Origin of the sequence: Frisingicoccus sp., from assembly GCF_048388605.1 — a bacterium.
Taxonomy (GTDB): Bacteria; Bacillota; Clostridia; order Lachnospirales; family Lachnospiraceae; genus Frisingicoccus.
The window spans coordinates 1-114,835 of record NZ_DBGCTU010000039.1 but is presented as its reverse complement, the minus strand read 5'-3'; the positions used below and the strand labels follow the sequence as shown (position 1 = coordinate 114,835).

The following is a 114,835-nucleotide window of genomic DNA, read 5'->3' as shown; positions in this document are numbered from 1 at the left end:
TTCCAGAACACCCAGTTTAAACTGGCAGAGCTTCAGACAAAGGTGGACGCCGGCCGTATGCTCGTATGGCGCTGCGCGATGCTGAAGGACGCCGGACTTCCGTTTGGCAAGGAAGCGGCTATGGCGAAGCTTTACAATTCGGATGTAGCCAACCTGGTAACCCGCGAATGTGTACAGCTTTCGGGCGGTTACGGCTACACAAGAGAGTATCCGATGGAACGTATGATGCGTGACGCGAAGATCACAGAGATCTATGAGGGAACTTCGGAGGCTCAGAAGATGGTTATCTCCAGAGCTATCGGTGTGAAATAATCAGATTATTCAGGGGGATATTTCAGAGGATTTAAGGGAGAAAAAATCAAAGGAGAAATAGAAGATGAATGTATTAAGTGTTATTGGGCTGATTATCGCCATGTTCCTTTTAGTGTTCCTGGCGATGAAAGGGATTCACGTTCTCGCCATTGCATTGATTTGCTCAATTATTCTTGCAGCAACAAGCGGAATGAACGTTTGGACCGTGTTGACAGAAAATTATATGCCTGGATTCTCAAGTTTCATTACAGCAAACTTTTTGGTATTCCTGGCAGGCGCGTTGTTTGGTAAGTTTATGAATGACAGCCATGCGGCAGATGCAATTGCCAACTGGATTGTTAAGAAACTCGGGGCATCCAAGGCCGTTCTTGCCGTTGTACTCAGCTGTTTCGTACTTTGCTACGGCGGTGTCAGCGTATTCGTTGTTGGCTTTACTATTTTCCCGATTGCCATCAGCTTATTTAAAGAAGCAGATTTGCCGAGAAATATGCTTCCGGCAACGATTGGTTTTGGTTCGATCACATTTGCGATGACCTGTCCTGGTACACCGCAGATTCAGAATATCATTCCAACCCAGACATTGGGAACAACAACAATGTCCGGTGCGGTGATCGGTATTATTGCAGGTATCTTCATGTTTATTGTCGGTTATATCTGGCTGAATCAGATGATTAAAAAAGAGGTTGCAAAGGGAAATCATTTTGTGGCTAAAGAGGGAGAAGAAACTACTCAGTTGAGCGAAGATGAAATGCCAAACGTTGGACTTTCCTTTGTCCCATTGATCGTAACTATCATTCTTATGAACGCTTTGAAGGTTCCGGCCGCTGTTGCTATCTTTATCAGTATCGTTATCGGTGTTGTTTTATTAAATAAGACCTATAAACCAACGATGATCGCAGGAACATTTGCAGGCGGCGCAACATCTGCTATTGGCGCGATCGCCAATACAAGTGCCGTTGTTGGTTTTGGTTCTGTTGTTAAAGCGATTCCGTTATTCCAGACAATTCTGGATGCTATGCTGAGTATTCCTGGCCCGGCGTTGGTTGGCGCAGCAATTGCTGTCACAGTTATCTGTGGTTTGACAGGTTCTGCTTCCGGTGGTTTGGGTATTGCCATCCCGTTGGTTGGACCGACTTATGTGGAAATGGGTGTAGCACCGGCAGCCCTTCACCGTGTTGCTTCGATTGCTTCCGGCGCATTGGATTCTGTACCTCACAATGGTTATATTGTAACACTTTTGAACCTTTGCGGTGAGACCCATAAGGATGCGTATATGCCATTATTCTGGCTGACGGTTGTTCTGCCGTTTATCGCATGTGCACTGGCAATTGTATTGTTCCAGTTATTCCCGGCACTTCCGTAAGGAAATATTGATCAAATAAGCGGGCCGTTTTATACAGGCCCGCTGTAAAAATAGGAGGTTTTGTATAATGAGTAAATTAGTAACACCTGAATTTGCGGCATCTTTGATTAAAGATGGCATGTCTGTTGGTATGGGCGGTTTCGTTGGATTCGGAACACCGGAAGAAGCCCTGATCGCTATTGAAAAGAGATATCTGGAAACTGGGGAGCCAAAGAATCTGACTGTCTTCCATGGCGCAGGTATCGGCGACAGCGCAACCCGCGGTATGAATCACATGGGACATGAAGGCATGATCAAACGTCTTATTTGTGCCCATGTAGGACTTGCTCCAATGCTCGGAAAACTTTGTGTGGAAAATAAAGTGGAATGCTTTATCCTTCCTCAGGGCGTATGCAGCCATATTTTAAGAGCAACTGCAGGAAAGAAACCTGGCCTTATCACCCATGTCGGCTTAAAAACCTATGCAGACCCTCGTGTTGAGGCTTGTAAAGGAAATGAAGCAGCACGTCAGTCCGGACATGAAGTTGTTCAGTTGATCCAGGTGGATGGAAAAGATTATCTTTTCTATAAATCTGTTCCGCTGGATATCTGCTTTATCCGCGGCACCTATGCTGATGAAGCCGGAAATGTTTCTATGGTTAAAGAAGGTCTTCACGGCGATCAGCTTGAAATGGCAATGGCTACAAGAAACAGCGGCGGTATTGTTGTTGTTCAGGTTGAAAAGATGGTACAGAAGGGTACTTTACCTGTAAAAGATATTAAGATTCCGTCCTTTATGGTAGATTATGTGATTGAAGCAAAACCGGAAAATCACTGCCAGTCCTTCATGGGACCGGATTATCGTCCGGAGCTCACAGGCGAGATTTATATTCCATTGGATGCCATCGAGCCTATGCCGTTGAATCCACGTAAGATCTGCGGACGCCGCGGCGCTATGCTCTTAAAGAAGGGTGCCGTTGTTAACCTTGGTATCGGCGTTGCTGAAGCTATTGCAGCCGTAGCCGGTGAAGAAGGCGTTGCAGACCAGATTACATTGTCCATCGAGTCCGGCGTTCTCGGCGGTGTTCCGACCGGCGGCCTTGGAATCGGCGGTACAGTGAATCCGGAATCTATTGTAAAACAGCCGGATACCTTTGATTTCTACGATGGCGGCGGTCTTGATATGGCCTTCCTCGGATTGGCTGAAGTCGATGAAAAAGGTAATGTTAACGTATCCAAATTCGGCGGACGTATGGTCGGCCCTGGCGGATTTATCAATATCACACAGAATGCAAAGGTTGTAGGCTTCTGCGGAACATTTACAGCCGGCAAGATGAAATGGGAGATCAAAGACGGTAAACTGAATATCATCGAAGATGCACCGAATATCAAATTTAAGAAAGCGGTAGAACAGATTACATATTCCGGAGAATACGGCGTAGAAACCGGTCAGACCGTATATTATATCACTGAACGTGCATTATTTAAACTGGTTCCTGGCGGCATGAAACTTCTTGAGATCGCACCGGGTGTTGATCTGCAGAAAGATATTCTGGATAAGATGGAATTCACACCGATCATGGATGAAGAAGTTAAAATTATGGACGAAAAAATCTTTACCGATGCGTTAATGCATCTTACCATTGAAGAATAGGAACAGGTGATTATATGAGTATGTTAGATCCAAACAGCATTAATATGAGCGGTTATGCGATCTCTGAATTGTCTGTTGGGCAGAAAGCCAGCTTCAGCAAGACAATTTTAGGCGCGGATATTTACAATTTCGCAGGAATTATCGGAGACTTTAATCCGGTACATGTGAATGCGGAATATGCAAAAACAACACGTTTCGGCGGACAGATTGCCCACGGTATGTTAACAGCCTCCTTTATTTCTACCGTATTGGGCATGGCCCTGCCGGGAGCAGACGCCATTTTCCTGGAACAGAATCTGAAGTTTACTGCACCGGTTCATGTTGGTGATACAATTACTGCAACAGCAGAAATTATCGATATGGACGAAAAACATAAGATTCTTACTATGAAAACCGTTGTTGCGATTCAGGACGGTACAGTTGTTGTCGATGGTCAGGCCAAGATCATGGCAACAAAGAAATTATAAAATTTCTTAGATAGATTAAAAATCCATTAATAAATTCATATTCCGCGAGAGCGGAAATCAAAAACTTCCTTTATAATATGCGGAGGCCTCATGGTTTGCACCGACTGTGAGGCCTCCCATTTTTCCGCAAAGTCCAAAAACTATAAACCAAAGGTTGAAAAAAAGTTGAAAAAAGTATCATTGTTTTTTATATGAATATGTAGCACAATAGAAGTGAAAGGGAGAGATTAATATGGCATATTTATGTTCAGAAGAAACACAGGAATTGATTGAAGCAGTTAGCGAGTTCTGCGATAACGAAGTAAAAGAGCAGTCTAAAGAGTATGACCGCACCGGCGAGTGGCCAAAGGAGATTTATGATAAGGCAATGGAAATGCAGCTCCATATGCTGGATGTGCCGGAAGAGTATGGCGGCCTTGGACTGGACAAGTTGTCCATAGCGGCAATCCTTGAGGAGATGGCAAAGGCAGACGCCGGTTTTGCACTGACATTTTCTGTAAGTAATATTGGATTAAAATCGGTATTTCTTGCAGGAACGGAAGCTCAGAAAAAGAAATTCTGCGATACCATTGTATCCGGGCATTTTACCGGTTTTGCTCTGACTGAGCCGCAGGCCGGTTCCGATGCGAGCGCCGGTCGGACAACCGCTAAAAAAGACGGTGACAGCTATATTTTAAATGGCCGGAAATGCTTCATTACCAATGGCGGAGTGGCCGGAATTTATGTAGTGACAGCCATGACGGATAAGAGCAAAGGCGTTAAAGGAATGAGTGCATTTCTTGTGGAGGACGGCACCCCTGGTTTTACATACGGAAAGCATGAGGATAAAATGGGTATTCGGGGTTCCCGGACTTGCGACCTTGTTTTTGATGATTGCCGCATACCTGCGGAAAACCTTCTCGGTAAAGAAGGAGAAGGCTTTAAGATCGCTATGCAGACGCTGGACGTCAGCCGTACATTTATTGGCTGTATGGCTGTGGGAATCGCCCAGAGAGCTATGGAAGAGGCGATTGCCTATGGTAAAGAACGTATTCAGTTTGGCAAGCCGATCGTCAGCAATCAGGCGATCGCATTTAAACTGGCAGATATGGAGATTCAGATCGAGACAGCCCGTCAGATGGTGGCTCACGCCTGTACTCTGATGGAAAAGGGCCTGCCTTACGGTAAAGAATCGGCCATTGCCAAAGCCTACGGCGGCGATGTGGCAATGAAAGTAACATCCGAAGCCATCCAGATTTTCGGCGGTTACGGCTACAGCCGGGAGTATCCGGTTGAAAAGCTGATGCGCGATGCGAAAATTTATCAGATTTTTGAGGGAACCAATGAGATTCAGCGTGTGGTTATTGCAAACCATTTGTTGAAAGAATATTAATTAAAAGTAGAATGGGGAGGTATCCTATGAGGGCTGCGATTATTTATGGAAGTCCGCGAAAAAAAGGGAACACGGCAGCTTTGCTGGCGCCTTTTATGGATGAACTTCATAAAAATGGTGTTTCCGTCGATTATTTTGATGTCTATGAGAAAGAAATTGCCGGATGCAGAGCATGTCTTGGATGTCAGAAAGACGCTGAGAAAGTCAGTTGTGTCATTTCCGATGATATGCAGCCGATTTTAAAATCTATGGAAGCGGCGGATTTAATCATTATTGCAGCGCCTGTTTATGCCTGGTCTGCGCCTGCGCCGGTGAAAGCGGTGATCGACAGGGCAATTTATGCCTCCTGTAAATATTATGGGGATGATCCCCATGGTCCCGCTCTGTTTAAAGGAAAGCGGCTTGCATTGCTTACGACTTGCGGTTATCCCGTGGAGAAGGGAGCTGACCTCTATGAAGAGATGATGAAGCGCTATTGCAAACATTGTGGTTTGACCTATGTGGGGATGTTGGCGGAGAGACAGAGAAATCTGAAGGAAGCTTTTATGGATGAAACAAAGGAAAGTCATGCAAGAGAATTTGCAAGAGCGCTTAACAGCGCAGAAGAGCGACATGCGTGAAAACCTTTGTTTGGCGATAGACCTTATATCAAAAAAGGAGGGGTTTTATGAACACCTATGAAACTATTTTAACTCGCCGGAGTATTCGGTCTTATCTCGATACGCCGGTAGATCCGGGGGATTTAAAAGAAATTCTGGAAGCGGGGACATGGGCACCATCGGGAGTTAATCTGCAGCCATGGTATTTAGTGGCTATTCAGAGCAAAGAGAAGCTGGAGATGCTCGGCGAGGTTATGGAGCGGGTTTCGGCGAAGATTGAGCCCTCCCTGAAGGCCCGTTTTGCCAACGCTCCGGCGGTTGTCGATGAGACGACCCAGTTTATAAGAAAACTTGGCGGCGCGCCGGTTTATATTCTTGCATTCCAATTGAAACCGGATTATGAAAATACGGCGGATATGATCAATCTGAGTATCGGCGCTGCCCTGGAAAATATTTTGCTGGCAGCCCGGGATAAGGGCCTCGGAACATGCTGGCTGACGGCGCCGGTGGAAGCTGAAGTGGGGAATGAACTTCGGGATATCTTTGCACCGGGAAAAGGGCCGCTGGTTGCCCTGATCACCCTCGGTTATCCGGCCAAAGAAGCCAGAGTGCCAAAGCGGAAAGACGGACGCTATACAATTGTATAAATAAAAGCAGACGAAAAGCTGCCGCTTGAATGAATGAAAATTCATGGAGCGGCAGCTTGAGTTTTTATATCTCTGTTATACATGTAAAATTTTTGTCGGGATTTTTTGGGCGAAATTTGTCGATGGATGATGATTGTAAATTGTTTTTTTTGATGATAAGATATAAATATATCCGGAAAGCCACTCCGGCTGACCTGTGTAAAATCTTTTGGCCTGTCCGGCCGCATTTTAATATTCAAGTACTTGATTCTGAGTAATTTTCAACAATTGATTTTTAATTCCAATATGGTAAAATATAGGAGGAAATGCTTATGAAGCAACCATTGATACCGTTAACACAATTGAATCTGACAAATCGTTTTTTATTCGATGAAGTCATGGATGATGCTCAAACCCATCAGGATGTCCTAAGTATCATTTTGGGGCGTGATATCCCCCTGTTGGAACAAAATGACAGTGAAAAAGAGCATCGGATACATAAACGGGTGTGTAAGGTTCGGACAAACGAGCAAGTCGGGGTGAGATATATGCAGGCCTGGGAAGAAAGAATTTATGATAAGGAAGAAGCGCGGGAGGAAGGATTTTCCGAAGGAATGTGCATTCGTACAATTTCTCTTGTGAAGAGAAACTTGTCTAAAGGTGTGTCTGTGTCAGATATTGCACAATTTATGGGCGAAACGGAAGACAGTGTTGAAAAGATAGCCGATATGATAAGGTGCCACCCGGAGGCAGATGAGGCGGAACTTTACCGCTTGCTTTATCCGTCAGAAGAGGAATAGTTTTATGAAAATACGAAAGATAAAAAGACGAAAACTGATGGGATTTTTCAGATTTCGTCTTTATTTTTGCAAACTAAAAGTGGAACGCTTATCAATCAAAAAGCGAAAAGTATTCTTGAATATGACGAATCAACGCTTTGCTGGCAGTTGAAAGAAAAGTGTTTTTTGGATATACGAGAGTCAGTTCCCATATAAAAGCAGGTTTGAACGGGAGGGTGACCACCGGTTCCCGGGCATAATACTCGATAATCGGCCTTGGAAGCACAAGAATATTGTCGGATAGAGCGGACAAGTCAGACAAAAACTGACAGTTTGCGCCTTCAAAAGCAATCTTCGGATAGATATGTTCCGCATTAAATCGTTCCGTTAATTGGGCCCGCATATTAAAGGTTTCATCAAAGGTGATAAATGGTGTATTTTCAAGGTCTTTAATGGTGATGAAGCTTCGCTTGGCCCATGGATGGGACGGACTGATCCCTGCAGCCACCTGATTTCGGATCAGGGGCAGTTCATTCAGAGTATCCATGTAGACGGGCCGCATAATAATGGCCATATCGATGGTTCCGGCAGTTACCATTCCGGCCAGAGCATTTCCGCCGGTTTCAACGGTGCGCAGAGATATATTTGGGTATTTTTTCTGAAATTGGATAAGCGGTTCCGGCATATACATTGATGCAACGACGGATGGCAGACCGATACATACTTTTCCTTGTTCCAGATTCTTTGTGGCAGCGATTTCATCGTGCATCTGATTAATATATTTAAAAATTTTTGTGGATTTTTCCAATACGATCTGCCCTGTATCTGTGGGGAGAAGTTCATTTTCCCTGCGGTAGAATAGTGTTGTCCCAAGTTCATCCTCTATTTTACGCAGGGATTTATATAGAGCCTGCTGTGAAATGTACAATTCCTGAGCAGCCTGGGCCATATTCTGCTTTTTGCCGATCGAGGCAATATATTTTAACTCTCTTAGTTCCATAGAATTTCCCCCAATACATATATTTGTTTATATTATAACATATTTTTTATGATTTGATTTTGGCGGTTAAACTTCAAATTGAAAAAGTGCATAAATTCGGATGATTGCCTGTTTAAAGGATATATGACAAAATAAAATAAAAAAGAAATGAGGAGAAGGCTATGGGAGATTATTTTAAGTATTTTAAAGTATCCGATGGGACGGAAGTAGAGTATGTAGATATGGGAGGAACAGGAAAGACATTTTTTTATGTTCCGGGATACGGCGCCGGTGCGGATTTTCCAGGTATGTTGTTTTCTGTATTGAAGGATAAGTTTCGCTGTATTTCCATCACGCATAGAGGTTTTGCTCCTTTTGACGGAGTACATAAAGGAACACCGGCTACAGGAGAGTTGGGAACAGCTCAGGCGGCACGGGACATCAAGGAATTGATCGAATATCTCGGACTTGATGATATTATTATGCTTGGATATTCTATGGGTGGACATGTTGTCTTTTCATATATAGAACAATTTGGCTGCGCACATCTGGCAAAAGTGATGATCGGAGATATGACGCCAAGACTCATTAATGATGAAACGTGGAAGCATGGTCTTCTTCAGGGGCATTATACGGCGGAGCAGTATCAGATCGATCTTGAACTGATGAAAACGGATTATATGAAATTTAATCTATATTTTCTGTATCAGTCTGTTTTCCCACATACGGCAGATGAGCCGAGAGATTTTATTTTTACGGAGGAAATGAAAAAGAAAATAGATGAGTATGCAGCTTCTTATGGTGTACCCGGACTTACCGGGGATACGGTTGCCTATATTCCGAAGGAGAAGTGGGCAGCCTATAGAGAATACTGGAAAAGTATGGGAGAGGCGGATTTCCGCGGTATGCTGAAGGATATCGTGGTTCCAACGGCGATTGTATATACAGTTCCGGGGTCAGTTTATGAGTATGGCGCCGGTGAATACCTCTGCGAGCATATCCCGGATGCGGTGGCCTACCCGATGGAAGGCTGTACCCATAATACGCCGCACGAGGCAAAACTTCCTGAGTTTGCCCGGATTATCTGTGAGTTTGCCGATAAGTAAATAAAAAACAAAATGTTGAATTTTCTAAGGCTCTCGGATGGAATCATCTGTTGAGCCTTAGTTTTTTTGTCCCAAAATGTAAGAGATGGGAATAAATAGAAAGTTGAAAAAGCACATAAATATGGATGATTGCCTGTTTAAAATCCATATGACAAAATATAGACAAGGATATCCGAAAACAGTTGGGAAGGAGTTTTTTTTATGAAAGGTATTAAATATGAGGTTACAGGTCAAAACGGAAACATTGGTATTATTACCCTGAATCGTCCGGCGGCTTTGAATGCAATGAATACGGAAACAGTGAATGAAATGCGTCAGTTGTTGTCGGAGATCAATGAAGATGAAAATATTCGCTGTCTGATCCTCACAGGTGAAGGCCGGGCCTTTTGTGCGGGCGGGGACATCAATGAGGAGTCGGAGACAAGAGTTATTACAGGTTATAAATTCAGCAGAAACTGTGCGGAGGTGCTCGACACGATAGAACATTTCCGGACACCGGTTATTGCAGCCATCAATGGTTATGCTTTGGGCGGCGGATTAGAATTTGCATTAGCCTGCGATATACGTATTGCGTCTAAAAAAGCTTATTTAGGTTCTCCGGAGATTTCTCTGGCTGTTATCCCGGGATGGGGCGGCACTCAGAGACTGCCTCGGCTTATACCTGTATCGAAGGCAAAACAGTTGATGTTCACGGGGGATAAGGTTTCAGCAGAGGAAGCTTATCGAATCGGACTGGTAGATGAAGTGTCAGAACCGGAGGAATTGATGAAGGATGCCATGGAAATGGCAGAGAAAATTGCCCACTGGGGTCCGCTGGCAATGAAATATTTAAAGATTGCCGTGACGGATGGAATTGAATGTGATCTTCAGAGAGGACTTCAGATTGAAGCAGCGCTTTTTGCGCAGCTTTATGGAACTGAGGACCAGCAGGAAGCAATGCACGCATTTCTTGAGAAGCGGCCGCCAAAGCCTTTTATCGGGAAATAGTTTAAATGTTCTAATTTGATTCTTCTTTGATTTTTTCAGGGCCCTCGGGCGGTTGTTGCCGGGGGCCCTGATTTTATGTAAAAATTTATTCAAAGTTTGTAAAAACATATTCCTGAATATGATTAATTAAAGCTTTGCTTGCCGTGGACAGAAATGAATTTTTCTGGAATATCAATGAAAGTTCCCATGGAAAAGCGGGCTTAAAAGGCAGAGTTTTCACCTCTTCTTTGGCATAAAATTCAATCATTGGTTTTGGAAGAACAATGATTTTTTCGGATAGATCAGCCAGCTCAAACAAAAACTGGCAGCTGGCGCCTTCAAAAGCGATGTTCGGGTGTACGTTATTGGCACGAAAATGTTCATCGAGCTGAGCGCGCACATTGAATGTTTTGTCAAAGGTGATAAAGGATGTTTCCTCAAAATCTTTAATAGTTACAAAGTTTTTGCTGCTCCAGGGATGGGATGGTTTAATACCGGCAACAATCTGATTTTTGATCAGCGGGATTTCGTTCAAAAGATCGGAATAAACGGGCCGCATAATGATCGCCATATCAACATCGCCGGAGATGACCATTTCAGCCAGGGCATTTCCACCGGCCTCGACAGTGTGCAGGGAAATACCGGGATATTTTTGCTGAAATTGGATTAAAAGGTTTGGAAGATACATTGTTCCGACAATTGAAGGAAAACCAATACTGACTTTTCCCTGTTTTAAATGCTTGGTTGCCGCCACGGAGTCATTCATCTGGGCGATCAAAGCAGAAATCTCACCGGCCTTTTGGAGTACGATTTCACCTGTATCCGTGGGCACCAGTTCATTTCCTTTGCGGTAGAACAGGGACGTTCCGAATTCCGCTTCGATTTTGCGCAGACTTTTGTACAGCGCAGGCTGTGAAATATAGAGTTCATTTGCAGCATGGGTCATATGACGGGTTTTTCCGATTGCTGTAATGTAATTTAATTCCCTCAATTCCATAAGTTTTCCTCCTTTGAATTATACCTTCTGTTAAATATATTATATCATGGGTGTTCAATATTTGATAAATAACTATAAACTTTTGGTCAAATATTTTTTGTTTTCCCGGAAGAAAAATCATAAAAATTTTTGGATAAATTCAGGCAAAAAAAGACATTTTGAGCCCGATTTTCCGGAATTCCATCGGAGAAGCAAATTAGGGAGCCAAAAGTTTTACTTTTTTTACAAAATAAATAAACGGACAGGATAAAAAATAATGAATTTGATGTAGAAAAAGCGGGGAAAACCCGGTAATTGCTTCTTATAGAAAGTTGTGAGAGAATCAAATCACAACAGGCCAGATTCGAATCGGTAAAAAAGTAAGGGTTAATTTGATAAAGGGTTATATGATTCTGAGGAGGAAAAGAGAATGAAAGAAGTAGTTATCGTCAGCGCGGCGCGGACGCCTTTTGGAAAAATGGGCGGCGCATTAAAAACTTTAAAGGCAACAGATCTTGGCGGACTTGCGATCAAAGAAGCATTGCAGCGTGCGGGAATCGAAGGGAAACAGGTCGATGAAGTCGTTTATGGCATGGTTGTTCCGGCCGGACAGGGCCAGATTCCGGGACGTCAGGCATCCATTAAAGGCGGAATTCCTCATGAAGTACCGGTTGTAACTATTAATAAGGTTTGCGGCTCAGCTTTAAAAGCGGTGACTTTGGGAGCTCAGATGATCAAAGCCGGCGATGCGGATATTATTGTGGCCGGCGGTATGGAGAGCATGAGTAATATCCCGTACGTGCTTGAAAATATGCGGTGGGGCGCCCGGATGAATGATGTGAAAGCGAAAGACGCCATGGTGCTGGACGGCTTATGGTGCCCGGAAAATGATGTTCACATGGCAGTGATCGGCGGACAGGTTGCGGCGGAATATAATGTGACACGGGAAATGCAGGATGCGTGGGCATATCGAAGCCAGAAATTATGGGATGAAGGCGAACGCCAGGGAAAATTTGATGATGAGCGTTTTGCGGTAGAGGTTCCGGGCCCGAAAGGAAAGGTAACCGTTGTAGAAAAAGATGAAGCACCTCGTCCGAGCACAACTATGGAGGGTCTTTCAAAACTTCCGTCATTATTTGTAAAGGACGGCACGGTAACCGCAGGAAATGCCCCGGGAACAAATGACGGCGCTTCCGCCATTGTTCTTATGAGCCGCGAGAAGGCAGAAGAGTTTGGAGCTCCGATTCTTGCATCCATCAAAGGTTATGCTCAGGCATCCAGAGAGTCCAGATATATCGCGACAGTTCCGGGATTGGCTATTCAGAACTTAATGGAGAAAAATCATCTGACGATAAAAGATTTCGATCTGATGGAAATCAATGAAGCCTTTGCGGCCGTTCCGCTGGTAAGCTGCCTCGGTATTCTTGGAATGAGTGAACAGGAAATGGATGAAAAAGTCAATGTCAATGGCGGCGCAGTGGCTGTCGGACATCCGATCGGAGCCACAGGGGCCAGAATCTTAATGACACTGATTTATGAATTAAAACGTTCCGGCAAGAAGAGCGGCGTTGCGGCGATCTGTTCCGGCATGGCCCAGGGCGATGCGGTTTGGGTTGAAGTTGAATAGGAGGAAGAGGAAATGAGCGTGAAAAAAGCGATGGTTATCGGCGCCGGTCAGATGGGCGGCGGAATTGCACAGGTTATGGCGGCAGCCGGTATTGAAACATATTTAAATGATATTAATCTGCAGATTGTCAACAGCCGTTTAGAGTTTATTGATAAACTTCTCAGTAAAGATATTGCCAAAGGACGGCTGGATGATACGCAGAAAAAAGAAACAATGGCGAGACTTATCCCTTCCGATTCTTTGGAGGACGCCAAAGATTGTGATATTGTGATTGAAGCAATCGTGGAAAATATGGAAATCAAGAGCAATACATTCCGGAAATTAGACGAAGTGTGTAAACCGGATTGCATACTGGCAACAAACACATCCTCACTGCCGATTACGGAAATCGCGGCGGTGACAAAACGGCCGGAAAAGGTGATCGGAATGCACTTTATGAATCCGGTGCCGGTGATGAAGCTTGTGGAAATTATCCGGGGAATTGCAACATCGGATGAAACCTATGAAGCGATCAAAGCCTTAACATTAAAATTAAACAAAACACCGGTGGAGGTAAGGGATGTTCCGGGATTTGTTTCCAACCGTGTATTGCAGATGATGATCAACGAAGCGATTTACTGTCTCTATGAAGGCGTTGCCTCTGTTGAAGATATAGATACGGTAATGAAGCTTGGAATGAATCATCCGATGGGGCCTTTGCAGTTGGCAGATTTTATTGGACTGGACACAGTGCTTGCGATCATGGAAGTTATGTATGAAGGATATGCAGACTGTAAATACCGTCCTTGCCCGCTGCTCAGACAGTACGTGAAAGCCGGATGGCTTGGGAAAAAAGCCGGACGAGGATTCTATACATATTAAAATAACAATAAAGCCTTCCTTTATAATATATGGAGACTCTGTGATTTGCACCAATCGCAGAGCCTTCATTTTTTTGTATGAAAACTGTTCAGCGGCATAAGAGGTGTGGTACAATGAAGATATTCAAAGAAACATCAATGGGATCAACGGAGAAAAAGAGGAGAAGAATATGAATTTTACAGTTAGAAATGCAGAGATGAAAGATTATGAATCCGTTATTAAAATAATGAATCAAGTGCAGCAGATGCACGTCCATTGGAGGCCGGATATATATAAACCGAATAACAGCATGATCCCCGAAGATGTATTTGCAAAAATTGTGGAAGGCGATACATTTTTTGTCGCGGAAGCAGGTGAGATTGTCGTTGGAATTATGGAAATAATATTTCAGCACATCGAAACACCATCGCATGTTACAAGGGATGTGATTTTTATTGACAGCATGGCGGTACATGAAGACTATCGGGGCTTGGGAGTCGGGCATTTGTTTTTTGAAAAAGTGAAGCAGATTAAAGAGGAAAAACACTGTGATGGCATTGAGTTACAGGTCAATTCAAAAAATAAAGCGGCATACGAAATGTATCTAAAATATGGTTTTACTGTGAAATCTATAAATATGGAATTGCTGTACCAATAGAATTAATGAAGATAGAGGGGCGGTTGTTATGAGATTTGAGGGAAAAGTATCATGGTGGTTTTATGCAATCATTATAGGCGTTGCGGCATTTCTTATACCGCTCATTATTGTCAGCGCCTGTGTAGAGCCAAATGCTGCTGCTCTGATCACTACTTTGGCGGTATTTCTTGTGGTGGAATTATTTTGTCTTTCCATTGTCCTGCATAATTATGTGGAACTTCAGGATGAAGCACTGCTTATTGTTTTTGGTTTTATAAAGAAGAAAATCCCATACAGCGATATCCTTTCGATTTCCACGACAAGGGATGCTTCGTCTTCTCTGGCCGCATCTCTTGACAGAATTGAAGTAAAATATAAGAATAAGTCGGCGGTAATGATATCTGTCATGGATAAAGAGGGTTTTTTCAATAAAATGAAGGAATATAATCCAAATATGATTATATGCCAGGAGGAATAAAAAATGAATTATAAAATCCGGGAAATCAGAGAAAGTGAGTATCCGATATTAGCTGATTTTTTGTATGAAGCAATATTTATTCCGGAGGGAATGGAAAAGCCGCCAAAGTCTATTATTGAACAGCCTGAGCTGCAAGTATATATTACAGATTTTGGAAAAGCAGATGATTGGTGCCTTGTGGCGGAAGTGGAAGAGAGGATTGTGGGCGCAGTATGGGTGCGTATTATGGATGACTATGGGCATATAGATGCCGAAACACCTTCATTTGCCATGGCGCTGCATGAAGAATACAGGCATTTAGGCATTGGCACGGCGCTTATGAGAGCGATGCTGCAGCTTTTAAAAGATAAAGGATACAGGCAGGCATCCTTATCTGTACAGAAAGCAAATTATGCGGTGAATATGTATCGAAAAGCAGGTTTTGAGGTTGGTGATGAAAATGAGGAAGAATATATAATGATCTGCCGACTGTAATTAGTGAAAACAATTGCAGGGATAATTATTGAAAGGGATTGATATTATATGTTTTATTGCGTATAATAAAGATGTAAAGAAAGTAAAGAAAACCAAGCGGTTTTGAAAGGATGATGAAACATGGAGGTAGCAAAGATTTCCAGTAAAGGGCAGATTACTATTCCTGTATCTGTGAGGAATAAGTTGAATTTGAAAGCAGGGGATAAAATTGTTATTTTAGAAGAAAACGGCAGGTTCTATTTTGAAAATTCCGCAATGTTGGCATTTAAAAGGGCGGAGGATGTCTTTGCCGGAGAAGCAAAGAGAGCAGGTTTTCAGACCGAGGAGGAAATGCAGGATTATATGAAAGAAATTCGGAAAGAAGTAAGGGGGTATTAGTTTGCGAGTAATGCTGGATACCAACATTTTTGTATCTATGATTTTCTTTCCATCTGTGCAGACCAGGGAACTTGCAAGGAAACTGACAGACAGCCATCAGATTGTAATCTGCGATTATGTGATTGAGGAACTGCGGCTTGTCACAGACCGGAAGTTTCCGGTAAAAAGGAGATTTCTTGACCGCTTTTTTTTGGAGCTGCCTTTTGAGTTGGTTTACACACCGAAAGTACTGGATTTGAATGAGTTTCCGGAAATGCGGGATACAAAGGATTCTCCAATACTGGCAACAGCAATTATGGAAGGGATTGATGTATTCATAACTGGGGATAAGGACTTTCTGGTTTTGGATGTGGATATGCCGGAGATTGTTACTATGGCAGAATTTTTAGAACAATATTAAGAAAAAAGTAGACAGTATGCAGAGCGAAAAGAGGGGCCGCGCTTAGAATTTGGAATTTTTATTCCTGAAGGCGCAGGCTCTTTTTGTGTTTAAATAAAAAATAAATAGGACAATAAAATCCCCGTAATTTGTTATGTTACGGGGATTTTTGCGTTATAAAGAAAATAAAAGACGATAAAAACATGTCAAAAAATCACCAAATTATGAAAAGAAATATGGATATATTTACTATTCATGATAACAAAAAGTGATTAAATAAATAACTAAAAGTGATAGTATGGATCCGGCTTATTTTGAAAAATGTACTCCTGAATGAAATTAATCAGTGCTTTGGAGGCTGTAGACAGGAAAACATTTTTACGGAATATAAGGCATAGTTCCCACGGAAAAGTTGGACTGAAAGGAATCATTTTTATCGGGTCATCCTTACAATACAGTTCAATCATCGGAATAGGAAGAATGAGAATACTGTTTGAAAGGGTGGCATATTTGTATAAAAATTGACTGCTCGAACTTGTCAGGGCAAAGTTTGGATGAATATTTTCGGCACGAAAACGTTCTATCAGTTGGGTATGAATGTTAAAGTTTTCGTTAAAGGTGACAAAAGGGACATCTTTGAAATCATGTATTGTTACTGAATTTCGGGTAGCCCAGGGATGGGATTTATTGACACAGGCAACCATCTGATTTTTTATGATAGGTATCTCATTTAGAGCGTCAGAGTGGACCGGGCGCATAATAATAGCCATATCTATTTCTCCGTCAGTAACCATACGGGCCAGAGCCGCACCGCCGGCTTCCGTGGTATATAAAGCGATGTTTGGATGTATTTGTTGGAATTTAATGAGCAGATCCGGGAGATACAGGTTTCCAACAACTGTAGGGAAACCCAGATGGACTTTTCCCTGTTTTAAATTTTTTGTTGCAGCGATGGAATCCTCCATTTGAGCAACCAGGTTCAAAATGGATTTGGAATTTTCCAGTAAAATGGCACCAGTATCTGTCGGCAAAAATTCATTTCCATGCCTGTAAAAAAGCATTGTGTCTAGTTCAGCCTCTACTTTTCGCAATGCTTTATGCAGAGCCGGTTGTGAAATATATAGATTTTGAGCAGCCTTAGTCATATTTTTTGTTTTTGCCAATTCTACAAAATAACGCATTTCTCGTATATCCATGAAAATTCCCCCTAAGATAAATGCAAGGTTTCATTTATAAAGTTAATTATATGACGAAGTTTGTTGGAAAAGCAAGGAACTCTAAGTTATATTTTTCAGAAAAAAGGATATTTGTATTCATAGTCAAAAAATGCAACAATGAGGACACAGATACTCGAGAAAAAATTTAAAAGAAAGGATTTTGAGAATGAAAATTGTTGTGTGTGTAAAACAGGTACCGGATACGACGGAAGTCCGGCTTGATCCGGTAACAAATACGCTGATCCGAGACGGTGTGCCAAGCATTATCAATCCGGATGATAAAGCGGGAATCGAGGCGGCATTAAAGTTAAAGGAGAAAGTTGGAGGAACAGTTACGATTGTATCAATGGGACCTCCTCAGGCAGATGTGGCACTGAGAGAAGCATTGGCTATGGGTGCGGATGATGCCATTCTTATCAGTGATCGGGCCTTTGGCGGCGCAGATACATGGGCAACCTCGTCAACCATCGCCGCAGCCTTAAAGAAACTGGATTATGACCTGATTATCACCGGCCGTCAGGCAATTGACGGGGATACAGCCCAGGTTGGCCCTCAGATTGCAGAACATCTTGGAATTCCTCAGGTAAGTTATGTGGAAGATATTCAGGTTGATGGGGAAGCTTTGATCGTAAAACGCAAATTTGAAGACAGGAGTCATATGCTGAAGGTAAAGATGCCGGCTCTTTTAACAGCATTGAGTGAATTGAATACACCGAGATATATGACGATTAAAGGCGTTTATAAAGCTTATTCCAAAGAGATTAAGGTCTGGGGACTGGAAGAATTAAAGGATACGGTGGATGTAGCGAATATCGGACTTAAAGGTTCGCCGACAAAGGTACGGAAATCCTTTACGAAGCAGGCTAAGGGTGCCGGCGAAAAATTTAAGGGTTCCGATGATGAAGCTGTAGCATTAATTGTTAAAAAATTAGCAGAAAAACATTTGATTTAATGCAGAGAGGATTGAAAGTCTGATGAGTAAAGATATTTATGTATTTGCAGAGCAGAGAGATGGAAACATTCAGAAGGTTGCTCTGGAATTAATTGGAAAAGGTCGGGAACTGGCAGATACTTTGAATCAAAAAGTGATTGCAGTGCTTCTCGGAAATGAAATTAAAGAAAAGGCCAAGGATTTGGTAAAGGCCGGAGCAGACGGTGTCATCGTGATTGAACACGCCATGCTTGCAGAGTATACAACAGAACCCTATGCCAAAGCAGTAGCAACTGTTATTCGGGAGAAAGAGCCGGAGATTTTTCTTTTTGGCGCAACGGCGATTGGCCGGGATTTGGCACCTAGGGTTTCTGCAAGAATCCATACAGGCCTGACAGCCGATTGTACAGGATTGGCGATTGATGAGGAGAGTAAAAATCTGTTGATGACCCGTCCGGCTTTTGGCGGAAATATTATGGCAACAATTGTCTGCGAAGAACATCGGCCGCAGATGGCTACCGTCCGTCCGGGAGTTATGAAAGCATTGGATGCAGATATGCAGCGTCAGGGAAAGATTGAATCCATGAGTATCGGATTCAGCGAAGCAGACCAGACAGTGGAACTTCTGGAAGTTTTGAAAGAGGAACGTCAGATTGCGGATATAACAGAAGCTAAAATCCTTGTTTCCGGCGGACGCGGCATGGGGAATGCAGAGAATTTCTATGAATTGCTGAAACCGTTGGCAGAAGTTTTTGATGGGGCAATTTCCGCATCAAGAAGCGCTGTGGATTCGGGATGGATCGACCACGAATGTCAGGTTGGACAGACAGGAAAGACTGTTCGCCCGGATTTATATCTGGCCTGCGGTATTTCCGGTGCTATCCAGCATGTGGCAGGTATGGAAGGCGCGGAATATATCGTGGCGATTAACAAAAATGAAACGGCTCCGATTTTTGATGTGGCAGATCTTGGAATTGTTGGAAACGTCAATACAATACTTCCAAAATTAGTTGCGGCAATCAGACAATATAAGGAGGAAGCCGGATGTTAACTTTGGGAATTGACATTGGTTCCGCATCCAGCAAGGCAGTCATTTTGAGGGATGGCGCTGAGATGACGGCATCCGCGGTCATTCAGGCGGGCACCGGAACTTCAGGACCGGGCCGTGTTATGGAAGAACTTTTCAGAAATATTGATATAGAACCTCAGGATATCGATTTTACCGTGGCAACCGGATATGGACGATTTTCTGTAGAAAATGCCGATAAACAAATCAGTGAGATCACCTGTCATGCAAAAGGGATTTATTATTTGCTTCCGAAGGCCCGGACGATTATCGATATCGGCGGTCAGGATGCCAAAGCTATTCAGCTGGATGCCAAAGGTAATATTATGAAGTTTGTCATGAATGATAAATGTGCTGCAGGAACCGGTCGTTTTTTGGATGTCATGGCAAGAGTTTTGGAGATTCCTTTAACGGACATGGGGGATGCTCATTTTAAAGCGGATAAATGGGCTTCAGTGAGCAGTACCTGTACTGTATTTGCGGAGTCTGAAGTTATTTCCCAGTTATCAAAGGGTGTGTCCAAAGAAAATATTATTGCCGGAGTTCATCAATCCATTGCAAGTAAAGCGTGCTCCCTTGTGTATCGTGTGGGTGTGAATGACGATGTGATCATGTGCGGCGGCGTGGCCCAGGATGCAGGGGTTGTGGATGCCATCGAAAAAGAATTGCAGCAGAAGATTACAGTGGCTCCGAATCCGCAGATTACCGGAGCACTGGGCGCGGCACTTTTAGCCTATGAACTGCTGATACAGTAGGAGACAGGCACTATTTTTGTAGAAAGAGGGTAAGAAGATGGAAATTAATATTAATGAAGCAAGTGCTAAGGAGTTATTGGCATATTATCAGGAAAAGCTGGATGAGGAAGCCAGAAATGCCCATAGCGAGGGAAGGTTGGTTTGCTGGTCAGCGGCATTATGTCCTTCCGAATTTTGCGAAGCTATGGACGTTTCAATGGTTTATCCGGAAACCCATTCGGCTGGCTGCGGTGCAAGACGTTCTTCTATGGACTGTCTGGAAATCGCGGATCAGAAAGGTTACAACATCGATATTTGTTCCTATGCGCGAACCAATATCGGTTATATGGAAATGCTCAAACAGGAGGCATTGACCGGTGTCACTTCTGAAAAACTGGCAAACTCTAAGGCAGCCAGAGTACCGCTGCCGGATTTTGTTCTCACCTGCAATAATATTTGCAATACCTTGCTTAAGTGGTATGAAAATCTGGCGCGTGAACTGGATATTCCGTGTATCATTATCGATGCACCGTTTAATCATACCATGCCGGTTCCAAGACATAATAAGGAATATATGGTCGGCCAATTTCAGTCAGTGATCGCAAAACTCGAAAAAATTTGCGGACGGCAGTTTGATTATGATAAATTCCTGGCAGCCCAGGTTCAGACACAGCGTTCGATTTATCAGTGGAATCGTGTCGCCTCCTATGCTTTCAGAAAGCCGTCGCCATTAAATGGTTTTGATTTATTTAATTATATGGCAATGCCGGTGACATGTCGTTCAAAAAAATATTCGGAGATTGTTCTGAAAAAATTCGCAGATGAATTGGAAGAGAATGATAAGAATGGAAAATATGCGTTTGGCGCGGCCGAAAATGAAAAAAATCGTGTCACATGGGAAGGTATCGCCGTGTGGCCGTATCTGGGGACAACATTTAAGGGCCTTAAAAATGAGGGCGCTTTGATGACCGGTTCCGCTTATCCGGGAATGTGGGATTTTGAATATATTCCTGGTGATATGATGTCTATGGCTGAAACCTATTCTAAGGTTTATTTGAATTGCGGAGCGCCGCATCGATATGAGGAATTTTACAAAGTTGTGGATAATTCCAAGAGTGACGGTATTATTCTCCACACAAATCGAAGCTGCAAGATTATGGCTTTCCTGAATGGTGAGGGCGCTGAGTTTATTAATACAAAGAAAAAGGCTCCGTTTGTAAGCTTTGATGGTGACCAAACCGACCCTCGTGTATTTGCACCGGCCCAGTTTGAGACGCGTATGCAGGCGTTATCTGAAATGATGAACAGCCAGAAAAATCAGTAGAGGGAGGAATGAAAGATGAGAGCAGTTGATGATATTATCAGAGAATTCAGAGCAATAGCAGATAATCCGAAAAAAGCTATGGAAGATTATAAAAAAGAAACCGGAAAGGGTGCTGTAGGTATTATGCCGGTATATTGCCCGGAGGAAATCGTACATGCAGCAGGCTATTTACCTATGGGAATGTGGGGAACGCAGAAGAAAACAATCTCTAAAGCCCGTACATATTGGCCGCCTTTTGCATGCTCCATCATGCAGTCGGTTACAGAACTTATGGCGGAAGGGGTTTATGATGATTTGGAAGCCGTTATTTTTTCCGTACCTTGTGACACATTGAAGTGTATGAGTCAAAAATGGCAGGGAAAGGCGCCGGCAATCGTATTCACCCATCCTCAGAACCGAAAGGATGCATACGCGGTGGCAAATGTATTTTGTCGTGAGGAGTATGCCATTGTTAAAGAGAAGCTTGAAAATATTCTCGGTGTGACGATTACAACAAGAGATTTACAGCGAAGTATCGATATTTATAATGAAAACCGTCAGGTTTGTCGTGATTTCTGCGACCTTGCCGCTGATTATGCGGGAAGAATTAAGCCGTCTGAACGGCATGCGGTAATCAAAGCCCGGTGGTTTATGGAAAAATCCAGACATACGGCGTTGCTTAAAGAATTAATTGAGGCAGTTAAAGCTGAACCGAAGCCGGAATTCAAAGGAAAGAAGATTATAGTTACCGGCATTATGGCGGAACCATATGAAGTATTGGACATTTTTGAGGAAAATGGTTTTGCGATTGTGGCTGATGATCTGGCACAGGAATCACGTCAGTTCCGGCAGGATGTTCCGCAGGACGCAGATCCGTTGATGGCGCTGGCCAAGGCTTGGAATAACTTTGATGGTTGTTCCCTTGCGACTGATGAATTTAAGCCAAAAGGAAAAATTATTATTGATGCCGTAAAAAAATACGATGCAGATGCAGTGATTGTCTGTATGATGAAGTTCTGTGATCCGGAGGAATTTGATTATCCGATTCTTCTTCAGGAATTTGAGCCGGAGGGAATTCGCAGTCTCTTTATCGAGATCGATCAGGAATCTACCGCTTTTGAACAGGTAAAAACCCGGGTGCAGACATTCGCTGAAATTCTGTAAATCCGTAATTAAATATGTATTGAGGGGAGGATTTACATATGTATGCACTTATTGCTTTTATACCAATTATTTTTACAGTTATTGTGATGGCCGGTTTTAATTGGCCGGCGAAGCGGGCGCTGCCTCTGGCGTGGCTGATCACAGCCATTCTTTCGTTGGCGGTATGGAAAATGGATATACTTACCGTAGGCGCTTATACAGTTTCCGGATTTTTAAATTCTCTGGACACATTGGCCGTTATCTTCGGTGCGATCCTTATTATGAATACTTTAAAACATTCCGGCGCAATGAAGGTTATCAATAATATGTTTACGACAATCAGTGATGACCCAAGAATTCAGGCAGTTATTATCGGATTTATGTTCGGGGCATTTATTGAAGGTGCTGCCGGTTACGGGACTCCGGCAGCTCTGGCGGCTCCGCTTCTGATAAGCCTGGGCTTCCCGCCATTATGTGCGGCGATGGTTGCCTTGATCTACAATAGTGTTCCTGTTAATTTTGGTGCCGTAGGTCTGCCGCCAAATACGGCAATGAATCTTATTTCCGGAATGATTTCGGACAGAGGTGCGGACCCGGAGGCATTTAAGCTTGTGTTGGCAAAATGGGTGGCCATACCCAATGCCATCATTGCCCCGATCATCATTTTTGTAGCCATGGCTATGATGTGCAAGATTTATGGGAAAACAAAATCCATTAAGCCGGCGGTTGAATGTTTGCCGTTCATTATCGTGGCTGCACTGATTTTTGATATTCCATATGTGTTGATCGCTACTTTCTTGGGAACTGATCTGCCGTCCCTTCTGGCAGCACCGATTGGTATGCTCGGTACGATTTTTATGGCACGGAAAGGAATTCTTATTCCGAAAAACCGATTTGAATTCCGTGCCGCATCCGAATGGGAACCTTATTGGAAATCGGTGGCCGAAGTGCAGGAAGATGAAACGATGAAGGGCGAGGCTACCATGTCGCCAATTATGGCATGGATTCCTTATGGGGTTATAGCCATTGTGCTTGTGATTACACGTGTTGCTCTTCAGAGTGTCATGAATGTCGGAACGCTTCCATGGGCCATAAGTATTAAAAATATTCTTGGTGTATCCGGTGTGGATTGGACATTCAAATGGGCATGGAGTCCGGGAATCCTGCCGTTTACAATAGTTGCCCTGTTGATCATTCCGTTACATAAAATGAAGGGTGAACAGGTGAAAGCGGCCTGGAAGGAAACGGGCAGAATGGTCAGTGGCGCGGCGATCGCTCTGTTATTCGGCATCGCTATGGTACAGTTATTCCGTTTTTCAAATGTAAATGCAAGTGGATTAAACAGTATGCTGATCGAGATGGCCAGAGGCCTGGCAGCTCTTGTTGGTAAAGGATATATTGTAGTAGCTCCTTTGATCGGTGTTCTCGGTGCATTTATTTCAGGTTCGGCAACAGTATCAACGACATTGTTTTCTTCGCTGCAGTATGAGACGGCAACTATTTTGGCATTGCCGGAACTTTTGATTATTGCAATGCAGGTGTCCGGCGGCGCTATGGGTAATATGACTTGTGTGAATAATATTGTTGCGGCCTGTACAACCTGCGGAACCATTGGGGCCGAAGGAAGGCTGATCCGTTCGAATGTGGTTCCGATGCTTATTTATTGTGCATTAACAGTATTGATTCTTGGCGGAGCGATTATGATGGGCGTTAACCCTTTCCCTTTATAATTGGCTGTTAAGATAAAAGGAAAACTCCCGGGGGACAGGGGCATAAACACAGCAACAAGCTTTACTGATAGATGAAATAAATAATATATAGTCGCACCCTGAAATGTGTTGCCGCTGAACCTGGGAGTTATCTTATTCAGAAAGGAGATGTGAAACGAATGGTTAAATTGATCACAGCGGAAGCTGCAGCGGCCATGCTGCAGGATAAAATGTCTGTAGGCGTCGGCGGTTTCGTGGGATTTGGTACGCCCGAGGAACTGTTGATCGCCATTGAAAACAGATATATTGAAAAGAAAGAGCCTAAAGACTTAAGTGTATTTTTTTCTCCGGGTATCGGAGACAGCGGAGACAAAGGATTAAGTCATTTGGGGTATGAAGGACTTGTCAAACGTGCGGTCTGCGGACATGTGGGACTGGCACCGCGATTTCGGAAACTTTGTGCAGATAATAAGGCGGAATGTTTTATTATTCCGCAGGGGGTATGCAGTCATTTATTGAGAGCTGCGGCAGGAAAGAAGCCGGGCTTGATCACGCATGTGGGACTTAAAACTTATGCGGATCCGAGAGTCGAGGGCTGTAAAGGAAATCAGGCGGCAATTGATTCGGGACACGAAGTTGTCGAATTGATTGAACTCGATGGCAAGGAATATTTGTTTTATAAGGCTGTCCCATTAGATATTTGTTTCCTTCGCGGTACATATGCGGATGAGGATGGGAATATATCTCTTGTTAAAGAGGCCGTTCATGGCGATCAGCTGGAAATGGCAATGGCGACAAAAAATAACGGAGGCATTGTTATCTTCCAGGTAGAAAAACTGGTCAGCAAAGGCGTTTTACCGGTGAAGGATATTAAAATCCCTTCCATTTTTGTGGATTATATTGTCGAGTCCAAACCGGAGCATCATTGGCAGTCTTTCCTGGAACCGGGATATCGGCCGGAGCTTACCGGAGAAATCCGGATACCGGTAAAAGCAATCAAGCCTATGGAATTAAATTTACGTAAAATCTGCGGGCGCCGGGGTGCCATGCTGATGAAGAAAGGAAATGTGGTGAATCTTGGAATCGGAGTGCCGGATGCGGTTGCGGCAGTAGCCGGTGAGGAAGGGATTTCTGATCAGATTACTCTGTCTATCGAATCCGGAGTTCTTGGCGGTGTTCCGACCGGTGGTGTCGGCATTGGTGGAACGGTGAATCCGGAAGCAATTATGAAACAGCCGGATAATTTTGATTTTTATGACGGCGGCGGTTTAGATATGGCCTTCCTTGGACTGGCAGAAGTTGATGAAAAAGGCAATGTCAATGTTTCGAAGTTTGGCGGTCGTGTTGTCGGGCCGGGAGGTTTTATCAATATTACCCAAAATGCAAAGGCAGTGGGTTTCTGCGGAACTTTTACAGCCGGAAAGATAAAATATGAAATTAAAAACGGTGAACTCCATATCCTTGAGGATGCTCCGGGAATCAAATTTAAAAAGGCGGTGGAGCAGATCACATATTCGGGGGAATATGGCATGGAAACCGGTCAACCGGCTTATTACATTACAGAAAGAGCAGTATTTAAAAGAGTTCCGGAAGGATTAAAGCTCATTGAGATCGCTCCGGGCGTTGACCTTCAGAAAGATATTTTGGATAAAATGGAATTCATCCCGATTATAGACGATATCAAATTGATGGATGAACGTATATTTAAAGATACATTAATGCACCTGAATTTAGACGAGTAAAATGACTTGAAGAGAAAATAGAATAAAGGAGATTTAAAATGGGTTATATTTATTCTGAAGAAACAAAGGAACTGGTTGAAGCAGTCAGAGACTTCTGCAATAAAGAAGTTAAGGAGCCTTGTAAAGAGTATGATCGCACAGGAGAATGGCCGAGAGAAATTTATCAGAAGGCCATGGAAATGCAGCTTCATATGCTGGAAATTCCGGAGGAATACGGTGGATTTGGATTGGACAGGGTGTCTGTGGCCGCGATTCTTGAGGAAATGGCTCAGGCTGATGCCGGTTTTGCTTTAACTTTTGCTGTCAGTAATCTGGCTGTCAAGGGTACATTAATGTTTGGAAATGAAGAACAGAAAAAGAGGGTTTTTCATAAGATTGTTGAGGGCTCTTTTGGCGCTTTTGCCTTGACGGAGCCTCAGGCCGGTTCAGATGCTTCCAATGTAAAAACAACTGCGCGCAAAGAAGGCGATACCTATGTTTTAAATGGACGAAAATGTTTTATTACAAATGGTGGAGTTGCCGGCGTTTATCTGATCATGGCTTTGACGGATAAAGCAAAGGGTCTGAAAGGAATGAGCGCCTTCATCGTTGAAGCCGGGACACCTGGGCTTTCCACAGGTAAGCATGAGGACAAAATGGGTATTCGTTGTTCAAATACATGTGATGTCGTTATGGAAGAATGTCGTATTCCGGCGGAAAATCTTCTTGGAAAAGAGGGTGAAGGTTTTAAGATTGCCATGCAGATTCTGGATATTGCAAGAACCTTTGTCGGTTGTCTTGCCGTAGGCATTGCCCAGAGGGCGATGAACGAGGCAGTGGCTTATGGAAAAGAACGTATTCAGTTTGGCAAGCCGATCATAAAAAATCAGGCAATTGGGTTTAAAATTGCGGATATGGCAATAAAAATTGAGACAGCCAGACAGATGGTTGCTCATTCTTGTCGGTTAATGGACGTGGGATTTCCATATGGAAAGGAATCTGCAATTACCAAATGCTATTGCAGCGATATTGCGATGGAAGTTACTTCAGAGGCTGTTCAGATTTTTGGCGGCTATGGTTACAGCAGAGAATATCCGGTTGAAAAATTGATGCGTGATGCAAAAATCCATCAGATTTTTGAAGGAACAAACGAAATCCAGCGTGTAGTTATTTCAAATCATGTTTTAAGATGATTTTTCAATAAATCAAACATAATTAATAAACTTCCTTAAATCAACTGAAATCCCCGTAATCTGCACCATTACGGGGATTTCACTATTTTATTGGACAGTTGTGGGAACCTGTTGTATACTTAGAATAATTGGAAATCATGAACAGATTTACAGGCAGAGGAGGTACGTGGGCAGAATGTATCAGTATTTTATGGCTTCGCCGATCGGAAAGCTCCGGCTGGTGGAAGACGCCGGGTTTATCAAGGAAATTTCACTGGCGGATGTACCGGCGGCGAGGCTGAGTTCAGAGGGGAAAGTGATTAAGTCGGCGGAGACGTATGTCGGAGCGGCAACAGAAAAAACGGAGATACTGGCTGAGGCGGAACGTCAGCTTCGGGAGTATTTTGCGGGTGTGAGAAAAATCTTTGATTTACCGTTAAAGCCGGATGGAACCGCTTTTTTTCAAAGTGTGTGGAGTGAGCTGCAGGAAATTCCGTATGGAGAAACGCGTACCTATGGCGATATTGCAAGGGCTGTCGGCAAACCGACAGCGGCAAGGGCGGTCGGCATGGCAAATCATCACAATCCGATTATGATCGTGATTCCGTGCCACCGGGTGATTGGAGCGAACGGGAAACTGGTCGGCTATGCCGGCGGCCTGGATGTGAAGCAAAGATTGATCGATTTGGAGAAGAACCATGGATGTTGAAACTGTGAGACAAATGCTTATAGAGATGGCGGATGAGGACTATCGCGCCTTTCACAGCAAGCTGGTGCCGGGAACAGAAAATATTCTCGGGGTGCGGGTGCCGGAGCTGCGCAAGCTGGCAAAGAAACTGGTGAAAGATGACTGGCGGGAATATTTTGATGCGGCGCCGAATCGGTATTATGAGGAGGATATGCTGCGCGGTTTTATGGTTGGATATGGGAAGATGGATTTGGAGGAACGGTTGGAGCGGATTCGTGCCTTTGTTCTGGATATTCATAATTGGGCTGTCTGCGATTGTTTTTGTTCCACTTTAAAGTTTGCGGAAAAGAACCGGGAGATTGTCTGGGAGTTTTTGAAACCCTATTTTAAGTCGGCAGAGACCTATGATCGGCGCTTTGCCTCAGTGATGGCGCTGGATTATTATGCCCTGCCTGAATATGCCCCGGCGGTTTTCGGGTATTTTGACGCGATGGATCATCCGGATTATTATGTGCAGATGGCAGTTGCCTGGGCAATTTCAGTATTTTATATCCATATGCCGGAAATGACGGAAAGATATATCCGAGGAAACCGGCTGGATGATTTTACCCACAATAAGGCAATTCAGAAAATATGTGAATCCTACCGGGTGGATAAGGAAACGAAAGCCCGGCTCAGGACATTGAAACGGAAATAGTGATGAAGATCGGATATTTTGCGCTGACGGAGCAGGGATTTGCGCTGGCACGTCGGCTGAATGAACAGTGGCCGGGAAAGATTTTCCCAAAGGCGGATTTAAAACAGAATATAAAATCGGCATGGGAAGCGATGGATGCCATTGTCTGCGTGATGGCCGCCGGAATTGTGGTGCGCCATATCGGGCCTTTGCTTCGGGGAAAGGATAAAGATCCGGCAGTGATCGTTATGGATACGCGGGGCCAATGGGTGATCAGTCTTTTATCCGGCCATCTCGGCGGGGCCAATGAACTGGCTGGCCGATTGGCGGAAGTGACCGGTGGACGGCCGGTAGTGACGACAGCCACCGATGTGGAAGGCAGGGTTGCCTTTGATGAGGTGGCGAAAAAGAATCAGTTATTGATTGAAAATCTGCCCGCACTGAAATACGTCAGCGGGCAGCTGCTTGATAAAGGAGAGGCCAGGGTTGTCATCGACCCTTTTTATATAGAAGAAACGGCGGAAAAGACTCTTTATCTTCGCCCCCAGACATTGGTGCTGGGCGTGGGCTGTAAGAAAGATATGGCGCCGGAGCGGATGGCGGGAGCCTTTCAGGCGTTTGCCGGAAAATTTCTTCCGGATATACGGTGTATCCGGGCTGTGGCCACAGTGGACAGAAAAGCCGGGGAGGCGGCGATTCATGCTCTGGCTGAAGGGCTGGAAGTCCCATTGATGATCATTTCAAGAAAAATGATAAGCCATCTGGATTTTGAGTCGGTGCCGGGAGGCCCGCTGGAATATTCGCCTTTTGTGGAAAAGACCCTCGGGGTCGGATCGGTGGCGGAGGCAAGCGCCTATCTGGCTGCAAAATCCATGGCAGGCGGGGGCTATGAAACGGGACGGCAGTTCATGGAAAAAGAAACGGCCCGTTTAAGTATAAAAAAACAAAAATATGAGGGAATTACTTTTGCGGCAGCAGAGATAAGGCAGACGATCGATTTATGAGTATACAATTAATCAGTGTCAGTCATAAAACGGCGGATTTAAATATAAGAAGCTGTTTTGCGCTGACAAGGGAAAAGCAGATTGAATATTTAAAGAATATGGTTTCCGGCGGATACATTGAAGAATGTGTCCTTTTGTCCACCTGCAACCGGCTGGAAATATATCTGTATGGTGCCGATGAAAACCAAAGGGAGATTTTTTCCGGGGCAGCCCAGGGATTGCTTCGGATGTTGGAATTCCCGGAGGGGATTGACGGTGCGGAATATTTGAGATTTTACGAGGGTGAGAAGGCGGAACGTCATCTTTTTATGGTGGCCGCCGGATTGGATTCCATGGTGATGGGCGAGGACCAGATTCTTGGGCAGGTGAAGGAGGCTCAGCGGCAGGCCAGAGAGGCGGGAACCATCGGTCCATTTTTAGATACCTGTTTCCGTTATGCGGTGACCGGTGCTAAAAAAGTTAAGACGGAGACAGCCCTGTCCAGAACTCCCGTATCCACAGCCACCATTGCCGTAAAGGCCGCCAGAGAATTTTTGGGGGATTTAAAGGGAAAAAATGTGCTTCTCATCGGGGCATCGGGAAAGATTGGAAACAGCATTTTAAAAAATCTTTTATCTGAAGGAGAAACTTTGATCTATATGACAACGCGTCAGCGCTGCCACGGCGGGGATAGTCATCAATATAAGGAAATCCCCTATGGGGAGCGTTATGAATGGCTGGATAAAATGGATGTGATCATCAGTGCAACGTCAAGCCCTCATTATACGGTAACTTTGGAAAAGGTAAAAAAGGCGTTGACTCGGAAAAAAAGTCGAGTTTTCGTGGATTTGGCCGTACCTCCGGATATTGATAAACGGGTCAGGGAACTTCCGGATACCGGATATTATAATATCGATGATTTTGTCCGGGTTGCGGACGAAAATAATCGAAAAAAGGAGAAGGAAGCGGCTGCGGCAGTGGATATTCTGGAAGATTACCGGGTTCAATTTAAAAAATGGATGATCTTTCAGAAATCCTTTCAGGATGTGCAGTGTGTGAAAGAAAAAATATGTGCTCAGGCGGAGGCAAAGGGAATGGACAAAGCGGTGTCCCATTTCTTTTTTGCGCTGAGAGAGAGCCTTGAGCCGAATGAACTGGAAAAATTTATGGAAGCTTTGAAGAAAGTTGAGGAATCTTATGAAAAGAATTGACGTGGTCGGATTTGGGCCGGGCGGCTATGAATATATGACGGTTCAGGCCATTGAGGCGATGAAATCGGCGGATGTGATCGTTGGTTATACAACCTATATCGATCTGATTCGGAATCTGTTTCCGGATAAAAATTTTTTAAATACGCCGATGACCCGGGAGGTGGAGCGATGCAGAATTGCTTTGGAAGAGGCGATGCAGGGAAAACAGGTTGCCCTGGTCAGCAGCGGGGACAGCGGCATCTATGGAATGGCCGGCATTATGCTCCAGGTAGTTCAGGCATCGGGAGAGGATATTCCGGTTCGGATTATTCCGGGAGTGACCGCCGCCAGCGCCGGAGCATCCATGTTGGGAGCTCCTTTGATGAATGATTTTGCCGTCATCAGCCTGAGCGATCTGATGGTGCCTCTTGAGCAGATCATGAAGCGGGTGGAATGTGCCGCTGAGGGTGATTTTGTCATTTGCCTTTATAATCCGAAAAGCAGGAAACGGAAGGATTATCTCGAAAAGGCGGCAGACATTATTATGAAATTCCGGAAACCGGAGACACCGGTGGGCATTGTGCGGCGGGCCGGACGGGAAAACAGTTCCTGCGAGCTGACCGTTTTAAAAGATTTGAAATATGCAGAGGTTGATATGTTTACGATTGTCATTATAGGCAACTCTATGACTTATATCCGTGACGGCAAGCTGCTCACACCGAGGGGCTATGTACTTGAGGAGGTATAAAAATGGCTGTATTTCCGATGTTTATTGAATTAGAAAATGAAATTTGTCTGATCATCGGCGGCGGAAAGGTGGCTCTTCGCAAAGCGGAGACGCTTTTAGATATGGGGGCTGAAGTCCATGTGATCAGCCGGGAATTTGAGCCGGGATTGATAGAACGTCAGTCGCCGGAGCGGCTGGAATGTCATGCGGTGGATGAGGGGCCGTTGGCGGCGGCGGTATGGCTGGAGCAAAATGCACGGAAAGAGGGCATCGGCAATGTGGCGATGCTTATCTGCGCGACGGATGATGAGCGGATCAATCATCAGATGGTTTTATGGGCCAGAAAGAATCGGATTCCGGCAAATTCCGCAACCAATCCGGCGGACTGTGATTTTTATTTTCCATCGGTGGTGCGCCGGGGAAATCTGATGGTCGGCGTGTCAACGGGCGGTCGGACTCCGGCATTGTCCAGAATGGTGTCCCGGCAGATTCAGGAAACGCTGCCGGACTGGTATGAGACATTGGCAGAAACGGGCGTCGAGGCAAGAGAACGTATTCATCAGGCAACCGGGGATTCCGGCGAGCGGAAGGAAATTCTGGCGAAGGTTCTTAAAGCGGCGCTGGAAGATAAGGGACGTTTGACGGAAGAAGATATCGATCGAATTATTCGGGATGCCCGGACAGGAGAAGAAAATGACAGATAAAATCCGAATTGGAACACGAAAAAGCCTGCTGGCCCGGGTTCAGACCCGGATTGTTGCCGAAAAACTGAAGAAAACAACGCCGGAGACGGAAATTGAGATTGTTCCTATAGTTACAGAGGGGGATCTGCGGCTGGACAAGTCTCTGGGAAGTTTTGGCGGCAAAGGTATTTTTACAAAGGAATTGGAACAGGCGCTGCTGGATGGAAAAATCCATATGGCGGTGCACAGCGCAAAGGATATGCCGGTGGATTTTCCGGCGGGACTTACTCTGGGGGCTGTTATCGAGCGGGCCGAAGGGGAAGATATGGTTGTGACGACGGATGGAAAGCAATTGAGAGAAATGGTCCCGGGAACCGTGATCGGAACAGGAAGTCTGCGGCGCAGTTTACAGTTAAAGATGTTGAATCCGGGGATTCAGACGAAAGAAATCCGCGGAAATGTTCAGACGCGGCTGCAGAAATTAAAAGCCGGAGAATACGATGCCATTGTTCTGGCCCGGGCCGGAATTGAGCGGCTTCGCCGGGATTGGGAAAAGTATGCCGATCCGGAGGAAATCAATGAAGATTTTTATGATCAGTTTTACTATGAAATTTTAAATAAAGAAGATTTTCTCCCGGCGGCGGGACAGGCGATTCTGGCCGTAGAGGTTTCTGAAAAGGCGCTGGAAGATAAAAGTTTTGCGGAAGTTTGCCGGAAACTGAATCAAAAAGAAGCGGAATATCAGCTTTTGGCGGAGCGGAGTTTTCTAAAGAATATCGGCGGAGGATGCAATGCCCCGGTCAGCGCTTTTTCATGGCTGGAGGGAGAACGGCTTTGCATGAAAGCCGGGTTTGCCGGGGATGGAGAGCATATGATTTTTGATCATATACAGGGAAAGGCAACAGATGCACAAAAGCTGGGAAAGGAACTGGCCGAAAATCTGCGGATGTCGGAATTTAAGCCGGAAAAAAAGAAAACGGGCAAAGTGTTCCTGGTTGGCGCCGGGCCGGGAGATGCGGGGCTTGTGACGGTGAAAGGACTTTGGTGTATTCGACATGCGGATGTGATCGTTTATGATTATCTGGCGTCTGATGCGCTGCTGAATGAGGCCGGTGAAAATGCGGAACTGATTTATGCCGGAAAGCAATCGGGCCATCATCATATGAGCCAGAAGGAAATTCAGGAAATTTTGCTTGAAAAGGCATTCGAGGGAAAAATCGTTGTTCGCCTGAAGGGCGGCGATCCTTTTATTTTCGGGCGGGGCGGCGAGGAGGCTCTTGCCCTCAGAAAAGCAGAAATTCCTTATGAGGTTGTTCCGGGGGTTTCTTCGGCTTACAGCGTTCCGGCCTATGCGGGAATTCCGGTAACCCACCGGGGAGCTGCTTCCCAGGTCCATTTTATTACCGGTCACGAGCAGGCGGCCGGAAGCGGCGGAGAAGCCTGCGGCGTTGACTATGCCGGACTGGCAAAATGTGGCGGTACGCTTGTGTTCCTTATGGGAATAAAACGGATGGAAGAAATTTGCGGGGCGTTGCTTCAAAACGGTAAAGATAAAAATACACCGGCGGCGGTCATTCAAAATGGAACGACAGGCCGTCAGAAAGAGGTGACGGCAACTCTCGGAACAATAGTGGAAGCATGTCAAAAAGCCGATATTCAGCCGCCGGGAATACTTGTCATCGGGGAAGTTGCCGGACTTTCGGAAGAGCTTCGCTGGCGGCAGACGCTGCCTCTCAGCGGAAAACGGGTTATTTTAACCGGTACAAGGGATTTGGTGCGCAGACAGCATCAGAGTCTTTCTGAAAGAGGGGCGGAGGCTGTCGATTTAAGTTTGATTTATGTGGAACCGGCGGCGGATGAAGTGCTCTTCCCGGTGATTCAAAGTGTTGAAGATTATTCCTGGCTGGTTTTTACGAGCGGCAACGGGGTGAGACTCTTTTTTGAATCCGCAAAGAAATTTAAAGTCGATCATCGGAGGCTGGCCCATTTGAAGTTTGCCGTGGTGGGACCGGGAACAGGTGAAATGTTGGAGAATTATGGATTTCAGACAGATTATATGCCGGAAAGCTATACTTCAGAAAGTCTGGCCCGGGGGCTGGCTGAACAGACGGATTCCGGGGACAGGGTGCTTGTTTTTCGTGCGGAAGAAGGGTCAAAGTCTCTGAATCGCTGTTTTGAGTCAAAGGGAATTCAATATAAAGATGTGGCCGCCTATACAACCCGGATTGACCGGCGCAAACGGGATTTACTGCTTCGGGCCATGAAGGATGCGGATTATATAACCTTTGCCAGCGGGTCGGCCATAAGAGCCTTTGCCGAAATGGCGGAGGGCCTGACGGAATATCCGAAGATTATCTGTATCGGCCCTGTGACGGCCGGGGAGGCGGAGAAGGCAGGGCTTTCCGTGGCGGCGACGGCTGAAAAATATACAATTGAGGGGCTGACCGAGTGTTTATGTCAGCTTCAGAGCAGGGAGTGAGAAGAATGGATATGATCAGACGCCCGAGACGGCTGAGAAGTTCTCAGGCGATCCGGGATATGATACATGAATATGATGTGGAACTTTCAGATTTGATCTATCCGGTGTTTGTGGTTGAGGGAACGGCGGTGAAGGAAGAGATTCCGTCCATGCCGGGAATATACCACTATTCATTGGATATGTTCAAAATACATTTGAAAGAGATATGGGACAGCGGCGTCCGGGCTGTTTTATTTTTCGGTGTGCCGGATCATAAGGATGCGGTGGGAAGCGAAGCCTATAACCCGGAGGGCATTGTCCAGCGGGCGATTCGGATGACAAAGGAAAACTATCCGGAAATTATTTGCATTGCCGATATTTGCCTCTGTGAGTACACTGATCATGGGCATTGCGGCCTTATTCATGAGGGCAAGATCTTAAATGATGAGACACTGGAATTGCTGTCAAAGGCGGCAGTCAGCTGTGCGGCAGCCGGTGCGGATATTGTGGCACCGTCGGATATGATGGACGGACGCATCGGTCATATGCGCTGTATGCTGGATGCCAATGGTTTTGCCGATGTGCTGATCATGGCTTACAGCATCAAATATGCGTCGGCATTTTACGGTCCATTCCGGGAGGCGGCCCATTCCGCCCCTTCCTTTGGCGACCGGAAATCCTATCAGATGGACTGGCGCAATAAGAAAGATGCCATCGTCGAAGCGGAGCTTGATATGGAGGAAGGCGCCGATATTCTTATGGTGAAACCGGGACTGGCCTATCTGGATATATTAAAGACTATTGCCGATGAGTTTCCGCTGCCGGTGTGCACTTACAGTGTCAGCGGCGAATATTCCATGATGAAGGCGGCGGCCCTCAATGGCTGGATTGATGAGAAGCGGGTTGTCATGGAGTCGATGACGGCGATGAAACGGGCCGGAGCGAAAATGATCATTACTTATTATGCACTGGATATTGCCCGGTGGCTGAAGGAGTGAGAGTTCATGGATAAGAGTCAGGAGATATTTGAAAAAGCCTGTCGGTTGATGCCGGGCGGCGTGAGCAGTCCGGTCCGGGCTTTCCGGGCAGTGGGCATGACGCCGAGATTTATCGAGCGGGCGAAGGGCAGTCACATTTATGATGTGGACGGTCATGACTATATTGATTATATCGGCTCCTGGGGGCCGATGATCCTGGGCCACGCCCACCCGGAAGTGGTGGAGGCGGTCTGCCGGGCCGTATACCGGGGAACAAGCTATGGGGCGCCGACAGAAGGGGAGGTGACTCTCTGCGAAATGATCATTGACGCAGTTCCATCTGTGGAAATGGTACGGCTGGTGAATTCGGGAACCGAGGCGGTGATGAGCGCTATCCGTGCAGCCCGGGGTTATACGGGCCGGGATTATATCGTTAAATTTGAGGGCTGTTATCACGGTCATTCCGACGGCCTTCTGGTGAAAGCCGGTTCCGGCCTGATGACTCAGAATGTGCCGGACAGCGCCGGTGTGCCGGAGGCCTATGCGTCAAAAACGCTGACGGCGGTGTATAATGATCTGGACAGTGTGAGGGCTTTGTTTGAAGCCTGCGGAAATCAGATCGCCGCCCTTATTGTGGAACCTGTGGCGGCAAATATGGGCGTTGTTCTTCCGAGGCCGGGCTTCCTTGAGGGGCTGCGGAAGATTACGGAGGATTATGGAAGCCTTCTTATTTTTGATGAGGTCATCACCGGCTTTCGGCTTGGTTACTCCGGCGCCCAGGGTTATTACAATGTTCTGCCGGATATGACAACTATGGGAAAAATTATCGGCGGCGGTATGCCGTTGGCGGCCTACGGCGGCAGGAAAGACATTATGGAAATGGTTGCGCCGTCCGGCCCGGTTTATCAGGCCGGAACACTTTCGGGAAATCCGACGGCGGTGGCTGCCGGCATAAAAACGCTGGAAATACTGAAAGATCATCTGGAGATTTATGCCCGGGCCGAATCGCAGGCGGCAAAGCTGGAAAAAGCTTTTACTGAAAATATTGAGAAGTACAAGGTGGATGCGGTGTGCAACCGAATCGGTTCGTTGATGAGTATATTCTTTACAAAACAGCCGGTAATCGATTATCCTTCGGCGGCCTCTTCGAATCTGAAAAAATTTAAAGAATATTTTGCAGCAATGCTGGCCGAGGGAATTTATATTGCCCCATCCCAGTTTGAAGCCCTTTTTGTCAGCGGGGTACATTCGGATGAGGATATTCGCCGGACGGAGCTTGCCATCGGAAAGGCCCTGGGACAATGGCAGAGGTAATGCGCTGGCTGGTAATCGGCGGTACCAGCGAATCGGTGGATGCTGTGGGGTATCTGATGTCAAAAAAGGCAGAGGTGATCGTGTCAGCCGCCACAGAGATGGGAGCTGCTCTCTATGATGGTTTTGATGTCAGACTGTGGGTCGGCTATTTGAATCAGGAAGAATTTATCCGGAAAATGTCGCGGGCGGGCGTTACCCATGTGCTGGATGCATCCCATCCCTACGCTGTGGAAGTGACCCGGACAGTGAAGGCAGCCTGCCGTGAACTGGGACTGGAATATTTTCGCTACACCCGCCGGGACATTCTTTCTGATGTTGCCGCAGAACAGGCGGATCAGGGGCAGATGCCTCAAATATATCCGGCGGAAGATAGTTTGGAGGCCGTCCAAATCTTGAACCGGCTTCCGGGGAATGCGGCACTTTTGACCGGGGTAAAAACGCTGTCCGTTTATCGGGATGGGGTGGAAGATTTTCAAAAACGCTGTTATGCCCGAGTGCTGGATAATGAAGCGTCAAAAATCCGATGCCGGGAGATTTTTCAGGAGGAATGTCACTGGACAGCCCAGATGCCGCCCTTCGATGTTGAGGCAAACCGTCGCTTTTTGAGACAAAGCGGGGCGAAGCTGATGGTGACGAAGGACAGCGGCGCAGCCGGAGGACTGCCGGAAAAACTGGAGGCGGCCCGGCTGGAGGGTGTTTCAGTGATTTTGATCCGCAGGCCGGAGGAAAGGGATATTTTAGAAAATCTGAACAGATTGGATGTGTACTTTGAATGACAGAATATTTTGAGTTGTTGGATGAGGACGGCCATCGCATCGGCCGGGTGAAAGAGCGGGAGGCCGTTCACCGGGATGGGGATCTGCATGGCGGTTCCCACATATGGGTTATCCGGGATGTAAAGCCGGACGGTCATTTTCAGGTGCTGCTTCAGCGACGGCGTTATGATAAGGATTCTTTTCCGGGATGTCTGGATGTTTCCAGCGCCGGACATATGACGGCGGGAGAGACCTTTTTATCGACGGCTGTTCGTGAATTGGAAGAAGAACTGGGAATCCGGGTGTCGGAGGATAAACTGGTATTTCTTTTTAAACAGTTGGTGGGCGGTGAATTTGAATTTTACGGTCAGCCATTTAAAAATTATGAAGTAAATTTTGTCTATCTGCTAAAACCGGAGGTATCTCTGGAAACTCTGAATTATCAGAGGGAAGAAATTGAGGAACTGGTGTGGATGGATTCAGAGAAAATTATGGCTGAGATCCGGGGCGGCAACCCGGAGTTCTGTATTTGGGAAGAAGAGTACGGCAGATTTCTTGAAGAAGTGTCGAAAGTAATATAGAGGAGGAGAAGGATGGACAAAGGGAAAAGTTTGATGATTGGGGGAACCGGGAGCGGCTGCGGTAAGACCACAGTGACAGCGGCGGTGCTTGCGGCTCTGGCTGCCCGAAAAATGAAACTGGCGCCTTATAAATGCGGCCCGGACTATATTGATCCCATGTTCCATCGCCGGATCACAGGAACACCGTCCGTTAATCTGGACAGTGTTTTTTTAGAGCCGGAAAAACTTCGAAAGATTTTCGCATGGCACATGAAAGAAAGAGATATGGCCGTCATCGAGGGCGTTATGGGTTATTATGACGGCCAGGGCCGGGGGGACAGAGGAAGCAGCTATCATGTGGCGTTGATAACGAAAACGCCGGCGGTGCTCGTGGTGCGCCCGGAGGGAACGGCCTTATCTGCAGCGGCTCTGATTCAGGGCTTTAAAAATTTTCGGGAAGAGTCCATGATCCGGGGAGTTATTCTCAATGGCATCCGAGAGGGTATGTATCCTTTTTATAAGGAGCTGATTGAGACGGAAACCGGGCTGAAGGTCTATGGCTTTTTGCCGAAGGATTCCAATGTTTTTTTGAAGAGCCGTCATCTCGGGCTTGTGACAGCCTCAGAACAGGAAAGTTTATCGGAGAAGCTGGCTCTGCTCGGGGCAATGGCAGAAAAATATATCGATCTGGACGGTCTGATTGAATTGGCCGGGAAGGCGTCGCCTTTTGAAACAGAGGATGCCTTTGGGGAATTTTCGCCTGTGGGAAATGTCCGGCTGGCTGTGGCGATGGATGAGGCTTTTTGCTTTTATTATGAGGATAATCTGGAAATGCTGCGTCGCCTTGGAGCGGAAATTGTACCATTTAGCCCCCTGCATGATGCCTCACTGCCGGAACATATTCATGGAGTCTACATAGGCGGCGGCTATCCGGAGCTTTATGCGGAGAAGCTTTCGAAAAATGAATCCATGCGGGCAAATATCCTTCGGGCTGGCCGCCGGGGCCTTCCAATCATTGGAGAGTGCGGCGGGTATATGTATTTATGTGAGCGTATTCAGTCCTGGCCTATGGTGGGACTTGTCCCGGGAAAATGCCGGATGACGGAGAAATTGGGCCCTTTTGGCTATATGCGTGGCACCTGCCGGAAAGACAGTCTGATCGGAACGGTCGGGGAGACTTTTATGGCGCACGAATTTCATTATTCGCTGATGGCGGATGGCGGGGAGGATTTTCTGTTGGCGAAGCCGGGACGGCGGAGCAGGAGCGGCGGAACGGCCGGAAAAAATATATATGCGGCCTATCCCCATTTATACTTTTATGCCAACCCGGAAATTCCCAAGAGATTTGTGACGGCGATGGAGACATTCAGGCAGGCGATGGAGGAAAAATAAAATGATCATTGATCGAATCATTCAATTATTTCTGGCATTCTTGCTGGATTCAGTTTTTGGGGACCCGGTATGGCTGTATCATCCGATACGGATTATCGGAAAGTGGATCTCTCTCATGGAAAAGCATCTGCGCCGGATCTTTCCCAAAGACAGGCATGGAGAGCGGCTGGCCGGTGCGGTTTTGACTGTAATGGTTGTCCTTCCGGCATTTTTAATTCCGGGCGGGCTTCTTCATCTGGCTGGAAAGCTTCATCCATGGGCAGCCTGGATTTTGGAAGTGTTCTGGATGTATCAGATTCTGGCAATGAAATGTCTGAAGACGGAGGCTTTAAAGGTATATGATGCTCTGGCAAAACAGGATCTGCCTTTGGCAAGACAGCGCTTGTCCTGGCTTGTGGGCCGGGATACGGAAAAGCTCTCAGAGGAGGAGATCGTTAAGGCGACGGTGGAGACAGTGGCGGAGAATACGACCGATGGCGTTGTCGCGCCGATGCTTTTCATGGCGGTTGGCGGAGCGCCTTTGGGTTTTGCCTATAAAGCCGTCAATACGCTGGATTCCATGGTCGGCTATCGGAATGATAAGTATCGGTATTTTGGAACGGCTTCGGCCAGAGCGGATGATGCGGTGAATTTTATTCCGGCCCGTCTGACCGGAATTTTGATGGTTATTGCGGCGGCCCTGTGCCGTTATGATGTTTCCGGAAGCTGGCGGTGTTTTGTGCGGGACAGGAATAAACATTTAAGCCCGAACAGTGCCCAGACGGAAAGCGCCTGCGCCGGAGCTTTGGGTATTCAGCTTGGAGGAACCCATGACTATTTCGGAAAACCCGTTGAAAAACCAACCCTTGGCGATGCAAAACGGAAGGCTGTGCCGGAGGATATACGGCGGGCAAACCGGCTGATGACGGCGACAAGTCTGCTTGCGCTTATTTTCGCTGAAGTTTTGTTGAAATGTTTTGGAAAACTTGGGTAGAAAACTTTTGTCGATGAAAAACAGGGATTCGACAGCGGGTTTTGACAGAATTCACAATCCTTTTATGGTAACCTGTTCTTGTGATAGATATCGATTTGTGTTACCATAAAGGAGGAAGATTATTGAAAAACAGAGAAGAGCAGGTGTAAAGTATATGCGTTTGTGGGAAGAATTGGAAGATGCGCGTGCGGAAGGATTGAGCCAGGGCCTGAGTCAGGGATTAAGCCGGGGCCATGAAACGGGAGTGGAGGAAGAACGGCTTGCTTCTATTCGAAATTTGATGAGAAAAACCGGATGGCCTGTTGAGAGGGCTATGGAAATGCTTGATATTCCGGAAGAACTAAGGGGAAAATATTTGAAACTTCTGGAGAAATAAAGAAAAAAGTATTAAAAGGTAAGTGAAATTATGATCGAAGAACAATTTGAATTGCGGAATATACAGATGGCGGAAGGGGAGGAAGCAGCGGAGATCGAAAGGATATGTTTTCCGCCAAACGAAGCCTGTTCAAGGCAGATGATGCTTGAACGCATCAGAAAAGCGCCGGAATTGTTTTTAGTGGCCATTGACAGAAAAACAGGGAAGATGGCAGGCTTTTTAAACGGGCTGTCCACGAATGAGGATACTTTTCGTGATGAATTTTTTATGGATGCCGGGTTGTATGATCCTGCGGGAAAAAATGTGATGCTGCTGGGGCTGGATGTGCTTCCGGAATACCGGGGACAGGGATTAGCCCGGATGTTGGTGGATGTTTACCGGCAGAGAGAAAAAAATAAAGGGCGCGAGATGGTTGTCCTTACCTGTCTGGAGGAAAAGATTCAGATGTACACGAAGATGGGCTTTAAAAATGAAGGTATTTCTGCCTCCGTGTGGGGCGGAGAACAGTGGTATGATATGAGCTGCAGGTTAAACCCACATTAAAGGGGGAGAGAATAGTGTCCCGGGAAAAAATGGAAATTATCGCGGAGAGTCCGCAGATGAAAAAAATACTTCAGACAATCGATTATATTAAGGATGTGGATTCCTCTGTGCTGATTACCGGGGAATCGGGGACAGGAAAGGAAGTTATTTTCAAATATATATGCCAGACAAGCCGAAGAAGGGATAAGCCTATTGTTAAGATCAATTGCGGTGCCATTCCGGAAAACCTGTTTGAATCAGAGCTGTTCGGCTATGAAGACGGCGCTTTTACCGGGGCACGGAAAAAAGGAAAAGCCGGCTTGTTTGAGGTGGCGGACCAGGGCACTTTATTTTTAGATGAAGTGGGCGAGATGAATCCGGAAATGCAGGTCAAGCTTTTGCGGGCCATTCAGGAAAAAGAGATTTTTCGTGTCGGTGGCTCAAAAAGTATTCCTGTGGATGTACGGATCATTGCGGCGACAAATCAGAATATTGAGCAGATGGTGGAAGAGGGACGGTTTCGAAGGGACTTGTTTTATCGGCTGAATGTGATTCGGCTGGAAATACCGCCGCTGCGGGATCGGACGGAGGATATCATTCCTCTCTGCTACCATTTTCTGGAGATTTTTAATAAGAAATATAACAAAAATAAGGGGCTGACATTGCGGGCGGCCCGGACTCTGGCCCATTTGGAATGGCCGGGAAATATACGGGAATTGGAAAATCTGGTGGAGAATATTGTCGTGCTGGAACAGGATGAGGTGATGCGGGCAAAGCATCTCCAGGAGAGGTACTGCAAAGGCGAGATGCAGGGCGGGGAGGTGACTGTCAAGGGCATACTCCCATATAAAGAAGCCTTGAGTCAGATGGAACGTCAGCTTCTTGAAAATACCAGGAATCAGTTTGGAAGTACCCGGAAGATGGCGGAGGCTCTGGGATTGAATCAGTCAACGATTTCCAGGAAGCTTCGCCAGTATCATTTAGATGATGCGCCAGAGCATCACTCATAAAAACCTTATATAATCAATAAAAAAGCGAATTTACCGGTTGAAGGTGATGCGTACAAACATCACTTTTAATCGGATTTTTTTCATTTATGCATCAAAACCCTTGTAAAATGACGGATTTTTGGTGAGATTAAAAGTTGGCACAAAAATTGCTGATGTATAATAGCATCAAGTAAAAAGAGAAAAGAGTATTGGGAGGTAGTAAAATGAGTTTTATTTTAACGAAAGAACAGAAGATGATCGTACAGCTTGCAAAGACTTTTGCGGAAACAGAATTGGCGCCGGTTGCCGATGAGATGGATAAAAATGCAAAGTTTTTGCCGGGAATCGTACAGAAGGTTGCGGATGTTGGATTTTTAGGCATGAATGTGCCGGAAGAGTATGGCGGAGCCGGTATAGACGAGGTAACAAAGGCTTTGGTGATTATGGAAATTGCCAAAGTGGATGCCAGTGTGGCTGAATTAATTGCTGTACACACATTGACAAATGATATTCTTTTAAGAAACGGAACCGAAGAGCAGAAACAGAAATATCTGAGAATGGCATGTACGGGAGCCGTCGGCGCCTTTGCGCTTACTGAGCCGAATGCAGGTTCCGATGCGGCATCCGCCCGGACAAAAGCTATTCCTGATGGCGGCGACTATGTGATCAACGGCTCCAAGTGCTTCATCAGTAATATGGGTGAAGATGAAGGAGATTATGTCATTCTGATCGCGTTGACGGATCCGGCAAAGAAGACGAAAGGCATGTCGGCAATTATTGTTGACCGCGGCACAAAAGGTTTCTCTATCGGAAAAGTCGAAGATAAGATGGGACTTCGGGCTGCTCCGGTTTCCGAGCTGATTTTTGATGACTGCCGTGTTCCTAAAACCCAGCTTCTCGGCAAAGAAGGACGCGGATTTATGATTGCCATGGCCGGGCTTGACGGCGGCCGTATCGGCATGGCGTCCCAGGGTGTCGGCGTGGCCGAGGGTGCTCTGGAGGCCGCGGTGGATTATTCCAAACAGCGTGTCCAGTTTGGCAAACCGATCAACGCAAATCAGGGACTTCAGTGGTATCTGGCGGATATGGCGACACGGACAGAGGCAGCGAAGATGCTTACATTAAATGCGGCGGACCGTCGTCAGCACGGGGAAAATATCGGCAAGCTGGCAGCTATGGCCAAATATTATGCTTCTGAAAATGCGGTTTATGTGGCTCATAAATCTCTTCAGATTCACGGCGGTTACGGTTATATGAAGGATTATGCGATTGAGCGCATGTACCGTGATGCACGGATCATTCCTCTGTATGAGGGAACTTCCGAAGTGCAGAAGATGGTTATTTCCAGAGCAGTTATTGACGGAAAATAAAATATTGTGGATGGAAAGCGCAGGCCTGTGTATTACCGGTCTGCCTTTCTTATTGCCATCCGGAGAAAGAATTGATATAATGGAACATAATTAAAACAGACACAGGATGGCGATAAAATGGACAGAAAAAACATATTATTAATCGGTTTTATGGGTACGGGAAAATCGACAGTTTCTTCCCGCCTGAAAAAACGCCTGGGTATGAAGGAAGTGGATACGGATGCCCTGATCGTAAAAAAGGAAGGAATGTCGATTTCCGATATTTTTGCCCGGAAGGGTGAAGAAGCATTTCGTAATATGGAAACGGCATTATTAGAAGAATTGAAGTCAGAAAAGAATCTGATCGTTTCCTGCGGCGGGGGCATGGCTCTGCGGGATGAGAATGCGGCCATTATGAAAGCGGCGGGGACCGTTGTGTGGCTGACGGCCGAGCCGGAAACGATTTTAGAGCGGGTAAAAAATGATGACAGCCGTCCGCTTCTGCGCGGTAACAAAAATACAGCTTTTATCGCAGATCTGCTGGAAAAACGCCGGCCCAAATATGAAGCGGCGGCAGATATCGCCGTGGCAACGGATCATCGGAGAATTAATGATATCTGCGATGAGATCATTCAAAAAATTGGCGAAAATTAAAAGACAAAAAATGCGCTTCTTTTAAAACGGGAAGCGCATTTTTCATAAATTTTATCGCGTAAAATATTTTTCTTTGATAATATCTACCGGCATTTCTTTGCCAGTCCAGAGAGTGAAGGCGGCAGCCCCCTGATAGAGAAGCATGTAAAGGCCGTTGAAGGTCCGGCAGCCGTGCTCCCGGGCAAGCCGGAGCAATTTGGTTTCCTCCGGATTATAGATGACATCGGAAACAATTAAATCCGGGCGGAGCATGGACATATCTGTGATGAGACAGCCCTCCGTATTCGGGCTCATGCCGACGGAAGTGCCGTTTGTCAGAATATGGCTGGCTTCGACAGCTTTTTTCAGGGCAGCCCTATCCGCCAGATCATCTAAGGTGACTTTACAGTCGGTTCGGGCGTTGATTTTATCGACGAGAGACTGAAGCCGTGGGAAAAACTGGTCCTTTATATTAAAGACATGGATTTCTTTCAGGCCGTCCAAAGCAGCCTGGACACAAATTGCTGTGGCAGCACCGCCGCCGCCGAGCAATGTCATGGTTTTCCCGGTCAGATCAAAACCGGCGTCTTTCGCGGCCTGCATATAGCCGATGCCGTCAGTTGTATGCCCGGTGAGAACACCATTGTCGTTGACGACCGTGTTGACGGCGCCGATGATCTCGGCCGCCGGGGACAACTTATCACAATATTCAGCCATCAGATTTTTATCCGGCATTGTCAGATTAAAACCGCGGACGCCGAGAACCTTGAGGCCTTCAACGGCGGTTTTTAAATTGTCGGTTCCTACATCAAAAGCCAGATAGGCATAGTCTAAGCCGAGCCGGCGGAAAGATTCGTTATGCATCATTGGTGAAATGCTGTGGGCGACCGGGCTGCCTAAAAGACCGGTCAGGACTGTATGTCCGGTGATTCTTGATTCCATAATTGTTCTCCTTTATCTAAAGCTTGCCATTATATCAAATAAATATTAAAATAAAAAGGACAGAATGTCAATTTGGAGGTTTGTATGGATACAGTATATATAAGAAAATTGGCAATTGGTGAGGGAAGACCGAAAATTTGTGTTCCCATTTGCGGAAAAAGCAGAGAAGAAATTTTGCGGGAAGCGGAGAATATTCAGAAGCTTCCGGCGGATTTGATCGAATGGCGGGCCGACTGGTATGATGATGTGTTTGACGGGGAAGCTTTGCGGGAAACCCTTGAAGCGCTGCGCTGCCGCCTTGGCGATAAACCTTTGTTGTTTACATTCCGTTCTATTCAGGAGGGCGGTGAAAAACCGATTCCCCCGGAACAGTATCTGGAAATCGGACAGGCGGCCTGCGGATCGGGACAGGCGGATGTGCTGGATGTGGAATTATTTATGGATGGCAAAGTGACAAAAGCGCTTATTGGGGCCGCCCACAGACAGGGGCTGACCGTCATTGCATCCAATCATGATTTTATTAAAACACCGGAAAAGGATGAGATGATCCGCCGGTTGATTTTGATGGATGAGATGGGCGCGGATATATTGAAGATTGCCGTTATGCCAAAGGCAAAAACGGATGTGCTGGAACTTTTGGCGGCGACAGAGGAGATGGGGCGGCTCTATACGGAAAAACCGGTGGTAACCATGTCTATGGGACCATTGGGACTGATCAGCCGTCTGGCCGGGGAGACGTTTGGCTCGGCGATCACCTTTGGCGCCGGGGAAAAGGCTTCTGCTCCCGGACAGATGCCTGCCGGACAGTTGGAAAAGGTGCTGGATGCGATTCATGAAAGTATGGCGTAATATTCATCATGGCGGAAAGCGTAGGGCCGGCGCCGCCGCTGCGGAGAAAAGAGAAGAAGAGATGATAGATTTTTCTGTTAATGTGACACCGCTTGGAATTCCGGAGAATATCCGGCGGGCCATGGAAGAGAGTCTGTCCCGGGCCGGATGGTATCCGGATGACAGCAAAAGAAGATTAAAAGAGGCATTGAGTGAAAAGTACCGCCTGCCGATGTCAAATATTTGTATTGGAAATGGGGCCTCGGATGTGATTTTTCGAACAGTTTTTGCTCTGCATCCGGGGCGTGCCCTTGTATTGGCGCCTACCTTTGCCGAGTATGAAGCGGCCCTGCGGTGTGTGGATGCCCGGATTGATTATTATCAGATAAATCATGAAGATTTTGAAGTAAAACCGGATGTATGCGGGCAGATTCAGCCGGAAACGGATATGGTGTTTTTGTGTAATCCAAACAATCCCACCGGGCTTTTGATGGCCAGGGATTTTTTAATGTCTGTGGCGCAGCGGTGCAGGGATACGGATACATGGCTGGTGGTGGATGAGTGCTTTCTGGAATTTGTCCGGCAGGGAGAGAGTTATTCCCTGATCGGAGAACTGAAGGTAAATCCGAAACTGCTCATTTTAAAATCCTTTACAAAAATGTTTGGAATTGCCGGATTGCGTTTGGGATACTTGCTGTGCGGACAGGAAGGGCTTGGCGATATCGTCGATAAATTCGGGTGCGACTGGAATATCAACTGCGTGGCGGAGGCCGCGGGACTGGAAGCGCTGAAATCGGCGGATTATGAGAAAAAAGTGCGGGATTATGTGGAAAAAGAAAGAAAATGGCTTTATGATCAGCTGAAAGCTCTGGGGCTGCGGGTGGTGGCCGGACAGGCAAACTATCTGCTTTTCGAAGCGCCGGAAAGTGACGGGGGACCGCTGGGAGAATGGCTGCTGCGCCGGGGCATTATGGTTCGCTGCTGCGATGATTATGAGAATTTAGATGAGAATTTTTATCGGATAGGAATCAACACTCATGAAGCAAATGAGATATTGATAGAAAAGATTGGAGAGTGGCTTGGATGAAATTGATTTCATGGAATGTCAACGGCCTGCGCGCCGTTGTCGGCAAAGGTTTTATGGATATATTTAAGGAACTGGATGCGGATGTATTTTGTATTCAGGAGACAAAACTGCAGGCCGGACAGATTGAACTGGAACTGCCGGGATATGAACAGTATTGGAACTATGCGGAACGTAAAGGCTATTCGGGAACCGCCGTGTTTACGCGCATAAAACCGGTGAATGTCACTTATGGCATGGGAATCGATGCGCATGACACAGAGGGACGGGTGATCACTGTCGAATATGATAAATTCTACCTGGTGACAGTATATACGCCGAATTCAAAGGACGGACTTGCCCGGCTGCCTTATCGGATGGAGTGGGAGGACGCCTTTCGGAATTATCTTAAAGAGCTTGAGAAGACAAAACCGGTGGTTGTCTGCGGTGATTTAAATGTGGCCCATGAGGAGATTGATTTAAAAAATCCGAAGACAAACCGGAAAAACGCAGGCTTTTCCGATGAAGAGCGGGCGAAAATGTCGGAGCTTTTAGATGCGGGCTTTATTGATACCTTCCGTTATTTTTATCCGGAGAAAACAGGCGAATATTCCTGGTGGTCCTATCGTTTTAATGCCCGGAAGAACAATGCCGGATGGCGGATTGATTATTTTCTGACGTCGGAGGCGCTGAAGGCTCAGCTTCAAAGCGCATCGATCCATCAGGAGATTTTCGGCTCCGACCACTGCCCGGTGGAACTTGAGCTGGATATTTAGAGGGTTATGCCGATGAAAGCAAAAGTGATCATGGTGCAGGGAACCATGTCGAATTCGGGCAAAAGCTTTATTACCGCCGGATTATGCCGGGCGTTCGCCCGGGACGGTTATCGGACGGCGCCCTTTAAGTCTCAGAATATGGCTTTAAATTCCTATATTACGAAGGATGGACTTGAGATGGGACGGGCCCAGGTGATGCAGGCGGAGGCTGCCGGTATCGAGCCCACCGCCGATATGAATCCGATTCTGCTGAAGCCGACAAGCCATACCGGTTCTCAGGTGATCGTTAACGGCCGGGTTCGGGGCCAGATGAAGGCCATGGATTATTTCCGGCATAAAACAGAACTCATCCCGGACATCATGGGGGCCTATGAGCGGCTGTCGGAAGCCTATGATATTATTGTCATTGAGGGTGCGGGCAGCCCGGCGGAAATTAATTTAAAGGAAAATGACATTGTCAATATGGGGCTGGCGAAGATGGTGGACGCCCCGGTGCTTCTTGTCGGAGATATCGACAGGGGCGGCGTTTTTGCTTCCCTCTATGGCACTGTGAAGTTGTTGGAGCCGGAGGAGCAGGCTCGGATCCGGGGGCTTATTATCAACAAATTCCGCGGCGATCCGGCGATTTTAGCGCCCGGCGTTCAGATGATCGAAGATTTGGTGAATATTCCGGTGGTGGGCGTTGTCCCGATGGAAAAGATCGATATTGATGATGAGGACAGCCTGTCGGAGCATTTGCTGGCGGAAGAAATGACCGGTGGACTGGATGTGGTCGTTATACGTCTGCCCCATATTTCTAATTTTACCGATTTTACGGTTTTTGAACGGGTGGAAGGCGTATCCCTGCGGTATGTGGACAGGGTGTCAAAGCTTGGCAGTCCCCATCTGATCTTGATTCCGGGGACAAAAAATACAATGGCTGATCTGCGGTGGATGCGCAATAACGGGCTGGAAGAGAAGATTATCCGGCTCTCCCGGGATGGCGTTACCGTGATGGGCATATGCGGCGGCTATCAGATGATGGGCAATATTTTGTCTGATCCTGAAGGCGTGGAGGAAGGCGGCCGGATGGCCGGAATGGGTCTGCTGCCTGTAGAAACGAATTTTCGGGAAGAAAAGGTGAGGACCCGGATCCGCGGAGAAATTCGCTGCGGAAGCTGGAGCGGATGTCCGGTGGAGGGCTATGAGATTCATATGGGAGATTCCCGGCTGGAGGATGATGCGGTTTATGGGAATGATTCACCGTCGGATGGTTTGGGGCGCATAAGCGGCGCCGGAGAATTTTCAACCTGGATAAGTCTTGCGGATGGCCGGCCGGATGGGGTGATCAACCGGGAGGAAACCGTGATGGGGACTTATCTGCACGGCATTTTTGACGATGGCGTTTTCTTTGTTCGATTTATGGACACGCTGATGGAAAGATATCATTTGACGGAGAAAAACGGGACGGCTTCCGAGCAGTCTCCGGGAAAATCTTCTGTCCGCAGGCCGGATATGAAAACCTATAAAGAAGCGGAATATGACAAACTGGCGGATCTGATACGCAGATCGCTGGATATGGAAAAAATATATGAGATAATGGGAGGAAGGCCGAATGTTTAACATGTTTTATCCGGATGCCTGGGTGGCGTCCACCTATGAGATTCCCTTTGAAAAATTATATAAAAAAGGCTATCGGGGAATTATTTTTGATATAGACAACACGCTGGTGCCCCACGGCGCACCGGCGGACGCGCGGGCGGAGGCCTTGTTTGAACGTTTAAAGGGAATCGGCTTTGCCTGTGCGCTGATCTCCAATAATAAGGGGCCTAGGGTGCAGATGTTTAATGAAAATATTCATGCTTATACGGTGTGCGACGCCCATAAGCCGAGCCCCGAAAATTATTTAAAGGCGGCGGCGCTGATGGATGTGCCGAAGGAGCAGGTGCTTTTTGTGGGCGATCAGATTTTTACGGATATCTGGGGCGCACGGCTGGCCGGGATTTACAGCATACTTGTGCAGCCGATTCACCCAAAAGAAGAGATTCAAATCGTATTTAAACGAAAACTGGAGAAAATTGTTTTACATTTTTATAAAAAGAAACGGCAACGAGAAAAAAACAGTTGAAAAATTGCGGGAAGTTATTTATACTGGAATAAGTTATTTATGCAATATTTTTAAGGAGGAATCCAAGCATGGTATCAGCAGGTGATTTTAGAAATGGCTTGACGATTGAATATGAAGGAAATGTTTATCAGGTAATTGAATTCCAGCATGTAAAACCTGGAAAAGGTGCGGCTTTTGTTCGTACAAAATTAAAAAATATTAAGAGCGGCGGCGTTGTTGAAAAAACTTTCCGTCCGACAGAGAAGTGCCCTCAGGCTCATATTGAAAGAAAAGATATGCAGTATCTTTACAGCGATGGCGATTTATATCATTTTATGGATGTAGAAACCTATGATCAGATCGCGCTCAGTGATGACCAGGTGGGTGATACATTAAAATTCGTTAAAGAAAATGAGATGGTTAAGATCCTCTCCCATAATGGCGAAGTATTTGCAATGGAAGCACCATTATTTGTAGAACTTGAGATTACGGAAACAGAGCCCGGATTTAAAGGCGATACATCAACCGGCGCAACAAAACCGGCAACGGTTGAGACAGGCGCGCTTGTTTATGTGCCGTTATTTGTTGAGATTGGTGACGTTATCAAAATTGATACACGTACAGGAGAATATCTGTCCAGAGTTTAATGGATGGATATCAGGCAGGCTGATAAAACCCCGCAAGATTCTGCGGGGTTTTTCTTTCAGATGCCATGTGGGGAGAATAGGACAGACAGGAAGGTGGAGCATATATGTATCAGGCAGGATTAGTACTCGAGGGCGGCTCAACGCGGGGAATTTTTACCGCAGGGGTATTGGATTTCCTTTTGGAAAAGGATGTGGAATTTGCGTATATTGTCGGTGTTTCGGCGGGAAGCTGCAATGCGGTGGATTTTGTGTCGAAGCAGTTCGACCGCACAAGGCATTGCCTTATGCCGGAAAAGGAAAACGATTATATGACGCCGGGCGCTATGTTAAAAAAACGAAGCATTTTTGATATGGATATGATTTTTGATAAATATCCGAATGGCATCTATCCCTTTGATTTCGATACCTATTTTGCATCCGATTCATTGTGTGAGATCGTGGCTACGAATGTCCGGACAGGAGAAGCGGAGTATTTTACGGAAGAGAGTGACCGGGAAAGGCTGATGCAGATCTGCCGGGCCTCCTGCAGTATGCCGATGGTGACGCCGATGGTGCGGGTCGGAAACTCGATGTATGTGGACGGCGGTGTGGCCGATTCCATTCCTTTAGAGCGTACTCTGAAGATGGGATTTGACAAAATATTTGTGGTTTTAACCCGGAATAAGGATTATCGAAAAGCGCCGTCGCCGAGGGTGGACAGGATCTGGCGCCGTTATTTCCGAAAATATCCGAAGCTGGCTCAGGCTCTCGAGATGCGGTATGCACTTTATAACCGGCAGATGGATTTAGTGGAACGTATGGAGGAAGAGGGCAGGATTTTTGTTATTCGCCCCGAAATCAAAACGATTTCGAGAACGGAGCGCAACAGGGAGAGATTAATGGCGTTTTATCGTCATGGCTATATTCAGATGATGAAACAGTATGACGGATTAATACAGTATCTGGAAAAATGATGCGGAGATAAGTTGAGGAACAGATATGGATTTTTATGGAACATTGGGACCGGCCTGCTGTCTGCACCCGGTGCTGCTGCGGATGTATGAAGTGGGAATGACGGGGGTTCGATTGAATTTGTCCCACGGCATGTTAAAGGACCGGGCAAATTGGCTGTATGTGGCAGCTTCTGCGGCAAAATCTGTGGGAATAGAGACAAAAATATTGATCGACCTTCAGGGTCCGGAGCTGCGTGTCGGCGATTTCGGCGGGGAGCGAAAACTGAAAAAGGATGCGGATGTCATTTTTGGGCAGCGCGGTATTCCTGTGCCGTCGATTTTATTGGCGCAGGTCAAAAAAGGGATGCGCCTTTTGCTGGATGATGGGAAGATGGAAGCGGAAGTGTTGGAATGCAGCGGAAATCAGATGATCGCGAAGGTCCTTCGGGGCGGTGCTTTAAAGCCGAGAAAAAGTATTGCCGTTCCGGGAGAAACTATAGAAACGCCGACATTAACCGCCCAGGATATGGAGAATCTTAAAATTGCCCGCCGGTATGGGGTTACCGGGGTGATGCTGCCCTTTGTGCGCAGTTCGGAAGATTTAAGATGTCTGCGGCGTGTTCTGGAAGAAAATCAGGGAGAAGGTATCCGGATTTTTGCCAAGATAGAAAATATGCAGGGTGTGGAATCTCTGGCGGCGTTTATGCCTCTGGCGGATGAAATTGTGATTGCCAGAGGAGATCTGGGGAACGCTGTGCCTCTTTGGGAGCTGCCGGCGCTTCAAAAGCATATTGGAGAACAGTGCCGTCGGGCGGGGAAGCCTTTCATGGTTGTGACCCAGATGCTGGATTCCATGGAACATCGGCCGGTGCCGACAAGGGCTGAAGTCTCCGATATTTATAACGCTGCATTGGAGGGCGCTTCATCGCTGATGCTGACCGGAGAAACGGCCGTGGGAGAATATCCGGCGGAGGCGATGTTCTATCTGGTGCAGACAGCAAAAAAATGTTTAGAAAAGTCGTCTGTTGGAAAGAATTAAGAGGGCGTTCTATTGACAAAGTAAATGGAATTAAAGTAATATATAAAGTAGGAATTAACTATATATGGGGGAAGGTATATAGGAGAGAAAGGGGTAAAATATGGGGCATGAATATCGGCATTATTTCGCATAATAATAAAAAAGAACTCATTGAAAATTTTTGTATTGCATATAAAAAAATTTTGAGTAAACATACATTGTATGCCACCGGTGTTACCGGGCGGCGTATCGAGGAAGCGACCAATCTGAAGGTAAATAAATTTTTGCCGGGAAGTGTCGGCGGTGACCGTCAGTTTATGGAGATGATCGAGGATAATCGAATGGATGTCGTTATCTTCTTCTATAATCCATCCATGGCGGCGACAGAAAAGCCGGATATATATGCGATCATGAATCTGTGCGATGCATATTGTATTCCCATGGCGACAAATATTGCCACGGCGGAAGCTCTGATCATGGGGCTGGAACACGGAGATTTGGAGTGGCGCGCACATTAGACGGAGATTGAGAAGAATGTGAAGCGGGCGGCATAGTTTCTTTAACTTAGCCGCTTGTTTTTGTGCTGGAAAAAATTGTAAATAATAAAGAAAGGAAGCGTCGATCAGATGGATATTCAACGAATTCCCCTGGCGGGTGCAAAAAATACGCGTGATTTCGGAGGTTTTCCGACAAAGGATGGCAGACACATAAAGCCACATCGTCTGCTTCGAAGCTGTGAACTATGTGTGACAACGGAGAATGACAGAAAAGTGCTGCTGCAGACCTATGATCTGAAAAAAGTTCTTGATTTTCGGACGGCAAAGGAGCGGGAGGAGCACCCGGATCCGGAGATGCCCGGTGTAATAAATTTACATATGCCCGTATTGGATGAAAAAGCGCTCGGAGTGACGCGGGAAGGGCAGGACGGAGATTTTCTGGAGCAGCTTGCGGCTTCTGTGATGGCGCCGGGCTTTGACGCCACCCGGTATATGTCGGATATTTATGAAAAAATCATTCTCGGAGATCATGCCGCCGGACAGTATAGTCGTATGTTTGATGAATTGCTGTCCCAGAAGGAGGGCGCGACCCTCTGGCATTGTACGGCAGGAAAAGACCGGGCCGGAATTGCTTCGATTCTTGTGCTGAGCGCTCTGAATGTACCGGAAAATATCATCGAAGCCGATTATTTTAAAGTGAACGATTTTCTTCGGGAGGAAAATGAACAGCTTTGCCGGTCAGTGGAGGATAAGATGAATAACCACAGTATTCATGACGGCCTGATGAAAATGTTTATCGTTCATAAGGCTTATCTGAATCGAATGTTGGATACGATCCGGCTGCATTATGGAACGATGGACGGTTATCTTGCGAAGGCGCTGGGCCTTGACCGGGATAAGAGAGAAGAGCTTAGGGCGCTCTATCTGAATTGAATCTGAAAAGATATAATATATAAAATGCCTTTCGGAAATGGACATATTTGAGTTCCCGAAAGGCATTTTTTGCTATAGAGTTTAAAAAAAACAGGATGCTCTCATCAGAGCAGGCGGAAAAGCTGTTCGGCAGTCAGACTGAGATTTTTGCGTGTTCTTTCGGCGTCCATGGCTTCTTCCAGCGTGCATACCGAAGAAAGAATACAGAAATATCCGTCAATTCCGGCGGCATTGCAGGCACGGGCATCCTCAGTGACGGATCCGGCCAGAGCGATTGTTTTGGCGCCGTATTTTTTGCCGAGCTTAGCGACACCGGCCGGCCCCTTGCCCATGGCGGTTTGCCGGTCGAGACGTCCTTCTCCGGTGATAACGAAATCTGCGTCTTTCAGGCTGCCTTCCAGGTCAACGGCATTCAGGATCAGATCGATCCCGGATTTTAATTCACCGTTTAAAAAGGTGACGAAAGCAAAACCGAGTCCGCCGGCGGCTCCGGCTCCTTTCATTTCCATCGTATGTTTTCCGGTAAAGGCTTCGGCAGCATGGCCGTAGTTTTGCATACCTGAGTCCAGAAGCGGCAGCAGATCGTCGGAGGCGCCTTTTTGAGGACCGTAGATATAGGTAGCGCCCGTTGATCCGCATAACGGATTTTCCACGTCGCAGGCAATCCGGAAATGACATTCATCCAGTTCTGCCAGTCTGTTTTCTGCGGATATGGATACGATTTTCTCGAGGCATTGACCGCCGAATCCGACGGGTTGTCCGTCGGCATCGAGAAATTCATAGCCGAGGGCGGTAAGCATGCCGGTACCGCCGTCATTGGTTGCACTTCCGCCGATTCCGATGATAAAATTTCGGATTCCGCGGCGGATGGCGTCTTTGATCATTTCACCTACGCCATAAGTCGTCGCTTTCATCGGATTTAAGGCTTCCCTTGGAATTAAAGTGATGCCGGAAGCGGTAGCCATTTCCATGATGGCCGTGTTGCTTTCTTCCAGATAACCATAGTAGGCATCGACCGGTGCTTCCAGAGGACCTTTTACTGTCAGCGAAATTCTTTCACCGCCCATACCTTCGATCAGGGCATCGGTCGTACCTTCGCCGCCGTCGGCCAGAGGTTTGACGATAACTTCGGCGTCAACAGCCTTTAAGATTCCGTCTTTAATTGCGTTCCCGGCATCCATGGAGCTGAGGCTGCCTTTTAATGAGTCAATAGCAATAACAACTTTCATGATATGTCCTCCATATGTAAATGATAAGATATTTTACCAGTTTTACAGAAACTGTGCAATTGGCACTTTGTAAGAAATTTGAAAGAAAAATAATATTATAATTTTATTAATATAGATTGACAACTAATATTATACAATATATAATATAAACAAAAAAATAATATTATAAAGAAAGTAGGAAAATCATATGGGGAAAGGAGAGATTTGGATGGTTTTTAATACGGGCGCCGCATTGCTGGACGCCATAGTTCTTTCGGTTGTTTCCCAGGAAAAGGATGGGACTTATGGCTATAAAATTACTCAGGATGTCCGGCAGGTGATCGATATTTCGGAATCAACGCTCTACCCGGTGCTTCGGAGGCTGCAGAAGGATGAATGTCTGGAAACTTACGATGTCCAGTTCGGCGGAAGGAACCGAAGATATTATAAGATTACTCCGGCGGGATTGGTACAGCTGAATCTGTACCGAAATGAGTGGAAATCATATGCATCTAAAATAACACAGTTGTTTGACAGGGAGGAGATGAAGCAATGACTCGTATGGACTTTTTGAAGCAACTTGAGTATTTGCTTCAGGATATCGATGAAAGAGACAGAGAAGATGCTCTGGAATATTATAGAGATTATATGGATGAGGCCGGGATATCCGAGTTTGCCTCTGTGGATGGTTTGCTGGACAGTCCGGAGAAGATTGCCATATCGATTCGGGCTTCCCTGAGCGGCGACAGTGAAGAGCAGAGTGAGTTCAGTGAGCAGGGTGTAAAGGATGCCCGATGGGAGCCTCAGAAACATATGCCGGATGTTTACAAGAAAGATGGTTGGTCAGAGGCGGAGAGCCGGTCGGAGGGAAAATACCGGAATTCAGAGGGCGGTTGGCAGGAAACACCGGGCGGTTATCAGGAAAGTCATGGGGAAGAACGGCGTTATAACGACCATAGGAGAAGCGAGTGGGATGACTCGGACAGGGAAAGTTCGGACAGAGTATCCCGCAGAGGAAATAATCTGGGAAAAATTCTTTTGATTATTGTCCTCTGTATTGTAGGATTGCCTCTTATTGCCGGCGTCGGAAGCGGCGCTTTGGGAATCCTGGCCGGTATTTTCTGTGCGTTTATTGCGGTGATCGTCGGCGTTGGCGGCTGTGCCATCGGCTTTAGTGTGGGCGGTGTGGTTCTCTTCGTGATGAGTATTGTCCATATGATCACTTCCGTGCCGGAGGGAATTATGATGATGGGCTTTGCATTTATCATGCTGGCGATCGGAATTATTTGTATCATACTTACGGTTTTGATCTGCAGCCGGTTGATTCCATGGATCGTGCGTGGAATCGTGAAGCTGTTTCAGAAAATATTTCGCAGAGGAGGTGCTGCTTCATGAAGAGGGGAACAAAAATATGGCTGATCGTGGCCCTGATTTTCGGGCTGATCGGCGGAGGCCTATGTCTTTCGGCGGCTATTCTCGGCGTGGATTATCAGAATGTGCGGGCGATGGTGGACGATGGTGATTTCACATGGCGGATCGGCCCGTTTCGATGGTTTGATTCAGATAGCGACGAAGTGTCGGAGCATCATACCGGGGGGCATAGCCTGGATGTGGAAGGAAAGGATAAAGTCACTCTGCCTGAGCAGATTGAATTGCTGAATATCGATATGGATTATGGCAGCCTGACGATAAAGGCCTCAGATTCTGAGGAGGTTTGGCTGGATGCGGGCGATGATTCGGATTTTTTTGAATGGTATTGCGACGGAAGCACTCTGACAGTTCAGAACATAGAGCATGGTTTAAGCTGGATAGGGAGTGACGCGAAGAAGGCAACGCTTTATATTCCGGCAGGCAGCAGCTTCGACGGCGTGACGATCGATGTGGATGCGGGAAGCTGCGCGATTGAGACGGATATTCGGTGCAACATGATGGAAGTGGACGTGGATGCCGGTTCGGCCACTCTGAAAAATATCGAAACCGGATGGGTGAATCTGGACTGCGATGCGGGAAAGATCACCTTTGAGGGATGTGTGTCCGACAATGGGGAAGCGGACGTGGATGCCGGCTCTATTGATATCACTCTGTTAAAGGCGGATGTCACGGATTATAATTATGATGTTAATGTCAGCGCCGGAAGCCTGACGATCAATGATAAAAATATTTCGGGGCTTGATCATGAGCAGTATATTAATAACGGCGCTTCAAGAGAATGGGCGCTTGGGTGCGATGCGGGAAAAATTACAATGAATATAAAAAATAAATGAGGTGAAAGATGATGAAAAAATTATATCGTTCGAGAGACAATCGGGTTCTTTGCGGTGTTTGCGGAGGTATTGGCGATTATTTGGATGTGGATCCGACCATTATCCGTCTTTTATGCCTGCTTCTCGGTTTTACGGGCACCGGATTATTTGTCTATATCGTAGCGGCAATTATTATCCCGGAAGAAAGATAAATCAACAGTGTGGATAAGGCGCAGACCTGCAGTATGATTTTGCGAACATACTGCAGGTTTTTTCTGTATGCCGGAATGTTTTTAAAGCCTGTACATATATTAGTTTCAGGTGGTGATCTTTTGGAGAATATTCTTTCGGCTAGATTGCGGCGAAGTTTTTTGTCATTTCAGAAGGAATGGGAGGGTATTCAGGAAATCCGGCTCCGCAGCGGTCAGCCATTGGTCCTCCGGCTTTCGGGAGAGGAATGGTTTCTGGACAAAGCGGGAAATCGGATCCAAACCGCTCAGGGAGCGCTGAGGGTGACGGCGGAAGATATACAGGAGAGCATGGCCTACATATGTCAGTATTCTCTCTATGCTTATGAAAATGAGATCCGTCAGGGGTTTATCACTATCCGGGGCGGACACCGGGTCGGGGTGGCCGGGCAGACGGCAGCGGTCGAAGGAAAAGTGGGAAGCATTGCCTATGTGTCTTCATTGAATATTCGTATTGCCCATCAGATAAAGGGCTGCGGCGAACCATTTTTTCCCTGTCTGTGGGAGAATGGCCGTCCCTGCCACACCCTCATTGTATCGCCGCCGGGGGGAGGAAAAACCACGTTACTGAGAGATTTAATACGGCTTTTTTCCAATGGTTTCCGGGAATATCCGGGAATGAGTGTCAGTTTGGTGGACGAGCGCTCGGAGGTGGGAGCCTGCTATATGGGAGTTCCTCAGAACGATGTGGGAATGAGGACCGATGTCATGGCAAACTGCCCGAAAACGGAGGGCATGCAGATGATGATCCGTTCCATGGCACCCCGGATGGTGGCCTTTGATGAGTTGGGCGGCGAGGGGGATATGGCTGCGGTTCTGGCGGCTGTGTACAGCGGCTGCCGGATACTCACGACTGTTCACGGAAGTTGCCTGGATGATGTGAAGCAAAAGGGGTGTTTTGGACTTTTTGAAAGATATGTGTTTCTGAAGGGCTGGCAGAGGGCCGGAGAAGTGGCCGGTATTCTGGATTCGAAAGGCCGGACTATATTTGGGGCGGTATAAAATGTGGTGGATGAAATGTATCGGCAGTCTCTTGATTTTGGGCGGCTGCGGTTTTCTCGGATGGGAAAAGGGATCGGCTCTGCGCCGGAGAATATGGCTGCTCCGGGAAATGAATCAGAGCCTGACTGTGTTTAAAAATCTGACGGGGACATACCGGCTGCCGCTGAACATGGTTTTTATGCGCATCAGTGCTCAGATGAAAATGCCTGTATCGGATTTTTACCGAAGGCTGTCGGAGCATTTTGAACAGCAGGAAAAGCCGGAGGGCACGCTTTTGTGGCAGCAGACGGTGGAAGAAATGGGTGAATTGTTCGATGCGGAGGACAGAGAGCTTTTTTCTCGGCTCGGACATTTTATCGGAATTCAGGATATTCAGATTCAGGCGTCGGCTGTGGAGGCGTGCAGAGAGGAAATCCGGGAGCGGATTTCGATGCTGGAAGCGGAGCGTCCGGGCAGGGAAAGGCTGTATCGGGTTTTATCCCTGACTGTCGGCGGTTTCCTGGTCATTTTATTCATTTAGAGAGGGGGCGTCTATGTCCATACAGCTTATTTATAAAATTGCGGCCGTAGGCATCCTGATATCCATTTTGACCCAGGTGCTGAAACATTCGGGACGGGATGAACAGGCATTTTTAGTCAGCCTGGCAGGATTGATACTTGTGCTGCTTTGGATAGTTCCCTATATTTATGAGCTTTTCCAGACAGTAGAGCAAATGTTTTCACTGTGAGGGGGATTTGGATGATCAAGATTGCCTGTATCGGATTGATGGCGGTATTTTTAGCCCTGAAGCTAAAAAGCGTCCAGCCTGAATATGCGCTGCTCACAGGTATTGCGGCCTGCATTGTTTTGTTTGGTTTTTCGGTGTCGAAGCTGGAGGTGATTTTTTCGGGGATCGACAAAATCCGGGAGTATCTGTCGGTGAACAGCGCTTATATCGGAATTATTTTAAAAGTGATAGGGATTGCCTATGTCAGTGAGTTTTCGGCAAACCTGTGTAAGGATGCCGGTTATGGAGGTATTGCCTCCCAGATAGAAATGTTCGGCAAATTGAGTATTCTTGTGATGAGTCTTCCGATTCTGACAACGCTGCTCTCCACTATTCAGGAATTTATGGGGGAATGATGGGTGCGGGAAAAGGAAGGTATTTTTGCCGGTGGATATCGCTGGCATTTATTTTATGGACAGCCTGCTGCCTTCCGGCGCTGGCGGAGAGCGGGGAGGACATGCTGGATTATGGCCAGATCCAGGAGGCTATGGATGAGATGCTCCCCGAAACGGTTCAGCTCTCTTTCTCCGAACTGGTGGGCCGGTTGACAAGCGGCGATATTCAGGGTGTGCTTGAAAGCCTTAAGGAATATCTGCTGAATCAGATTTTTTATGAGCTCCGGAGCAATCGGAGCCTGTTGGTGCAGATGGTCGGCATCGTATTCATAAGCGCCGTTTTCACCAATTTTTCAATGGCTTTTTCCAAAACCTTTGTGGCGGAAACGGGATTTTATCTGACATATATGGTTTTGTTTTCACTTCTGCTGACCTCCTTCATGACGGCCGCCCGGATGGCCTCCGGCCTGATGGAAAATATGCTCCGTTTTATGTCGGCCCTTGTTCCGGTTTTCTGTTTATCGGTTACATTTACAGGGAACATTCAAAGCGGTATATGGTATCAGCAGGCCATGGTTACGGGAATTACAGTGGTTCAATGGGTGATTTCCAGATTTGTTTTAAGTCTTATTCATATGTATGTGCTGATTTCTTTGGTGAATCAGTTGTCAAAGGAGGATTCTCTCTCAAAATGTGCCGATCTGATAAAAACCGTGGCCGGATGGTCCATAAAAACAGTTCTCGGCGTGATCCTTGGTTTGAATTTTATACAAAGCCTGGTGATGCCGGCCTTTGATTCTCTGAAAAACGGGTGGGCCATGCGGGTCACTTCGGCGGTGCCCGGGGTTGGGGATGCCATGGGGACGGCCATGCAGACGGTCATCGGCTCGGCGGTGCTCATTAAAAACGGAATTGGCGCTGCCGGTTTGATCGTACTTGCTTTTTTGTTCTTGATACCGGCGGCAAAGCTTGCGGTGATCGTATTGATGTATCAGGCTGCCCAGGCGCTTGTCCAGCCTGTGGCGGACAAGCGGATGCTCACCTGCCTTCACAGTGTATCTGAGGGCGTTTTGCTGCTCTTAAAGGTACAGGGGATGGTATTTATACTGTTTTTCCTGTCCATGGCGATGATGACGGCGGCGTCGGGCGCTGTCTTCGGCGGATAAGGGAGGAAACCGGCAAAGTGATGGATATATTTCGGGAATGGATTCAGAATGTGGTTGTTTTTCTTTTGCTTATGACGATGGCGGGACAGCTGATCCCCGAGGAAAAATACAGGAAGTATATTCATCTTACCATGGGGCTTCTGCTGATCCTTGTTATTTTACTCCCATTGACAAAGCTGACGGGAATGGAGGAAAAGATTTATCAGAATTTTATACGGGAAAGCTTTCGTATTTCGGCAGCGGATGCCCGGGCCGGAGAGAGTATTGTGGGGGCTGAGGGACAGTTTTCCGACGGATACAGGCAGATGATTCGGGAGGAGGTCCGGCTGTATTTTGAAGCGAATTCCATGGTAATGAAATATTGCGAACTGGATATGGATGATGATGCGGAAAGTGAAAATTACGGGCAGATTTATCAGATGAAAGTGGGTATCGTGCCGAAGGACAGAAATATGGACGAGACTGATTCACAAAAGGAAATTGAGAAGGAGATAAGCGTCGGAGAGATTCAGATCGGCGAAGGAAAATACGGGGATGCTCCGGATAATTCTGAAATTTCAAATTCATCTCCGCCGAAAGAAAAAATTGAGCAGTGGAGAAAGGACATATTGCTTCAGTTTGGAATTGAAGAAGAACAGTTGGAATTGGAGATATTATCATGAAAAAATTTCTGGATTTTAAGAATTTCAAGTGGAATAAAGAAAGTGCTTTTATCATTATACTGGCCGGAATTTTATGCCTTGTTGTCGTCTGGCCTGCCTCCGGTTCTTCAACAGCCGATTCCGTGAGAGACGTCGGCGGCAGCAGCGGGGATTCTGGAAGTCCAAATGGAGGAAATGCTTCCACGGATTCTGCTCAGACGGCGCTGAACCTTTATGTGGAAAATCAGGAGGAGAGGCTTAAGAATATCCTGGAGCAGATGGACGGGGTTGGGAAAATCCAGGTGATGATCCGGGCGAAGGCGTCAAAGGAATATGTAGTGGAGAAGGATTTAACGACAAGCACAAACACAGTCAGCGAAACCGATTCCCAGGGAGGCACACGGCAGAGCAGCGAGGCGAGTAAGAGCGAAGCGTCTCTTTATACAAAGGATGGCAGCGGAAATGATATACCATGGGTTATTAAAGAAATGGAACCGGAGATCGAGGGTGTCGTTGTTGCGGCTGAGGGCGGCGGCAATGAGCAGATCGCCAATGAAATTACTCAGGCAGTTCAGGTTCTATTTAATATTCCCATACATAAAATTAAAGTAGTAAAAATGAAAGGCGAATAAGGAGGGTCCTGTTTGAAGAAGCGAAGTGTCCGAAAAAATCAGGTGATCATTGCGGCCCTGGCGGTGATGATTGTTGTTGCCGGATATTTAAATTTTAAATCCGGCGCTATGGAGGCGAAAGAGTCCTCCGTGTTATCTAATGCGGCGGTGGGCGAAAGCGAGGAAACGGCGGCGGACGAGGTTCTGCTAGACCTGACGGAGAACAATATCCAGGAAATTGAAGTTGCCGATGAAGAGGATATGGAAGATTTGGAAAACAGTGAAACGGAAAGCCCCGAGGATGTGGGCGAAGCGGTACTGACAAGTACGGCGGCGGCCCAGAATTTCAGCGCCCAGGCGAAGCTGAATCGGGAACAGATGCGCTCAAAAAATAAAGAAGCCCTGATTGAAGTTATCAATAATGAAAATGTTACTGAGGATTTAAAACAGTCTGCCATGGAAGATCTGATGGACATGACAAACCGTTCGGAGATGGAGGTGGCCGCCGAGAATCTTCTGACGGCGAAAGGCTTTGAAAATTCAGTGGTGAGTCTGACAAAGGATTCCTGCGATGTGGTCGTCTGCCGGGAAAGTCTGACGGAGAGTGAACGGGCGCAGATTGAAGATATTATCGCGAGAAAAACCGATGTCGGCACAGAAAATATCGTCATTACAACATTAAATTGATAAATTTCTTTGCAAAAGCATATAATTTTGTTATAATACAAGATAAGAAGCGTTGAGCAAATGGAGGTAGAGACCGATGGCTAAAGAACAGGAAAATACAATGAATTATTCAATACAGGATGACCGTGTGATCGGTGAGGTGCAGATTGCGGACGAAGTGGTTGCAATCATCGCCGGACTGGCGGCAACGGAAGTCAAGGGAGTTGCTTCCATGTATGGCAATATTACCAATGAATTGGTGGCAAAGCTCGGAATGAAAAATCTTTCCAAAGGCGTAAAGATTGAGGTGTCTGACAGTAAAGTCAGTGTTGACCTGGCTATTAATCTGGAATATGGATATAACATTCCGGAGGTCACCGGGGCTGTTCAGGACAGAGTAAAAAATGCCATTGAAACGATGACCGGCCTCAGTGTTGAGGACGTCAATATCCGGGTGGCCGGCGTCAATCTGGAGGATGAATAATTTTTATATCCCGAACCGAGTTTAAGAAGAGATTTGGAATCTTTTCCCGCATGTATGGCAGCATAAGTGACGTAGGGTTTTGTGCCCTGCGTCACTTTTACAGTGATAAAGGCTTATTTTAGGAGGAAGCTATGGGCAGACGAGAGTTGAGAGAACATATATTTCGTCTTTTATTCCGCACGGAATTTCATTCTGAGGCGGAGATGACAGAACAGGAGGATTTTTATCTGGCTTATCTCGGAGAGATCTCCGATGAGGACAGAGCATATATTCAGGGCAAAGTCAATGCCATTATTGAGAAAAAGGCAGAATTGGACGGCCGGATCAATGCGGTGGCCGACAAATGGAAAACGGAGCGGATGACAAAGGTGGATCTGACGATCATCCGGCTGGCGTCTTATGAGATAATTTATGATGAGGAAGTGCCTGTGGGAGTTGCGATCAATGAAGCCGTGGAACTGGCAAAACGTTACGGCACAGATCAGTCGCCGTCCTTTGTGAATGCAGTGCTGGCGAAACTGGCATGAGTGTATATTCCGTATCTCAGGTTAATCGATATATTAAAAGCCTCATTTCAGAGGATTACTTTTTAAGTCGGATCTATGTCCGGGGGGAAGTTTCGAATTGTAAATATCATATTTCCGGGCACATTTATTTTACACTGAAGGACAGAGAAGGGGCGATTCCCTGTGTGATGTTTGCCGGGTCAAGGGGCGGATTAAAATTTCATCTCAGCGAGGGCCAGCAGGTGATCGTTCTTGGAAATATCAGTGTCTATGAGAGGGACGGCCGATACCAGCTCTACGCCCGGGAGATTGTGATGGAAGGCCGGGGCCTTCTTTATCAACAGTTCGAGGCTTTAAAAAAAGAGCTGGAACAGAAGGGCTATTTTGATAAGTCGCATAAAAAAACGATTCCGGCTTATCCGAGGCAGATCGGCATCGTTACCGCCCGGACAGGTGCGGCGATCCAGGATATGATCCATATCTCAGCCCGGCGGAATCCTTATGTCCAGCTGATTTTATATCCGTCTCTTGTTCAGGGGGAACAGGCGGCGGAGAGTATTGTCCGGGGAATAAAATATCTGGATAATTATGGTGTGGATGTGCTGATCGTCGGCCGCGGCGGCGGTTCCATAGAAGATTTGTGGGCGTTTAATGAGCGGATCGTGGCCGATGCCATTTATCAGTGCAAAACGCCGGTGATTTCCGCCGTGGGGCATGAAACCGATGTGACGATTTCGGACTTTGTGGCGGATCTGAGAGCGCCGACACCTTCCGCGGCGGCGGAGCTGGCTGTTCCGGAATGGTCGGGCATCCTGCGGCAGCTGGAAGATGGGCAGAGGCGTTTATATGCGAAGATGGAAGAACGGCTGGAGTGGTATCGAAACAGGATAAATCAGTATGAGCGGCAGTTAAAATATGTCAGTCCGGCCTCAAGGATCAATGATCATCGTCAGCGGCTGATGTATATGGAAGAGCAGCTTGAGCAGCAGATGAAGAAAGGACTGGCGGACAACCGTCATCGGTTGGCAATTTACAGTGAAAGACTGTCGGGACTTTCACCTTTGAAACAGCTGGAGCGGGGCTATGCGGTTGTCAGTAAGGTGAACGGTCAGGGAATCCATTCGGCAGCTCAGGCCGAAATCGGCGAAAAGATTCGTGTGCGGTTGGCGGACGGGCAGTTGGAAGCGGTCGTGGACGGAAAAGAAGGTGGGAATTATGGCAAAGAGTAAGACATTGGAGACGGCATTTTCCGAGCTGGAGGATTTGATTCAGCAAATGGAGAATAAAGAGACCAGTCTGGAGGAATCCTTTAAATTATATACGGCAGGGATGAAATTGATAAAATATTGCAATGATTCCCTGGACAAAGTGGAAAAGAAGTTAATCGAAGTCAGTGATGAAGAATAAGCTGATGAAAGTCAGTGATGAGGAAACAATCATGGATTTTAAACAGGAATTGGGAAAAAGGACAGAAGCAATAGAAAATATATTGACAGCCTGTGCCCCGAAAGAGGAGGGCTATCAGAAAACAATATTTCAGGCGATGAATTACAGCCTGATGGCTGGAGGCAAACGGCTGCGTCCGATGTTGATTCAGGAGACTTATCGATTATTCGGGGGCAGTCATGAGGCGGTGATCCATCCCTTTATGGCGGCCATCGAAATGATACATACCTATTCGCTTATTCATGATGATCTGCCCGCATTGGACAATGATGAATACCGGAGAGGAAGAAAGACGTCCCATGTTGTTTTTGGCGAGGCTATGGCTATTCTGGCGGGGGATGCCCTGTTGAATTATGCTTTTGAGACAGCGTCAAAGGCTTTTGATCTGGCGGAAAGTATGGAAGAGTTTCGGGCTGTTGCCGGGGCAATGCAGATTTTATCCGCCAAGCCGGGAATTTACGGAATGATCGGCGGCCAGGTGGTTGATGTGGAACTGGAGGGACAGCCCCTGGATAAACCGGTGTTGGATTTTATCCATGAGATGAAGACAAGCGCGTTGATTGAGTGTTCAATGATGATTGGCGCGATATTGGCCGGAGCCGACGAAGCTTCATTGAAAAAGGTGGAGCAGACGGCAAAAAATATCGGTATCAGCTTCCAGATTCAGGATGATATACTGGATGTGACAAGTACACTGGAGGTTTTGGGAAAGCAGACCCATAGTGATGAAAAAAATCATAAAACGACGTATGTGACACTGTTTGGCATTGACGGTGCAATGGCTGAAGCGGAACGTTTTTCGAATAAGGCCATAGCTTTACTTGAAGAAATGTCGGAGGAAAGGGGCATGGAGAATCCGTTTTTGACGGAATTGATATGTCAGCTTGTACACAGAGAAAAGTAAGCAGGTGAATACAGATCATGTCAGGAATATTAGAGCAGATTAAACAGGCAAATGATATTAAAAAAATTGATGCGTCCCGGTATGGCGAGCTGGCGGAGGAATTGAGGGAATTTATTATTCAGTCTGTCAGTGAGACGGGAGGGCATCTGGCTTCAAATCTGGGCGTTGTTGAATTGACAATGGCGCTTCATCTTTGCCTGGATTTACCAAAGGATAAGATTATCTGGGATGTCGGTCATCAGTCTTATACCCATAAGATTCTGACGGGGCGGAAGGATGAATTTGCGGGACTTCGTTCCTACGGAGGTATGAGCGGTTTCCCGAAGCATCGGGAAAGCCAGTGTGACGCTTTTGATACGGGGCACAGTTCCACGTCGATTTCGGCGGCCCTCGGATATGTCCGGGCACGGGAATTGACCGGTGAGGATTATACGGTGGTGGCGGTTATCGGCGACGGCTCCCTGACCGGGGGTATGGCCTATGAAGCCCTGAATAATGCGGCACGGCTGGATACAAATCTTATTATCATTTTAAACGATAATAAGATGTCCATTTCGGAAAATGTGGGCGGCATGAGTAAATATTTGAATCAGATTCGCACAAATGAAAATTATGTGGAATTTAAGTCGGATGTGGAAACCGCTCTCCGCCGGATTCCGGGAATCGGCGATTCGGTGGCCAGGGGAGTGAAGCGTTCAAAGGATTCTCTCAAGCAGTGGCTTATTCCGGGAGGATTTTTTGAGGATCTGGGCATTGAATATATGGGACCTGTGGACGGACATAATATGAACCAGTTGATCCGGGCCATTAAGACGGCCCAGAAGGAAAAGCAGGCGGTGATCGTGCATGTGATCACCCAGAAGGGCAAAGGCTATGAGCCTGCGGAGACACGGCCGTCCGAGTTCCACGGCGTCGGAAAATTCGATGTAAAAAGCGGAGAGATTGCTAAAAGTCCTAATGTTACTTATACGGAAGCCTTTTCAAAAGCGATTCAGTACATTGGAATGAAGGATAAACGGGTGGTTGCCGTCAGCGCGGCGATGCCTTCGGGAACAGGGCTGACAAAGTTTGCAAAACGGTTTCCGGGAAGATTTTTTGATGTAGGCATTGCGGAAGAACATGCTGTGACTTTTGCGGGAGGTCTGGCAGCCGGAGGGCTGAAACCCTATGTGGCGATTTATTCGTCGTTTTTCCAGAGGGCCTATGATCAGGTCATCCACGATGTCTGTATTCCTGATCTGCCGGTCACCTTTTGCGTCGATCGGGCGGGAATCGTCGGCGCGGATGGGGAGACCCATCAGGGAATTCTGGATCTATCCTTTTTTGCTTCCATTCCGGGAATGACTGTCTGTGCGCCGAAAAATAAATTTGAATTATATGATATGATTAAATTTTCGCTGAATTTTGGCCATCCTCTGGCCATTCGCTATCCGAGGGGCGATGCCTATGAGGGTGAGCGGGAACATCGGGCGCCGATCGTCTGCGGAAAGAGCGAGCTGCTTTATGAGGGCGAACAGGTGGCGCTTGTCGCTGTCGGCAGTATGGTGGAGACGGCCATACAGGTGAAAGATTATCTGGCGGAAGCGGGGCTTCCGGCAACGGTTGTCAATGCCCGCTTTATTAAGCCGCTGGATACGGATATGCTGGACGCTCTTGCGGAGAAGCACAACATGATCGTTACTATGGAAGAAAATGTACTTCGGGGCGGTTTTGGTGAAGCCGTGTCTGATTATTATATGACGAAGGGGCTGCCTGTATTTGTCAAGCATGTGGGCATCCCGGATGTATTCGTGGAGCATGGCAATGTGGCTCAGCTGAGGACATCGATGGGTATGGATGCCTGGGCCATATCCGCAAAGATTTTATCTGAGGTATTATTATGAAAAAAAGACTGGATGTGCTCTTAGTGGAGCGCCGTCTGGCAGATTCCCGGGAAAAGGCAAAGGCTGTTATTATGACGGGCAATGTGTTTGTCAACGGCCAGCGGGAGGATAAGGCGGGGACGGCCTTTGATGAGGAAAAGGCGTCCATTGAGATCAAGGGCCATACAATGAAATATGTGAGCCGGGGCGGTTATAAGCTGGAAAAAGCGATGGACGTTTTCGGCGTTGACGTGCGGGACAAGGTATGCATGGATATCGGTTCGTCCACCGGCGGTTTTACGGACTGCATGCTCCAGAATGGGGCGGTGAAGGTTTTTGCCGTGGATGTGGGGCGCGGACAGCTTGACTGGAAGCTGCGTCAGGATGAACGGGTCGTCAGCATGGAGAAGACCAATATCCGTTATGTGACGCCGGAGGATATCGGAGAATCCGTTGCCTTTGCTTCGGTGGACGTTTCCTTTATATCGCTGGCGCTTGTGCTGCCTGCGGCCAGGGCACTCTTAACGGAAGACGGGCATATGGTCTGCCTGATCAAACCCCAGTTTGAGGCCGGCCGGGAAAAGGTCGGCAAAAAGGGAGTTGTCCGGGATAAGGCGGTACATATTGAAGTGATAGAGAAAGTGATCCATATTGCCGATGAACTTCATTTTAAGGTGCTCGGGCTGGATTATTCGCCGATCAAGGGGCCGGAGGGCAATATTGAATATTTGATTTATCTTGAAAAACGCCCGGAGGATGAGGCGCCGGCCCATGAACCGGTGGATGTGAGACAGGTGGTGGAGCAATCCCATGCTTCGCTTTAACAGGAGAGACGGATGGATAAATTTTTAGTTGTGACAAATCAGGATAAAGACAGAGATCTGCAGGTCACCAGGGAAATAAAAAAATATATTGAATCCAGAGATTGTGTGTGCCATCTGGCGGAACCTCTGATGGGTACGGATCTGCTGCAGACCGGATACACGGATATGAGTAAGCTGCAGGAAGATGTGGACTGTGTGATTGTGATCGGCGGTGACGGAACATTTATTCAGGCGGTAAGAGATTTTGCCGGATTGGATATTCCGATGGTTGGCGTTAATATGGGAACGGTCGGCTTTCTGGCGGCCATCGATGTGGACGGACTGCATGACGGGCTTGATGCCCTGATTGACGGAAAATTTACCATACAGCAGCGTATCATGCTTTTGGGACAGGTTTACCGGGATGGGCGGCGCCGGCATAAAAGCATTGCATTCAATGATGTTATTGTGACCCGTTCCGGATTCTCACGGCTGGTCGAATTAAAAATTTATGTAAATGATCAGTTATTGGATATCTATGCGGCAGATGGCGTTATTGTGTCCACGCCGACGGGTTCGACGGGGTATAATCTGTCCGCCGGGGGCCCTGTGGTCTTTCCGGAAACGGAAATGATGATCATTACGCCGATCTGTCCCCATTCTCTGTCTGCTCGAAGCGTGGTCGTTTCAGCTCAGGCAAAGATAAAAATTGAAGTCGGGAGGCGGCGCAAGACCCAGAAGGAAGAGGCGCTTGTCACCTATGACGGGCAGACGGTATGGGACCTGGAATCTTCCGATGTGGTGGAAGTTGTCCAGGCAAGTACGAAGGTGCCGATTGTAAATATACGTCAGAAAAGCTTCTGCGATATATTACGCAACAAAATGAAAAATGTATAATAATGCGGAAGGGAAGTGTCAGATTTGAAATCAAAACGGCATGCAAAAATTTTGGAACTCATTGATAAGTATGATATTGAAACCCAGGAAGAACTGGCGGACCGGCTGAATGAAAGCGGATTTTCCGTCACTCAGGCAACCATTTCCCGGGACATCCGGGAACTTAAATTATCTAAAGTTTCGGGCAGCAACGGCCGTCAGAAATATGTTGCTTTTATTAAACCGACAATGGAAATGACGGATAAGTATTCCAGAGTTTTAAAAGAAGGCTATGTTTCCAAAGAAGTTGCCACAAGCATGATTGTCATTAAAACAGTGACAGGGATGGCAATGGCTGTGGCCGTGGCGATCGATCATATGGAACTTCCGGGAGTTGTCGGATGTATTGCCGGAGATGATACGATTATGTGTGCTCTTCGCAGTGATGAAGATGCCCATACGGTAATGGAAAAAATTAATCAGATGTTGAAATAGGAGATACGATGCTTTTAAGTGTACATGTAAAAAATCTGGCGTTAATTGATGAGGTTGAGATGAACTTTGAAAATAATCTCAATATATTGACCGGTGAGACCGGCGCGGGCAAATCGGTTCTTATGGGCGCGGTAAATATGGCCCTCGGGGGCCGGGTTTCCAGGGATATGATACGCAAAGGGGCGGACTTTGCCCTGGCAGAGCTGTTTTTCAGTGTTTCCGATGTCAGGGTGCTGGAAACATTGAAGGCCATGGAGATTCCGGTGGAGGATGACCTGGTGGTTATATCCCGCCGTATGACTTCCGGCCGGAGTGTAAGCCGGATCAACGGGGAGATCGTTTCCGCGGCCGATGTGCGGCGGGCCGGGCAGCTTCTGATGGATATACACGGTCAGCACGAGCATCAGTCATTATTGGATAAATCCAGGCATTTGACCATTCTGGACCGGTTTATCCGGGAACCTTTAGGGGACAGAAAAGAAAGACTTGCCGGGGCCTATCAGGAATATATGCATTGGAAGGATGTCTTTGAAAATCAGGCGATGGACAGCGAACAGCGTCTGCGCCGGGCGGCCTTTATTGAATTTGAAGTGGAAGAGATTGAGAATGCCCGTTTAACTCCGGGAGAGGATGAGCAGCTTGAGGCGGATTATCGAAAGATGTCCCATGGCCGTCAGATCATCGAGGGGCTTTCCCAGGTGCATCAGTGGACAGGCTATGACGACAGTACATCAGCCGGGGAGCAGCTTGGACGGGGCCTTAAAAATTTCTATAATCTGGAAGATTATGATCCGGAACTGAGTGTCCTTCGGGAACAACTGGAAAATATTGAGGGCCTGTTAAATGATTTTAACCGGGATTTATCCGGATATATGGATACACTATCCTTTGATGAACAGGATTTCAGGGATACGGAAGATCGCCTGGATCTGATCAACCGTCTGAAAGCAAAATACGGGGCAACGATCGAGGATATTTTAAAATATAAGGCGGAAAAAGAGGCGGAGCTTCATCGTCTGCGCGGATATGATGACTGGCTTGCCGGAGTAAAGGCAAAGCTTTCGGCCAGTGAAAAAGAGTTGAAGGCTCTGGCGGACGAGGTGAGCGGTATTCGGAGAAAATACGGGTCGATGCTTGAAAAACAGATGGAAGAGTCATTGAAAGATCTGAATTTCCTTCAGGTGCGTTTTCAGATAAAGATAGCTCCGACAGAAAAGTACACGAAAAACGGCCGGGATGATGTCGAATTTCTTGTGTCCACGAATCCGGGAGAGGATGTGAAACCGCTCGGACAGGTCGCTTCCGGCGGTGAACTTTCAAGAATCATGCTCGGCATTAAATCCGTTTTGGCCGAGATCGATGAGATCCCGACATTGATTTTTGATGAGATCGATGCGGGGATCAGCGGACGGACAGCCCAGAAGGTTGCCGAAAAGATGGCCTATATCGGGAGAAATCATCAGGTTTTATGTATTACCCATTTGCCGCAGATTGCAGCCATGGCGGACAGCCATTATCTCATAGAGAAGACAGCCGACGGTATGCGGACGGAAACCCGGATCCGCAAGCTGGGCGAAGAGGAACAGGTGAGAGAAGTGGGCCGTCTGATGGGCGGCGTCGAGATCACTCGAACGATTTTAGACAGTGCGGATGAAATGAAAAAAATGGCAGAACAGTTTAGAAAAACCTGTTTGAAAAATTAAATATGGTCACATACTATGAAGGATGTACGCAGCTCGTATATCCTTTATTTTATGTATGGAGGCGATAGGATGAATCGGAAAAAATACCGCAGGTGGCTCATTATTGTGTTTATCATTTATCTCTGCGCATTTTCGTATTATCTTTCCTATACCATCCACACATCCATACCGGATGTCTGGAAGCTGACGGTGGGAAAGGAAGAAACGCTGGATTTTAATCTGCCCCTGACGATGCAGGCGGATGACGAAAGTCTTGCCGTGGCCAGTATAAATGGTGAAAGAGTACCTTCAGATCAAATACATTTGAATTTAAATGAAACCGTGTCGGTCAATATTGAAGAAAAGGGCACATATCATTTTTCGTTAAAATGGATGGGGTTTCATTTAAAAGATGTGGAAGTCGATGTTGTCGATGAAACAAAATTGATGCCCCTGGGGATGCCGGTGGGTATTTATATACGCACAAAGGGCGTTATGGTTCTCGGCACCGGCTCAGTGACCGACTATGAGGGTGATCGGGCGGAACCGGCAGCCGATGTGCTTCAGAGCGGCGATTATATATTGGAGGCGGATCATCAGAAGATCCAATCCATTGATGATTTGACGGATATCCTGGAACATTGGGAAGGCGGAGATATGCTTCTGACAGTTTTGAGGAACAATGAAAGTGAAAAAGTGCGGGTCACGCCGGTGCGCACCGAGGATTCCGAATATAAAATCGGCGCCTGGATCCGGCAGGATGCTCAGGGAATCGGCACTCTCAGTTATGTAGATTCCGAAAATCATTTTGCCGCTCTGGGGCACAGTATCACCGATGTGGATACAAGCCGGCGAATCGATATCAGCGGCGGCCGCCTTTATCAATCCAATATCCTTTCCATTGTCAAGGGGCAGAACGGCGTTCCCGGAGAGATGGTGGGCAATATTGATTATAAACACGGACAGATTCTCGGACAGATTGAATCCAATAATGAGAATGGAATTTTTGGCACATTGGCCGAAGAAGCCGGACTTTATGACGAAAGTCAGGCCCTTCCTGTGGGATATCGACATGAGGTGGAAAAAGGTCCCGCGACTGTACGGTGCTGCGTCGAGGGAAATATCAGAGATTACGAAGTGGAAATTGAAAGCCTCGAACTGGGCGGCTCCGGCAAAAATCGGGATATGGTCATTAAAATAACCGATGAAGATCTGTTAAATGCCACTAACGGGATTGTTCAGGGTATGAGCGGGTCTCCGATCATTCAAAACGGAAAACTGATCGGGGCCGTTACCCATGTGTTTGTCAATGATTCCACAAAAGGATATGGAATCTTTATTGAGAATATGTTAGAGCATTGAAAATAATAGTGCAAAATGCCCAAAAAGTATAATGTCAAATGATTAACTTTTATTGACTCTTACTGTTTTCTATAATAAGATAAAAGCATAATAGAAGGAAAACAGGAGGTATTCTATGAAAAAATTATGGGCAATTTTGGGAATTTGTGCACTGACACTCTGTGCATGCGGACAGAAGGCAGGCGATGTAAAGGAAACAAAGGCGGAAACTGCTCAGACAACAGAAACAATGGCGGCAGAGACAGAAACGGCCGGAGAGGAGACCTCCGGCGATAAGGGAACATTAATTCTTGCAACGACAACAAGCACGAAGGACAGTGGGTTACTGGATGTGATTCTTCCGGTTTTTGAGGAAGCCACGGGCTATCAGGTGGACGTCGTTTCCGTTGGCTCAGGCGAGGCGATGAAGATGGGTGAAAATGGTGAGGCCGATGTACTTCTGGTTCATTCTCCGGCGGCGGAAAAAGCCTTTGTTGAAGGCGGACATGCCGATGAGGATGGAAGAAAAGATGTGATGTATAATGATTTTGTTTTAGTCGGACCGAAGGATGACCCTGCAGGTATCCAGGCGGAAGCTCCGGCGGATGCGGTAAAGGCTTTCCAGATGCTGAGTGAAACCGAATCCACGTTTATATCAAGAAGTGATGAATCCGGCACCCATAAAAAAGAGCTGACAATCTGGGAAAAATGTGGTATTGAGCCGTCCGGCGAGTGGTATGTGGAAGCAGGTACGGGCATGGGCGCTGTTCTTGAGATGGCGAATGAAACCTTAGCCTATACCTTATCGGATCGAGCAACCTGGCTGAATCTTGGCCTGGACGGAGATTTGATGATTGTCTGTGAGAAGGATGAGAGCGGTATTTTATATAATCAGTATGGGGTAATCTGCGTGAATCCGGATAAAAATGATGTGATCAATCATGAGGGTGCCAAGGCATTTCAGAATTGGATCATCTCAGAAGAGACCCAGTCGCTGATTGGTGAATACGGTACAGAAGAATACGGTGCGCCGTTATTTACGCCAAATGCTCAGTAAAATATGACAGTTAACAGCTTATGAATATTATTATTGAAGGCATCAAAGAGGCGATTCGTCTTATATTTTCTTTGGATGCCGAGGTGTTTGAAGTTGTTTTATTATCTTTAAGAGTTTCCATGACATCTCTGCTTGCGGCGGGAACCGGAGGGATACTTCTTGGTATTCTCATATCAAAATATCGATTTCCTCTGAAGCATTTAGTCATGCGCATTATTTATACGCTGATGGGCATACCGCCGGTGCTCTGCGGGCTGTTGGTGTATATTCTGTTTATGCGCCGGGGACCCTTTGGAAGCCTGAGGCTGAATTATACGGTAACAATTATGATCATTGCCCAGATTCTGATGATCCTGCCGATTATCATCGGGCTGACCTATAATGCGGCGGCGGAAAAGCAGGAGCGGATTTATCGTTTATCCAAAACTCTGGGGGCAAGTCCTGCGCAGACGATGGGGCTGTTTCTCTATGAATTGCGCGGAGGCATTGTCGTCGCTTTAGTTTCCGGATTTTCGAGAGCCATTTCAGAAGTCGGGGCGGTAATGATCGTGGGCGGAAATATTGATGGAAAAACACGGGTGATGACGACCTATATTTCTCAGCTGAAGGGCATGGGCGAATATGAACGGGCTTTGGCGGTGGGAATTATTTTGCTGCTGATTTCTTTCATGGTGAATACGGTCCTTTACCATTTTCAGAGGGAAAAGGGCGGATGATATATGCGAATAGAGATTGAAAACCTAAAAAAAACATATCAGGGGATTGAAGTTCTGAACATTGAGAAGCTGGCTGTCCGGGATGGTAAGATCACTGCCATTGTCGGTCCGAACGGCGCCGGAAAGTCCACTCTTCTGAATCTGATCGGGAATCTTCTGGAAAAGGATGAGGGTGTCATCCGGTATGACGGGGATAAAAAGGTACCGGAGAAAAATATCACCCTTGTATTCCAGGAGCCCTATCTGATCTCCACCACTGTCAGAAAAAATATAGCTTATCCGATGAAACTCAGAAATATTTCAAGAGAAGTGATCGAAGCCAGAATCCGGGAACTGTCAAAAGAGTTAAATCTGAATGAATTGCTGGATAAAAGGGCAGACCAACTGTCTCTTGGAGAAGTGCAGAAGGTGGCTTTGGCAAGAGCATTATCCTTTGAGCCGGAATTGCTGCTTTTGGATGAACCCTGTGCAAGTATTGATCCCTATACGACCAGTGAGATTGAAAAGATACTCATGAAGATGAATCATCGCCGGGGCACAACGATGATCATGGTGACTCATAATCTGGCCCAGGCCCGGCGGCTGGCCGATGACGTCATCTTATTAAAAAAGGGAAAGCTTGTGGAATGTTGCGGTGCAGATCGGTTTTTTGTCCATCCGGAAAATGAAGAAACGAAGAAGTTTGTTGAAGGAGAACTTTTAATTTGAATATTGAACTTTTGTGCACGGACACGCTGGAACAGGCCGTCCGGAAATTGAATGAAGAAACGGCGGATCTGAACTTAAAAATACATAAAATGGCCTGCGAGGAAGCTTTGGGTTTTATCTGTGCAAGGGATGTTATTGCGGGAGAGAATGTGCCGCCATTCCGGCGGTCTACCGTGGACGGTTATGCCGTCATTGCTGCGGACAGCTATGGCTCCGGCGATTCCAATCCGGCGTTTTATCAGGTGATCGGGCATGTAAATATTGAGGAGCCGGCCCGGATGGCGGTGAGATCCGGGGAAGCGGTGCAGGTGCAGACAGGCTCTATGGTGCCTGATGGGGCGACGGCTGTTTTGATGGTGGAGTATACAGAGTTGTATGCTGCCGGGAAAATGATCGGGTATAAGGCAGTGAGCGACGGAGAAAATGTGATTCAGCCGGGGGAAGATATCACCATCGGCGAATGTCTGATTTCAAAAGGGCGGAAAGTCAATGCCGGCGATATCGGGATGATGGCGGCCCTCGGTATTTCTGAGATTGAAGTTTATATGCCGCCGGCGGTGACGATTTTGTCCACCGGGGATGAACTGGCGGATATGGATGAACCTTTGACAGGGTCAAAGATCCGGGATATTAATTCCTATGCATTGGCGGCGGAAGCGAAAGGCATGGGGATGACCGTCCGCAGAAGACTTCGGGTGGGTGATAATGAAGCGGAAATATTTGAGGCAGTTTCCCGGGCAGCGGAGGACAGTGATATCATTCTTTTATCCGGCGGAAGTTCAAAAGGAAATAAGGATTATACAAAAAAGGTGCTGGAAAACTTCACGGGCAATGTATTTACCCATGGTATCGCCATGAAGCCGGGAAAACCGACAATTTTGGCCTATGACAGGAAATATCGCACGGTGATCGTCGGACTGCCCGGTCATCCGATGGCGGCAATGCTGATGTTTCGGCTGGTGATCGTCCGATGGTATTGGGAAAAGATTGGGAGGCAGACGCGTCCGCCTTATCGGGCGAGGATCAGTGAGAATGTTTCCAGTAATCAGGGCAGAGAAACCTGCCTGCCTGTGAAGCTGATCCCTGATTCGGAGGGTTTTGCGGCAAAACCGATTTATGCCAAATCGGGCAGCATTGCGGCCCTGAGCAGAGCCGACGGCTATGTGAGGATACCGAGAAACCGGGAAGGCCTGAATAAGGGTGAACCGGTGTGGGTAGAGGTGTTTTGATGAAGAGAAATTTATATTTGGATGTTCAGAAAAAAGAAGAGGCGCTTGCCGGTTTTATGGCCGCCTTTTCCCATATTCGGCCGCAGGGAGAGTGGATTCCCGTTGTGGAGAGTCTTGGACGTATCACCTTTGAAGCTGTGTATGCCGTATATTCCAGCCCGTCTTATAATTCCTGCGCTATGGACGGTATTGCGGTGATCAGCGCTCATACGAAGGGGGCTTCGGAAAGGAACCCGTTGAGACTGAAAAAGGGCGATGACTATCTGGATGTGGATACCGGAGATATGATCCTGCCGCCCTATGATGCGGTCATTATGGCGGAGGATTTGATCGAACCGGAGGACGGCGAGGGCTATCTCATTATTGGGCCGACCCATCCTTTTGCCCATGTGCGGGCTGTCGGAGAGGATATTGTCGCTAAAGAAATGGTTCTTCCGACCGGTCATAAAATATGCGCCATTGATATTTCCGTGCTTTTATCCGCAGGGATCAGGGAAATTCAGGTGATTAAAAAGCCGATCGTCGGAATCATTCCCACCGGGGATGAAATGATTGAATATACGAAACCGCTGGAAGACGGGAAAATTATAGAAACCAATTCATGGATGTTTGAAAATCTGGTGGTGGAGAATGGCGGTATCGGGCGGCGTTATCCGATTTTGCCCGATAATCTCGAATTGATCAAAAAAAATCTGTCCGAGGCGGTCGGCGAATGTGACATGGTTATTATCAATGCCGGTTCCAGCGCGGGAAGGGATGACTACACGGTTCATGCCATAGGCCAATTGGGAGAAGTCTATACCCATGGCGTATCCATGAAGCCGGGCAAGCCGGTAATACTGGGAAAGATAAATAGTAAGCCGGTGATCGGCCTTCCGGGCTATCCGGTATCTGCTTATCTGACATTTATGGAGTTTGTTATCCCGGTGATGAACAGATATATCCGGCCGGGAGGATTGGAAAAAGAACAAAAAGAGGTTTTGGCAAAATTGTCAAAAACACTGATGTCCGGCCTGAAATATGAGGAATATGTACGGGTCAAACTGGGAATCGTGGAAAATGAACTGGTGGCTTCGCCGCTGGAGCGGGGAGCAGGGGCCTCCATGTCGCTGGTGAGAGCCGACGGCTTTTGCGTTATTCCCCAGGATAAAGAGGGAATTTCAGCCCATGAGATGATTCGGGTCCGCCTTATGAAGGATATGGAGCAGATTCGAAAAACGCTGGTGCTCGTTGGAAGTCATGATCTGATTCTTGATGTGATCAATGATATTATGATGGAGGAGGGGCGGGATACCTGCCTTTCATCAACCCATGTGGGTTCTATGGCCGGTTTGATCGCACTTCGGAAAAAAGAGACCCATCTGGCCCCGTCCCATTTGCTCGATGAGAAGGACGGCAGCTATAATGTATCCATTACCCGCGAAATGTTTCCGGATGAGAAGATGGTCATTATCAAAGGAGTTCGCAGACGGCAGGGATTTATTGTTAAAAAGGGGAATCCGCTGAATATTCAGAGCGTTCAGGATATAACGCCCGAAATCCGGTACATAAATCGTCAGCGGGGCGCCGGAACCCGGGTACTTTTTGATTATCTTCTGAAAAAAGAGGGAATTTTGCCGACAGATATTTCAGGGTATGCGCATGAAGCGGCAACCCATATGAGTGTGGCGGTGGCCGTTCAGAAGGACAATGCGGATGTGGGAATGGGTATTTATTCCTGCGCAAAGGCTTTAGACCTGGATTTTATTGAGGTGGGCTTTGAAGAATATGATTTTGTGACTTATGAAAAATATCTGGAATTGCCGGCCGTTCAGGAATTCATTCACGTTCTCAGGGGAGATGCCTTTAAAAAACGCCTGGATCTGCTGGGAGGTTATGGCTGCGAAGAGTGCGGGCAGATATGTTTTCTTTAAGTTGAAACGGAGATGGTATTTTGTTTGAAAAAAATATGGATTTCCTTACGGCAGAGCAGGCGGAGCGGATTCGCGGGACGACCGTTGCGGTTGTCGGCGCCGGCGCTTTGGGACAGATGACGGCCCACCAGCTTGTGCGCAGCGGTTTTGAGAAACTTATTTTAATCGATAAAGATGTGCTGGAGTACAGCAATTTTAATCGTCAATTATATGCGTTGGATTCCACAGTAAATCAATCCAAAGCGGAAGTAGTGAAGGCGGGTCTTATGGATATATGGCCCCAGGCAGATATACGAGTCTGCGAAACCTTTTTGGATGAATGTAACGGGAAGGCGCTGGCATTCGGGGCGGATTTGCTGATGGACTGCGTGGATAATGCGGATACCAAGGTCTGTCTTGAAAAACTGGCGGCGGAATTAAAGATTCCATTAGTTCACGGGGCTGTGGAAGGATGGTATGGGCAAGCGGCAACGATTTTTCCGGGAGATGCCCTGCTGGAACGGCTCTATGTGAATCGAAAAAAACAGGAAACAGCGGCGCTTATGCCGACAGTCTGCACAATCGCGGCGCTGCAGGTTGGCGAAGCGCTGAAACTGGCGGCGGGGGTCGGAAAACCGATGCGCCGGGGCGTGCTGTTTGTGGACATGTTAAGCAGTGATTTTTCATGGGTGACCATGTAGCGTTTAAATAATAAAGTAGAGAAAGAGGTGAGAAGATATGGCGACAAAATATGGTGGTTATATGGGAAAAGTACTGAAAATCGATCTGACGACAAAAGAGGTGTCTGAATATCCCTTTTCCGACAGAGAAAGGGAATTGTTTATCGGCGGAAAGACCATGGCGGCAAAGATTCTCGGAGATCATTTAAAAGGGACGGAGAAGGCATTTTCCATGGATAATCTTCTGGTGATCACGACAGGGCCGCTGACGGGCACCGGGGCGCCGAGTGCCAGCCGTTTTAATGTTTCGACCCTGTCGCCCCAGACCGGTTATATCACATCATCCAATTGCGGCGGCCATTTTGGATATTATCTGAAAAAAGCGGGGCTGGACGGGTTGATCTTAACCGGACAGTGCGAAGAAAGGACTTGGATTGAAATTCAAAATGACAGTGTCCTGTTTCACAGTGCCGATGATCTGTGGGGAATGAAGACAACTCAGGTCCAGGAGGCATTGGACGACAAACTTCGAATGAAAAACGGGCGTGTCCGTAAGAACGGAAAGATTTGTATCGGACCGGCCGGAGAAAATATGGTGCTTTATTCCAGTATCGTGTCCAATGATCGTATTTCCGGGCGGGGAGGCACAGGGGCCGTGATGGGCTGGATGCGCCTGAAGGCGGTTTGTGTCAGCGGGACGAAGGAAATTCCGATCTATGATAAGGAAAAGATGATCGCCCATACGAAGAAATGGTTCAGATATCTGAGAAAGCATCCGTTGACCGGCGATCAGCTTCCGAGGCTGGGAACGGCGGGGCTTGTCAGCTCCATGCAGATGAAGGAAATGCTCTCCACAAAAAATTACAGCCGGGGGCAGTATGAAGACTTTGAAAAGGTCAGCGGCGAGGTGTTGGCAGAAAAATACAATATCGTCAATAAGGGCTGTCTCACTTGTCCGATCCGATGTGCCCGAACGGTGGAGGTCGGGGGACGGCCGGTGAAGGGGCCGGAGCTGGAAACACTGGTACTTCTCGGAGGCGGCATTTTGAATAATGATCTGGAGGCCGTGCTGAAATGGAATTATGAGCTGGACGAACTGGGAATGGATACGATTTCCGCAGCCAATACATTGTCCTATGCGATGGAGGCCAATGAAAAAGGGCTTTGGGATAATGGCCTGAAGTTTTCCGAGATTGATGGGATTTCTCAGATATTTGAGGACATTGCCTATCGCCGGGGCATTGGAGATGAGCTGGCGGAGGGCAGTAAACGGCTGTCCGAGAAATACGGAGGCAAGGAATTTGCTATTCATGCAAAAGGAATGGAACTGGCGGCTTATGAACCGAGAAAATCGGTGGGGCTGGGGCTCGGCTATGCGGTCAGCAACCGGGGCGGTTGTCATTTGAACGGCGGTTATCTCGCGATTCTGGAGGGTCTCGGCCTTTCCATTAATCAGACGACCTATCACGGAAAGGCGGATCTGACCATGATGTTCCAGGATCTGATGGAGATGATCTCTGCTTCCGGGCAGTGTCTTTTTACGAGTTATGCCTTTTTCCCGGCGCCTCTTATGCGCCATCCGAACAGCTGGTATGTGAAGCTGGTGAATCTGGCGCTGCCTTATTGCGGCGCTGTGGTGCGTCTGATGAATAAATATCCGGAGATGTTGAAGCTGCACCTGCCGGTTTTCCATCACACGAAGGGCTTTGAGTATGCCACCGGGATGAAGATGACATTTGGCCATTATATGCGCTGTGGTGAGCGGGGTTATAACCTGGAGAGGGAAGTGAACCGGAGATTTGGAGTGAACGCCAATAAGGACGCTTTGCCGTCCCGCCTTGTGAAAACATTGCAGGACCCGAAGGATCCGACATCCAAAGTACCGTTGGAAAAGCTGAAAAAGGTTTATTATCATGCCCGGGGATGGGATAAAAATGGATTGCCGACGGAGAAGCTTTTGAAAAGACTGGAAATTATTTAAAGTAAAGGGTGGTGTCTGTGATCAAAGTAAAATTATTTGGCGTAGCCCGATTAAAAACAGGTGTCAGCGGGTTTGAGGCGGATGTCCGCACTGTGGATGAACTGAAAGGCGCGGTTCCCGGAATGACAAAGCGGGAAGCGAAGGATTTGGTTGTTTTGGTGAACGGGAAGTCCGTCGGCCGTGGATATCGGTTTAAGGACGGCGATGAAGTGGCGATGCTTTCACCGGCAGGAGGTGGATGAGAATGAAAAAAAAGAAAATGCCTTATATTGATAAAGAAACATGTGCAGGATGTTCGGTTTGCGTTGAGAATTGTCCGATGGACTGCCTGAGCATTGAGGGACCGAAATTTCATGGAGATATTCACACCATTGCCTGTGTGGATGAAACAAAATGTATCGGTTGCGGTATCTGTGCGAAGGTCTGTCCGATTCAGGCCATTGATATGCACGACAGGGGAAGGGCGGTGTATGCTGTGAAAAATAAATTAAATGCAAAAAAAATATATTGCAGAGGTTTTCAGTCCGTTATGAAGATCGGAATGGCTGTATTGCCGTGGAAGGTACCGAAAACCCTGAGAGGACGGGATGCGGTCAAAAAGCTGCCGGAGGCTATTAAACGGAAAAAATTTAAAAAGGTTCTTATTGTTACCGATAAAGTGCTGATGGAGCTGCATTTGCTGGACGGCATGCTGGCGGCGATGGATGAGCAGGGACTGGAATATGCAATTTATGACGGCGTGGCGCCGAATCCGACGGATATCAATGTGGAGGACGGCGTAAAAATATACAGAGATGAAAAATGCGACTGTATGATCGCCTTTGGCGGAGGCTCGCCGATGGACTGTGCGAAGGGCATCGGAGCCCGTATCACCCGGCCGCATAAGAATGTGAAAAAACTGCAGGGACTCTTCAGAGTTTTACTTCCGATTCCGACAATTTTTGCCGTGCCGACAACCGCCGGGACAGGCTCGGAGACAACGGTGGCGGCTGTAATTACTGAGGCGGAGACTCATCATAAGGCGTCGATGAATGATTTGTGTCTGATGCCGAAATATGCGGTGCTTGACCCGTGTCTGACAGTAGGGCTGCCGCCGCAGGTGACGGCGACAACCGGTTTGGATGCGTTGTGCCATGCGGTGGAGTGTTATACGAATAATACTTATAATTCAAAGCTGGAAAAGGATATGTGTAAAAAGGCGGTGAAGCTGATCTACGATAATCTTTATGATGTTTATCGGGATGGCAGCGATCTGAAAGGCCGTTATAATATGCAGAAAGCCGCTTTTCTGGCCGGCCGTGCCTTTACAAGGGGCTGTGTGGGTTATGTGCATGCGATCGGCCATACATTAGGCGGTTTGTATGGAACACCTCACGGTCTGGCAATGTCGATTTTGCTGCCGCATGTTCTGCGGGCCTTTGGTCCGGCCGCATACGACAAACTGGCGGATTTGTGTGATGTCTGCGGTATAAAGGCCGCGGATGACACGAAAAAAGCAAAGGCAGAGGCATTTATCGACTGGATTGAAGATATGAAAGACAAGATGAATATTCCGGTATACCCTGAAATGATTCAGGAGAAGGATGTGGATCAGATCGTGGCCTGGGCTGAAAAAGAAGGTAATCCGCTGTATCCGACACCGGTGACATGGAATAAGAAAGATTTTAAAGAGTTTATTTTGTCATTAATCGGAGAATAAAATGATAGATAATGAGGGAAGAGTTATAGACTATCTGCGCATCTCTATTACGGACAGATGTAATCTCAGATGTATCTATTGTATGCCGGAGGAGGGCGTAAAAAATATTTGCCATGAGAAAATTCTTTCCTATGATGAAATTACCCGGATATGCACCGTGCTGGCCGGACACGGCCTGAAAAAAATAAAAATTACCGGCGGCGAACCTCTGGTAAGAAAGAATATGGCGGTACTTATCCGAAAGTTAAAAGCGGTTCCCGGAATTCAAAGCGTGACGCTGACAACCAACGGAGTTTTGCTGGAATCCTGTTATGATAGGCTGATCGCTGCGGGGATCGATGCATTGACCGTCAGTCTTGACACAACAGAGAGGGATGTTTATCAGCAGATCACCCGGAGAGATGAATTAGACAGCGTTTTGCGTGGAATCGAAAAAGCGGTCGCGGAAAACCGAGTCCGGCTGAAGATCAACTGTGTTTCTGCTATGGATATAGATACCCAGAATGTTCTGGCCCTCCTGCATTATGCGGAACGGGCGGATGTGGATATACGGTTTATTGAAATGATGCCGATCGGGCTTGGCAGGTATTTCCCGATGGTATCGGAGGCACAGATCCGGCAGCGGATCGAAGAGAGGTACGGCAGACTGACACCTTATGATCGACCGCGGGGCAATGGCCCGTGCCGGTATTATGAGGTTCCCGGACTGATCGGAAAGGTTGGATTTATCAGTGCGGTCAGTCACAAATTTTGTGATACGTGCAACAGAGTACGTCTGACATCGGATGGATTTTTGAAGACTTGCCTTCAATATGACTATGGCGTTTCCCTGAAACCGCTGCTGGAACAGAAGATTTCGGATGAGGCGTTGTGGAAAGTGATGGAAGAGGCTATCAGAGAAAAACCTAAGGCCCATCATTTCGATGAAGGCAGGAAGAAAAGAGAAGATGAGGCAAAAGGCATGTCTCAAATCGGCGGATAACATTGAAAAAGCGCCCTTCTGTGGATAAGAGTATTTTATTTGCAGAGGGCGCTTTTTATGTACTAACATTTTACGGCTTTGGAAATTCGGCGTCCCAGGATAAAGGCCAGGGCAATTTTAGCCAGATCCGGGATGATAAATGGAATGACACACCATCCGAGGACCGCGGAAAGACCGACAGCGCCGACATTTTTTGCATAAACGATCATAAACCAGGCGGTGCCGAAAGCGTAGCAGACAATGAGGGCTATGATCATAGAAAGAATCAGAGCCCAGGTTTTTTTGCCGAAGGCCTTTTCAAAGGCCCACATAATCAGGGCAGAGAAAATAAAGCCGATGATGTAACCTCCGGTGGTATTCAGGAGAGCGCCGACGCCCCCTTTAAAACCGGAAAAGACGGGAAGGCCGACAGCCCCGAGAAGAACGTAGATGATAACGGACAGAGTTCCGCGTTTTCCGCCCAATACGGATACAGTCAGGAATACGGCAAAGGTCTGCAGGGTGAATGGGACAACCGTCGGAATGGAGATCCATGAGCATATAGCAATCACTACGGCAAAAAGTCCGATGTAGGTCATATCCTGAGTTGTCATTTTTCGAGATGCCTGTGATGATGTTGTTGAAGTCATAATAATCCTCTCTTTCTGCCGCCGGATGGCGGCGTATACTATAAAACTTTGAAAAGCATATCATGTCGGAACATAAATGTCAACTAAAAAATAAATTTAGTTGACATTTAAAAACAAAGAGGAAACTGCGGCTTGACAAGATTTTTGACTGTGTTTATAATGAAATCAACGCGTTGATGAGACGAGTAGGGTATGAAACATCACAGAGAGGAACCGGCTGCTGGAAAGGTTCTGATGGGAAATATCTGAAAACTACCTCGGAGTGGCTCCAATCAAGCCCGGTGATTCCGTTATCGATCAAAATGAAGTGGTTTTACATATGCCGTGGCGGCGAAGCCGGATATACAGGCGCACAGCGGCGGACATATGAAACAAAAAGGGTGGAACCGCGAGAAAAACTCGTCCCTTTCTGTCAGGCAGATGACGGAAAGAGGACTTTTTTATTTGTCCGAAAAGTATTCTGTCTGAGTTAAGAATAAAAGTATATGAAGGGAGAAAAACAAGATGAAAGTAACATTAAAAGACGGCTCTGTTAAAGAATATGCGCAGCCGATGTCCGTCATTGACATTGCGAAGGACATTTCTGAGGGCCTGGCCCGGGCGGCCTGTGCCGGTGAATTAAACGGTGAGGTTGTGGACCTGCGGACCGTTGTTGATAATGATTGTGAATTAAACATTTTGACATTTGATACGGAGGGCGGCGCAGCAGCTTTCCGCCATACGACATCTCATATTATGGCTCAGGCGTTAAAACGTCTTTATCCGGATGCAAAGCTGGCGATCGGCCCATCCATTTCTGACGGCTTTTATTATGACATTGACAGTGAAACACCTTTAACTGCCGATGATCTGACAAAAATTGAAGCCGAGATGAAGAAGGTTGTCAAAGAAGCATGGCCGATTACCCGGTTTACAAAAAGCCGAGATGATGCGATCGCTTATTTTAAAGAAAAAGATGAGCCATATAAGGTTGAATTGATCGAGGATCTGCCGGAGGACGCGGAAATCAGCTTCTATCAGCAGGGAGAATTTGTGGACCTCTGCGCAGGACCGCATCTGATGACAACAAAGCCTGTGAAAGCCTTCAAATTAACCAGTCTGGCCGGTGCCTACTGGCGCGGAAGTGAAAAGAATAAAATGCTGACACGTATTTATGGTACGGCATTTACGAAGAAAGCGGATCTGGAAGAACATCTGGCGCGGATCGAAGAGGCTAAAAAGCGTGACCACCGCAAACTCGGAAAAGAACTTGGACTTTTCATGCTTCGTGAAGAGGGGCCGGGATTCCCGTTCTTCCTGCCAAAGGGTATGGTTCTCAAAAATACGCTGTTGGATTACTGGAGAGACCTTCATCGTAAAAACGGGTATGTGGAAGTGTCTACGCCGATTATTTTAAGCCGTCATTTGTGGGAGAATTCCGGTCACTGGGATCACTATAAAGACAATATGTATACGACCGTTATCGATGATGCGGATTTCGCCGTAAAGCCGATGAACTGTCCGGGCGGAATGCTCGTTTATAAATCAGAGCCTCACTCCTATAAAGATCTGCCGCTTCGTGTCGGCGAGCTGGGCCTTGTCCACCGCCATGAGAAATCCGGTCAGCTCCACGGCCTGATGCGTGTACGCTGCTTTACTCAGGATGATGCCCATATCTTTATGACGCAGGATCAGATCCGCCAGGAGATTAAGGGTGTTGCAAAACTTATCGATGAGGTTTATAACCTTTTCGGATTTAAATATCATGTAGAACTCTCCACCCGTCCGGAAGATTCCATGGGAAGTGATGAGGATTGGGAAATCGCAACAGAGGGACTTAAAGGCGCCCTGGAGGATCTTGGCCTTGATTATGTGATCAATGAGGGCGACGGCGCATTCTATGGCCCGAAGATCGACTTCCATCTGGAGGATTCCATCGGAAGAACATGGCAGTGCGGAACGATTCAGCTGGATATGCAGATGCCTCAGCGTTTTGATCTGGAATACACCGGTGCAGATGGTGAAAAACACCGTCCGGTGATGATTCACCGTGTGGCTTTCGGTTCCGTGGAACGGTTTATCGGTATTTTGATCGAGCATTTCGCGGGCGCATTTCCGACATGGTTATCCCCGGTACAGGTTAAGGTTCTGCCGATTTCCGATAAATATATGGATTATGCCCAGGATGTACTGGCCCAGTTAAATGAGGTCGGAATCCGTGCGGAGATCGATACCCGCGCTGAGAAGATCGGCTATAAGATCCGAGAGGCAAGACTTCAGAAGATTCCTTACATGCTTGTTGTCGGAGCAAAGGAAGAGGAAGAAAAAGCAGTTTCTGTCCGCAGCCGTTTCAAAGGGGATGAGGGCCAGAAAGATCTGCAGGCATTTATCGCAGATATCCTGGAGGAGATCCGCACCAAAGAGATCCGCAAGGTGGAAGAAGAAGCGTAAAGCTTGTTTATTATAAAAAAGAGAATTATTCCGAAGAGTGTTTTTCGGAGTAATTCTCTTTTTGTCTTATTCAGAAATTATATACCCTTTCGGGCATCCCGTATGTCAGATGCTGCGCATGGGCGCGCTGCGTCAAGCTCCGCGCGATAAGGTATACCCTTTCGGGCATCCCGTATGTCAGATGCTGCGCATGGGCGCGCTTCGTCAGGCTCCGCGCGATAAGGTATACCCTTTCGGGCATCCCGTATGTCAGATGCTGCGCATGGGCGCGCTTCGTCAGGCTTCGCGCGATAAGGTATACCCATTCGGGTATCCCGTATGTCAGATGCTTCGCATGGGCGCGCTTCGTCAAGCTTCGCGCGATAAGGTATGATTCTTTATAATAGCGCGTATGCTGGCGTTCAGATCCGGTTTTAATTCATCAAAAGAAATCGGGTCGTTTTCAAGAATCGTGCTGAAGGCGGTGGAACTGGCCAGCTCAATAATTAAAAACAGCATGGTTTCCGGGGCCCTCAGACGGCAGTCCGGATTATCGAGAAGCAGTTTTTTATAGATGTTATAGGCGCTGATATCTTCTCCGGGAAGACTTTTTGTGATGGCATGGCGAAATATTCCCCAACTCAGATTTTTGGAAATAAACCGGAGCATCGGCTTGTTTTTTCGCATACAGTCCAGCACATAATCCACGATAAAAATAATCCGGTCTTCCAGGGATGGAATATTTTCTTTTTCCATGGCTCTATAGGCATCGCGGAACAGCTTGTCCGCCGTTTTGGCGATCAGCTGATCGCGGATATGATATTTATCCGTAAAATAAAGGTAAAAGGTTCCCTTGGCTACGCCGGCCTTTTTGACAATATCATTAATCGTTGTTTTTTCAATTCCCTGAGTTAAAAATAATTCATAGGCGTTGTTAAACAGCGCCTCCAGTTTGTGCTGTTTGTTTTCTTCTGCTTTCCCCATAATTCTCCCTCTTTTTTCTTCGCTATAAATGGATTATAAAATAAAAATGACCAAAAGTCAAATTTTTTCAAAAAGAATATTGACTAATGGTCATTTTTGAGTTATAGTAGTCAAAGAATAAAAATGACCAGGGGTCATAAAAAATGAAAGGAAGGATACGACATGGTGAAATTAAGGAAAAAGATTGTAAAATATCGGGTTGTCATTCTCATCATTGGATTTTTACTATTGATTCCTTCGGCTATGGGGTATTTTAAAACGAAAGTCAATTATGATATTCTCTACTATCTGCCGGATGATATAGAGACGATGGTCGGCCAGGATATATTGATGGATGAATTCGGCAAGGGCGCCTTCGCAATGGAAATTGTGGAGGGTATGCCGATGAAGGACGTGGCAGAGGTAAAGAAAGCAATTGAAGCGGTAGACGGTGTGGCCGAGGTTATTTGGTATGATTCGCTGATGGATATTTCCGTTCCGATGGAAATGCTTCCGGAGGATATTAAAGATGTATTTAATGCGGGTGATTCAACGCTGATGGCTATTTTCTTTGACGGCACCACATCGGCGGACAGCACAATGAATGCGATTGAGGAGATCCGCAGGATTACCAATGATCAGTGTTATCTGAGCGGCATGTCATCGGTGGTTACCGATATAAAAAATCTTTCGGATAAGGAAGTACCGATTTATGTATTGATCGCAGTGCTGTTGTGCTGTGTTGTTCTGGCACTTTCCATGGATTCCTGGATCATTCCTTTATTTTTTATGCTGAGTATCGGCATGGCGATCATTTATAACCTGGGAACCAATGTGTTCCTCGGGGAGATTTCCTATATAACAAAGGCTTTGAGCGCCGTTCTCCAGCTTGGTGTGACGATGGATTATTCAATTTTCCTCTGGCACAGCTATAAGGAAAATCAGGAACGTTTCCCGGGAGATAAGGAGCGGGCCATGGCTCATGCCATATCTAATACCTTCTCATCCGTGGTGGGCAGTTCGGTGACGACGGTGGCCGGATTTATCGCTCTCTGTTTTATGAGTTTTACCCTCGGAAGAGATATGGGCATTGTCATGGCAAAGGGAGTTATATTCGGCGTGATCAGCTGTGTAACCATTTTGCCGGCGTTTATTCTGATTTTCGATAAAGCGATTGAAAAAACAAGTCATCGGCCATTGATACCGAATCTGGATAAAATTTCAGATTTTATTTCGAGACATTATAAGGTTTTTATCGGTTTGTTTCTTATTATTTTGATCCCGGCGCTGTACGGCTACAAGAATACAGAAGTTTACTATAATCTGGATGCCACGCTGCCGAAATATCTTGAAAGTATTCAGGCAAATGATAAGCTGTCCAATGACTTTGAGATGAATGCAACGCATATGGTGCTGGCCGATGCGGATCTGTCCTCAAAAGATGCGAAAGCTATGCTGAAGGAAATGTCGGATGTCGAAGGCGTACGTTTTGCTCTGGGCCTTGACAGCGTGATCGGTTCGGCAATACCGCGGGATATGATACCGGAGGATTTAACGGAATCGCTGAAAAAGGATAACTGGCAGTTGATTCTTGTTCAGTCCGAATATAAGGTAGCTTCGGATGAGGTAAACAGACAATGTGATGAGCTGAATACTGTGATAAAGAAATATGATTCAAAGGCAATGTTGATCGGCGAAGCACCGTGTACAAAAGATTTGATCACGATTACGGATACGGATTTTAAAGTCGTCAATGCAATTTCCATTATTGCCGTATTCTTAATTATTTTATTTGTATTTAAGTCGATTTCGATTCCGGCGATTTTGGTAGCTGTCATCGAATTTGCCATTTTTGTGAATCTCGGTATTCCTTTCTATACGGGAACACGACTTCCGTTTATTGCTTCCATCGTTATAGGTACGATTCAGCTTGGAGCAACGGTAGATTATGCGATTTTGATGACCACGCGGTATAAAAAGGAACGCTGTGCGGGAAAGGAAAAGCAGGAAGCAATTCGGATCGCGCTTTCCACATCGATCACATCAATCATCGTTTCGGCCTGCGGTTTTTTTGCGGCCACCTTCGGCGTCGGCCTTTATTCCGGCATCGATATGATTTCTTCACTGTGTATCCTGCTGGCACGGGGAGCAATGATCAGTATGATCGTGGTTATCTTTGTTCTGCCGTCGATGCTGATGGTATTTGACAGGGTTATCTGTGCAACAACAAAGGAAATGCGGAAAATTAAGTTTATAGGAGGTCCTCAACATGAAAAATAAAGAGTATCAGAAATTATTGGTTATGGCGTTGACGGCATCATTGACAGTCGGCGGCGTCGGAATTTCGACGATGCCGGTTTGGGCTATGGAGAATCCGGCCCGGAATATGATAATGAGTAAAGCTGCTTTTGAGACAGAGAAAAATAAGTCGGAGAAAGACACGGCGGATAAAAAGGGTGAAAGTGAAACAGCGAAGGCTTTGAAGGATGAAACGGTATACGTCAAGCTGGACGCTTCGGGAGATGTCAGCTCAGTTACAGTATCGGATCAGCTGAAAAATGTGAGCGGCCTGAAGGATATTGAAGATGTTTCCGGATTAAAGGATATAGAGAATGTCAAGGGTGAAGAAGGATTTACCCAAAAGGACGGAAAGCTGGTATGGAGCGGCAGCGGCGAGGATATCTGCTATCAGGGTACCACCTCCGAACAGCTTCCTGTGGGAATACGGGTCACTTATACCCTGGATGGCAAAGAGATCAGCGCTAAAGAGCTGGAGGGTAAAAGCGGCCATCTGAAAATCCGTTATGATTATGAAAACACAACAGGGAAGGGAAGCGGTACTTATACGCCGTTTCTGATGGTTACCGGTTTGATCTTGGATATGGATCAGTTTTCCAATGTAAGTATTGAAAACGGAAAGCTTGTATCTGATGGGGATAGAGATTTAGCCATTGGCATGGGCATACCTGAAATGAAGGAAGCGTTGAGTGTTGAGGATATTGACATTCCGGATTATTTTGTCCTTGAGGCGGATGTAACGGATTATGAAGCCGTTGAGGGAATTACAGTGGCTACCAATGAAATTTTTAATTCGCTGAGCAGTGACAGCTTTGACAGTCTGGAGGATCTGGAAGGTTCCATGGATCAGCTTCAAAGTGCAGCCGATCAGTTGGTTGACGGTTCCGGCCAGTTAAGAACCGGTTTGGATACCTTGCTTTCATCTTCGGGCACACTGATTGACGGCATTAACCAGCTGGCGGCCGGCGGCAGTGAACTTGAAAAGGGCACGGGCAACCTGGCAGATGGCGCCGGCGCACTTTCAGAAGGCGGAAAAAGCCTTGCCAACGGTACTTCCCAGTTGTCCGCCGGAGCGGAAACGCTGAGCCAGGGAGCATCCCAGGTGGCCGCCGGAGCGGACAGCGCCCATAAGAGTACTTCAGAACAGCTCCTTCCGGGGGTTCAGCAGCTCTATGACGGTGTGACGGGGATGCAGTCTCAGGTTGAGAGCAGCATCGGACAGCTTTCCGGCGGAACGAGTCAGTTAAAGGGCGGTATCGAAGCGGCAGCCGCCGGAGCGGCTCAGTTATCTGCCGGTATTGAAACCGTTGGAACAAGCGCGGGAGATTTGAGCAGCGGAATTTCAAACGCGGCAGCTTCTTCTGCGGAAATCAGTGCAGGTGCACAGAATCTGGCGGACAGCTTATCTGCGGCCGTTGTGGATAACAGCGCGTTGATTACGGCGGTGGAGTCTCTCAGGGCTTCGGATGGCAGCAATAGTCAGACAATTGATGCGGTGATCGCCGGACTGACGGCCCAGGCAGAAGGCGTTAATGGCGCCATTTCAAGCGCGGCGGCAGCGGCGGGAAATATTGCGGCAGGAAGCAATGCTTTAACCGAGGGATTAAACAATGCGGCCGGCGGCGCGGCAGCCTTATCGGGGGCTATTAATGGAGATATCAAAAATGGCGCGGACAGTCTGAGCGCCGCGTTGAATAATGATCTGAGCAGCGGCGCAGCCCAGCTGGATGCGGGCGTATCCCAGATGGCCGGCCAGTTAGAGGACGGCACATCCCAGCTGGCTTCCGGCACCGGGGCTTTGCTGAGCGGAACGCAGGCATTAGATGAAGGGCTGGGAACACTGGCGGACGGCGCAGCCCAGGTCAGCGAGGGCAGCAATACGCTGAATGAAAATATGAAAACGGCGGATGACGGCGCGAAAACGTTGTCTGATGGGCTGGATGCACTGCTTGAAGGCGCATCCAACCTGAAGGCCGGAGCGGTCATTTTAAATTCCGGACTGGGTACGTTAAAATCCGGTTCCGGGGAACTGGTTGACGGTGTGACCCAGCTGGATAATGGGGCCGCCGAGCTTAATGACGGCATGATTCAATTTAATCAGGATGGTATTCAGAAGCTGGTTGACGCTTTTGACGGCGATGTGGAGAATATGCTGGACAGCTTGAATGAACTTTTGGATGCATCTAAAGAATATAAGAATTTTTCGGGCATTTCCGATGCAATGGACGGCGAAGTGAAATTTATTTTCATAACAGACAAATAGAAAACTTTACAGAAATTTTATTGGCGATTCTATGAAAAAGTGCTATAATTTAGACAAAATCAATGTTAGGAGGCTTTTTGTATGGCAAAGAAAATTTTAATGCTTGTTGGTGACTTCACAGAGGATTATGAAACAATGGTGCCGTTTCAGGCGTTGTCCATGTTGGGATATCAGGTAGATGCGGTTTGCCCGGATAAAAAGGCAGGCGATGTTGTGCGCACAGCCGTTCATGACTTTTTAGGTGATCAGACATATACGGAAAAACCGGGTCATAACTTTGCTGTTACAGCAGATTTTGATGCGGTAGATACAGCAGATTACGTTGGCCTTTTCATCACCGGCGGACGCGCACCGGAATATATTCGTCTGAATGCCAGAGTGATCGAGATTGTTCAGGAGTTCTTTAAAGATAAAAAACCAGTTGCTGCTATCTGCCATGGACCTCAGGTTCTTACTGCAGCCGGTGTTTTGAAGGGATATAAGGCAACGGCTTATCCGGCAGTTGGCCCGGATGTAACTTTGGCCGGCGGAACCTATGTAGAGGTTGACGCTTCCGAAGCCGTTGTGGACGGAAATCTTGTAACAGCTCCGGCATGGCCTGGCGACACGGCAATTATCAGAGAATTTGTAAAACTTCTTGGAGCTAAGATTGAAATCTGATGAAAAATTGAAGTTCAAAAAATTAAAATCCATGGGTTAAAATGCTTGACATTCGGTGGGAAGTGTAGTATCCTGTTTTAAGTGTTTAGAACACGATAAGAAAGCAGAGTACTCACTCTCACCTTAGCATTTGAAATGACTCGGGTTAATATTCAGCAAGTTTGGCACAAAAGTGTCTTAAATGGATGGTGAGTAGTATGCTGCTCACCATTTTTTTGATTATGGAGGTGTCAATTATCAGCGATTTAATGATTAACGAGCAGATTCGCGACAGAGAAGTACGTCTGATCAGTACAGACGGAGAACAGTTAGGGGTTATGTCCGCTAAAGAGGCTATGAAACTGGCCAGAGAAGCCAATCTGGATTTAGTAAAGATTGCCCCGCAGGCAAAGCCGCCGGTATGTAAGATCATCGATTACGGTAAATACCGTTATGAGATGGCTCGTAAGGAAAAGGAAGCAAGAAAGAAACAGAAGGTTATTGATATTAAAGAGATTCGTTTATCCCCGAATATCGATGTCAACGATTTGAATACGAAGATGAACCAGGCACGGAAGTTCCTGAAGGGCGGTAACCGGGTAAAGGTTTCTGTGCGTTTCCGTGGGCGTGAGCTGGCGCATACCGCAGCTGGTAAGGTTATTCTGGAAGGATTTGCAGAAAAGTTATCGGATGTTGCAGTAATTGATAAAGCAGCCAAACTGGAAGGCCGGAGCATGGTCATGTTCTTATCAGAAAAACGCAATTAATCATTTGTAAATATTAAGGAGGATACAAACTATGCCAAAAGTTAAAACAAGCAGAGCAGCAGCAAAGCGTTTCAAAAAAACAGGTACTGGTAAATTAAAAAGAATGAAAGCTTATAAGAGCCATATTCTGACAAAGAAATCCACAAAAACAAAGAGAAATCTCAGAAAAGCAACCATTGCAGATGCAACAAACGCAAAAGTAATGAAGAAGATTTTACCTTATCTGTAATAGAATGAAACGGAGGATATAACAATGGCAAGAGTTAAAGGTGCGTTAAACGCTAGAAAAAAACATAACAGAACTTTAAAGCTGGCTAAAGGTTACAGAGGTGCCAGAAGCAAACAGTATAGAGTAGCAAAACAGTCCGTAATGAGAGCATTAACAAGCTCTTTTGCAGGCCGTAAAGAAAGAAAACGTCAGTTCAGACAGCTTTGGATCGCAAGAATCAATGCTGCTGCAAGAATGAACGGTCTTTCCTACAGCAAACTGATGCACGGCTTAAAATTAGCCGGTGTTGATGTAAACCGCAAAATGCTTTCCGAAATGGCGATCAGCGATGCTGCCGGATTTACCGCACTTTGCGAAACCGCTAAAGCTAAATTAGCATAATTGAGATCTAAAAAATGTTCCCAATAATCATGGGAGCATTTTTTTTAAGGTTTTGTAACCAACAAACATTGAACAGCCGCCCGAACAGTATTGAATTGTTCGGGCGGTTGTGATCATACTTGAATGATACCGCAGATATTCAGCAAAAGAACGATCAATCCGAGAATGATTCGGTACCATCCAAAGGCCTGGAAGTCGTGTTTTTTTATGTAGTCCATTAAAAAGCGGATGACAAACACGGAAACAATAAAGGCTGAGGTCATTCCGATAAGAAGTACGGCTGCCTCTATACCTGTAAAAACAAAGCCAAATTTTAGTAGTTTAAGCAGGCTTGCTCCAAACATCACCGGGATGGCAAGGCAAAATGTAAATTCGGAAGCAGCGGTACGGGATACCCCCACAAGCAAAGCGCCTACGATGGTTGCCCCGGAGCGGGATGTCCCGGGAAATATGGCGGCAATAAGCTGAAATAAGCCGATCAGCAGGGCGGTTTTCAAGTCGATATTTTCCAGATAGGGAATTTTCGGCTGTTTTCCGGCATGCCCCCGCTCGATAACAATAAAGGCGATACCGAAGACAATCAGGGCAATGGCTACCGGGACAGCATGATAAAATAATGCTTCGAAAATATCATCGAATAAAAGTCCGACGACAGCGGCCGGGATGCAGGCGACGATAATCCTGCCCCAGAGCATCATTTTGTCTTTTTCGATGAAGGGTTTTCCTTTGTTTCTAAATTGAAAAGGAAATATTTTATCCCAAAATAAAAGAACAACGGCGAAAATAGCGCCGAGCTGGATGACGACAAGAAACATTTCCATAAACTCTTCAGAGCAGTTCAATTGGATAAACTCATCCAAAATAATCATATGTCCTGTGCTGCTGATGGGCAGCCATTCGGTAATGCCTTCTACAATCCCGAAGATAATGGCTTTTATAATCTCTGACATTTTAGTTTCCTCCATTATATTTATTTTGGCGTATGGGCTTTATTATATTATATAATGGACGGAAAATCAAAAAAATTCCTGTTAAATTCATTACATATTAAGACAATCGGTCGCTCCTCCGGATGACACCGTATCCGATGGAATAAGGGCCGGCATGAACGCCGATGGTCGCTCCGATCGGGCAGATCGGAACGGAGATTTTCCTGCCGAATGTTTCATGAAGCCGGTCTTCGGTCATTTTTTGCAGGCGGACAGCTTCCTCATGATCATAGCAATAGCCGATGATGATATTGCAGTCGGCCGGTGTACAGTGATAATCTCTGCAGTATCGAATCAGCAGATCGATAATGCCGTTTAAGGATTTTCGGCGTCCCCGTTTGATGCCGGAGGAGTGGATCTCGCCGTCCTGCAGAGTGATCAAAGGTTTGACATTCAGCAGCGTTCCGGCGATACTGGTCACTTTGCCGATGCGCCCGCCCTTTTGGAGATAGTTCAGATCACCGACAGTGAAGAGAATTCTCGCGGTTTTGCCCAATTCTTTGATTGTGGTTACCGTTTGTTCCAGAGAATATCCGGCATCTCGCATCCGACAGATTTCCAGGACATAAACGGCCTGCATGAGTGTGGCGCAGAGGGAATCGAGCACAACAACCTGGCTGTCCGGATAATTGTCTTTCAGCATTTGGGCAGCAATTTCAGCAGACTGCACAGAAGAACTCAGCTTGGTGGAAATGCAGACGCAAATAATATCCTGTCCTTCTTTCGCTGGTCCTTCAAAAGCCTCATAAAAATCCTGGGGCGAAGGGGCTGCTGTCTTTGGAATAATATCCGGATGATCTACCATCTTCTGATAAAAATCTTTCAGTTGAATATCGATACCTTCTCTTTGATATTCCCTGCCGTCAAAAGAAACAAGAAAGTGGACGACACGGATATCTTTATCCCTTAAAGTCTGTTCCGGCAAATCGCAGGAACCGTCGCTGACGACGCAAAAATTTGTTTTTTTCATTGAAAACCCCTCTCTTATATAATTATTATTTCAATGTATCCAGTGCGTAGAGGGCGGCGCCGACAGCGCCGACGATTTCCGGTTCCGGACATATATAAAGTTTTGCCTGAATTTTTTCTTCGACAGCCCGAACAACGCCCGGATTTTTAGCCACACCGCCGGTCATCATATAATCGGCTTCCAATCCCACCCGCTTTAAGAGGGAGAAGGATTTGTTGGCGATGGCCCTGCATATACCGTTGGCAATGTCCGATTCCTCTTTATTGTTGGCAATCAGAGAAATGACCTCGGATTCGGCGAAAACGGTACACATGCTGGTGATTTCGATATCCTCCGTGGATTTTAAAGCCGAAGGCCCGAGCTCGTCGATGCCGATTTCCAGCGTGCGGGCGATGGCCTCCAGGAAACGGCCGGTTCCGGCGGCACATTTATCATTCATGACAAAATCGGTGACTTCGCCGTTGGCATCTAGTTTGATGGCCTTGCTGTCCTGACCGCCGATATCGAGAATGGTGCGGATTTTTGGATTAAAGTAGTGGGCGCCCCGTCCGTGACAACTGATTTCCGTGACATTTTCATCGGCGAAAGGGATGCTGACCCGGCCGTATCCGGTGGATACGATCCAGGAAATATCTTCTTTATTCAAGTGAGCTTTTTCAAGAACATCGGCCAGAATCCGTTCGGCGCTTTCACCGGATTTGGCGCCGGTGCGGATCACGGAAAAGGCTTTAATATTTCTCTCATCATCCATAATCACCGCATTCGTGGAAGTGGAACCACTGTCTATACCCATAACATACATTGTCTTTTCTCCTTCTGATGTTTTCATTTTTTGTTTTGCCAGCTTCTTTTTTTCATTGCCGGATTTCTGCACCGATTCCAGAAAGGCTTCCATCCGTGTCAGGATCTGGCCGTAGCTTTGGGTCGTATTGTCTGTTTCCAGTAAAAGCATCGGCTTTTGAATCATTTCCTTCAGCCAGGCATATTCATAGGAATAGCTGTCACAGAATTGGACGGTATGATAAATAATACCATCAGTACTGTCGGCATATTTTTGAATGAGCAGATCCCGGTTGGCCGCAGTCTTCATGCGCATACATGGGAACTGGCTCAAAAGTCCCCGGACATAACCGGTGAAAACATCGTCTTTTTCATAGAGAAGTTTGCGGTCAAGCCCTGTACAGGTAATATCAAAAGCGATTTCTGCGCCGTGTTCCTCTAAAATCCGATGAATGTTTTTATTGGCTCTGGCGCCGAGAATTCCTATGCGCGTGCCTTTGGCGGGATGAATGGTTGCCTGATTTTCCGATTCCCGCTGTAAAATGGCTTCCAGCTTCTTTTCGTCAAATTTTTTTCCTGAAAATTTTTCATAGGCGGCAAGCATTTCGCGAATCCGAAGTTCATAGAGTTTGATGCCGCCGTCCTTGGTGATCCTCGGAATATCCAGAATATAGATAAAAGTATCCGGCAGTTTTTCAACTAAAACATCGTAAAGGCGCCGGATGCTGTCGCAGCAGGTGGTAAGAATAATGCCCTCATAATGGTTGGCAAGCACGTCCTCCAGCACGCCTTTGGCAAAGCTGCATATATTTGGGTGCATGAGGGTGTCCGCCTGATTAAAGCTTGCCACCTCCGGCTCGATACGCTTCATTTCCAGGCCCATGGATTCAAAGATTTCAATGGGCGTATATTTGCAGATATATCCGATCATTTCTTTTCCTCCTCAATCATTTCCAGAAATGCTTCCAGCCGGGTTTTAATCTGGCCGTCATGGCTGTTTCGGTGGTCGATCCCATCGCCGTCCAGAATCAGCATAGGAATGTTGCGTTCCTTCATGGCCTCCTTTAAAAGCAGGCTTCCGCCGGAGGCCTGTTTGCATCCCCAGTGGCAGAAGTGTATGACCGCATCGGGATGAAGCTTGTCTGTCAGACTGCCGATGGCCTGGGCTTTGTGGCTGTAGGAGCCGTTATAAACATTTTTGATCAATTTTCGGGCCAGAGAGCGGAAGGGGTCTTCCGGGTTCAGAGTGTCAGTAAAGTCAAATATAATATCCCCGCCGAGGAGCTGATATTTTTCACTGCTGTTAAAATAATATTTCAGGCTTTCCTGATAGTATGGGATCAAATGAATCCAGAGGATCCGTTTTCCGGTGAATTCGGGAAAAGTTTGGATTTCCTCATTCATAAAACGGATCAAATCAAGAAATTTCTGCGTTCCCATTAAAAGGTGGGTTCCCATCATCATATATAACTGGTGAATAATTTCCCCCGGATAATAATGGCGCTGAGCCAGTTCATAAAAACGCAGCAGCTCGCTGCGGGTCTCATTTTCAATGCGAAGAGACTCTTTCAGCTTTTCCAGCTGAAATTTGCGGCCAAGCTGTTTCTCCATATCCCGCACCATTGTTTCAAGCTGAGCGGCCAGATAATCCACAGAGGCATCGTCATCCGTATATGGCACATCCAGCAGCGTAAAAGGAACATGATTTTTCTTTTGCAGGAAACGAAATGTATTCAGATTTCCGTCACAGGATAATGAGGTGGTGACGGCATAGGAGGCCGGCGGTACAACGCCGCTCTCGACAGCTCCGATAAACGTTTTATGATAGGAGCAGAGGGTCGGGGCAATGCCGAGACTCTGGGCAAAATCAATAAAAAAATCTTCCAGCCGGTAACCGGATACATAGCAGGCCAGACATTCGATGGACAGGGCATTCAGCCCAAAGCTGTGGATCAGCTCGCAGGGCGCAAAAATATTGCCCCAGATATAACTCTTTTTGTGGCTGAGAGAATCGGCGACCATATTCATCATCATGTCTTCCAGTTTTTGATAGCCCCTTGCGATATTCTTTTTGGGCAGAAAACGGGTCCGCAGACAGTTCGCTTTAAAGCCGAGGAGAATCTTATCCCAGCTTTTTTCAGGTTCCGCCTCCGTTTTTGTTTTTACATATTGAATATATTTATCTGCGATATTCATAAAAATCCTCCGGATATATAATTTACAAGTCATTAGAAATTATAGAACCATCGAAGGATAAAGTCAAATCGTAAAAAACATATAATTGTTCAGAAAATTTTACATTATACACTTTTTTTGTTATACTATGTGTCAAAGGGGGTTATATTTATGTATCAGGTTAGTGTGCAGACGTATAATAAAAAGGGAAAAGAAATGGTGGACCACATTTCTATCACACTGGGTTCGATGGAGGATGAAGGATATGATGAGGGATTAAACCGATTATCCGATCTGCTTTTCGGACTGGATGTGGACTATGATGATGTGGAAGGCGACGGCGATATTGTCGTGGATGATATGCTGATTTCTGCTTCCGAAGGCGAACCCTTCGAAAAAACACTGGAAGGCAAAAAGCATATTTATAAAATCCGCGGCGGTGAATAGAAAAGCTGCGGTGAATCAGAGAAACAGAGGGTGTCCGTGGGACACCCTGTTTCTATTCTAAATGGATGAATAATCTGGTGAATGGTATGCCGAAGCAGCCCGCATAGCCGTCCATGCCGGGGCCGGTTTCATTATCATACTGGTTTGGATAATAGTCCGGGTTGTTTTTGCCCTTGACCTGATAGACGGCTTTATAATATTTGCCCTTTGTTTTGGATATATCCGTTTCATAATAAATTTCGATGGCGTCGATGGCTGTCTGATCATCTCCGGCATAGCCGTTGTGATAATCCTGCCAGTTGCAGCCCGTCACATAATCAAGCCACCCTCCGCCGATCAAATGAACCCGATAGCGGACTGAACCGGAGGTGACGCCGATTTTTACGGCAACAATTTCACTGTCCTGCCAGCCGGCATAATCGCTGCGGTTTTTTACATCGGGAAGGATACCGTGATTTCGGGTTTTTACGGCATAGAAAATATCCGGAGGGGCGGCGGTGTCTGCGGTTTCTGACGGAAATGGTTTGACAGATACAGAATAATCATAATTCATATCGACACTGCCCTGAATACCGGCAATATATCCTGTGGAGGAATACTGCCACATATCATACTTTCCTTCATAGGTGCAGGATGAATTATACTGGGCGATCCATTTGGCAAAGCGGTCAAGGCGGCTGCCGATGATATTCCGAAACCAGTTTAAATTGGCATAAACGCCGACGGTGTATCCGGCGGCTTCAAGTATTTCTCCGAAAATGATTGCGCCGCGCACCGCATGATTTCGAGTTGCCGGAGATTCCTCTTCCAGATCAAGATATACCGGATAGGAAAGTTTATATCCTCGGATGAGGCGGAGAACGTGTTCTGCCTCGCTGCGGCTCTGCTCATCGTTTGCGGCGTAAGAGTATATGTATACGCCGAAGGGAATTCCGAGACGGGTACATTCATCGGCGTTATATTTCCAGGAAGAATCGTCCTGGGCTTCGATATTATCCCCGTATCCGCAGCGGATAACAGCAAAATCAATATGTTTTTTGACTTCTTCCCAGTCGATTTTCCCCTGGGCATAGGATACGTCAATTCCAATTTTAGTGTTCATTGCATTTTCCTCCATTTATTTCACCGGAAGCCGCATGACTTCCGGTTCAATTTTCTGTTTGACGACGCCGTTGCCGCCGTCATTTTCGTAAAGCTTGCAGGCCTCGCTGAAAACCTCGAGGCCGTCTTTGGTGACAAATCCCTGTTTCATAAATTCACCGTGCATTTGCCAGATATTTGAGCGCAGAGTGACCACCGTGCGTTCTTTATCTTTTTCAATATGCCGGGTCATGAGTTCCTTAACTTCATTGACAGATTCTTTGATTTCATTAATTTCGGAAATAGATTTTTCCATTTTTTTGCGGCGGAGAGACATTTTTGTTTCAATGCCCGTTTTTTCAATGAGAAAATCGATCGCCTTGCTGACGGCCATCCAGGCTGAAAGAATGGCGCAGACAGCAAATATAAAAGTGTTCCAGTCGATATGAAAGAGCGCTGCGATTTCTTCGTTCATGCAGGTCACCTCGCATTATAAAAATCTATGCCGCTGAGACTGTCAATGTTTTTCTGCAGATCTTCCGGAAGCTCTGAGCTTGCCGTGATGGAAAGAACTTCTTCCGGAGAAGTGCATCTGCGGACCCATACATTATAGGCGTTGATCAACGTTGTAAATTGGGTGATAAAAGTGTCCGTTACAAGGGAGATTAAGGACATTTCTTCCGGGGTGTAGGGACGGCAGGAATTTTTATCCGAATGATAAGGGACAGGGAGCTGCAGCAGCTCGGCCCGGCGTGCCAGTTTTGCAATATTCAACTGGTCTAAAGGAGACAGAGAGAAGTGCTCTGTGCCGCCGGGAAGTTCCACATCGACGCCGTCTTCAATGAATTTCTGAATGATATCCTGGATTTCCTTGCATTTGTGTTCCTGAATTTCTTCCAGAGACATTTTCGAAAAGTCCACTACAGGGTCAATCTTTTCACGCATTTTTTCAACCACGACATTTAATGCGCTGATTTTATTTTCGATATCCATCAGTTTTTTGAGCTGGACGAAAACAATATAATCTTTTGTGCGGGCGGCTGAATCCGGCGTCTGAATTGAAAGAATGGCATCTCCAAAACCTGTATAGGCAGCGGATATGGCATTTCCCTGCTCATCGATCAATTCCAGTTTCTTTAAGGCAAAGATGTCCTGAAATTTTTGATAGATGGCCACGGATCGTTCATTCATTGTTATAAAATTCGGATAATGGAATTCAATAATTAAAGCGTCCACGTTGTCAATCAGCGTGGGCGTGAAGTTTGTACATTCCATTGTTGTTAAATCATTGAATCGAATGATATTTTTCATAGTGTTTACCTCTTTTCTTATTATTAGGCTGTTCTTTTCCACATATAGCAGGTGATATAAGGCTGTAGGATAGATTGAGAGGAACCTAAACTTGAACTGGTTCCAGGGGACGATGGCAAAGTGTGATGTAATCTTGCGAGGCCACTGGTTACCTGCCAGCCCATACTCGCTAATCTTACGGCTATTACATTACTTCTGTTTGCTACGCTGGAGCCGTTTGTACCGAATCCTGTTTCCATATACCAAATATTGTCATCTGCACCTACTGTTTGGGCGTGACTGTGCGAATTTACAGTATGACTATGCGAAAGATTCACGGTTTTGGTTCCGCCTGCCTTTTCGGGAGTATTAAAATTTCCATCGGATGTATTTACTCCCACCGGGACACGGCCGGAACCCCAAGCTGCCCATGTTCCTCCGATAAATGTTCCGGGATTTTTATTAACCGTTGTAAAAAATATAGAACCGACAGGGAACAAGGTTTTTCCTATACTTTTTATACTATTATTCAATGTTGTCAGGCTGCTGTTCAACGAGTTGGTAAGTTTGCTGCTTGCAGCATATTCATCACTGGCTGTACCGAGGGATGTGGCAATTCCCCGCATACCGTTAAAGCTGTAAGCCTTTACGGCGCCGTCCACCTGCAGCCGGGTCGAACTGTTCGAAATTGCCGTACTGTCGGTTGGCAGGCAGTTGATACCGACACGGCCCTTATCGCCTATGGCCAAAATCGGGATACCCTGAGTCAGTGTTCTGGCAGAGGAAACCGTATTTTTATCATCGCTCATCTGAATCTCGAATTCATAGGTTTTATTGATCTCGAAATTTCCGACGCTGAAAGCCGGAATGTTGATTTTGCCTTCGGCGATAGTTGCTTTAGCGGTGATATCTGTCCAGACAGCGGCATTTCTTTCGGCAATGGTTTCGCCGTATCTGTACTGTATGGAGCCGATGGTGTTTTGATTATTGACGACAGCGTAACTACCGCTGAAGGCCAGAGTGGTCGGCGCTTCGAAATCATTTTGCCGTTTCAGGGTGATATTTCCCGATGGTTCGAAATATTGATATACGGTGATATTTTTGCTCACCGAGCCGGCAAAATTGCGGCTGTCCGTGACAGTCAGAGTTACACTATAGGTTTTGGCTGTCGGGGCAAGGCCGAAGGATGCAACGCTGTTTACATCCAATTGAGATTCGGTGCGGCCGTTAAATGTAATTTTATAGGATTTTGCCGGAATCGAAGCGCCTTTTCTGGCGGTGGCGGCAGCGGTTATTTTGGCGCAGACAGTGGAGAGGGATTGGACGAATTTTGTATTGTCCGGGGCGGTGAAATAACCGTAGGCATTATCCCTGTCGTAGATGCTGAGCATAGAAGCGGAGACCGCCGGTTTTGTGGCGTCGCTGCTGACAATAGTGAAAGCGTTCCATGAACTTTGAATGGTCGATAAAACGGATGTGTTGTTGTTAGCGTTTGCCTGACTGGCATAGGTACATACATAAACGCTATATTTCCCTGATGCAGAATTAGGCGCTTTGGCATAAAACTGATTGACCTCAGCCTCAGTGAAAGACAGGGAAGTGTTTCCGCTGATAACGCCGGAAAGGGTCTTAACGACCACATTGGATGATACCGTACCGCCGACATTCGTATAAAAGAAAAGGCGGATATAGCCTTTTCCCGGATTGGAAATGTTCAGAGTGATACTTCCGGCAGCGGCCGGAAGTGTCCAGGCGGGAACACTGCCGACGGAAGCGCCGGCCAGAGTTGTAAAGGATGTGGTTTTTTCTGTCCATAAGCCGGAATCACTGCGTTTGAGCCGGATTTTTACGTTGTAGCTGGTGTTTGGAAGTAACCCATTGACGATGAAAGTGCCGGATGTGCCCTTTGCCGTGATGGCTGTTGCCGTTGTTTTACCGTCAAGATAGTATTGCCCTTCGGATATGTGGGCGTCGGCAGACCATTTGATTCGGGCAGAAGTCATTGTTTGATTGTCCACACCGGTCGTAAAATTGGCATAGCGTGGAATCCGGTCCAATGTCAGCGTATGGGCGTCGACCACCACATTATCCGGGGCGATGCCGATGTAGGCATAGGCTCTGACTTCGCAGGATTTCGTTCCATCATTGTTATGAGGAACCACGAAAGTATGGCCGGGACCGATCTGATACCACTGTCCGGCATTATAGTTAAGATTTATATTAAAGTTTTCTTTGTAATACTGGCCGTCGCACCAGAATTCCACATAGGCGCTGCCTGTCTCATTGTACCAGTAAGAGCTGTAATCACTCCGCATGAAGGATAAAGTCATATAGACGTTTGACGTATTGGCATTTGAGCCGTTGCTGCTGTAGGTACAATTCAAATGAATGGTATACTGGCCGCCGGAACCGTTTTGATAGCCGTTAAATTCTGTATATCCCATTAACTGTCACCTCCTGATGGAACAAAACATAAAAATTTACTGCCGTCTCCAATCTGCATGGGAACGGCTTTGATCCCATAGAAATCGGCGCCGTTTGGAGCGAGGAGACGGTTTGTGTAAACGGAATCCTCCTGGATACCGAAAACACGGTCTTCATTTTCATAAACATTAATCTCATCCGTATTAAAGACGGATTTTTTATTGCCCCGGACAAATTGAATACCTTTGGAGCTGATGGTCATTTCTCCGATCGTCGTGCCTGTGATGTTGCCGTTTTCATCCGGCGTATTCAGGGCCTCCTGGAATTTAGCCATCCAGGCGCTGGATGACATCGTGTAAGTGGCCATGGAACTGGATATCTTATCGTCAATCGCTTTGGGAAAATCAGCTATCTGTGTAGTGACTTTATCGACAGAGTCGGTGATTGTTGTTAACTTCCCTTCGATGGATAGGACATTTCCGGTATTTTCTCCAACTTTTGATGAGATATCTCCGATTCGAGTGGTGTTTTCCTGGAGATTGCTGTCAATCCGATTATACATTTCCCTGACGTCGATTTCCCTTTCGGTGGCCGTGCCGTCGCTGCCATAATCCGTTACAGTCACTTTCGTACTTTGGATAACCTGTTCAATCCGGTCATTTTGGGCTTTGATGCTGGTTTCTGCCTGGTTTAATTTTCGGGCGTAGGAAAATGTATCGGTAATATCGTAGACGGCTGCAAAGCATAACTTCCATGAGACCGGGTAGGTCTTGGAAGGTTCGGCGGAATTGCTTTTCAGGCAGAAATGGAACATCTCACCGAAGTCCCCGGCATCGCTGCAGCCGACATAAAAGATATATTCCGCCCATCGGCCGACGCCGATATTTTTTCCGGCGGTTTCGCCGGAAATTTTTGTTTCGCTAATCCACCGGCAGTCACAGGCAGAGCCTGCCGCCGTTTCCAGACATTCAAGAGAGTAGTCAACGGGGATGTTTGCGATAATTTTACAAACATACTTCCCGTTGCATCGGGAAGTCGCATGGAAATAAAAGCCGCCGATCACACGGTCTGATTCCGAGTTCCACTGAGAAGCAGAGAAGCTAACCGTGTTTCCAAGAGAATCGCTGATTGGCGAGTCGGTATTATCTTCAATGGAAATAACCGTGTGCGTACATTTGTAAAGCGAGACTCCGGGAAAATACCGGCTGAAATGAGTCGGATCAAACCCATTCGGGTTTTCCAGCATAAATGTCGGATTTTCATAAAGCATTTCTCCGGCAGCCATATTGGAAAGTATGGAGGCGTTTTCATTCGTTTCTTCCAATTGAGATTCAACGCCGAGTTTGAAGCTGTCGAGGCCCAGTTCCAGAGTGCCGGTGCGTTCTGCCAATGAAGAAATATCGCCTTCCAGATGGGTTTTGACGCTGGAAATATTGTTTTTTGTCGACTCTAAATCCTGCGCCAGAATGTTTGTTTTGGATGTGACGCCCTGAATGGAGGATTCATGGGCAGAAATTATCCGGGCATGGCTGTTGACGGTATCTTTGGTGAAATTGTAATCATCTTTTATTGAAACCGTTGTTCCGTCCTCTTTGGTGATGGTGGTATCCGAGATTAATTGGTTGATTTCTCCGGCATGGGTATCGATGTCTGTCTGAATGGTACGGATTTTTTCAGTCAGGGTTGTCCCGTCTTCATCGACAGTGATACTGCGGGAGTTCCAGATCGGCTTGCCATTTTCTTCGGCTGCTCCGGCAGAAGTCCAGTCCACTTTCGAGGTGTCGATCGCTTTATTGTCCACCATGCGGGTCTGAATCAGTCCGTCGGCGATGGCATTTTCGTGAAGCCCCTTTTCATCGATAAGGATGGCTGTGTCTTCTCCGCGCAAAATGAAGGTGAAATTGCCCTGAGCGTCTTTGCCAAGCTGGAGACGCACGCCGGAGGCATCGGAAAACTGCATGGCGGCCCCCTGAATACGGAGGGAATCATCGCCGGAAGCAAGGCCGATGACATCCGTGTTGATATTTCCGGCTTTTAAGTCATTTACGGTGATATGCGCTGCCATCAGATCCTTGAGATAAGCCGAGTCAATCGAGGCATTTTCCGCATTTAAAATAATTGTGTGGAGAGAGCCGGTGGTCGCCGAGCCGGAGAGAAGAGTTTTAATATTTCCGTAATCGGCAATGAGCTGTTCCACATCCACCTTAGCTGCGTCTAATTCTGTCAGGGAGGCAAATTGGGTTTGGAGATAGGTGATAAAGGCCGAGTCTGCGGACAGCGTTGAGATGTCGGCAACTTCCGCGGATAAATCCTTTGTTTTCAGATAGTCGGCCAAAGCCGTGTCAAAAACGCCGAGAGCCGCCTGAATATCCCGCGCAGCGGCATTTTCAAACACAGGGGAAGATATTAAAGAGGCAAATCTGGAATTCAGCAGAGCGGAGAGAGCCGTTGTTAAATCCTCCGAAGAAATCCCTGCGGTGATTTTGTGCTTGCCTGAGCCGGAATGATTATTTCCTGTCAGATAGGTGTAGTCGTCTCTTCGGTTGTAGGTGGTCACCATGCTGGAAAATTCCAGATTCATTTTGCCTGAGAGGTCGGAGGGCTGAAAATCAATGCTGATTATACGGAGTTTTTCTGCCTCTTCCGAATTCATGCCTACACGGATAAAATTTCCGACGTCAAGCTCATCAGTGAAACCGTTGTACTTGCTGATGGATAGAAAGCTGTCTAAATCCACCTTCATGCTTAGCTGGGGACGGGATTCGACGGCAAGCTGTTCGCAGGCTGAATGATACAATTCTTTAGCCAGATCCACCTGGGCAATAGGGTCGTCAAAATCTGTGACAATAATGTTTTCATTTTCATAATCGGTGTGAACCGTTAAAGATTCAAAAATTTTCAGTTCTTCACCGGTAAATCCGTGAACAGGATTCTCCATCTGCACATAGGCGGTGATATCTTTCCGTTCGGACTGAAGATCCTTCATCTCAGCGCGGAATTCGGAGACACGGTTTTCTCTGGCTGTAATGGCTTCGCGGATCTGACGGACATATTCGCATTTTTCCAGATAGAGTTCATGCTTCTGATTGTAGAGCGCCTCATTTTCCGTATGAATATCGGGATTATAAGGCGCTGCCCAGTCTTTATAGATATCTGCCGATTCCGAATATGCGATGAGTTTGTTATTCAGCTCATTAATGCCGTATAAATTCCAGTTGGTTTCCCACGAAAGTTCATTTTCAGGGGTCAGACGACCGGCCTTGACCGCTTCAATCTGAGCTTCCAGCTTTGGAATGATGACTTCTGTGAGACTGGCATAAATGCCGTAATCGCTTGTGCTTTCAATCTGGAGAATACCCTCTGAGGTGTGAAGTTCACGCAGCAGGGCGGCGGCGGACTGACTGCTTTCCAGCTCCGCCTGCAGTTCTTCCAGTGTCAGGCCCGTCCATGCGGTCTCGCACCGGCTGTCCGGCACCCGGTCATAAAGCTCGGATATCTGGCTGTTGAGATAATTCCAGGATTTGGTGAGTTCCATATAGCGCGCCCGCTTTGCCTCCACATTAGCTTTATAGGCCTTATATTTTGTGATGGTTGTCTCATCAAACCATATCGGATTCAGGAAATAGTCATAATTGGAAATCCGGCTGCTCCCAAAATTGGCAAAGGGGAGAATATCTTTGCCGCTGTCCGCCAGAACCGTAAATTGGGTATAAATGCTGTCGCTGGAAGGGGCGATGATCTGCCTGGTGATCAGGTTATGGATGGACAGGTAAATATGGGTGTCCTCACCGAGATTTTCCACCTTACAGGCATTGATGGTCCGGGCTGCCGTATCAAAGAGAAAGACACATTCAAAGGCTTTGGCCACATCCTGGGTCAAAACGGCATAAAGGTCAGAACCTTCAATTTCAAAGGAACGGCGAAGAGAGCGCAGTTCGGTGTCGATATGTCCGATTTTCCAGTTCGGCGCATATTCCAGAAGTATGTGCATCAGGCTCAGCCGATGGTCCTTATCATTGACGAAGGTAATATAATTGATCGGCATACCGAGAGCATCGAGGTTCTCCGGATACCACTCCCGGCTCAGTTCATTTCCCATATTGACAGCCAGCGCGGTAATATCCTTATCCTGCAATTCACATTCGAGGGAACCAGCGGTCACGGATTTGATTCGCCCATTCGGGGAATTCTCTATTTCCGGTTCGGAATTAATGCGGAAGATCCGGCCCTGGGAATCTTTGATCCGCATATACTGGGACAGATAATTAAAACAAGGGTTCAAAAGGGTCGTCTTTTTCTGAGGCAGATAAATGTATTCGGGAACTTCAAAGGATAATTCGGAAATATCCAGCAGCTTTAAAGTCATCGAGTCATTTTCATAGCCGATCACCGGGGCCATCGTCTGATTATTCGGACGGCATACGTAAAAATCCAAAGGCGTGTTATGTTTCAGACAGTCTTTATTGAAAAACATTATTGACCACCTGCCAATCTTGGGTAAGCGCAGGAAATGGTTAAAATACAGTTCCCGGTGACGGAGATTTCATTGATGCCGGGGATGAGGCGGAACCATTTCAGGTTCCAATCATCCATTTTGAAGACACCGGTGTTATCTTCGATATATTTATCCTGATTATAAAATGTCAATATCTGATCTCTGCTCATGAGAACCGACAAAGATCTTTCTTTATCGGAATGATTAATGAGGCTGACGGTCTGATTGGCATTTGATTTGATTTTTACAATGGGGTAGTAATCCTCATTGATCTCATCGGAAGTATTTTCCAGTTGGATATCCAGGGAATCTGTGCAGGTGTAGGATGCGGTTTCTTCCTTTGAAAAGGCGTAAGGCGCAATGTTTTCAAAGACAAGTTTTAACCCGTAGGTTTCACAGGATGGTTCGAATCGCTCAATGGAAATAAAATTTCCATAATAATCCACAGATTCAAAGATTGGGTTTTCACAGCCGGAAAAACAGAGCTTTTCAGGCTCATTGCTGCCATTCAGCCAGCGGCGGATTTCACGAAGCTCGCTGTCTGTGAAAGGCGATGCGTCGTTTTTGACGACAGAAATATTGATTTTAAGAACATCACTGTATTTTAAGCCCCTGCGCACAGGCATGGGGTGATACATGCTGATTTCTCCTTTAATGACGGATTTTTCATATAAGGTTGTCAGCGGAGAATCATTACTGAAACCCACCAGCCGGAGCCGGAAGGTTTCAGAGGATGTTCCGTTAAAGTAAAATGAGTGTGCATATAGTGCCATAAGGTCCTCCTTTTTATTTTAAACCGATTTTACGTGCGTCTTTATAAAATTCTTTGCCGATCATCGGGGCGATGTCCTTTGCAAGCCGGCGCAGCTCCCGAACCGTATATTCGTCAGCCTTGCCATCAACCCGAATCAGAGGCGCGTCAAATATATTTGTTACAGTGTCGGAATTCTTCGGCGCGAAGAAATGCGGAGTCGGGCGGGTATGTACCGTGGCCGTGCTCGCCAGTTCCCGAATGGTATTCCATTGAGCTTCTGTCAGCACAGCTTCGTTATTGCGCCCGAGGAAAATACCGTCCTCGCCGGTGGCCTGAAGGATACCGCCCTGACTGAAACCGGCGGCTTTCAGGGCGTTGAGAATATGAATATTCTGTTCGGCAGTGCCGGTCCAACTGCCATGTCCGCCTGCCCATTCGTGGAGCAGCCTGTAATTCCTGTCGCTGCTTGCCCATCCGTTATAGAGAAGCCGGTCGCGGATGGAAACTTCTTTGTTCAGCCAGCTCAGTCCTTTGGTTGACGGGCTGGGGTCTAATCCTAAATCGTTTGGAGACTTGGGGCCGGATGGCTTGGAAGGCTGCTGAGGTGCAGGAACCTGCGGTTTTTCGACGCCTTTTTCAGAAGGCGTTGGCGCGATGGTTTGAATGACCGACGCATCCTCCCGCTTTGACGTATCAATTTTTTGGGATGTAATCTTTGATTTTGCCTCAGCCTCTTTCATCGCACTCATATACTGAGTGGCGGCGTTTTTGGCGGACAGCCAGGGCTTTGCGACATCTTCCGACATATTTACCCCGATTTTATTCAGCTCATTGGCAACAGTGCCGTAATTCTTCTGAACATTTTTCAATGTATCGGAAATCACTTTTTCCTGGGTTTGGCTGTTGGATTCCAGATCTTTGATGCAGGCGTCGTATTTTTCCTGAAGCTCCTTTTGAGCATTGTCATAACTGTCCATCCGGAGGTCATAGGCCCGATCGTCGATGAGTTCCTGCTTGTCTGTTTCCAGTTCTTTTAATCTGGCCTGAAGTTCACGCCGCTGCCGTTCCGCATTTTGACCGCTTTGGCCTTCAAGGGCTGCCAACTGTGCCTGGAGGGACTGAATATCCTTGTTTTTATCTTCGATTTTCTTCTGATAATTGTCATAATCTTTCAGCCCTTTTAAGGCCTCCTTTCGGGCGGAGATGAGTTCTTTATTGGCGTCCAGCTCCTGATCCAGTCCCTCTTTTACCAAATCCAGAATGGCTTCTTTATATTGCTTTACATCGGCGGCTGCGTTCTGGGCATTTTTCCGGTATTCTTCCAGAGATTCGTTATATTCCTCCTGGGTGATGTTCCCGTTTGCCAGATGTTTTCCGAGCTGATCAATGGCGTTTTCATATTCCGCAGCCAACTGCCTGGCCGTGGACATTTGCTCGGAGATTAATGCAATTTTTGTGAGACCGGTTGAGGTGAACTGGCCGTTATCGGTGAAGAAATCATTTTCATTCAGCAGATCGCCTGCCCGGTCCAGCTCGTCCGCAAAGTTTTTCAGATGGGTTTCATTCTTTTTAAATGTACTGAAATCCGATTCAACGATGGTGTCTTTAATGTTTTCCAGTTCGATATCAATGGAAGCGATATCATCCTTCAGAGAAAACATGTTTTCCTGCATGCGCAGGTAAAGGTCAGACCCAACAAAGTTTTCCTGTTCTTCCATCAACCGCTTGAATTCGGCCTGCATACTTTTCAGTTCTTCCGATTTGGCGGCCTTCAATTCATTGTTATACTTAATAAGGGAATCATAATCGGATTGCCCAAGGGATTTACCCTGTTTTTCAGCCAGTTCATTCAAGGTTTCATGGTGACTGATAATTGTTTTAAACAGGGCAGAAAGATTGTCAAAATCATCTGTGATATTATCGATTCGTTCCTCATTTAAATCCTTCACGTCGATTTTCAGGTCTTCCATCGATGTGCGGCAGTCCTCAGCTTTATCGTACCAGTCCTGATATTCTTTAATCTTTTTCTGCAGGTTTTCATCCGTTATATCTTCGATATTCAGCTGACCGTTTTGAATTTTCTCAACATAATCGCTGCTCAAGCCGATTGAGGCGGCCTTTGCCATATAGGCGTTATAGGATTCATTCAGATTGGATATTTCATTTTGAATGGCGGAAATAATCTGGCCGATATAGGAATTTTGTGCCTTAAAAGTTGTTACGGATTCCAGCTTGGTTTTCCAGTTTTCTGTCAGAAATTCGAGATGTTTGATTCGATTTTCAATCCAGTCAAAGGTTTCGGGTTCCGGGGTATCCCCTGAACCGTTGGCGTAGGCGTTAGATACAACCGAATTTAATGTGCCTTCCGCATAGGCCCGGCCTTTTCCGGCTGCTTTCCCATATTTCATAAGACTTTTTGTCTGGCCGGCATTGAGGATGATATCTCCCTTTTTCAGATGCTCCCGGTGCATACCGCCCGGAATCAGCATCCATTTGCCGTTTCGAATAATGGATTCCGTTCCCAGCTCATTGACCAGCGCCGTTTCATTTTGAGGCAGGGAAACCCTGCCGTCGGCGTGGGCCGGGGAGAGAAGAGTGCCGGTAGCAAAAGGCAGAAGGGCATTCACCAGCCCGGAGGCAAATTTTGTTGCGGTATAAATAGCCTGTCCGTATATGGTTGGCGCAGTCGGACTGATCCCACTGAAATCACTGGAATATGAAGCGATTCCATTTTTATCCGGAGGGTCAAATCTGAATACATCTTTGGCATCCACAGTATAGGAAACAACTCCGTCTACCTCGGTCTTTTCGGACGGGATGGACAGGCCGTTGATATTGGCGGTATAGGAAATCGTGCCGTTTTCATTTTCAATCTCCTCAATATTGCTTTTATCGACGACAATTTTTTTGCTCAGAATAATATCATTGGCATCGTCAATATTAAGTTCCGGCGTTAATTCCGGATGCTGTTCAGACAAATATTCTAAATATTTCTGGTAGCTTTCATTTTTATTACTGATTTTTGCCTGAATTTCAATGATTTCTTCGTTGCTCGAGGCATTTTGTAATTGTTCATACAGGGAATCCGTGTCAAATCGTGCCGGAATGGTAATGCCCTCTCTGTTCATCCCCAGGGATTCCTCATAGTTATTAATAAGTTCTTCCTGGCCGACGATGGCGTTGGCATAATGGTTTACGGCGTTGTCCGACTGGCCGGAGGCTTTGGCGTAGGCCAGAGAGTTGTCGATGCTTTGTTCAAGCTGAGCATTGTCATAGGCAAACTTAATCTTTATGACGGCATTTTCATCCAGAAGAGACAGGTCCTCCTCATACATCTCCAGATTGGCCTTCCAATCTTCAATATCCGAACCGAGAGATTCTTTTTCTTTTCCCGAATCCATAGCGTTGTAAATTTCCTCAAGATTTGAAAGGGATTTCCTGTATTCAGCCAGGTCATTAAGGGAAGAGTGCCACTGGTCGCCGCTGATATAACCGTAATCTTCCATTCGGCCCAGAATATCCTCCACAGCGCCGACGCCCAGCCCCATATCTTTTGCAAGCTGAGCCGTATTTCCAAGATTTGATATCCAGTCGTCATTCTCTCCAAGAGAGCGGTTCTCTTTAAAATCCTGAATAAAATTTTGAAGTCCGCTGTCGTTTTCAGCCGTAAAATAACGGTTGAATTTTTCAATGCCATTCTGATAGGCTTCTATGGAATCGTCCATATTATAGGAAATGTAATCGGCAAAGGATTTGAAGTCATCGGTGCCGGTCAGGCCCTGATGATATAAGTCAGCGGCTTTTTGGGCGTAGCCGATGGCCTGTTCATAGTTATAACCTGCATTTTTTGAACTGAAAGCAGCAGCGACATTGTCGATGGATTCGGTGTCGGCAAGACTTTTGACAGAGGCCGACGCCTTGCCGGCAGAAGCGGCCAGTTCATTAAAATAGCTGTTTAAGGTATCGATATCTTCAACGCCCAGATTTTCAAGACTTAATCCCATGTCCTTTAATGTGCCTTCTAAATCCTTACCGGCTTTGGCGGCCTCAATTAGCCGGGCTTTGACAAAATCCATGCCGGAAGAATTGCCAAAAAGCTGATCGAGCCTATACAGGGTGGCATCAGGGGCTGAAAGATCTAACGTATTGAAATCATCAATGATATCCGTGATGGAGTGGTAATACCCCTGGGCTTCGGTATCCAGACCATCTTTCATCAGGCCGGTTATCGGGTCTTTAAAACTTTCGCGAAGCGTATTCAGAGTGTCTACGTTTTTAGAGATTGTTTTTGAATACTTTGATATTTCCAAATCTAGGTCATCAAGGTCTTTAGAGTATAAATCTTTTTTGAATTCGGATGTTGTACCGTCAAGCTTTTCTAATAAATCGGCTCGTTTGGCCTGTAAATTTGTAAGTTCATCAATTTCATTTTTTGTAGCAGAAACAATATCTGTTTCTTTATATCCGGCAGTATATTCTTCACCGATTTCAGTAATTCCTGTGTACTGTCGAGTTAAATCTTTTGTTCTTTTTAATTTAAGTGCAGCCAATGCATCATTTACCGTGGCTTCAGATTGCTCGTCCGCTTCTTGTTGTTTGAGGTCTCTTTGACGTTCTAATTCCTGATTTTGAAGTTTCAGAGTTTCTAATTCACGTTGTTCCGTGACAG

At 46.7% G+C, this 114,835-nt stretch carries 112 protein-coding genes and 1 other annotated feature; of the genes, 94 read left to right on the top strand and 18 right to left on the bottom strand.

From position 1 onward, the window contains the following. The 8 genes from ACMN7X_RS10610 to ACMN7X_RS10575 all read left to right on the top strand — a co-directional run. Window positions 1-312 (top strand): acyl-CoA dehydrogenase family protein (locus ACMN7X_RS10610; protein WP_418745874.1); only part of this gene is annotated, 312 nt, incomplete at its 5' end. 64 nt (window positions 313-376) lie between these two features. Continuing rightward, window positions 377-1,675 (top strand): GntP family permease, encoded by a 1,299-nt coding sequence (locus ACMN7X_RS10605; protein ID WP_418747441.1) that lies wholly within the window; start codon window positions 377-379, stop codon window positions 1,673-1,675. A 67-nt stretch (window positions 1,676-1,742) separates the two neighbouring features. Continuing rightward, complete coding sequence (locus ACMN7X_RS10600; protein ID WP_418747440.1) at window positions 1,743-3,308, top strand: acyl CoA:acetate/3-ketoacid CoA transferase; 1,566 nt, start codon at window positions 1,743-1,745, stop codon at window positions 3,306-3,308. Between the two features lie 14 nt (window positions 3,309-3,322). Then, window positions 3,323-3,775: a MaoC family dehydratase gene (locus ACMN7X_RS10595; protein ID WP_418747439.1), complete on the top strand. Its 453-nt coding sequence runs from the start codon at window positions 3,323-3,325 to the stop codon at window positions 3,773-3,775. A gap of 232 nt (window positions 3,776-4,007) precedes the next feature. Further along, entirely contained in the window at window positions 4,008-5,147 is a 1,140-nt protein-coding gene (locus ACMN7X_RS10590; protein ID WP_418747438.1) for an acyl-CoA dehydrogenase family protein, read from the top strand. Between the two features lie 26 nt (window positions 5,148-5,173). Beyond that, entirely contained in the window at window positions 5,174-5,767 is a 594-nt protein-coding gene (locus tag ACMN7X_RS10585; protein WP_418747437.1) for a flavodoxin family protein, read from the top strand. A 47-nt stretch (window positions 5,768-5,814) separates the two neighbouring features. Beyond that, on the top strand, window positions 5,815-6,393 hold the full coding sequence (locus tag ACMN7X_RS10580; protein WP_418747436.1) for a nitroreductase family protein: 579 nt from the start codon (window positions 5,815-5,817) through the stop codon (window positions 6,391-6,393). A gap of 311 nt (window positions 6,394-6,704) precedes the next feature. Continuing rightward, window positions 6,705-7,172 (top strand): hypothetical protein, encoded by a 468-nt coding sequence (locus ACMN7X_RS10575; protein ID WP_418747435.1) that lies wholly within the window; start codon window positions 6,705-6,707, stop codon window positions 7,170-7,172. A gap of 91 nt (window positions 7,173-7,263) precedes the next feature. On the opposite strand, the gene ACMN7X_RS10570 is transcribed toward ACMN7X_RS10575, so the two are convergent. Next, complete coding sequence (locus ACMN7X_RS10570) at window positions 7,264-8,151, bottom strand: LysR family transcriptional regulator (RefSeq protein ID WP_418747434.1); 888 nt, start codon at window positions 8,149-8,151, stop codon at window positions 7,264-7,266. Window positions 8,152-8,312: 161 nt separating this feature from the next. On the opposite strand from ACMN7X_RS10570, the gene ACMN7X_RS10565 reads away from it, so the two are divergent. Together ACMN7X_RS10565 and ACMN7X_RS10560 are read left to right on the top strand one after the other, a co-directional pair. Continuing rightward, window positions 8,313-9,236, top strand: a complete 924-nt coding sequence (locus tag ACMN7X_RS10565) for an alpha/beta fold hydrolase (protein WP_418747433.1) — start codon at window positions 8,313-8,315, stop codon at window positions 9,234-9,236. Window positions 9,237-9,437: 201 nt separating this feature from the next. Beyond that, window positions 9,438-10,223, top strand: coding sequence for an enoyl-CoA hydratase/isomerase family protein (locus ACMN7X_RS10560; protein WP_418747432.1), 786 nt, complete (start codon window positions 9,438-9,440; stop codon window positions 10,221-10,223). Between the two features lie 85 nt (window positions 10,224-10,308). On the opposite strand, the gene ACMN7X_RS10555 is transcribed toward ACMN7X_RS10560, so the two are convergent. After that, window positions 10,309-11,199, bottom strand: coding sequence for a LysR family transcriptional regulator (locus ACMN7X_RS10555; protein WP_418747431.1), 891 nt, complete (start codon window positions 11,197-11,199; stop codon window positions 10,309-10,311). A 409-nt stretch (window positions 11,200-11,608) separates the two neighbouring features. Here ACMN7X_RS10555 and ACMN7X_RS10550 point away from each other — a divergent pair, with 409 nt between their 5' ends. From ACMN7X_RS10550 to ACMN7X_RS10520, 7 genes are all read left to right on the top strand, one after another. Continuing rightward, window positions 11,609-12,805 (top strand): acetyl-CoA C-acetyltransferase, encoded by a 1,197-nt coding sequence (locus tag ACMN7X_RS10550; protein WP_418747430.1) that lies wholly within the window; start codon window positions 11,609-11,611, stop codon window positions 12,803-12,805. 12 nt (window positions 12,806-12,817) lie between these two features. Next, window positions 12,818-13,666 carry a 3-hydroxybutyryl-CoA dehydrogenase gene (locus tag ACMN7X_RS10545; RefSeq protein ID WP_418747429.1) on the top strand — a complete coding sequence of 283 codons (849 nt, stop codon included), beginning with the start codon at window positions 12,818-12,820 and terminating at the stop codon, window positions 13,664-13,666. 169 nt (window positions 13,667-13,835) lie between these two features. After that, window positions 13,836-14,303: a GNAT family N-acetyltransferase gene (locus ACMN7X_RS10540; RefSeq protein WP_418747428.1), complete on the top strand. Its 468-nt coding sequence runs from the start codon at window positions 13,836-13,838 to the stop codon at window positions 14,301-14,303. A gap of 28 nt (window positions 14,304-14,331) precedes the next feature. Further along, on the top strand, window positions 14,332-14,760 hold the full coding sequence (locus ACMN7X_RS10535; RefSeq protein ID WP_418747427.1) for a PH domain-containing protein: 429 nt from the start codon (window positions 14,332-14,334) through the stop codon (window positions 14,758-14,760). Window positions 14,761-14,763: 3 nt separating this feature from the next. Then, on the top strand, window positions 14,764-15,234 hold the full coding sequence (locus ACMN7X_RS10530; RefSeq protein WP_418747426.1) for an N-acetyltransferase family protein: 471 nt from the start codon (window positions 14,764-14,766) through the stop codon (window positions 15,232-15,234). Window positions 15,235-15,354: 120 nt separating this feature from the next. Beyond that, window positions 15,355-15,612 (top strand): AbrB/MazE/SpoVT family DNA-binding domain-containing protein, encoded by a 258-nt coding sequence (locus ACMN7X_RS10525; protein WP_418462492.1) that lies wholly within the window; start codon window positions 15,355-15,357, stop codon window positions 15,610-15,612. Window positions 15,613-15,622: 10 nt separating this feature from the next. Then, window positions 15,623-16,012 (top strand): putative toxin-antitoxin system toxin component, PIN family, encoded by a 390-nt coding sequence (locus ACMN7X_RS10520; protein ID WP_418747444.1) that lies wholly within the window; start codon window positions 15,623-15,625, stop codon window positions 16,010-16,012. A 263-nt stretch (window positions 16,013-16,275) separates the two neighbouring features. On the opposite strand, the gene ACMN7X_RS10515 is transcribed toward ACMN7X_RS10520, so the two are convergent. After that, a complete protein-coding gene (locus tag ACMN7X_RS10515; RefSeq protein WP_418747425.1) occupies window positions 16,276-17,187 on the bottom strand; it encodes a LysR family transcriptional regulator in 912 nt (303 codons plus the stop codon). Window positions 17,188-17,374: 187 nt separating this feature from the next. Here ACMN7X_RS10515 and ACMN7X_RS10510 point away from each other — a divergent pair, with 187 nt between their 5' ends. The 26 genes from ACMN7X_RS10510 (at window position 17,375) to ACMN7X_RS10385 (ending at window position 44,253) form a co-directional block, all read left to right on the top strand. Continuing rightward, entirely contained in the window at window positions 17,375-18,160 is a 786-nt protein-coding gene (locus ACMN7X_RS10510) for an electron transfer flavoprotein subunit beta (RefSeq protein WP_418747424.1), read from the top strand. A gap of 22 nt (window positions 18,161-18,182) precedes the next feature. Continuing rightward, the gene (locus tag ACMN7X_RS10505) at window positions 18,183-19,190 is read left to right on the top strand and encodes an electron transfer flavoprotein subunit alpha/FixB family protein (RefSeq protein ID WP_418747423.1); all 1,008 of its coding nucleotides are present in this window, start codon (window positions 18,183-18,185) and stop codon (window positions 19,188-19,190) included. Beyond that, window positions 19,184-19,960, top strand: a complete 777-nt coding sequence (locus ACMN7X_RS10500; protein WP_418747422.1) for an acyl-CoA dehydratase activase — start codon at window positions 19,184-19,186, stop codon at window positions 19,958-19,960. Before ACMN7X_RS10505 ends, ACMN7X_RS10500 begins: the two co-directional genes overlap by 7 nt. A 37-nt stretch (window positions 19,961-19,997) precedes the next feature. After that, window positions 19,998-21,263 carry a 2-hydroxyacyl-CoA dehydratase subunit D gene (locus tag ACMN7X_RS10495; RefSeq protein WP_418747421.1) on the top strand — a complete coding sequence of 422 codons (1,266 nt, stop codon included), beginning with the start codon at window positions 19,998-20,000 and terminating at the stop codon, window positions 21,261-21,263. A 15-nt stretch (window positions 21,264-21,278) separates the two neighbouring features. Continuing rightward, the gene (locus ACMN7X_RS10490; RefSeq protein ID WP_418747420.1) at window positions 21,279-22,406 is read left to right on the top strand and encodes a 2-hydroxyacyl-CoA dehydratase subunit D; all 1,128 of its coding nucleotides are present in this window, start codon (window positions 21,279-21,281) and stop codon (window positions 22,404-22,406) included. Between the two features lie 38 nt (window positions 22,407-22,444). After that, window positions 22,445-24,115 carry an L-lactate permease gene (locus ACMN7X_RS10485; RefSeq protein WP_418747419.1) on the top strand — a complete coding sequence of 557 codons (1,671 nt, stop codon included), beginning with the start codon at window positions 22,445-22,447 and terminating at the stop codon, window positions 24,113-24,115. Window positions 24,116-24,273: 158 nt separating this feature from the next. After that, complete coding sequence (locus ACMN7X_RS10480; protein ID WP_418747418.1) at window positions 24,274-25,836, top strand: acyl CoA:acetate/3-ketoacid CoA transferase; 1,563 nt, start codon at window positions 24,274-24,276, stop codon at window positions 25,834-25,836. A 38-nt stretch (window positions 25,837-25,874) separates the two neighbouring features. Next, window positions 25,875-27,008, top strand: coding sequence for an acyl-CoA dehydrogenase family protein (locus tag ACMN7X_RS10475; protein ID WP_418747417.1), 1,134 nt, complete (start codon window positions 25,875-25,877; stop codon window positions 27,006-27,008). Window positions 27,009-27,183: 175 nt separating this feature from the next. Further along, window positions 27,184-27,696 carry a methylated-DNA--[protein]-cysteine S-methyltransferase gene (locus tag ACMN7X_RS10470; protein WP_418747416.1) on the top strand — a complete coding sequence of 171 codons (513 nt, stop codon included), beginning with the start codon at window positions 27,184-27,186 and terminating at the stop codon, window positions 27,694-27,696. Continuing rightward, entirely contained in the window at window positions 27,686-28,372 is a 687-nt protein-coding gene (locus ACMN7X_RS10465; RefSeq protein ID WP_418747415.1) for a DNA alkylation repair protein, read from the top strand. Before ACMN7X_RS10470 ends, ACMN7X_RS10465 begins: the two co-directional genes overlap by 11 nt. 2 nt (window positions 28,373-28,374) lie before the next feature. Continuing rightward, entirely contained in the window at window positions 28,375-29,355 is a 981-nt protein-coding gene (locus ACMN7X_RS10460) for a cobalt-precorrin 5A hydrolase (RefSeq protein WP_418747414.1), read from the top strand. After that, window positions 29,352-30,545 carry a glutamyl-tRNA reductase gene (gene hemA, locus ACMN7X_RS10455; protein WP_418747413.1) on the top strand — a complete coding sequence of 398 codons (1,194 nt, stop codon included), beginning with the start codon at window positions 29,352-29,354 and terminating at the stop codon, window positions 30,543-30,545. The genes ACMN7X_RS10460 and hemA overlap by 4 nt, the downstream gene beginning before the upstream one ends. Continuing rightward, window positions 30,532-31,272 carry a precorrin-3B C(17)-methyltransferase gene (gene cobJ / locus ACMN7X_RS10450; RefSeq protein ID WP_418747412.1) on the top strand — a complete coding sequence of 247 codons (741 nt, stop codon included), beginning with the start codon at window positions 30,532-30,534 and terminating at the stop codon, window positions 31,270-31,272. The genes hemA and cobJ overlap by 14 nt, the downstream gene beginning before the upstream one ends. A 2-nt stretch (window positions 31,273-31,274) precedes the next feature. Further along, a complete protein-coding gene (locus tag ACMN7X_RS10445; RefSeq protein WP_418747411.1) occupies window positions 31,275-31,955 on the top strand; it encodes a precorrin-2 dehydrogenase/sirohydrochlorin ferrochelatase family protein in 681 nt (226 codons plus the stop codon). Continuing rightward, window positions 31,945-34,413 (top strand): uroporphyrinogen-III C-methyltransferase, encoded by a 2,469-nt coding sequence (cobA, locus tag ACMN7X_RS10440; protein ID WP_418747410.1) that lies wholly within the window; start codon window positions 31,945-31,947, stop codon window positions 34,411-34,413. The genes ACMN7X_RS10445 and cobA overlap by 11 nt, the downstream gene beginning before the upstream one ends. A gap of 5 nt (window positions 34,414-34,418) precedes the next feature. Further along, entirely contained in the window at window positions 34,419-35,390 is a 972-nt protein-coding gene (gene hemB / locus ACMN7X_RS10435; RefSeq protein WP_418747409.1) for a porphobilinogen synthase, read from the top strand. Window positions 35,391-35,396: 6 nt separating this feature from the next. Then, window positions 35,397-36,683, top strand: coding sequence for a glutamate-1-semialdehyde 2,1-aminomutase (hemL, locus tag ACMN7X_RS10430; RefSeq protein WP_418747408.1), 1,287 nt, complete (start codon window positions 35,397-35,399; stop codon window positions 36,681-36,683). Then, the gene (locus ACMN7X_RS10425) at window positions 36,671-37,459 is read left to right on the top strand and encodes a precorrin-6A/cobalt-precorrin-6A reductase (RefSeq protein WP_418747407.1); all 789 of its coding nucleotides are present in this window, start codon (window positions 36,671-36,673) and stop codon (window positions 37,457-37,459) included. The genes hemL and ACMN7X_RS10425 overlap by 13 nt, the downstream gene beginning before the upstream one ends. Further along, on the top strand, window positions 37,456-38,019 hold the full coding sequence (locus ACMN7X_RS10420) for an NUDIX hydrolase (protein WP_418747406.1): 564 nt from the start codon (window positions 37,456-37,458) through the stop codon (window positions 38,017-38,019). Before ACMN7X_RS10425 ends, ACMN7X_RS10420 begins: the two co-directional genes overlap by 4 nt. A 12-nt stretch (window positions 38,020-38,031) precedes the next feature. Beyond that, window positions 38,032-39,390, top strand: a complete 1,359-nt coding sequence (locus tag ACMN7X_RS10415) for a cobyrinate a,c-diamide synthase (protein WP_418747405.1) — start codon at window positions 38,032-38,034, stop codon at window positions 39,388-39,390. Window position 39,391: 1 nt separating this feature from the next. Beyond that, window positions 39,392-40,363: an adenosylcobinamide-phosphate synthase CbiB gene (cbiB, locus tag ACMN7X_RS10410; protein ID WP_418747404.1), complete on the top strand. Its 972-nt coding sequence runs from the start codon at window positions 39,392-39,394 to the stop codon at window positions 40,361-40,363. A 154-nt stretch (window positions 40,364-40,517) separates the two neighbouring features. After that, a complete protein-coding gene (locus tag ACMN7X_RS10405) occupies window positions 40,518-40,739 on the top strand; it encodes a hypothetical protein (protein WP_418747403.1) in 222 nt (73 codons plus the stop codon). A 30-nt stretch (window positions 40,740-40,769) separates the two neighbouring features. Further along, window positions 40,770-41,282, top strand: a complete 513-nt coding sequence (locus ACMN7X_RS10400) for a GNAT family N-acetyltransferase (RefSeq protein WP_418747402.1) — start codon at window positions 40,770-40,772, stop codon at window positions 41,280-41,282. 14 nt (window positions 41,283-41,296) lie between these two features. Next, window positions 41,297-42,271 (top strand): sigma-54 interaction domain-containing protein, encoded by a 975-nt coding sequence (locus tag ACMN7X_RS10395; RefSeq protein WP_418747401.1) that lies wholly within the window; start codon window positions 41,297-41,299, stop codon window positions 42,269-42,271. A gap of 203 nt (window positions 42,272-42,474) precedes the next feature. Beyond that, window positions 42,475-43,620, top strand: coding sequence for an acyl-CoA dehydrogenase family protein (locus ACMN7X_RS10390; protein ID WP_418747400.1), 1,146 nt, complete (start codon window positions 42,475-42,477; stop codon window positions 43,618-43,620). Window positions 43,621-43,737: 117 nt separating this feature from the next. Beyond that, window positions 43,738-44,253, top strand: coding sequence for a shikimate kinase (locus ACMN7X_RS10385; RefSeq protein ID WP_418747399.1), 516 nt, complete (start codon window positions 43,738-43,740; stop codon window positions 44,251-44,253). A gap of 51 nt (window positions 44,254-44,304) precedes the next feature. On the opposite strand, the gene ACMN7X_RS10380 is transcribed toward ACMN7X_RS10385, so the two are convergent. Beyond that, entirely contained in the window at window positions 44,305-45,174 is an 870-nt protein-coding gene (locus tag ACMN7X_RS10380) for a shikimate dehydrogenase (RefSeq protein WP_418747398.1), read from the bottom strand. A gap of 84 nt (window positions 45,175-45,258) precedes the next feature. Here ACMN7X_RS10380 and aroD point away from each other — a divergent pair, with 84 nt between their 5' ends. The 10 genes from aroD to ACMN7X_RS10330 all read left to right on the top strand — a co-directional run bounded on the left by aroD (window position 45,259) and on the right by ACMN7X_RS10330 (window position 53,954). Next, window positions 45,259-46,023 (top strand): type I 3-dehydroquinate dehydratase, encoded by a 765-nt coding sequence (gene aroD / locus ACMN7X_RS10375; protein WP_418747397.1) that lies wholly within the window; start codon window positions 45,259-45,261, stop codon window positions 46,021-46,023. Then, entirely contained in the window at window positions 46,007-47,089 is a 1,083-nt protein-coding gene (gene cobD / locus ACMN7X_RS10370) for a threonine-phosphate decarboxylase CobD (RefSeq protein WP_418747396.1), read from the top strand. The genes aroD and cobD overlap by 17 nt, the downstream gene beginning before the upstream one ends. Further along, window positions 47,086-47,841, top strand: a complete 756-nt coding sequence (locus ACMN7X_RS10365) for an exodeoxyribonuclease III (protein WP_418747395.1) — start codon at window positions 47,086-47,088, stop codon at window positions 47,839-47,841. Before cobD ends, ACMN7X_RS10365 begins: the two co-directional genes overlap by 4 nt. Before the next feature lie 12 nt (window positions 47,842-47,853). Further along, entirely contained in the window at window positions 47,854-49,443 is a 1,590-nt protein-coding gene (locus ACMN7X_RS10360; protein ID WP_418747394.1) for a cobyric acid synthase, read from the top strand. After that, complete coding sequence (locus tag ACMN7X_RS10355) at window positions 49,436-49,948, top strand: YqeG family HAD IIIA-type phosphatase (RefSeq protein WP_418747393.1); 513 nt, start codon at window positions 49,436-49,438, stop codon at window positions 49,946-49,948. The genes ACMN7X_RS10360 and ACMN7X_RS10355 overlap by 8 nt, the downstream gene beginning before the upstream one ends. Window positions 49,949-50,016: 68 nt before the next feature. After that, on the top strand, window positions 50,017-50,574 hold the full coding sequence (gene efp / locus ACMN7X_RS10350; RefSeq protein ID WP_418747392.1) for an elongation factor P: 558 nt from the start codon (window positions 50,017-50,019) through the stop codon (window positions 50,572-50,574). 104 nt (window positions 50,575-50,678) lie between these two features. Beyond that, on the top strand, window positions 50,679-51,527 hold the full coding sequence (locus ACMN7X_RS10345) for a patatin-like phospholipase family protein (RefSeq protein ID WP_418747391.1): 849 nt from the start codon (window positions 50,679-50,681) through the stop codon (window positions 51,525-51,527). Window positions 51,528-51,552: 25 nt separating this feature from the next. Further along, window positions 51,553-52,545, top strand: coding sequence for a pyruvate kinase (gene pyk / locus ACMN7X_RS10340; RefSeq protein ID WP_418747390.1), 993 nt, complete (start codon window positions 51,553-51,555; stop codon window positions 52,543-52,545). 107 nt (window positions 52,546-52,652) lie between these two features. After that, the gene (locus ACMN7X_RS10335) at window positions 52,653-53,042 is read left to right on the top strand and encodes a methylglyoxal synthase (protein WP_418747389.1); all 390 of its coding nucleotides are present in this window, start codon (window positions 52,653-52,655) and stop codon (window positions 53,040-53,042) included. A 108-nt stretch (window positions 53,043-53,150) separates the two neighbouring features. Then, complete coding sequence (locus ACMN7X_RS10330; RefSeq protein ID WP_418747388.1) at window positions 53,151-53,954, top strand: tyrosine-protein phosphatase; 804 nt, start codon at window positions 53,151-53,153, stop codon at window positions 53,952-53,954. Between the two features lie 104 nt (window positions 53,955-54,058). On the opposite strand, the gene ACMN7X_RS10325 is transcribed toward ACMN7X_RS10330, so the two are convergent. Continuing rightward, window positions 54,059-55,183, bottom strand: a complete 1,125-nt coding sequence (locus ACMN7X_RS10325) for a glycerate kinase (protein WP_418747387.1) — start codon at window positions 55,181-55,183, stop codon at window positions 54,059-54,061. Window positions 55,184-55,391: 208 nt separating this feature from the next. Here ACMN7X_RS10325 and ACMN7X_RS10320 point away from each other — a divergent pair, with 208 nt between their 5' ends. The 33 genes from ACMN7X_RS10320 to moaA all read left to right on the top strand — a co-directional run bounded on the left by ACMN7X_RS10320 (window position 55,392) and on the right by moaA (window position 84,184). Continuing rightward, window positions 55,392-55,718 (top strand): PadR family transcriptional regulator, encoded by a 327-nt coding sequence (locus ACMN7X_RS10320; RefSeq protein ID WP_418747386.1) that lies wholly within the window; start codon window positions 55,392-55,394, stop codon window positions 55,716-55,718. After that, window positions 55,715-56,557, top strand: a complete 843-nt coding sequence (locus tag ACMN7X_RS10315) for a DUF1700 domain-containing protein (RefSeq protein ID WP_418747385.1) — start codon at window positions 55,715-55,717, stop codon at window positions 56,555-56,557. The genes ACMN7X_RS10320 and ACMN7X_RS10315 overlap by 4 nt, the downstream gene beginning before the upstream one ends. Beyond that, entirely contained in the window at window positions 56,554-57,426 is an 873-nt protein-coding gene (locus ACMN7X_RS10310; protein ID WP_418747384.1) for a DUF4097 family beta strand repeat-containing protein, read from the top strand. The genes ACMN7X_RS10315 and ACMN7X_RS10310 overlap by 4 nt, the downstream gene beginning before the upstream one ends. A gap of 8 nt (window positions 57,427-57,434) precedes the next feature. Then, window positions 57,435-57,617, top strand: coding sequence for a PspC domain-containing protein (locus ACMN7X_RS10305; RefSeq protein ID WP_418747383.1), 183 nt, complete (start codon window positions 57,435-57,437; stop codon window positions 57,615-57,617). Between the two features lie 120 nt (window positions 57,618-57,737). After that, window positions 57,738-58,655, top strand: a complete 918-nt coding sequence (gene spoIIIAA, locus ACMN7X_RS10300; RefSeq protein WP_418747382.1) for a stage III sporulation protein AA — start codon at window positions 57,738-57,740, stop codon at window positions 58,653-58,655. A 1-nt stretch (window position 58,656) separates the two neighbouring features. Beyond that, window positions 58,657-59,175: a stage III sporulation protein AB gene (locus ACMN7X_RS10295; protein ID WP_418747381.1), complete on the top strand. Its 519-nt coding sequence runs from the start codon at window positions 58,657-58,659 to the stop codon at window positions 59,173-59,175. 13 nt (window positions 59,176-59,188) lie between these two features. Then, window positions 59,189-59,383, top strand: coding sequence for a stage III sporulation protein AC (gene spoIIIAC, locus ACMN7X_RS10290; RefSeq protein ID WP_178627089.1), 195 nt, complete (start codon window positions 59,189-59,191; stop codon window positions 59,381-59,383). A gap of 11 nt (window positions 59,384-59,394) precedes the next feature. Then, the gene (spoIIIAD, locus tag ACMN7X_RS10285; RefSeq protein WP_418747380.1) at window positions 59,395-59,778 is read left to right on the top strand and encodes a stage III sporulation protein AD; all 384 of its coding nucleotides are present in this window, start codon (window positions 59,395-59,397) and stop codon (window positions 59,776-59,778) included. Continuing rightward, window positions 59,778-60,923 carry a stage III sporulation protein AE gene (locus tag ACMN7X_RS10280; protein WP_418747379.1) on the top strand — a complete coding sequence of 382 codons (1,146 nt, stop codon included), beginning with the start codon at window positions 59,778-59,780 and terminating at the stop codon, window positions 60,921-60,923. Before spoIIIAD ends, ACMN7X_RS10280 begins: the two co-directional genes overlap by 1 nt. 20 nt (window positions 60,924-60,943) lie before the next feature. Next, window positions 60,944-61,585, top strand: a complete 642-nt coding sequence (locus tag ACMN7X_RS10275; RefSeq protein ID WP_418747443.1) for a stage III sporulation protein AF — start codon at window positions 60,944-60,946, stop codon at window positions 61,583-61,585. Then, window positions 61,582-62,196, top strand: a complete 615-nt coding sequence (locus ACMN7X_RS10270) for a stage III sporulation protein AG (protein ID WP_418747378.1) — start codon at window positions 61,582-61,584, stop codon at window positions 62,194-62,196. Before ACMN7X_RS10275 ends, ACMN7X_RS10270 begins: the two co-directional genes overlap by 4 nt. A gap of 12 nt (window positions 62,197-62,208) precedes the next feature. Next, the gene (locus tag ACMN7X_RS10265; protein ID WP_418747377.1) at window positions 62,209-62,862 is read left to right on the top strand and encodes a SpoIIIAH-like family protein; all 654 of its coding nucleotides are present in this window, start codon (window positions 62,209-62,211) and stop codon (window positions 62,860-62,862) included. A gap of 76 nt (window positions 62,863-62,938) precedes the next feature. Next, a complete protein-coding gene (locus ACMN7X_RS10260; RefSeq protein WP_418747376.1) occupies window positions 62,939-63,325 on the top strand; it encodes an Asp23/Gls24 family envelope stress response protein in 387 nt (128 codons plus the stop codon). A gap of 131 nt (window positions 63,326-63,456) precedes the next feature. Then, window positions 63,457-63,852 (top strand): transcription antitermination factor NusB, encoded by a 396-nt coding sequence (nusB, locus tag ACMN7X_RS10255; RefSeq protein ID WP_418747375.1) that lies wholly within the window; start codon window positions 63,457-63,459, stop codon window positions 63,850-63,852. Beyond that, window positions 63,849-65,060 (top strand): exodeoxyribonuclease VII large subunit, encoded by a 1,212-nt coding sequence (gene xseA / locus ACMN7X_RS10250; RefSeq protein ID WP_418747374.1) that lies wholly within the window; start codon window positions 63,849-63,851, stop codon window positions 65,058-65,060. The genes nusB and xseA overlap by 4 nt, the downstream gene beginning before the upstream one ends. Then, a complete protein-coding gene (xseB, locus tag ACMN7X_RS10245) occupies window positions 65,047-65,238 on the top strand; it encodes an exodeoxyribonuclease VII small subunit (protein ID WP_418747373.1) in 192 nt (63 codons plus the stop codon). Before xseA ends, xseB begins: the two co-directional genes overlap by 14 nt. 31 nt (window positions 65,239-65,269) lie before the next feature. Then, window positions 65,270-66,181, top strand: coding sequence for a polyprenyl synthetase family protein (locus tag ACMN7X_RS10240; protein WP_418747372.1), 912 nt, complete (start codon window positions 65,270-65,272; stop codon window positions 66,179-66,181). A 17-nt stretch (window positions 66,182-66,198) separates the two neighbouring features. Continuing rightward, window positions 66,199-68,064, top strand: coding sequence for a 1-deoxy-D-xylulose-5-phosphate synthase (gene dxs, locus ACMN7X_RS10235; RefSeq protein ID WP_418747371.1), 1,866 nt, complete (start codon window positions 66,199-66,201; stop codon window positions 68,062-68,064). Continuing rightward, a complete protein-coding gene (locus tag ACMN7X_RS10230) occupies window positions 68,061-68,867 on the top strand; it encodes a TlyA family RNA methyltransferase (RefSeq protein WP_418747370.1) in 807 nt (268 codons plus the stop codon). Before dxs ends, ACMN7X_RS10230 begins: the two co-directional genes overlap by 4 nt. Window positions 68,868-68,879: 12 nt before the next feature. Beyond that, entirely contained in the window at window positions 68,880-69,743 is an 864-nt protein-coding gene (locus tag ACMN7X_RS10225; RefSeq protein ID WP_418747369.1) for an NAD(+)/NADH kinase, read from the top strand. Between the two features lie 24 nt (window positions 69,744-69,767). Then, on the top strand, window positions 69,768-70,217 hold the full coding sequence (gene argR, locus ACMN7X_RS10220) for an arginine repressor (RefSeq protein WP_418747368.1): 450 nt from the start codon (window positions 69,768-69,770) through the stop codon (window positions 70,215-70,217). A gap of 8 nt (window positions 70,218-70,225) precedes the next feature. Beyond that, complete coding sequence (recN, locus tag ACMN7X_RS10215; RefSeq protein WP_418747367.1) at window positions 70,226-71,920, top strand: DNA repair protein RecN; 1,695 nt, start codon at window positions 70,226-70,228, stop codon at window positions 71,918-71,920. A 69-nt stretch (window positions 71,921-71,989) separates the two neighbouring features. Beyond that, entirely contained in the window at window positions 71,990-73,261 is a 1,272-nt protein-coding gene (gene spoIVB / locus ACMN7X_RS10210) for a SpoIVB peptidase (RefSeq protein ID WP_418747366.1), read from the top strand. Window positions 73,262-73,376: 115 nt separating this feature from the next. After that, window positions 73,377-74,297, top strand: coding sequence for a substrate-binding domain-containing protein (locus ACMN7X_RS10205; protein WP_418747365.1), 921 nt, complete (start codon window positions 73,377-73,379; stop codon window positions 74,295-74,297). 20 nt (window positions 74,298-74,317) lie between these two features. Further along, window positions 74,318-75,013: an ABC transporter permease gene (locus ACMN7X_RS10200; RefSeq protein WP_418747364.1), complete on the top strand. Its 696-nt coding sequence runs from the start codon at window positions 74,318-74,320 to the stop codon at window positions 75,011-75,013. 3 nt (window positions 75,014-75,016) lie between these two features. Then, window positions 75,017-75,721, top strand: a complete 705-nt coding sequence (locus ACMN7X_RS10195; protein ID WP_418747363.1) for an ATP-binding cassette domain-containing protein — start codon at window positions 75,017-75,019, stop codon at window positions 75,719-75,721. Further along, a complete protein-coding gene (gene glp, locus ACMN7X_RS10190) occupies window positions 75,718-76,950 on the top strand; it encodes a gephyrin-like molybdotransferase Glp (RefSeq protein WP_418747362.1) in 1,233 nt (410 codons plus the stop codon). Before ACMN7X_RS10195 ends, glp begins: the two co-directional genes overlap by 4 nt. Beyond that, the gene (locus tag ACMN7X_RS10185; protein WP_418747361.1) at window positions 76,950-78,863 is read left to right on the top strand and encodes a molybdopterin biosynthesis protein; all 1,914 of its coding nucleotides are present in this window, start codon (window positions 76,950-76,952) and stop codon (window positions 78,861-78,863) included. The genes glp and ACMN7X_RS10185 overlap by 1 nt, the downstream gene beginning before the upstream one ends. 20 nt (window positions 78,864-78,883) lie before the next feature. Beyond that, window positions 78,884-79,543, top strand: a complete 660-nt coding sequence (locus ACMN7X_RS10180; RefSeq protein WP_418747360.1) for a HesA/MoeB/ThiF family protein — start codon at window positions 78,884-78,886, stop codon at window positions 79,541-79,543. A gap of 37 nt (window positions 79,544-79,580) precedes the next feature. Beyond that, window positions 79,581-81,503: an aldehyde ferredoxin oxidoreductase family protein gene (locus ACMN7X_RS10175; RefSeq protein WP_418747359.1), complete on the top strand. Its 1,923-nt coding sequence runs from the start codon at window positions 79,581-79,583 to the stop codon at window positions 81,501-81,503. Window positions 81,504-81,520: 17 nt separating this feature from the next. Next, the gene (locus ACMN7X_RS10170) at window positions 81,521-81,745 is read left to right on the top strand and encodes a MoaD/ThiS family protein (RefSeq protein WP_418747358.1); all 225 of its coding nucleotides are present in this window, start codon (window positions 81,521-81,523) and stop codon (window positions 81,743-81,745) included. A gap of 2 nt (window positions 81,746-81,747) precedes the next feature. After that, window positions 81,748-83,202: an iron-containing alcohol dehydrogenase gene (locus ACMN7X_RS10165; RefSeq protein WP_418747357.1), complete on the top strand. Its 1,455-nt coding sequence runs from the start codon at window positions 81,748-81,750 to the stop codon at window positions 83,200-83,202. A 1-nt stretch (window position 83,203) separates the two neighbouring features. Continuing rightward, complete coding sequence (gene moaA / locus ACMN7X_RS10160) at window positions 83,204-84,184, top strand: GTP 3',8-cyclase MoaA (RefSeq protein ID WP_418747356.1); 981 nt, start codon at window positions 83,204-83,206, stop codon at window positions 84,182-84,184. 62 nt (window positions 84,185-84,246) lie between these two features. On the opposite strand, the gene ACMN7X_RS10155 is transcribed toward moaA, so the two are convergent. Beyond that, window positions 84,247-84,813 (bottom strand): biotin transporter BioY, encoded by a 567-nt coding sequence (locus ACMN7X_RS10155; protein WP_418747355.1) that lies wholly within the window; start codon window positions 84,811-84,813, stop codon window positions 84,247-84,249. Between the two features lie 164 nt (window positions 84,814-84,977). Next, window positions 84,978-85,223 (top strand) — a binding site (T-box leader). Window positions 85,224-85,317: 94 nt separating this feature from the next. Here ACMN7X_RS10155 and thrS point away from each other — a divergent pair. Continuing rightward, a complete protein-coding gene (gene thrS / locus ACMN7X_RS10150) occupies window positions 85,318-87,243 on the top strand; it encodes a threonine--tRNA ligase (RefSeq protein WP_418747354.1) in 1,926 nt (641 codons plus the stop codon). Between the two features lie 348 nt (window positions 87,244-87,591). Here thrS and ACMN7X_RS10145 read toward each other — a convergent pair whose 3' ends face one another. After that, a complete protein-coding gene (locus ACMN7X_RS10145) occupies window positions 87,592-88,206 on the bottom strand; it encodes a TetR/AcrR family transcriptional regulator (protein ID WP_418747353.1) in 615 nt (204 codons plus the stop codon). A gap of 162 nt (window positions 88,207-88,368) precedes the next feature. Between ACMN7X_RS10145 and ACMN7X_RS10140 the strand changes: the two genes are divergently transcribed. From ACMN7X_RS10140 to rplT, 6 genes are all read left to right on the top strand, one after another. Then, window positions 88,369-90,465, top strand: a complete 2,097-nt coding sequence (locus ACMN7X_RS10140) for an efflux RND transporter permease subunit (RefSeq protein ID WP_418747352.1) — start codon at window positions 88,369-88,371, stop codon at window positions 90,463-90,465. Then, window positions 90,455-92,746, top strand: coding sequence for a hypothetical protein (locus ACMN7X_RS10135; RefSeq protein WP_418747351.1), 2,292 nt, complete (start codon window positions 90,455-90,457; stop codon window positions 92,744-92,746). The genes ACMN7X_RS10140 and ACMN7X_RS10135 overlap by 11 nt, the downstream gene beginning before the upstream one ends. Before the next feature lie 81 nt (window positions 92,747-92,827). Further along, complete coding sequence (locus ACMN7X_RS10130) at window positions 92,828-93,406, top strand: DJ-1/PfpI family protein (RefSeq protein WP_418747350.1); 579 nt, start codon at window positions 92,828-92,830, stop codon at window positions 93,404-93,406. Window positions 93,407-93,654: 248 nt separating this feature from the next. Then, window positions 93,655-94,152: a translation initiation factor IF-3 gene (infC, locus tag ACMN7X_RS10125; RefSeq protein WP_178042412.1), complete on the top strand. Its 498-nt coding sequence runs from the start codon at window positions 93,655-93,657 to the stop codon at window positions 94,150-94,152. Between the two features lie 31 nt (window positions 94,153-94,183). Continuing rightward, the gene (gene rpmI / locus ACMN7X_RS10120) at window positions 94,184-94,381 is read left to right on the top strand and encodes a 50S ribosomal protein L35 (protein ID WP_418747349.1); all 198 of its coding nucleotides are present in this window, start codon (window positions 94,184-94,186) and stop codon (window positions 94,379-94,381) included. Window positions 94,382-94,405: 24 nt separating this feature from the next. Next, a complete protein-coding gene (gene rplT, locus ACMN7X_RS10115; protein ID WP_178042400.1) occupies window positions 94,406-94,762 on the top strand; it encodes a 50S ribosomal protein L20 in 357 nt (118 codons plus the stop codon). Window positions 94,763-94,875: 113 nt separating this feature from the next. On the opposite strand, the gene ACMN7X_RS10110 is transcribed toward rplT, so the two are convergent. The 4 genes from ACMN7X_RS10110 to ACMN7X_RS10095 all read right to left on the bottom strand — a co-directional run bounded on the left by ACMN7X_RS10110 (window position 94,876) and on the right by ACMN7X_RS10095 (window position 99,697). Further along, window positions 94,876-95,712, bottom strand: a complete 837-nt coding sequence (locus tag ACMN7X_RS10110; protein WP_418747348.1) for an undecaprenyl-diphosphate phosphatase — start codon at window positions 95,710-95,712, stop codon at window positions 94,876-94,878. Between the two features lie 97 nt (window positions 95,713-95,809). Next, a complete protein-coding gene (locus tag ACMN7X_RS10105; protein WP_418747347.1) occupies window positions 95,810-96,721 on the bottom strand; it encodes a DegV family protein in 912 nt (303 codons plus the stop codon). Between the two features lie 25 nt (window positions 96,722-96,746). Then, a complete protein-coding gene (locus tag ACMN7X_RS10100; RefSeq protein ID WP_418747346.1) occupies window positions 96,747-98,432 on the bottom strand; it encodes an acyl-CoA dehydratase activase in 1,686 nt (561 codons plus the stop codon). After that, complete coding sequence (locus tag ACMN7X_RS10095; protein WP_418747345.1) at window positions 98,429-99,697, bottom strand: 2-hydroxyacyl-CoA dehydratase subunit D; 1,269 nt, start codon at window positions 99,695-99,697, stop codon at window positions 98,429-98,431. Before ACMN7X_RS10095 ends, ACMN7X_RS10100 begins: the two co-directional genes overlap by 4 nt. A gap of 150 nt (window positions 99,698-99,847) precedes the next feature. On the opposite strand from ACMN7X_RS10095, the gene ACMN7X_RS10090 reads away from it, so the two are divergent. After that, on the top strand, window positions 99,848-100,123 hold the full coding sequence (locus ACMN7X_RS10090; protein ID WP_418747344.1) for a hypothetical protein: 276 nt from the start codon (window positions 99,848-99,850) through the stop codon (window positions 100,121-100,123). A 52-nt stretch (window positions 100,124-100,175) separates the two neighbouring features. Here the strand turns inward: ACMN7X_RS10090 and ACMN7X_RS10085 are convergent, their stop codons facing one another. The 7 genes from ACMN7X_RS10085 to ACMN7X_RS10055 all read right to left on the bottom strand — a co-directional run bounded on the left by ACMN7X_RS10085 (window position 100,176) and on the right by ACMN7X_RS10055 (window position 111,897). Further along, complete coding sequence (locus ACMN7X_RS10085; RefSeq protein ID WP_418747343.1) at window positions 100,176-101,225, bottom strand: glycoside hydrolase family 25 protein; 1,050 nt, start codon at window positions 101,223-101,225, stop codon at window positions 100,176-100,178. A gap of 15 nt (window positions 101,226-101,240) precedes the next feature. Continuing rightward, window positions 101,241-101,678 carry a hypothetical protein gene (locus ACMN7X_RS10080; protein ID WP_418747342.1) on the bottom strand — a complete coding sequence of 146 codons (438 nt, stop codon included), beginning with the start codon at window positions 101,676-101,678 and terminating at the stop codon, window positions 101,241-101,243. A 5-nt stretch (window positions 101,679-101,683) separates the two neighbouring features. Continuing rightward, the gene (locus ACMN7X_RS10075) at window positions 101,684-102,514 is read right to left on the bottom strand and encodes a hypothetical protein (RefSeq protein WP_418747341.1); all 831 of its coding nucleotides are present in this window, start codon (window positions 102,512-102,514) and stop codon (window positions 101,684-101,686) included. A 23-nt stretch (window positions 102,515-102,537) separates the two neighbouring features. Beyond that, window positions 102,538-104,937 carry a phage baseplate protein gene (locus ACMN7X_RS10070; protein ID WP_418747340.1) on the bottom strand — a complete coding sequence of 800 codons (2,400 nt, stop codon included), beginning with the start codon at window positions 104,935-104,937 and terminating at the stop codon, window positions 102,538-102,540. Further along, window positions 104,937-109,391: a hypothetical protein gene (locus ACMN7X_RS10065; protein WP_418747339.1), complete on the bottom strand. Its 4,455-nt coding sequence runs from the start codon at window positions 109,389-109,391 to the stop codon at window positions 104,937-104,939. The genes ACMN7X_RS10070 and ACMN7X_RS10065 overlap by 1 nt, the downstream gene beginning before the upstream one ends. Further along, window positions 109,391-110,185, bottom strand: coding sequence for a phage tail domain-containing protein (locus ACMN7X_RS10060; RefSeq protein WP_418747338.1), 795 nt, complete (start codon window positions 110,183-110,185; stop codon window positions 109,391-109,393). The genes ACMN7X_RS10065 and ACMN7X_RS10060 overlap by 1 nt, the downstream gene beginning before the upstream one ends. Before the next feature lie 1,667 nt (window positions 110,186-111,852). Continuing rightward, window positions 111,853-111,897: a hypothetical protein gene (locus ACMN7X_RS10055; protein WP_418747442.1), complete on the bottom strand. Its 45-nt coding sequence runs from the start codon at window positions 111,895-111,897 to the stop codon at window positions 111,853-111,855. Window positions 111,898-114,835 lie beyond the last annotated feature (2,938 nt).

What these genes read in the sequence shown, in the direction of transcription:
- ACMN7X_RS10605 (WP_418747441.1), top strand. Translation starts at nt 377, where the DNA reads ATGAATGTATTAAGTGTTATTGGGCTGATTATCGCCATGTTCCTTTTA.
- ACMN7X_RS10600 (WP_418747440.1), top strand. Translation starts at nt 1,743, where the DNA reads ATGAGTAAATTAGTAACACCTGAATTTGCGGCATCTTTGATTAAAGAT.
- ACMN7X_RS10595 (WP_418747439.1), top strand. Translation starts at nt 3,323, where the DNA reads ATGAGTATGTTAGATCCAAACAGCATTAATATGAGCGGTTATGCGATC.
- ACMN7X_RS10590 (WP_418747438.1), top strand. Translation starts at nt 4,008, where the DNA reads ATGGCATATTTATGTTCAGAAGAAACACAGGAATTGATTGAAGCAGTT.
- ACMN7X_RS10585 (WP_418747437.1), top strand. Translation starts at nt 5,174, where the DNA reads ATGAGGGCTGCGATTATTTATGGAAGTCCGCGAAAAAAAGGGAACACG.
- ACMN7X_RS10580 (WP_418747436.1), top strand. Translation starts at nt 5,815, where the DNA reads ATGAACACCTATGAAACTATTTTAACTCGCCGGAGTATTCGGTCTTAT.
- ACMN7X_RS10575 (WP_418747435.1), top strand. Translation starts at nt 6,705, where the DNA reads ATGAAGCAACCATTGATACCGTTAACACAATTGAATCTGACAAATCGT.
- ACMN7X_RS10570 (WP_418747434.1), bottom strand. Translation starts at nt 8,151, where the DNA reads ATGGAACTAAGAGAGTTAAAATATATTGCCTCGATCGGCAAAAAGCAG.
- ACMN7X_RS10565 (WP_418747433.1), top strand. Translation starts at nt 8,313, where the DNA reads ATGGGAGATTATTTTAAGTATTTTAAAGTATCCGATGGGACGGAAGTA.
- ACMN7X_RS10560 (WP_418747432.1), top strand. Translation starts at nt 9,438, where the DNA reads ATGAAAGGTATTAAATATGAGGTTACAGGTCAAAACGGAAACATTGGT.
- ACMN7X_RS10555 (WP_418747431.1), bottom strand. Translation starts at nt 11,199, where the DNA reads ATGGAATTGAGGGAATTAAATTACATTACAGCAATCGGAAAAACCCGT.
- ACMN7X_RS10550 (WP_418747430.1), top strand. Translation starts at nt 11,609, where the DNA reads ATGAAAGAAGTAGTTATCGTCAGCGCGGCGCGGACGCCTTTTGGAAAA.
- ACMN7X_RS10545 (WP_418747429.1), top strand. Translation starts at nt 12,818, where the DNA reads ATGAGCGTGAAAAAAGCGATGGTTATCGGCGCCGGTCAGATGGGCGGC.
- ACMN7X_RS10540 (WP_418747428.1), top strand. Translation starts at nt 13,836, where the DNA reads ATGAATTTTACAGTTAGAAATGCAGAGATGAAAGATTATGAATCCGTT.
- ACMN7X_RS10535 (WP_418747427.1), top strand. Translation starts at nt 14,332, where the DNA reads ATGAGATTTGAGGGAAAAGTATCATGGTGGTTTTATGCAATCATTATA.
- ACMN7X_RS10530 (WP_418747426.1), top strand. Translation starts at nt 14,764, where the DNA reads ATGAATTATAAAATCCGGGAAATCAGAGAAAGTGAGTATCCGATATTA.
- ACMN7X_RS10525 (WP_418462492.1), top strand. Translation starts at nt 15,355, where the DNA reads ATGGAGGTAGCAAAGATTTCCAGTAAAGGGCAGATTACTATTCCTGTA.
- ACMN7X_RS10520 (WP_418747444.1), top strand. Translation starts at nt 15,623, where the DNA reads ATGCTGGATACCAACATTTTTGTATCTATGATTTTCTTTCCATCTGTG.
- ACMN7X_RS10515 (WP_418747425.1), bottom strand. Translation starts at nt 17,187, where the DNA reads ATGGATATACGAGAAATGCGTTATTTTGTAGAATTGGCAAAAACAAAA.
- ACMN7X_RS10510 (WP_418747424.1), top strand. Translation starts at nt 17,375, where the DNA reads ATGAAAATTGTTGTGTGTGTAAAACAGGTACCGGATACGACGGAAGTC.
- ACMN7X_RS10505 (WP_418747423.1), top strand. Translation starts at nt 18,183, where the DNA reads ATGAGTAAAGATATTTATGTATTTGCAGAGCAGAGAGATGGAAACATT.
- ACMN7X_RS10500 (WP_418747422.1), top strand. Translation starts at nt 19,184, where the DNA reads ATGTTAACTTTGGGAATTGACATTGGTTCCGCATCCAGCAAGGCAGTC.
- ACMN7X_RS10495 (WP_418747421.1), top strand. Translation starts at nt 19,998, where the DNA reads ATGGAAATTAATATTAATGAAGCAAGTGCTAAGGAGTTATTGGCATAT.
- ACMN7X_RS10490 (WP_418747420.1), top strand. Translation starts at nt 21,279, where the DNA reads ATGAGAGCAGTTGATGATATTATCAGAGAATTCAGAGCAATAGCAGAT.
- ACMN7X_RS10485 (WP_418747419.1), top strand. Translation starts at nt 22,445, where the DNA reads ATGTATGCACTTATTGCTTTTATACCAATTATTTTTACAGTTATTGTG.
- ACMN7X_RS10480 (WP_418747418.1), top strand. Translation starts at nt 24,274, where the DNA reads ATGGTTAAATTGATCACAGCGGAAGCTGCAGCGGCCATGCTGCAGGAT.
- ACMN7X_RS10475 (WP_418747417.1), top strand. Translation starts at nt 25,875, where the DNA reads ATGGGTTATATTTATTCTGAAGAAACAAAGGAACTGGTTGAAGCAGTC.
- ACMN7X_RS10470 (WP_418747416.1), top strand. Translation starts at nt 27,184, where the DNA reads ATGTATCAGTATTTTATGGCTTCGCCGATCGGAAAGCTCCGGCTGGTG.
- ACMN7X_RS10465 (WP_418747415.1), top strand. Translation starts at nt 27,686, where the DNA reads ATGGATGTTGAAACTGTGAGACAAATGCTTATAGAGATGGCGGATGAG.
- ACMN7X_RS10460 (WP_418747414.1), top strand. Translation starts at nt 28,375, where the DNA reads ATGAAGATCGGATATTTTGCGCTGACGGAGCAGGGATTTGCGCTGGCA.
- hemA (WP_418747413.1), top strand. Translation starts at nt 29,352, where the DNA reads ATGAGTATACAATTAATCAGTGTCAGTCATAAAACGGCGGATTTAAAT.
- cobJ (WP_418747412.1), top strand. Translation starts at nt 30,532, where the DNA reads ATGAAAAGAATTGACGTGGTCGGATTTGGGCCGGGCGGCTATGAATAT.
- ACMN7X_RS10445 (WP_418747411.1), top strand. Translation starts at nt 31,275, where the DNA reads ATGGCTGTATTTCCGATGTTTATTGAATTAGAAAATGAAATTTGTCTG.
- cobA (WP_418747410.1), top strand. Translation starts at nt 31,945, where the DNA reads ATGACAGATAAAATCCGAATTGGAACACGAAAAAGCCTGCTGGCCCGG.
- hemB (WP_418747409.1), top strand. Translation starts at nt 34,419, where the DNA reads ATGGATATGATCAGACGCCCGAGACGGCTGAGAAGTTCTCAGGCGATC.
- hemL (WP_418747408.1), top strand. Translation starts at nt 35,397, where the DNA reads ATGGATAAGAGTCAGGAGATATTTGAAAAAGCCTGTCGGTTGATGCCG.
- ACMN7X_RS10425 (WP_418747407.1), top strand. Translation starts at nt 36,671, where the DNA reads ATGGCAGAGGTAATGCGCTGGCTGGTAATCGGCGGTACCAGCGAATCG.
- ACMN7X_RS10420 (WP_418747406.1), top strand. Translation starts at nt 37,456, where the DNA reads ATGACAGAATATTTTGAGTTGTTGGATGAGGACGGCCATCGCATCGGC.
- ACMN7X_RS10415 (WP_418747405.1), top strand. Translation starts at nt 38,032, where the DNA reads ATGGACAAAGGGAAAAGTTTGATGATTGGGGGAACCGGGAGCGGCTGC.
- cbiB (WP_418747404.1), top strand. Translation starts at nt 39,392, where the DNA reads ATGATCATTGATCGAATCATTCAATTATTTCTGGCATTCTTGCTGGAT.
- ACMN7X_RS10405 (WP_418747403.1), top strand. Translation starts at nt 40,518, where the DNA reads ATGCGTTTGTGGGAAGAATTGGAAGATGCGCGTGCGGAAGGATTGAGC.
- ACMN7X_RS10400 (WP_418747402.1), top strand. Translation starts at nt 40,770, where the DNA reads ATGATCGAAGAACAATTTGAATTGCGGAATATACAGATGGCGGAAGGG.
- ACMN7X_RS10390 (WP_418747400.1), top strand. Translation starts at nt 42,475, where the DNA reads ATGAGTTTTATTTTAACGAAAGAACAGAAGATGATCGTACAGCTTGCA.
- ACMN7X_RS10385 (WP_418747399.1), top strand. Translation starts at nt 43,738, where the DNA reads ATGGACAGAAAAAACATATTATTAATCGGTTTTATGGGTACGGGAAAA.
- ACMN7X_RS10380 (WP_418747398.1), bottom strand. Translation starts at nt 45,174, where the DNA reads ATGGAATCAAGAATCACCGGACATACAGTCCTGACCGGTCTTTTAGGC.
- aroD (WP_418747397.1), top strand. Translation starts at nt 45,259, where the DNA reads ATGGATACAGTATATATAAGAAAATTGGCAATTGGTGAGGGAAGACCG.
- cobD (WP_418747396.1), top strand. Translation starts at nt 46,007, where the DNA reads ATGAAAGTATGGCGTAATATTCATCATGGCGGAAAGCGTAGGGCCGGC.
- ACMN7X_RS10365 (WP_418747395.1), top strand. Translation starts at nt 47,086, where the DNA reads ATGAAATTGATTTCATGGAATGTCAACGGCCTGCGCGCCGTTGTCGGC.
- ACMN7X_RS10360 (WP_418747394.1), top strand. Translation starts at nt 47,854, where the DNA reads ATGAAAGCAAAAGTGATCATGGTGCAGGGAACCATGTCGAATTCGGGC.
- ACMN7X_RS10355 (WP_418747393.1), top strand. Translation starts at nt 49,436, where the DNA reads ATGTTTAACATGTTTTATCCGGATGCCTGGGTGGCGTCCACCTATGAG.
- efp (WP_418747392.1), top strand. Translation starts at nt 50,017, where the DNA reads ATGGTATCAGCAGGTGATTTTAGAAATGGCTTGACGATTGAATATGAA.
- ACMN7X_RS10345 (WP_418747391.1), top strand. Translation starts at nt 50,679, where the DNA reads ATGTATCAGGCAGGATTAGTACTCGAGGGCGGCTCAACGCGGGGAATT.
- pyk (WP_418747390.1), top strand. Translation starts at nt 51,553, where the DNA reads ATGGATTTTTATGGAACATTGGGACCGGCCTGCTGTCTGCACCCGGTG.
- ACMN7X_RS10335 (WP_418747389.1), top strand. Translation starts at nt 52,653, where the DNA reads ATGAATATCGGCATTATTTCGCATAATAATAAAAAAGAACTCATTGAA.
- ACMN7X_RS10330 (WP_418747388.1), top strand. Translation starts at nt 53,151, where the DNA reads ATGGATATTCAACGAATTCCCCTGGCGGGTGCAAAAAATACGCGTGAT.
- ACMN7X_RS10325 (WP_418747387.1), bottom strand. Translation starts at nt 55,183, where the DNA reads ATGAAAGTTGTTATTGCTATTGACTCATTAAAAGGCAGCCTCAGCTCC.
- ACMN7X_RS10320 (WP_418747386.1), top strand. Translation starts at nt 55,392, where the DNA reads ATGGTTTTTAATACGGGCGCCGCATTGCTGGACGCCATAGTTCTTTCG.
- ACMN7X_RS10315 (WP_418747385.1), top strand. Translation starts at nt 55,715, where the DNA reads ATGACTCGTATGGACTTTTTGAAGCAACTTGAGTATTTGCTTCAGGAT.
- ACMN7X_RS10310 (WP_418747384.1), top strand. Translation starts at nt 56,554, where the DNA reads ATGAAGAGGGGAACAAAAATATGGCTGATCGTGGCCCTGATTTTCGGG.
- ACMN7X_RS10305 (WP_418747383.1), top strand. Translation starts at nt 57,435, where the DNA reads ATGATGAAAAAATTATATCGTTCGAGAGACAATCGGGTTCTTTGCGGT.
- ACMN7X_RS10295 (WP_418747381.1), top strand. Translation starts at nt 58,657, where the DNA reads ATGTGGTGGATGAAATGTATCGGCAGTCTCTTGATTTTGGGCGGCTGC.
- spoIIIAC (WP_178627089.1), top strand. Translation starts at nt 59,189, where the DNA reads ATGTCCATACAGCTTATTTATAAAATTGCGGCCGTAGGCATCCTGATA.
- spoIIIAD (WP_418747380.1), top strand. Translation starts at nt 59,395, where the DNA reads ATGATCAAGATTGCCTGTATCGGATTGATGGCGGTATTTTTAGCCCTG.
- ACMN7X_RS10280 (WP_418747379.1), top strand. Translation starts at nt 59,778, where the DNA reads ATGGGTGCGGGAAAAGGAAGGTATTTTTGCCGGTGGATATCGCTGGCA.
- ACMN7X_RS10275 (WP_418747443.1), top strand. Translation starts at nt 60,944, where the DNA reads ATGGATATATTTCGGGAATGGATTCAGAATGTGGTTGTTTTTCTTTTG.
- ACMN7X_RS10270 (WP_418747378.1), top strand. Translation starts at nt 61,582, where the DNA reads ATGAAAAAATTTCTGGATTTTAAGAATTTCAAGTGGAATAAAGAAAGT.
- ACMN7X_RS10260 (WP_418747376.1), top strand. Translation starts at nt 62,939, where the DNA reads ATGGCTAAAGAACAGGAAAATACAATGAATTATTCAATACAGGATGAC.
- nusB (WP_418747375.1), top strand. Translation starts at nt 63,457, where the DNA reads ATGGGCAGACGAGAGTTGAGAGAACATATATTTCGTCTTTTATTCCGC.
- xseA (WP_418747374.1), top strand. Translation starts at nt 63,849, where the DNA reads ATGAGTGTATATTCCGTATCTCAGGTTAATCGATATATTAAAAGCCTC.
- xseB (WP_418747373.1), top strand. Translation starts at nt 65,047, where the DNA reads ATGGCAAAGAGTAAGACATTGGAGACGGCATTTTCCGAGCTGGAGGAT.
- ACMN7X_RS10240 (WP_418747372.1), top strand. Translation starts at nt 65,270, where the DNA reads ATGGATTTTAAACAGGAATTGGGAAAAAGGACAGAAGCAATAGAAAAT.
- dxs (WP_418747371.1), top strand. Translation starts at nt 66,199, where the DNA reads ATGTCAGGAATATTAGAGCAGATTAAACAGGCAAATGATATTAAAAAA.
- ACMN7X_RS10230 (WP_418747370.1), top strand. Translation starts at nt 68,061, where the DNA reads ATGAAAAAAAGACTGGATGTGCTCTTAGTGGAGCGCCGTCTGGCAGAT.
- ACMN7X_RS10225 (WP_418747369.1), top strand. Translation starts at nt 68,880, where the DNA reads ATGGATAAATTTTTAGTTGTGACAAATCAGGATAAAGACAGAGATCTG.
- recN (WP_418747367.1), top strand. Translation starts at nt 70,226, where the DNA reads ATGCTTTTAAGTGTACATGTAAAAAATCTGGCGTTAATTGATGAGGTT.
- spoIVB (WP_418747366.1), top strand. Translation starts at nt 71,990, where the DNA reads ATGAATCGGAAAAAATACCGCAGGTGGCTCATTATTGTGTTTATCATT.
- ACMN7X_RS10205 (WP_418747365.1), top strand. Translation starts at nt 73,377, where the DNA reads ATGAAAAAATTATGGGCAATTTTGGGAATTTGTGCACTGACACTCTGT.
- ACMN7X_RS10200 (WP_418747364.1), top strand. Translation starts at nt 74,318, where the DNA reads ATGAATATTATTATTGAAGGCATCAAAGAGGCGATTCGTCTTATATTT.
- ACMN7X_RS10195 (WP_418747363.1), top strand. Translation starts at nt 75,017, where the DNA reads ATGCGAATAGAGATTGAAAACCTAAAAAAAACATATCAGGGGATTGAA.
- ACMN7X_RS10185 (WP_418747361.1), top strand. Translation starts at nt 76,950, where the DNA reads ATGAAGAGAAATTTATATTTGGATGTTCAGAAAAAAGAAGAGGCGCTT.
- ACMN7X_RS10175 (WP_418747359.1), top strand. Translation starts at nt 79,581, where the DNA reads ATGGCGACAAAATATGGTGGTTATATGGGAAAAGTACTGAAAATCGAT.
- ACMN7X_RS10165 (WP_418747357.1), top strand. Translation starts at nt 81,748, where the DNA reads ATGAAAAAAAAGAAAATGCCTTATATTGATAAAGAAACATGTGCAGGA.
- moaA (WP_418747356.1), top strand. Translation starts at nt 83,204, where the DNA reads ATGATAGATAATGAGGGAAGAGTTATAGACTATCTGCGCATCTCTATT.
- ACMN7X_RS10155 (WP_418747355.1), bottom strand. Translation starts at nt 84,813, where the DNA reads ATGACTTCAACAACATCATCACAGGCATCTCGAAAAATGACAACTCAG.
- thrS (WP_418747354.1), top strand. Translation starts at nt 85,318, where the DNA reads ATGAAAGTAACATTAAAAGACGGCTCTGTTAAAGAATATGCGCAGCCG.
- ACMN7X_RS10145 (WP_418747353.1), bottom strand. Translation starts at nt 88,206, where the DNA reads ATGGGGAAAGCAGAAGAAAACAAACAGCACAAACTGGAGGCGCTGTTT.
- ACMN7X_RS10140 (WP_418747352.1), top strand. Translation starts at nt 88,369, where the DNA reads ATGGTGAAATTAAGGAAAAAGATTGTAAAATATCGGGTTGTCATTCTC.
- ACMN7X_RS10135 (WP_418747351.1), top strand. Translation starts at nt 90,455, where the DNA reads ATGAAAAATAAAGAGTATCAGAAATTATTGGTTATGGCGTTGACGGCA.
- ACMN7X_RS10130 (WP_418747350.1), top strand. Translation starts at nt 92,828, where the DNA reads ATGGCAAAGAAAATTTTAATGCTTGTTGGTGACTTCACAGAGGATTAT.
- infC (WP_178042412.1), top strand. Translation starts at nt 93,655, where the DNA reads ATGATTAACGAGCAGATTCGCGACAGAGAAGTACGTCTGATCAGTACA.
- rpmI (WP_418747349.1), top strand. Translation starts at nt 94,184, where the DNA reads ATGCCAAAAGTTAAAACAAGCAGAGCAGCAGCAAAGCGTTTCAAAAAA.
- rplT (WP_178042400.1), top strand. Translation starts at nt 94,406, where the DNA reads ATGGCAAGAGTTAAAGGTGCGTTAAACGCTAGAAAAAAACATAACAGA.
- ACMN7X_RS10110 (WP_418747348.1), bottom strand. Translation starts at nt 95,712, where the DNA reads ATGTCAGAGATTATAAAAGCCATTATCTTCGGGATTGTAGAAGGCATT.
- ACMN7X_RS10105 (WP_418747347.1), bottom strand. Translation starts at nt 96,721, where the DNA reads ATGAAAAAAACAAATTTTTGCGTCGTCAGCGACGGTTCCTGCGATTTG.
- ACMN7X_RS10100 (WP_418747346.1), bottom strand. Translation starts at nt 98,432, where the DNA reads ATGATCGGATATATCTGCAAATATACGCCCATTGAAATCTTTGAATCC.
- ACMN7X_RS10095 (WP_418747345.1), bottom strand. Translation starts at nt 99,697, where the DNA reads ATGAATATCGCAGATAAATATATTCAATATGTAAAAACAAAAACGGAG.
- ACMN7X_RS10090 (WP_418747344.1), top strand. Translation starts at nt 99,848, where the DNA reads ATGTATCAGGTTAGTGTGCAGACGTATAATAAAAAGGGAAAAGAAATG.
- ACMN7X_RS10085 (WP_418747343.1), bottom strand. Translation starts at nt 101,225, where the DNA reads ATGAACACTAAAATTGGAATTGACGTATCCTATGCCCAGGGGAAAATC.
- ACMN7X_RS10080 (WP_418747342.1), bottom strand. Translation starts at nt 101,678, where the DNA reads ATGAACGAAGAAATCGCAGCGCTCTTTCATATCGACTGGAACACTTTT.
- ACMN7X_RS10075 (WP_418747341.1), bottom strand. Translation starts at nt 102,514, where the DNA reads ATGAAAAATATCATTCGATTCAATGATTTAACAACAATGGAATGTACA.
- ACMN7X_RS10070 (WP_418747340.1), bottom strand. Translation starts at nt 104,937, where the DNA reads ATGGGATATACAGAATTTAACGGCTATCAAAACGGTTCCGGCGGCCAG.
- ACMN7X_RS10065 (WP_418747339.1), bottom strand. Translation starts at nt 109,391, where the DNA reads ATGTTTTTCAATAAAGACTGTCTGAAACATAACACGCCTTTGGATTTT.
- ACMN7X_RS10060 (WP_418747338.1), bottom strand. Translation starts at nt 110,185, where the DNA reads ATGGCACTATATGCACACTCATTTTACTTTAACGGAACATCCTCTGAA.